A 115,343-nucleotide genomic window follows, 5' to 3' on the forward strand; every position below is an offset into this window, starting at 1 on the left:
GAGCATTGCAGGGTAGCTACGTTCGGAAGGGATAAGCGCTGAAAGCATATAAGCGCGAAACCCACCACAAGATGAGATTTCTTTAAAGGGTCGTGGAAGATTACCACGTTGATAGGCTATAGGTGTAAAGGCAGTAATGTCATAGCCGAGTAGTACTAATAACCCATAGGCTTATTGTCACTTCGACTTCGCTCGACAACCAGCAATGGTTAACGAGCGAGTCAGTTTTTTTATAAAGTATACATTACGATACATATTCATGTCATTTTTTCAATATGTCAACAATATTAGTGTTGATTATTTATAACAACCCAAGTTCTGATATCTATCAGAATAAAAATTTAAGGTGGTTATAGCGACGGGGCTCACCTCTAACCATTCCGAACAGAGTAGTTAAGCCCGTTTGCGCCGATGGTACTGCTTTACTGTGGAAGAGTAGGTCGCCGCCTTTTTTTATCGATGATAAATCGATATGTATTAAACCCTTACTAGTTATCTAGTAAGGGTTTTTTTGTTTTACACCTTTTTTTAAGCTCTATTTACAACTTGAAATAAAAAATCCCATCGAGAAATGAGATTTTTTTGCGTATAAGCACTTTTGATTTATAGATTTTCTTCAGAAACCTAACTTCTCTTTGTTTAAGGCTTAATCAATCTTGACATTATTAAACCAGTTAATCAGAAATGTGTTTTTCTACTGAATTGTGTTTCGTAGAATTGAGTAAGTAATAAGGGAAAATTAGAATTATTCTTTTTAGTTCACTAAAAGAGAAGCTGATTTGTTGATCCAGGAACTAAGAATCTAGATCATAGATCTGGTTAACCGCGCACAAAAGAATACGTGTTACTTTTTCTTCTTAAATATACTATCTAGAATTGTATTAATCCCAAGAAATAAGAACACTACAGCTGCGATACAAAGTATAAATGCTGTAATTAAAAGTGGTATATACAGTGGTTTCTCGCTATTGTCTAAGGCTAAATGCAATAACGTAGGTCCTGAAAACATAAACGCTAAACAAATTAGTAATCGTTTGAGGCCTTTAGCTAAAATGTCTCTATCTGTGCTATTATCTTCTTCCATGAGTGATACTTTCTCTAACGTTTTTATGCTTACTTAATAAAACCGATGCTTCTGTTTCAGAAACATTAAGTTCTGTCATAATCATTTTTATAGCTCTATTAACTAACTTATCATTACTAAGTTGCATGTCTACCATTTTATTACCTTTAACTTTATCCAATTTAATCATGGTAGTGGTGGTAATCATATTAAGCACAAGTTTTTGAGCAGTTCCTGCTTTCATTCTTGAACTTCCTGTTAAAAATTCTGGACCAACAATAACTTCAATTGGGAATTTGGCTGTTAAAGATAATGGACTATTAAAGTTACAAGTTATACAACCTGTTATGATATTATGTTCGTTGCATGTTTCTAATGCACTAATAACATATGGCGTAGTACCAGAAGCAGCAATACCTATAACAACATCGTTTTCAGAAATGTTATGGTCTACTAAGTCTTTCCAGCCTTGTGTAGTAGAATCTTCGGCATTTTCAACAGCTTTTCTAATGGCTATATCACCACCTGCGATTAAACCTATAACTAAATCGTGAGTAACTCCAAAAGTTGGTGGGCATTCCGAAGCATCTAAAATGCCTAACCTTCCACTAGTTCCTGCACCGATGTAAAATAGTCTCCCTCCATTTTTGAGTTTTGCAACAATTTGCTGGATAAGAGATTCTATTTGAGGTAATGCTTTTTCTACAGCTAAAGGAACAGTTTTGTCTTCTTTATTTATAGAGTTTATAATCTCGTTGATTGACATGTTTTCGAGATTATTATAGTTTGAGTCTTGCTCTGTTGTTTTTATAAAAGTCATGCTTTAAAGGTAAGAAATAATTTTGGCGGATAGGTTGCATTAGCGGTAGTAACGGCATCCTTTTTGCAAAAAAAAAATATTAAGGTGACGGATTGTATTATTGATAACAAAAATGTTATAAAGAAATCAGAACTGTCATCGCAAAAAGATATAGTGGATGACGCGACCCACTTTTTTGTGGGTAATGCCCAAGTGATTAATTTATTCAACAATATAAATTAATTCATCTACTTCTGATAATCTAAAATAACCATAAGGATAGTTATCGGGATTAGTTGTGTTTATGCAATTACCTCGCACTGTAGCGGGTTGTGTTTCAAACGGACCACCACCAGAATCACCGCCTTGTTGTAAAAGAATAAACATGAAATCGTAAAATTGGCTTGATATACCATAGTTTCTTATGGTAACGCTATCGCCAGATTCTAAATCTTCTTCAGTGTAGAATCCAAAAATTTCATTTCCGTCAGTAAACCTGTCGTCGTAAACGGATAAGGATGGTACAACTGGAATATCACTGATAAATTCGAAAAAATAGTAATTATTTATGCCTGATGGATCTGTATAATAGGCTTTAAGCTCTATGTCTTCGCCTGAAAAACCACCTTCATTATTTTGTTCTATATAATCAATAGGAACGACAGAGGTTAAGATTTCGGATGCCGTATAGATTTCGCCATTATAATTTATAATTAAATTATATGTCTCGTTTATAACAGGAATAAAAGTGTTGTTGTAATACATACCAGTATTATCCGTTTCTATAAAATTGAACGTATTGCCAGCAGTATCTGAAATTTGTACTGTTGCTCCATTGGCAGGTGGAATGCTATCCTCGAAAAAGGGGGCAGATAAGGATAATTTTATGCTTTGTTCGTTTCCTGTTGTATTTTTAAAATAATTTATGGATGCCTCAATGACTAATTTTGGTTCTGCATTGTTTAAATCAACGTCAATGACATCTTCACAATTTGTAAAAAGTAACACTATGAAACTTATATATATTAATTTTTTCATGATTTAAAATTTGAAATTATATGAGAAAGAAGGCACAATACCAAAAATGGATAAGCGCGTAGCTTCATTATTTCCTGTGTTTCTATTTTCACTAAAAGATATGCTTGCTGCATTTTTTCGGTTGTAGACATTGTATATTCCAAAGACCCATTCTCCTTTAAAGTTTTTTGTACTCTCAGGGTTAGGATTGTAATTTACAGCTATGTCTAAACGATGGTAGGATGGCAGCCTACTTGAATTTCTTGCTTCGTAATTTGGAATGATGATATCGTTGTATTGATATTGTCCGTTTGGAAACGTTGTGGGTTGGCCCGTTTGAAAAATAAGATTAGAACTAAACGACCATTTTTTGTTTAATTCATAACTTGCTGTCAGTGAAATGTCATGGGTTTTATCATATGGTGTGTTATACCATTCTCCATTGTTAATTCCGGTTTCTATGGCAGTTCTTCCAGGTGTTCTTTGTTCAGATTTTGAAAGTGTGTAGGCTAACCAACCCGTAAATTTTCCTTCATTTTTTTTAAGGAGAACTTCTAATCCGTAAGCTCTTCCTTCTCCATTTAATATAACTTGCTCTATGGCATTATTGGCAATTAAATCTGCACCATCAATGTAATCGATGCGATTCTGAATGGTCTTATAAAAACTTTCGACCTCTAAAGAATAAGCATTGTTTTTAAATGTTTTAAAATAACCAATAGCCACCTGATCTAATAATTGTGGCTTAATGTATTTTCCACTTGGAGTCCAAACATCTAAAGGTGTTGGTGAGCTTGTATTAGATAGTAAATGTAGATATTGACTCATACGATTGTAACTCGCTTTTACTGAAGAGTTATCATTTAATTGATAAGCTACTGCTAATCGAGGTTCGAGGTTGGCAAATGATTCTATAACATCGCTTCCATTATAAGTATATGTACCATTGGGTTCTGTTTTTTCATAAATTCCGATGGACTCGTTAAATGTTAGTGGGCTGTTATCTTCATAACGATTTAATTCATCTTGACCCATTCTGTGGAACATACTTAAACGTGCGCCATAACTCACAGATAATTTATCGCTTAATTTATGTTCAGCATCAATATATATAGCATTTTCAAAGGCATATTTATCTATAAGTTTAAAAGGATTAATACCTGAATCGTCGTTAATAGGTTTTATATCTCCAGGATTAAATTTGTAATACATACTATTTATACCGTATTCTAGCTTAAAGTTATTACTTATATAATGCTTAAAATCGTATTTGAGATTGAAGTTTTTGATTCCAGAAATCCAATCAAATCCAACAAAGCTTAATTTTAAACCATAATAGTAATCGGAATAAATAAGAGATAAATTAGAAAATATTTTGTCTGAATACAAATGGTTCCATCTAAAATTTAAAACTGAGTTTCCAAATGAATTTTCGAAACTATCAGAAATTTTAAACACATCGCGACCAAAGTAACCCGACAAGTAAATATTGTTATTTTCATTTATATTATAACTTAGTTTTGTATTTAAATCATAGAAATAAGCCACATTATCTAAGTCAATAAGAGGTAAGAAAAGGTGGGCATAGCTGCTACGACCACCAATTAGAAACGAACCTTTATCTTTTTTTATCGGACCTTCAGCTAATAAGCGACTTGAAATTAACCCAATGCCACCATTCATGTGAAACGATTTACTATTCCCTTCTTTTTGATATATATCTAAGACAGAAGACACGCGTCCACCATATTTTGCTGGAATACCACCTTTATATAATTTTAAATCTTTAATAGCATCAGGATTAAAAACGGAAAAGAAACCAAAGAGATGTGATGAGTTAAATATTGTTGCTTCATCTAAAAGAATTAGATTTTGATCTGCAGCACCACCTCTAACGTTAAATCCAGAAGAGCCTTCACCAGCATTGGTAACACCAGGAAGAAGTGTAATGGATTTTATAACATCGACTTCGCCTAAAACAACAGGCATATTCTTTATCGTTTTTATAGATAACGAATTGACGCTCATTTGTGGTTTTTTGATGTTTACTTTTTCAATATCTTCGGTAACAATGACTTCATCCAAGCTCTCGGCGGCTTCATCGAGTTTATAATTTTTAGTAAGATTATCATTAAGAATTATAGTTTCAGAAATGGTTTTATAACCTAAATAACTAATTTGAATCACATAGGTTCCTGCTGGTAAAGTAATAGAGTAGAAGCCATACTCATTTGAAACGGTTCCAGTTTGCTGATCAGGTAATATGATGTTAACTCCAATGAGTGTTTCATTACTTTGATTATCTGATACAGTTCCACTTAAAGTAAATTTATCTTGCGCTTGAAGGCCTAAAGTGTTCAATAAAAAGAAGATAAAAAATCCCCTTAGAAGTATTACCATAGTTGATGTTTTAATTGCTTGAAGTAATAATTGATTATTTTGTTTCACCAAATGTAATTTAAATTAAACAAAAAAAGCTTCCCGAAGGAAGCTTTTTAACATAACATTAATCTAATGTTATTATGAATTTATAATAGCATTAAAAGAATCACTTGGTCGCATTGCTTTAGAAATTAAATTTTCGTTTGGAAGATAGTACCCTTCAATATTTACAGGCTCTCCTTGGCAATCTATAAGTTCTTTTAAGATAGTATCTTCATTCCTAGATAAGGCATTGAAAACCGTTGTAAATTCAGTTTTTAATGCTGCATCTTTATCTTGGTTTGCAAGTGCTTCAGCCCAATAAAGTGCTAAGTAAAAATGACTTCCTCTGTTGTCTAATTCATTAACTTTTCTTGAAGGTCCTTTTCTGTTTTCTAATAATTTATCTGAAGCATCATCTAATGTTTCACCTAAAATACTTGCTTTTTTATTACTGTTGACTATAGAGAAATGCTCTAAAGAAACAGCTAAAGCTAAAAATTCGCCTAAAGAATCCCAACGTAAATGATCTTCTGAAAGAAATTGTTGAACATGCTTAGGTGCAGATCCACCAGCTCCGGTTTCAAACAAACCACCACCATTCATTAACGGAACAATAGACAGCATCTTTGCACTAGTACCAACTTCTAAAATCGGAAATAAATCAGTTAAATAATCTCTAAGGACATTTCCTGTTACAGAAATGGTATCTTTTCCTTCTTTGATTCGTTTTAATGTGAAATTAGTAGCATCAACTAATGATAAAATTCTAATATCTAAACCTTCAGTATCATGATCTTTTAAGTAAGTATTTACTTTTTTAATCAATTCTGCGTCATGTGCTCTTTTCTTATCTAACCAAAAAACAGTTGGTGTTTCAGTTGCTCTCGCTCTAGTTACAGCAAGTTTTACCCAATCTTGAATTGGTGCATCCTTAACTTGGCACATTCTCCAGATATCACCAGCCTCAACTTTATGACTTAATAAGACATTACCATTAGTATCTATGACCTCTACTTTTCCTTTAGAAGCGATTTCGAAGGTTTTATCATGAGAACCATATTCTTCAGCTTTTTGAGCCATCAATCCTACATTAGGAACTGTTCCCATTGTTGTTGGATCAAATGCTCCATGTTTTTTACAGAAATCAATCGTTGCACTATAAACACCAGCATAACTACTATCTGGAATTACTGCTTTTGTATCTTGTTGTTTTCCTTCTGCATTCCACATCTGACCAGAAGTTCTAATCATTGCTGGCATAGAGGCATCAATAATAACATCACTTGGTACATGAAGATTTGTAATCCCTCTATCAGAATTTACCATTGCGACATCTGCACCATGAGTTAATTCATAACGAATATCAGCTCTTATTTCATCGCGTTTTTCCTCTGGAAGTTCACTTAATTTTTCTAATAAGTTTCCAAATCCATTGTTTACATCAACACCAATTTTATCGAAAGTTTTTCCGTGTTTATCAAACAAATCTTTGAAGAACACACGTACAGCGTGACCAAAAATGATTGGGTCAGAAACTTTCATCATAGTTGCTTTCATGTGTAATGAAAACAATACACTTTTATCTAAAGCATCCTCAACTTGTTCCTCTAAAAACTCTAATAATGCTTTTTTGCTCATTATCGTTGCATCGATAATTTCGTCTTTAAGGATATCTAAACCTTCTTTTAAATAGGTCTTATTACCTTTAGCATCCGTATGAACAATACTTATAGTTGTTGCTTCTGGAAGTGTTATAGATTTTTCGTTGTGAGCAAAATCTCCTTTAGACATGGTGGCTACATGTGTTTTTGAATCTGAAGACCAAGCTCCCATGCTATGTGGATTCTTTTTCGCATAATTCTTAACGGCTTTAGGGGCACGTCTGTCTGAATTACCTTCTCTTAATACTGGATTTACAGCACTACCTTTAATTTTATCGTAACGAGATTTAATTTCTTTTTCAGAATCGTCTTTTGGTTCATCCGGATAATTAGGGATCTTAAAACCTTTTGATTGTAACTCTTCAATTGCAGCCATAAGTTGTGGAACGGAAGCGCTGATATTTGGTAATTTTATAATATTAGCTTCTGGTTGTTTTACCAATTCTGCTAATTCAGCTATGGCATCCGTTACTTTTTGATCGTCTGATAAAAAGTCTGGAAATGCTGCTAAAATTCTAGCAGCTAATGATATATCTTTTGTCTCTATAACAATACCTGAAGACTTCGTAAATGCTTCAACAATCGGTAAAAATGAACGCGTTGCTAAAGCTGGTGCTTCATCCGTTTTTGTATAAACAATCTTTGCTGTTTTTGTCATATGTCTTGTAAATAAAATGAATAAAAATTTGCTCGAAATTGAGCAGTGCGAATATACGAAAACGTTTGATTTTTATAGGTATAAGATTAATACTAAACACGATGAAATTTTAAGAAATTGATAAATAAACACTTAAAGTTCTTATTTAATCTGTTATCTTAATATTAAAGCTCTCTAATAAACCCGAAAGGTTTTCTTTTGAAAATGACGCTTGTTTAATTTGGTTTAAATTAGGATTAATATTGAAACTATATGCTGAAGTAAAATTTGAATGCTCAAGATTAGTTCGGTCGAAGATGGATTGGAATAAATCACAATCTTTAAAAGTGACATATTTTGCTTCAGTTTCATTGAAATCAACTTGATGCATTATGCAATTTAAAAAGCTCGTACGGTTAATTTTTAATTGATAAAAACTACTCAAATTTAATGTGCAGTTTATGAACTTGAAAGACAGTAAAAACGTATTACAATTTTGAAATAAAACACCTAAAATTTTACAACCAGTGAATGTTATATTGTCAAGTGTCGTATGCATAACATTGGCATTGCTAAAATTACAATCTACAAAATCACATTCAGAAAAGACAGTATTAGAAAGATCTGAATTTTCGAAATTACAATTGGTAAATGTACAGTTCGTATATTCCGCTTTATGTAGCGAATTTATAGTGTAATTCTGTGTTTTATAGTGCTGCTCTTCTATTAATTGTAGATTCATTTTACAAGAATACAAAAGATATTGGTCAATTTAAAAGAGTGATTACATTGAGTTTTACTTTATTCCCACTCAGAAATGTAAGAGTATATTTCTAGCTACTGAGATTCACATGTGTTATTACGTTTTAAACATGAATAAAATAAAAAGCCATATCACTCAGAAAAATCTGTGTTGACATGGCTTTCATAGAAACAGTACTTACGTGACCTATTTAGTTTTAGCTAACTCAGCTGAATGACCAAGGTCATCATCTTTTTCGGTTCAAGTGTTTCCGTTTCAAATCGAAACATTTCATATCTTTCAAAATGTATTGACCTGATATTACTGTGCTTCTTAGGTTTGTTTTTCTTGATGTTTTTCCTATAATCTTCAAATGAATGAATGTTAGGTCTAAAACATTGCTCGTCCTTTTCGTGTTCACTTTCGATTCCACTACTTCTTCGGAGCTTTTCACTTTACTAGGTTAACCTACTAAGCATGTTAAACCAATAAAGTTTCATGATCGTTTCACAAACACTTACCAACGTAAGTTGTTACGCAATCTCAAAAAACAACCTCAATACATAAAGAACGAATCTCTAGTAACAATTTAACATTAATTTGAAATAGAATTCAAAACCAAACGAGGTTTGTTGTTAATTGTTTTACTAAGTTAAGTAATTATTTTGAGTTCTACTATGTTTTTAACATTTTAGATATCAACACTTTATGAGCTAAGGTTATTAACAATTGTTAATAACCAAAAAAGCCTTCTTTATCAGAAGGCTTTTTATGGTAATATATAAGTTGGAATTATCTTCTAACTTCTTTGATTCTTGCTTTTTTACCAGTAAGACCTCTAAAGTAGAAAATTCTAGCTCTACGTACTTTACCACGTTTGTTAACTTCTACTTTTTGTAAAGCAGGTAGGTTAACTGGGAAGATACGTTCTACTCCAATTGTTCCTGACATTTTACGGATGGTAAACGTTTCAGAAGATCCACTTCCTTTACGTTGTAATACAACACCTCTAAAAAACTGTGTACGTACTTTTTCACCTTCTCTAATTTCGTAGTATACTGTGATTGTATCACCAGCACCAAATTCTGGAAAGTCCTTACGAGTTACAAATTCGTCTTGTACAAATTTTACTAAATCCATTTTGTTTTATTTATAATAGTTAATTCAAAGCAACATTCACGATTCTCGCCAGAGGTTGGTCTAAATTGGTTTGCAAAAGTAATACTTTTTTGTTTATTGGCAATACTTTGATTGGTAAATTTTATTGAGGTAATTTTAGGTTAATTCGTTGCGGTTATCTCAACCTTTTGAGGGGCTTTGATTTTGTTTTTTCGAAAATTCAGATAGTGCTAATACTATTAAACCAATTGCAAATATTAAATAGGATATGCTTTGAGCGATAGATGACATACCTTGAGTTAATAATAAGGTATCTATACTCTCTCTTCCTGCGAAAATATTTAGAATTAGACTACCTATATATGTAATGCATATTAGAATATTACCTATTAAAATTAGCCATGTTGCAAGAGTTCTTTGCTTTGTAAAAAGGATAATTGAGGCTACTAATACAATGAGCGTTGAAAAACTACTGATAATTTGGCCTATGGTAAAAAGAATCTCTGTAGAACTATCCATTATTTATAGTTTATTTTATTAATCTTCAAGTAGATCTGGTCGTCTTTCTTGAGTTCTTTTATAAGCTTGTTCTTCTCTCCATTTTTCAATTTTACCAAAGTTTCCGCTGAATAATACTTCTGGGACTTTCATTCCATCATATTCTCTAGGCTTCGTATAAATTGGAGGTGCCAATAAATTATCTTGAAAAGAGTCGGTTAGGGCAGAGGTTTCATTTCCTAAGACTCCAGGTATTAATCGGATCACAGCATCGCACAATACGGCTGCACCTAATTCACCGCCAGATAAAACATAATCTCCTATAGATATTTCGCGTGTTATAAATCTATCACGCACACGTTGATCTACTCCTTTATAATGTCCACATAAAATTATGATATTCTCTTTTAAAGACGTTTGGTTCGCAATACTTTGATTAAGCTGCTCTCCATCTGGAGTCATATAGATTATTTCGTCATAATTACGTTCTTGTTGTAATTTAGAAATGCACTTATCAATAGGTGCTATGGACATCACCATGCCTGCACCTCCACCAAACTGAGTGTCGTCTACAGATTTATAGCCACCGGTAGCATAATCTCTTAAATTATGAAAGTGGACTTCTACTAAACCAGCTTCAATTGCTCGCTTTAGAATAGAAGCTTCAAACGGACTTTTTAAAAGTTCAGGTAATACAGTTATGATGTCTATGCGCATGATTTCATTCTATGAGTTTGCAAAGATATGTTTAATTGATGTATTTTTTAGATAGTCTGTTGCACATGTTTTTAGTCTGTTATATTTTACAAAACATAACTCGTGGTAAGACATAAAAAAATCCGTAATTTAATTACGGATTTTATATGTTTAATAGGATGAACATTTATCTAAGACTTCTGCTTATTTAATTCGTCTTGTAATTGACGTCTTACTTTTTGCTCGCGCTCTAAGGCATTACGTCTGTGTTCTTCAAATTCAGATTCTACTTCTTCTAGTTTGTGTTTAGCTTCTCGCGTAGCGGAGTTACTTCCTTTAAATTTATAGATAAAGAATAATAGCAAGACTAATAAACCTCCAATAATGCTCCACATTAAAATCTTGTAGCTTGCTTTATTTGTTTGAATACCAAATAATGAAATATTGTCTTTTTCATCATTTGTAGCGTTTAACGTTGATTCTGTATTAGACAAGCTACTTTTTAAACTTTCAATTTCGCCAGCTTGTTTCTTTACAATTGCTTGGGTATCTACTAAATCTTTATGAACCGCTTTTAACGAATCTAAAGTGTGAGCTTTTAAAGCATATAACCATGTTTTTTTTACGGTTTTGTAGTCTTGCCAGCTATTTGAGCGTCTAATTACAAATTCGAATTGATTATCTATTGTACCACTGTTAAGAGATAATTTCTCTTCGTCGTCGTTATCGGTTTGTGCGATTACTGTTTGAAAACTAAATGTAACTAAAAGAATTACAATGACTTTTGTTAAGAATTTCATCTTAGAGGTAATTTTTGGTTGTGTTAGATTAATTGGTTGCCAAGATAATAATTTTATGAGGATATCATAAACAAATTATCAAACAAATAGCCTTTCAATAGTGAAAGGCATTTAATATACGGAAGAAAATATAGTTTAGATGTTCAATACTATAAGTCTATCCTTAGTTTTATTTCTGTTGCGTTATTAATTCACTATAAATCATATCGCTAATAATTAAGAAAATCTTGCCCAAAGACAAGATTTTCTTTTTTCCTTTTTCAGAACGTTCTAATAGTAAGCATAGCGTCTTACCTTAGAAATATACTTTGCGAGTCTAATGACTTGTTGGCTATACCCATATTCGTTATCGTACCATATATATAGTATTGCATTTTTTCCATCTTTTCTAACAATGGTTGCTTTACTGTCATAAATAGCAGGTGCAGAACTACCAATAATATCGCTAGAAACTAATTCGTCACTCATTTCGTATTTAATTTGCTCTACTAAATCACCTTCGAGTGCATACTTTTTCATAATTGTATTTAAACTAGCAACTGTAGTTTTATTATCTAGTTCTAAATTCAAAATAGCTAAAGAGCCGTTAGGTACAGGTACTCTAATGGCATTAGATGTTAATTTGCCTTCTAAAGCAGGTATGGCTTTACTTACCGCTTGACCAGCACCAGTTTCTGTAATGACCATATTTAATGCTGCAGCCCGACCTCGTCTGTATTTGCTATGGAAATTATCTACTAAGTTTTGATCATTTGTATAAGCGTGAATCGTTTCTAAATGTCCGGTTTTAATACCAAAAGAATCTTCAACAGCTTTTAAAACAGGTGTTATGGCATTGGTTGTACAAGACGCAGCCGAGAATATGTTAACCTTATCTGGATTATGCTCTAAATGATTAACTCCATGTACAATATTAGGTATACCTTTTCCTGGTGCAGTTAATAATACTTTCTCTACACCTTTGGCTTTTAAATGTCTGCTTAAAGCTGCTTTATCTCTAAACGCACCGGTGTTATCTATAACTAAAGCGTTATTTATGCCATATTTTGTGTAATCAATATCTTCTGGATCATTTGCTGAAATTACATTTACAGTCGTACCATTTATAATTAGCGCAGAATTTTTAATATCTGTACTTACCATACCAGAAAAATCACCATGTACAGAATCGTTTCTTAATAATGACGCACGCTTTTCTAAAACTGTTTCGTTGATATTTCCGCGTGTAACAATCGCTCTTAACCGTAATTGATTGCCTTTTCCTGTTCGTGTCATTAATTCACGCGCTACTAAACGACCAATTCTTCCAAAGCCATAGAGTATAACATCTTTAGGCTCAATGGCTTTGTTGTCTTTAGCTTTGCCTAATTTAGAAGCTACAAAAGCAGTGGCGTTACCATATTTCTGATCTTCTAAGTGAAATTCGTAAGTTAACTTCCCAATATCTAATTTTGCAGGTGGTAAGTTTAATGTGCTTATTGCTTGTGCAATTTCAACTGAATCAAAAATAGAGATTGGTTTCTGAACAAATTCACCCGCATACTCATGCAAGTTTAAAATTTCGCTCACATTTCGGTCTATTAATTGATTTCTGAATATGACAAGCTCAATAGACTTATCGTACCATAAATCGCTGATGATTTTAATAAATTCGACAGTTGCTCTGCGACGATCGGCTTGAAACGCTAACTCTTTTTCGTAAGTATCGTTAAATCCCATGTTTTCTTGGTTTAAGTGATTTAGATTTTGCGCAAAAGTAATATATTTCAAACGTTTTCGTAACACCTTTTGTCGAAAATAAAAACCCTTCAAAGAAATATACTTTGAAGGGTGATTTAAGGACTAAATTAAGGTTTTTTATCTAAAATGATAAACCACTTTTTCACCTTCTTTATTGATAACTTCAATTTGAAGCGGTTCATTAACACCACGTGTTTTTATAGCATTTTGAGCATCATCTATAGAATACAATTTTTTACCATTAATTTTAGTAATGATGCTGCCTTCTTCAACTCCATTTTTGTTCCAAGAAGTTTTATAATTTTCATCTAGTTTATTAATTTTTACTCCGTATTCTGTATTATGGCGTTTTAGTTCCTTTTCTGAAGCATTTTTAATAAGACCAATGGTTGGCAATGTATATATTGAAGGTTTTAATAACGTAACAGGAAGTATTTCTTCATCACCGTTTCTAAGTAAAGTAACATTTACGACATCATTTGGACTCTTAGTTTTTAAATATCCCGACAAATCAGAGAATTTATTAATTTCTACATTATCAATCTTTCTAATAATATCACCAGATTGAATACCAGCTTTTTCTGCACCTGTGCCTTCTTGTACCTCACTAACATAGAAGCCTTCTGTAGCCTTAACCTCTAATTTTTCTGCAGCTTCACTATTTAGTGCACCACCAGAAACACCAAGGATACCGTTTTGGACATTACCATATTCCATTATATCATTAACTATTTTGCGAGCAATATTACTTGGTACGGCAAACGAGTAACCAATATAAGAACCAGTTTGTGATGAAATCGCAGTGTTAATGCCTATAAGGTCTCCATTGGTATTAACCAAAGCACCACCTGAATTTCCTGGGTTAACGGCAGCATCAGTTTGTATAAAGGACTGCATATTCTGACCAGATAAATCTCTAGATTTTGCACTGATAATACCAGCGGTAACTGTAGAATTTAGATTAAATGGATTACCAACAGCTAAAACCCATTCTCCAATTTTTGCATTATCAGAATCCCCAAAAGCCATAAATGGTAAATCTTCATCAGCTTCAATTTTCAATAAAGCAATATCCGTAGTTTCATCTGTACCAATTAATTCAGCCATATATGATTTGTTGTTATTTAACGTAATGCTAATCTCGTTTGCATTTTTAATTACATGGTTGTTGGTGACAATATAACCTGTCGGCGAAATAATGACACCACTACCAGTACCAACTTGGGCACGTTGAGAACTACGACCATAAAAATAATCGCGCATACTTATTGGTGCATTTACAATGGCTGTGTTTTTTACATGCACAACAGAGTGTATCGACTTATCAGCAGCTTCAACAAAATTAGGGACTAATGTAGTGTTACTGTTTAAGGTATTTACGGTATTGTTAGTGGGCACAAACATGGGAAACTCAGACGACTGCTCAACAGCTATAGATTGTGTCTCATTCTCAACAAAAAATTTGTAACCACCCAAAGTCAATAGGCCACCTAATGCAGAAACAAATACCAATGTTATTATCTTCTTCATAATTTTCAGATTTAAGTTTAACTATTTAATTATTATTTTATGTTCAACTAACGATTAAAATTAGAAATTTATTGATTTCGTTTTTGATTTTAACGACTATTTAACGTCAAATTTAACGACCTCTTAACACCACAGAATACAGTCTAATATTCTTATATTTGTGGCTTATTAATTACTATGACATTTTATAAATATCAAGGAACAGGTAACGATTTTGTAATTGTAGATAATCGTTTACAGTTTATAGACAAAAAGGATACCAAACGTATTGCAACCATATGTGACAGACGTTTTGGCATAGGAGCTGATGGTTTTATACTGCTAGAAAATGATGAAAATGTAGATTTTAAAATGGTTTATTACAATGCAGATGGTAACGAAAGTACAATGTGTGGTAACGGTGGACGTTGTATTGTGGCGTTTGCAAAATTTTTAAATATCATTGAAAACGAAACAGAATTTATAGCTATTGATGGTCTTCATAAAGCTAAAATCGAAGAGGGTTTGGTGCATCTTCAAATGCAAGAGGTTTCGGAAATTGAATCTTTTGATAATCATTTATTTTTAGATACAGGCTCTCCACATCATGTAGAACTAGTTTCAGGATTAGCAGATTTTGAAGTTAAATCAAATGGAGCAAGAATAAGAAATGGTGCTCCTTATAATGAAGCCGGATCTAATGTGAATTTTGTAGAACAATTATCTGCGGAAAATTTTGCAGTGAGAACATACGAACGCGGAGTAGAAGATGAAACCTTATCGTGCGGTACAGGTGTCACAGCAGTTGCATTAGCCATGCATAAAAGTGGTAAAACAAAGGCTGATAAAATTAGTCTACAAACCCAAGGTGGTCCTTTAAATGTAACTTTTAGTACTAATGATAACGGTTATGATAATATTTGGTTAATAGGACCAGCTGAGCAGGTTTTTAAAGGTGAAATTGAATGGTAAACTTAAGAGGAGAACATATTTATTTAAGAGCTTTAGAACCTGAAGATTTAGACTTTGTTTACCGTATTGAAAATGATACGTCACTTTGGGAATTAAGTGATACACAAACACCTTATTCAAGATTTTTAATAAAGCAATATCTTAAAAATGCACAGCAAGACATTTTTGAAGCGAAACAATTGCGATTAGCTATTTGTGATTCTAAGGATAACACTATTGGTTTAATTGATGTGTTTGAATTTGACATTAAAAATAAACGTGCTGGTATCGGTATCCTTATTCAAGATGAAGAAAACAGAAATCAAGGTTACGGTAAAGAAGCCTTAGAGTTATTAGTAAATTATTGTTTTGAAACCTTGCATTTACATCAGGTTTATGCTAATATTTCTGAAAGTAACTTAGCAAGTTTAAAACTTTTTGAAACTAATGGTTTTCAAAAAATAGGATTAAAAAAAGATTGGAGTTTCGATGGTAAAATCTATACCAACGAATATATTTTACAACGAATTAACGATTAATTATGTACATTAAAAAAATTCTTTGGGCTGTTGCTCTCATTGGTTTAGCAGTCTGTGGCGGATTTGCTTACTATATTTATGGAACGATGTTTTCGCCAAATACCACTTTCGAAAATGAAGCAGCCTATATTTATGTGCCAACTAACGCAACGTATTCTGAAGTTAGATCGCAATTAGAACCACTTTTAAAAGATATTGGGGCTTTTGATGCTTTAGCAAAACAGAAAAAGTACGTCACCAATATTAAGGCTGGTCGGTTTGCTATTACAAAAGGCATGAATAATAATGATATTATTAATTCTATCCGAAGTAAAAATCTTCCCGTTAAAATAGCATTCAACAATCAACACAGTATAAAAGATTTAGCGGGAAGAATAAGTATGCAGATTGAAGCTGATAGTTTAACCTTAGAAAAGGTAATGATGGATGAGTCATTTCTATCTGATAACGGATTTTCAAAAGCGACAGCATTAGGTATGTATTTGCCAAATAGCTATGAGTTTTTCTGGAATACTTCAGCTGAAACATTCAGAGATAGAATGTTAGTAGAGTACAATCGTTTTTGGACAGAGGCTAGAAAAGCGAAAGCTAAAAAATTGAATTTAACTCCAAATGAAGTTATTACCCTAGCATCTATTGTGCATGAAGAGTCTAAACAAGCAGACGAGCAACCAAGAGTGGCAGGTGTGTATTTAAATAGACTACGAATAGGTATGCCATTACAAGCCGATCCTACTTTAAAGTTTGCTGCGTATCAGTTACCACAATATCAAAACACCATTATTAGACGTGTATTAAACATTCATAAGGACATTAACTCTCCATATAATACATATAAAAATACAGGTTTACCTCCTGGGCTTATTGCAATGCCAGATTTGTCTGCGATAAAAGCCGTTTTAAACCCAGAATCTCATAGTTACCTTTATTTTGCTGCAGATGCTAAGCGTATAGGTTATCATAAGTTCGCGAAAACATTGGGGCAACATAATAACAATGCGAGAGAATATCATAGGTATTTGTCATCTCAAGGGATTAATAAGTAAGATTTGAAGCGAGCTTTTGTCTATATTATAGTTATCTTTTTGGCAAATGCGTCGGTTTTTTCACAATCTAAACTCAATAATTTTTTAAAGCCTAGCGATACGTTAAACGCATCGCGTAGAAATGCCGTTGTAATTTCTGAAGCTGCATTAGCGACAACAACCTTAGTTGGATTAAATCAATTATGGTATGCCGATTATCCACGTTCAAATTTTAAAACCTTGAACGATAGTGGAGAGTGGCTGCAAATGGATAAATTAGGACATGCGTTTTCTTCATATCAATTAGGTAGGCTAGGTGCTAACACGCTAAACTGGGCTGGAGTTAGTAAAAAAGATCAATTACTTTATGGTTCTACACTAGGTCTAGGCTTTTTAACGGCTGTTGAAATTATGGACGGGTTTTCTGAAGAATGGGGATTTTCTTGGTCAGATATGGCAGCCAATACAGCAGGAACAGGATTACATGTTGGACAAGAGTTACTTTGGGAAGAACAACGTATTGTACTAAAGTATTCGTTTCATAGAACATCATTCGCAAAGCAACGACCAAATAAGCTAGGTAGTGGTTTGGCAGAAGAGTTTTTAAAAGATTATAATGGACAAACGTATTGGTTAAGTGCAAATATCAATTCATTTTTAAAAACAGAATCGATTCCTAATTGGTTGAACGTCGCTTTTGGGTATGGTGCAGAAGGGATGTTAACTGGTGAAGCTCAAGATCCGCTATTTTTAAACCAAAATAGAACACGTCAATATTACTTAAGTTTGGATATTGATTTAACCCGAATTGAAACAAATTCTCACTTCCTAAAAACATTATTTGACGTTTTTAACGTTATTAAGGTGCCATTTCCGACACTAGAAATGAACGGCAATGGTCGGATAAAATGGCACTATATCTACTTTTAAGTTAAAAAATTAACACTTAATCGGTTGATTTTCAGTAATTGAAAAAATGTCGTATATTTGCACGCGAATTTTGTATGATAGTTTTGGGGAACTATTTTACTGTAAAAATTTAGCTGTTATGATTAAAAGTAGCGTTAAGAATATAGTAATACCATTTTCAATTTGTGTACTTATGGCATTAGCCTTGTATCCAAGTTCATCTCTCAATCCTGAGTCGTATTCTACGGAAGGATTAGAACTCAACTATAATATTTCTGAAGATTTTGCTATGGTTTCTAAAGACCATGCTGTTAAGTACAATATGTTTACTCCGTATTTAGGTAAATCTTTTGAAGGCTTTAAGGAAGCTTTAGCTTTTAAAGAATCTGGAGGAGATTATTTTACAGTTAATACTCTAGGGTATTTAGGTAAATATCAGTTTGGTGCAGAAACCTTAAAATTAATAGGTATATATACGCCTAATCAATTTTTGTATAATCCAGAATTACAAGAAAAAGCGTTTATAGCAAATGCGGAACGTAATAAATGGGTGCTTAGAAAAGACATTAAACGTTTTGAAGGGAAGCATATTTCAGGTGTTAAAATTACTGAATCGGGTATATTAGCAGCAGCACACTTAGCTGGTCCAGGAAATGTGAAGAAATTTTTACGTAGCTATGGAGGTCATAATCTTTCGGATGCTTATGGTTCTTCTGTGAGGTACTATATGAAAAAGTTTTCAGGTTATGACACGTCTATGATTGCCCCAGATAAGAAGGCTAGAGTTACTTTATAAATTATTCATTTACTGTTTAAATTGGAGTTATTAAGGTATTGTATAGGTCTGTCTTTCGATTTAAGTTTTTTGTTTAACTCTTTTCTGCTCTATACATTTGGCTAAAACATATTGCAACTTAGTTATTCTGCCAAGTCACATAGAACCTTTAAAGAATGGTTTAGTAACTTGACGTAACTAATTTAATCTTTCTGAATAATAAATATAGCAGGTCTTTTTTGAAGATCTTCTTTATTGTGTTTCCAATCGTTTGCTGTTTTTGTTTTTATAAACTCACTGGGTAACGTTAAATCGCATGCGACACAAACTCTTGTGCTAGGGTGAAGTATACTCGTTAAGTCTTCGAGCATTTTCATATTTCTATAAGGAGTTTCAATAAAAATCTGTGACTGGTTATGGTCAGAAGATAAACGTTCTAAAGTCTTTAGTTTTGCTTTTCGTTCAGTTTTATCAATTGGTAAATAACCATTAAAAGTAAAACTTTGCCCATTCATTCCTGAAGCCATTAAGGCCAGTAATATTGACGACGGACCAACAAGGGGTACGACTTTAATATCCATTTGATGCGCTAAAGCCGCAATATCTGCTCCTGGATCTGCAATTGCCGGACAACCAGCTTCAGAAAGTAAACCGATTGACACTCCTTCTAAACAAGGGTTTAAAAAGGTATTACGTTCAGCTTCGGTAGTATATTTATTAAGGACTTGAAGCTTTAGTGAGGGTTGTGATTTACCAGGTGAAATACGTTTTATAAAACGACGTGCTGTCTTTTCGTTTTCAACAATGTAAAAATCAATATCCTCAACAATTTTTTTAATTGAAATAGGTAAAACTTCTAATGGTGGATTATCACCTAATCGTGTAGGTATAAGATATAATTTTCCTTTGGTGTTGCTCATTAATGTATAACTAGTTTATGTGTGCTTTGTTTTCCGTTTTCAATATTTATATTTAAAATATAAATTCCGCTAGATAATTCTATGGTATTAACAGTTTGTATAATTTCTCCAGTACGATTAATCGATTTTACCTTTTTACCGTGTATGTCGTAAATAGATATGTCAGTTAATAAATCTGAATTATTATTGGTACCAAAATTAATATGAAAATTGTTTTTTGTGGGATTCGGGTAAACCGTTATCTCTGATAACAAAAGATCATTACTACTCAAAGTAGTGTCTGTAAGTTTATAAATTTTACCTTCAGCGAGATCTGAAACATAAATTTCACCATTCACATCTTCACCAAATGCCGACCATTGTCCAGAAAATTGCTTAAAGCTTTTATTCCAAACGTCATTAGTTTCATCATAAATCAAATATCCAATTTCCTGACTGCAAAAGTCAGCAAAAAAATACCAACCATAAAGATTCGGATATTGGGTGCCTCTATATCTATAGCCGCCAGTAATTGAGCATTTAGGTTCTCCATCACCAAAATGGTTATAACCATCAATAGGAAAAGTAAAAGTACTTTGATCTGCACAACCAGTAGTGTCATAAGGCTCATTGCCTTCGTAGCATCTCCAACCATAGTTTAGCCCTGTTGCTGCGTTTTCAGTAGAAACTTTGTTGATTTCTTCGTAGGTGCCTTGTCCAACATCCGCTATCCATTGATCGCCATTTAAACGATCAAAAGAAAATTTCCAAGGATTTCTTAGTCCGTAAGCCCAAATTTCGTGTCTTGCATTAGAATCTTCAATAAATGGATTATCCGCTGGTATACTGTAGTTTTCAGTCTCAGTTGGAATATCAATATTTAACCGTAAGATTTTGCCTAATAAGCTTAATTTATTTTGTGAGCGGTTTTCAGGATCTCCTCCAGAGCCACCATCACCAGAAGATATATAAAGATAACCGTCAGACCCAAATGCTAAATCTCCACCATTGTGGTTTGAATACGGTTGGTCGTAAGAAATGATTACGGATTCAGAATCAGGATCTGCGACTTCAGGATTTGTTGAGTCCGTTGTAAACCTTGAAATTACAGTATCTCCTGAATTATTGATGTAGTTTATAAAAAAATAGCCATTGGTTGCATAATCGGGATGAAAAGCCAAGCCGAGTAGGCCTCTTTCATTTCCAGAGTTAATTACAAGATCATTAATATCTAAAAATGGTGTCTCTTGTAATGCGCCAGAAGCATCAATTATTTTTATGACACCTCCTTGCTCTACTATAAAGAGCCTGTCATCACCTGCGTGTTTAATATTAACGGGATTGTTTAAATTAGAAGTAATCAGTTCCAACTCTAGTTCTTGAGCATAAGAATACGTAATGAATAAGAATGCTGTAAATAAAAACGCTGTAGTAGATTTCATAATTTACGAATAGTTAAGGTACTAATTTACAAAAAATGACGTCTATTAGAGTTGAAAAGGTTAAGTATTAGTCAATTAGTTTCTTAATCAATATGTCACACGTTTCATTTATAAGATTAAAAACATACTCAAAACCGTCTTGGCCTCCGTAATAAGGATCTGGCATATTTTTGTTTTCAATCAAAGTATTGCCTTCAAGAAACAGTTCTACTTTGTTTATATCCTCCGCGTTTCTAGCTAAATGAATAATGTCATTATAGTTAGATTGATCCATGACGTAAATAAAATCAAAAGTATCAAAATCGGACACTTTAAATTGTCTGGCATTTTGAGCGCTAATATCTAAACCATTTTGTTTAGCAACAGAAATGGAGCGTTTATCGGGTGCATTGCCAATATGATAAGCAGCTGTACCAGCAGAATCAATATAGAAAAGGTCTTCAGGAAGTTTAGATTGCATGATGCCATGAGCTAATGGCGAACGGCAAATGTTACCTAAGCACACCATTAAGATACGAGTCATACTAAAAATGTAATTAAAGGGCTAATTTTTTAGATAAGTCTTCAACGTATTTTCTGAATTGCTTATCTGTTGAAGATAAATTATCTACAGTTTTACAGGCATGTAATACAGTGGCATGGTCGCGTTGTCCAATTTGAGAACCAATACTAGCTAAAGATGCTTTTGTGTATTTTTTAGCGAAAAACATGGCTAATTGACGTGCTTGAACAATGTGACGTTTACGTGTTTTAGATTGAAGTGTGTTAACATCCATTTGAAAGTAATCGGAAACCACTTTTTGAATGTAGTCAATAGAAACTTCACGCTTCGTATTCTTAACAAACTTCTCTACAATATCTTTTGCAAGATTAATTGTAATTTCTTTTTTGTTGAAAGACGATTGCGCTATTAGTGAAATAATGGCACCTTCAAGCTCTCTAACATTAGTTTTAATATGCTTAGCAACATATTCTATAATGTCATCTTGCATTTCAACACCGTCTCTGTAAAGTTTATTTTTTAGAATAGAAACTCTAGTTTCAAAATCAGGCGTTTGTAATTCTGCAGAAAGTCCCCATTTAAAACGCGATAATAGGCGTTGTTCAATATCTTGCATGTCTACAGGAGCTTTGTCACTTGTTAAAATAACTTGCTTTCCGTTTTGGTGTAAGTGATTGAATATATGAAAGAAGACATCTTGCGTACCTGTTTTACCAGATAAGAACTGTACATCATCTATAATTAGAACATCTATAATTTGATAGAAATGAATAAAATCGTTTCTATTATTCTTTTTTACGGAGTCTATATATTGTTGTGTGAATTTTTCAGCAGAAATATATAAAACTGTTTTTTCAGGATATTTATCTTTAATATCAACACCAATAGCGTGTGCTAAATGTGTTTTTCCTAAACCAACACCACCAAAAATTAAAAGCGGATTAAAAGATGTGCCTCCTGGTTTGTTAGCAACTGCAATTCCTGCATTTCTTGCTAAACGGTTAGAGTCACCTTCTAAGAAATTTTCAAAACTATAACTTGGATTAAGTTGCGATTCGATTTTTACATTTCTAATTCCAGGAATTATAAATGGATTTCTAAGTTCAGGGCTTTTATTATTAAAAGGGACATCTACATCTTGAGATTTTAAAGCCGAGCGGTTTGCGCTTGGAATCTTTTCTGTAAAAGGTTGCTTGTTGCCATAGGTGTTTTCCATTTTAATAACGTACACCAATTTAGCATCTGCACCTAACTCTTTTGTTAGTGAAACCTTTAATATTTTTACATAATGCTCTTCTAACCATTCGTAGAAAAATTTACTTGGAACTTGAATGCTCAATGCATTACCCGAAAGTTTAACAGCATCTATAGGTTCAAACCAAGTTTTATAGGCTTGTGGTTGTATATTATCTTTTATAAAAGCGAGACAATTACTCCATACAGATTGCGCTGTGATCTCCATTCGTTAAGTTAGGTTTTTCGTTGTTAGTTATATTAGCAAAAAAAAAGAGAATTGGAATTCTCTAGTAGTTTTCAACAGGACAAATATGTGAACAAAATTCTTAATAAAAAAATCAAATAACATTGAATATTTAGAATTTTTTCCTCATGTTTAAAACATTGAAATTTACAAAATTTTTTCTTAATCAAACCATTTATATATGAATTATAATGAAACAAGTATTAGAGTACGCTACGGAGAGACTGACCAGATGGGAGTTGTGTATCATGGGAATTATGCAGTGTATTTTGAAGTGGGTAGAACAGAGTGGTTACGCGAGTTTGGGCTGAGTTATAGCGGGATGGAGGCAGATGGAATTATGTTGCCTGTAGTTTCTTTAACTATAAATTACAAAAATTCAGCACGTTATGATGATGTGCTTAAAGTAAAAACTACATTAAAAAAATTGCCCACAGCTTCTATTGAATTTGAATATGAATTAAGAAATGAATCTGACGTTTTATTAGCTACTGGTAGTACAATTTTAGCTTTTATTAACATGGAAAAGAATAGACCTACGCGTTGTCCAAAATATCTTTTAGACAAACTGCGAAATTATTCGTTATAATTCTTTGATTTCGACTCCAAAAAATTGACTGAATAGTTCAAATACTTTGGGACTGTTGTTTTTTCTGACAGATATTTCTAGCAAACAATCGAGTTCTAAAGTCTGATTTATAATTTCAACATCATTTTCTTTTAATAAACGCATCACTTTACTCATATTTTTATATTCGAAATTGAGTTGAAATTTTTGATTTATGGTGCGTTCAACAATTTTTGAAGCTTCTAAGGCTAATTGTGCTCCTGTTCTGTAGGCGTTTATTAAACCACCTGCACCAAGCTTTACTCCTCCATAGTATCTAATCACTACGATTAGAATGTTGGTGACTTCAAAAGATTGAATTTGACCATAAATAGGCATTCCGGCAGAGTTATTAGGTTCTCCATCGTCATTGGCTCTATATTGAATGGTTTCAGTTCCTATTTGATAAGCATAGCACCAATGCCTAGCGGCATAATGTTCTTTTTTTAAGTCTTCGATATGTTGTTTTATCTGTTCTTCATTTGTTACCGGAAAAGTAAAACCGTAGAATTTGCTATTCTTGTCCTTAAACAATTCGCCTTGTGCTTGTTTTGTAATTGTTTTATATGTGTCGATTTCCATAATGTTAATTTGTAAAAATAAACCTATAGAGTTTCTATTTATAAATTAGAAAGACTTAGTTTTCTATAATAACAAAACTAAAGGTATTATCTTAAACCTTAAAACAATTCAACTGGGCATTAGTAACTCTTAAATATTTTTGTTATTATTTAAGGGGTGTATATGTATAGTGATTTGTTAACAGAGCAATTGTCGAAATAAATATCTTATATTATTAATTATATTTGTTAAAAAAAAGACATGAAGAAAATTCTATTTTTAATTGTAATAATCAGCTTTAATTTAATAAAAGCTCAAGAAACGGTTGGCTTAATTTTTAATGATGACACCGAAATAAAGTCTAATGGATATACCTTATTTAATCCTTCTTCTGATAATAGGGTATTTCTAATTAATAATTGTGGTGAAGTTGTAAATCAATGGGAGTTTGATAGTCTTGATAGTAGAAACGGTTATCTCTTAGAGAATGGTAATCTTTTAGTCGGTAGTGAACTAACCACCGAAATTAAAGATTGGGACGACAATTTAATTTGGAGTATTAACTATCAGGATTTCCTTGGGACTTCAATTCACCATGATATTGAGCCACTACCCAATGGTAATTATTTAGTATTGGTGAGAGATGTATATAGTAAAGTGGATTTATTGGAAGAAGGTTTAGATCCTTCGTATAATCTGGACACCATGGTTCTTGATAAAATTTTAGAAATTGAACCTGTAGGTACAAATTCTGCTAATATAGTATGGGAATGGAAGTTATTTGATCATTTAGTACAGGATTATGATAGTTCTAAATCTAATTATGGTGTAATCTCTTCAAAACCTCATTTATGGAATCTTAATTATGATGGTGGTCAAGGGTCTAATCCTATACATGTTAACGCTATTGACTACAATGCAGAATTAGATCAAATAGCAATTTCATCTAGGCACTTAAGCGAAGTGTTCATTATTGATCATAGTACAACAACATATCAAGCATCTACTAATAGTGGAGGTCTGTATAATAAAGGGGGTGGATTTTTATGGAGATGGGGAAATCCTCAAGTATATAATCAGGGAACAGCTTCTGATCAGAAGCTTGGTAGACAGCATGATATTAAGTGGATTACTGAAGGACCTAACCAAGGTAAGTTGTCCGTGTTTAGTAATGATGGCTATGGTAGTAATCTATCCGCTTCTTCTGTTCACATCATTGATCCAAACGCTACGGATGGTGTTTATAGTTTAAGTTCAGGTAAGTTTTTGCCACAAAGTTATTTTTGGTCTTGGGATGGTACCATTATGAATGAAGTTATGCATGGAGGAGCGCAATGTGGTGTGCAAATTATGTCTAATGGAAATGCTTTAATTAATGAATCCGATATCGGAAGACTTTCAGAAATTGATAGTTCAGGAAATGTAATATGGGTTTACATGATTCCGGTTAGTAATAATTCTGATTTCAATCAGTTTGAATCTCCAATAGGCAATGGTTCTTTTAGAGCGCATAGATATTCTGGAGATTACAGTGGTTTTGATAATGTGGTTTTTAATAATACCGGAATTATTGAAGATGTAAATTTAATTTCTGAAGAATGTATAGATTCAGGGGAGTTGTCTGTTGATGATTCTTATTTAGTGGGTTTAAATGTGTATCCTAATCCTACAAAAGACCTCTTGAATTTTAACCTACTGATCAATGAGATTGAGGTCTATGATTTATCAGGGAAAACGGTATTGAGCAAAACAGATTCTGAATTTATAAATTTAGAAAATTTAGCAGACGGTTTATACCTCATTAAAATTTCAGCTAACGAAAATTCTAGGATCATTAAAATCACAAAAAATTAGGACAACATTACTGTGTTCAAAAAAAGTATAATTTGCTGTTCTTATTATTAAAGCGGTATAATTAGGGTTTTTTTTTAATTGTCTTTGGTTTCTATTATGTTAACGTGACTAGAATAATAGAGACTATAGCGATTAAAATACCAATCCAATTTTTCTTTGAAATACGTTCTTTAAATAGTAACAAGCCTATTAGTGTTGAAACTGCTACAATAATTACATTATTGATTGTAAATATTGAAGAGCTCTCAAAGCCATCTACACGTAGGGCTTTCAAAAGAAAATAGATGGAATAATAATTAACAATACCCAGAGCAATTCCAAAGGGTATACTTTTTAAATCAAAGTTATTCTTTTGTTTTACTGATTTTAAGCTTAAAATAATAAACCCAATAATTGCTGAAACAGCAAATATGGTTGCTGAAAACAAAGGTATATTATCATCTGGGGCAAAATGATTAATAGATGTATCTATAATTCCTGATCCCAAGAATAGCAGGATAGGTAAATAAATTGAGTGCGTTACTACTTTATCTTCTTTTACTTTTAAAGAAGTTAGATAGACTGCGAATAATGCTAGTATAATACCAATGATTTTCTGAGTGCCAATACTTTCGTTATAAACATATATGCCAAATACAATAGGGATTATAACACTCATTTTACTAGCGACAGAAGCAACGGAAAGACCATTTTTTTGAGCGGTTAATGCCATAACATTAAATATTGCTATAAACAGAAATCCTAAGCCAAGTGCTGCATAGAACCATTTAGCTTGTGTTATTTCTGAAAAGACAACCTCTCCATTATAATAAAATAACCCAACGGTGCAGGCCGTTATATAGTTTACAACAATAGCTTGAAGTGTATTAACTTTATACTTGTCATAAAGTTTAAATAATACAAAAATTCCGGTAGATGATAGAATACTAAGGATTAGATAAATCAAAAGAGCTCTTTTTTAGTTTCAAAAAGAGTTATAACATCCTCTTTTGTTTCGTCAATATTCCAAGTTTTAAAGCCCATTATAGCAGCTGTATCTGTATTGTCCTTTGTGTCGTCTATAAAAAGACATTCTTTTGGTTTTAGATTGTTCTCGGATAAAACAAATTCAAATATATCTGTATTTGGTTTTCTAAGCTGAATTTCTTGAGATAAATAAAAGACATCAAAGCAAGCTTTAAATTCTTCGTAAAATGAAACGTTCTGCTTAATAAAATTGATATGCATATTATTGGTGTTACTTAATAATATGAGTTTGTATTCTTTTTGGATAGCTAAATTTTTAATAAAATCTAATCTGTGATTAGGAAAATCTTTTATAATAAAATTCCAAGCATCGATAAGTACTGCTTCACTAACATGAGGAAATTTAGTTTTATAAAATTGAATAAATTCTGAAGTTGAAATTTTTCCAACTTCATAAAGTTCATTGGTTTTAATCATGTCAGCTTCAAAAGTCTCTAGTTTAAATACATCTAGAGCATTTTGCATCGCGCCTGGTTTATCTAAGTTGATAAATACATCTCCAAAGTCGAAAATTAGTGTTTTAATCATTTTTATGTAGTGTCGTTTTGAGGCCTTAAAGGGTTTTATGACCTGTGAGGTCTTAATATCTTAAGCGTATCGTTTAAAATTTTGTCTTCTGAAATTAATAGTCCGTTAAGTTCTGGTGCTGTTATGCCTTCTTTAAATTCTGTATTGCCGATAAAAACTCTCGCTTCATCCCAAAGGTTTTCATCAATAAAAGTTTGGAGTGTTTTTGCTCCTCCTTCAATAATAATGGAGTTGATGTTTTGTTTGAATAATAAATCTGCAATTTGAATGGCTATCGGTTTATCGAAATCAATATCTTTATTTGTAAGTCGTATTGTTTTTGCGTCATCATTAAAAATAGTATAATCAGAATGCAACTTCGAATTCTTATCTATAACCACTCTAATTGGGTTTTCTCCTGTCCAATCTCTAACTGTTAAACTCGGGTTGTCCTCAATAACGGTATTAGTCCCTACTAAAAAGGCTTGTTCTTCTGCTCTCCATTTATGTACTAGTTGTCGCGAATATGTATTTGTGATCCAAACCGGCTTTTTCTCGTCCTTCTTCATCGGAGCAATAAAACCATCATAAGTTTCAGCCCATTTCAATATGATATAAGGACGCTTTTTATTGTGAAATGTAAAAAAACGTTTGTGATGTGCTTTGCATTCCGCTTCCAATATACCAACGGTAACATTACATCCCGAAGCTTTAAGTTTAGCGATGCCTTTTCCTGCGACTTCCGGATTATCATCAACACATCCAATAACCACATTCTGAATTTTATATGAAATAATTAAATCGCTACAAGGAGGTGTTTTTCCATAATGACTGCAAGGTTCTAACGTAACGTAGATAGTGCTTTTTGATAAAAGCGCTTTGTCTTTCACAGAATGTATTGCATTAACTTCGGCATGGTTGCCTCCATACGCGCTTGTAAAACCTTCTCCAATAATAGTGTCGTTATAAACAATAACAGCACCAACCATAGGATTTGGTCTTGTGGTTCCCAATCCGTTTTTGGCAATTTGCAAACAGCGTGTTATATAAATATCGTGGTTAGTCAATTAGAACTTTATTTTTACATCTTGAATTTCATCTACCGAATATGTTGACGAATATCCCATAATCTTATACTTTATATTCCCTTTAATATGCACCTTTAGGCTTTGCGAAATTAAACTTCCTAATAGGCTTCCGAGATTTTTATTATTTGTAAAACTATCGGTTTCAACCTTAATAGTCAACGGAATAGTAAACTTCTCACGTTTAGGGACATCAAATTCTTCTGAAACTACAGATGCGAGCTCTAATTCATTAATATAAACTTTAAGGTCATCTGTTTTTAAAGTACCTCCTACATCATTTTTGTTTAGAAATAAAGCTTCCGCTCTAATCGTTATGTTTTTAGAATTAGAGTCAATAACCTCAAAATCCTCTAACCTAACAAACTCTGGTTTTTTTGTGAAAGAACAGTTGAAAAGTAATGTAAAAGTTAGGGAAAACATTAAGAGTCTTTTAAACATAAAATTGTTTTTATATGTATTTTTGGTTTTGACTAAAAAAAAGAGAATTTAGTGCGTAAAGATACTATTGTTATTCGAGAAATTGAAGCCAAGGATAATCCTAAAATTGCAAAGGCAATTCGTTCAGTTTTAATAGAAATGGGAGTACCAAAAGTTGGTACGGCATATGAAGATGTTGCTTTAGATTGTATGACAGAAACGTATAGTCCATCTCAGAAAGCCTATTTCGTGGTCGAAAATGGTAATGACATCATTGGTGGAGCAGGAATTTCTCCATTAGATAATTACGAAGGCAGTGTGTGCGAATTACAGAAAATGTATTTTATGCCAGAAGCTAGAGGTAAAGGCTTAGGATCTGAAATGATGAAAAAATGCCTAGACTTTGCTAAACAAGCTGGTTTTACGCAATGCTATTTAGAAACCTTGCCATATATGGAAGATGCGCGTAAACTTTACCGAAAAGTAGGTTTTAAAAGTTTAGAGAAGCCAATGGGAAATACGGGGCATTATTCATGCACAGTCTGGATGCTTAAAGATTTGTAATTATGTTATTAAAAGACCTTCAAATTATATTTCATAAAGAATTAGATGTTATTTACGGTGAAGACGAGGTAAATAGTTTTTTCTACTTGTGCACGGAACATTATTTAAACGTTCCGAGAATACAGTTGACATTAGAGCCCGAATTTACAATTACAACATCTGAAACAGATACGTTTTTTAAAACCTTAGAAGATTTAAAACAACAAAAACCCATACAATATATACTGGGAGACACAGAGTTCTACGGATTACCATTTAAAGTGAATGCGAATGTTTTGATTCCAAGACAAGAAACAGAAGAACTAGTGGATATGATAATTCGATGTCAATCTGAGCCTTTCGACTGCGCTCAAGACAGGCTGCGCGAAGAATCTCAAATTAAAATCCTAGATATAGGAACAGGTTCTGGTTGTATCGCAATTTCGCTGGCTAAAAATTTACCAAATGCAAAAGTGTATGCTTTAGACGTAAGTAAGGAAGCTTTAAAAGTAGCAACCCAAAACGCAAAATCAAATAACGTAGAAATAACCTTTATTGAAGCAAATATTTTAATCGCGTCCACTTGGAATTTATATTTTGAAAATTTAGAATTTGATATTGTGGTGTCTAATCCGCCATATGTAAGAGAATTAGAAAAACAAGAAATACAATCCAACGTTCTAGATAATGAACCACACTTAGCATTATTTGTAGAGGATGACAATCCATTATTGTTTTATAAAGCTATTACCAACTTCGCTATTAAAAAGCTAAAATCAAAAGGGAGTTTATACTTTGAAATTAATCAATATCTTGGTGAGGAAACTAAACAATTATTAGTGGATGCTAATTTTGAACATATTGAGTTGCTAAAAGATTTAAATGGGAATTATAGGATGTTGAAAGGTGAAAAGATATAGTATGAGAGTTTTGATTGTCTTTTTGATTTTAGTGCTTTGTTTTTCTTGTAAAGAGAAAAAAGAGGATGTTATTGAGGTTGAGTATGACATTAAAATCGATACGCTTACAACTATAAATAAGGAAGACGAATTGGTAAAACAAAAACTTCAAGAATTAAAAGAAAGATTTTACCATATTAAACTTTATAATTCAGAAATAGTAACAGATACTATTGTTGGGTTTGACTTTTTAGAAAGTGATTCAAGTTTAGATTACAGCTTCGATTACGAACCTTTTCTTAAAAGAGGTAATTCAGATTCTATTAGTTTATATACCAAAAATATTGAAGTTGTAATCCGTAAATCTAAGTTTGAAAAAACGAAATCAAAACTCACTTACGACAGTGATAGTTTAAACATTATTCAAATAGATAATCACAATGTTATAGGTGCAGAAGATGTTCCGAACACCTATATTTCTAAAATATACTTAGATTTAAGTAACAACTATGTTGAAATCGATAAACGTTATTATGAAGACTTATACGAGCCAAATTTCGATTTAACGGAGGCGTATTATTATGATAAAGAAATTATTATTACAATGGGAAACAGTGATGGCTATTTAGGCTATGTGGTCACTTTTTTTATTGATGAAGAATTAAACATAAAGCGAATAATTTACATTCCTTAGAAATGAATACAAAACAACAAATAGAATCGCTCAGAGAAGAAATACGTCAACATAACTACAATTATTACATCTTAGATGAAGCAACAATTAGTGATTATGAATTCGACATAAAACTCAAAGAGCTTCAAGCTTTAGAAGAAGCTCACCCTGAGTTTTTCGATGCTAATTCACCAACACAACGTGTAGGAGGAGCCATTACCAAGAATTTTAAAACGACGGTTCATGATTCTAGAATGTACTCTCTAGATAATTCCTATTCTAAAGAAGATTTATTGGATTGGGAAACCCGCGTCAAAAAAATGGTTGATGGTGAGGTTAGTTATACATGCGAATTAAAATACGATGGTGCATCTATAAGTTTAACTTATGAAAAGGGTAAATTATTAAGAGCCGTAACTCGTGGAGATGGTGTGCAAGGTGATGAAGTAACCGCAAATATAAAAACCATTAATACAGTTCCGCTTCAATTAAAAGGTGATTTCCCAGAACGATTTGATATTAGAGGTGAAATTGTGTTGCCTATCGCTGGCTTCTTAAAAATGAATGAAGAGCGTATTGAAAATGATGAAGAACCTTATAAAAATCCTAGAAATACAGCTTCAGGAAGTTTAAAACTGCAAGACAGCTCAGAAGTCGCAAAACGTCCTTTAGAATGTTTATTATATAGTATAGTAGGGAACAATCTTAATATCACATCGCAATTTGAAGGTTTAGAAAAAGCTAGAGCTTGGGGTTTTAAAGTACCACAAGAAGCAAAATTGGTAAATTCTATCGACGACGTTTTAGAGTACATTAATTATTGGGATGAAAACAGACACAACTTACCATACGAGATTGATGGCGTAGTAGTTAAGGTGAATAATTTATACCAACAAGATGAATTAGGGTTTACAGCTAAAGCACCGCGTTGGGCAATGGCATATAAGTTTAAAGCCGAACAAGTGTCTACGCGATTAAACGAAATCACTTACCAGGTCGGACGAACAGGCGCCATTACACCCGTTGCCAATCTAGAGCCTGTACAATTAGCGGGTACAATTGTAAAACGAGCTTCACTTCACAATGCAGATCAAATAGAAAAGTTAGACATTAGAGAAGGTGACGAAGTGTATGTAGAAAAAGGAGGAGAGATCATCCCAAAAATCATTGCTGTAGATTTATCTAAGCGTCCTGAGAATTCTGTACCAACACAATATATTACAGAATGTCCCGAATGTAAAACAGAATTAGTTAGGCTAGAAGGGGAGGCTAAGCATTATTGTCCTAATTATTCGGCTTGTCCACCTCAAGTGGTTGGGCGAATTCAACATTATATTTCTAGAAAGGCAATGGATATTGATGGTTTGGGTGGTGAAACAGTCGCTTTATTGGTTAAAGAAGGATTAATTAATAATTATTCTGATTTATATGAATTAACCGTTGAGCAAGTTATTCCGCTTGAACGTATGGCTGCAAAAAGTGCTGAGAATTTGATTAATGGTATTGAAAACTCAAAACAAATTCCGTTTGAACGTGTACTATTCGGATTAGGAATTCGATATGTTGGTGAAACCGTAGCTAAGAAATTAGCGAAGCATTATAAATCGATTGATGCGTTAATGTTTGCATCACTATTAGATTTGGTTACTGTGGACGAAATAGGAGAGCGGATTGCAGAAAGTGTTGTTGAGTTTTTCTCCTCTGAGGAAAACAAACGAATTATAGAACGTCTAAAATCTTTTGGTGTACAATTAGAAATCTCTGCTGAGAAGTTAGCAAATCAGACAGATAAGCTAAAAGGATTATCTATTGTGGTATCAGGTGTTTTTGAATCCATTTCTAGAAACGAACTTAAGAAGCTTATTGAAGATAACGGAGGAAAAGTGTCGTCATCTATCTCTTCTAAAACATCTTATGTCGTTGCAGGTGATAAAATGGGGCCAAGTAAACGAACAAAAGCCGAAAATTTAAATATTGAAATACTCACCGAAGAAGCCTTTTTAGATGGTTTGAAGTAATTTCCTACGCAAAAACAGCTATTTATTCGACGAAATGCTTGATTTATACGATTATATGTAAAAAAAATGTTTATATTTGCTTCAGTTAATAAGGGAAGATTAATGTTGGTAAATAAATTTTTAAAGATCGTATTGTTGCTTTTAGGCGTCAGTTACATTATACTCCAAGGTTTTGTTTTGGAAATAGAAGGTGATGCTGTAAGTGCTGTAGCTTTTATTTTGCTTACATGGCTTTATATGGGTTGGACAAAGCATAAATCAAAATTATTCATATTATTTTTAGTAAGTTTTACTGCGGCACAAGTGCTAGGTTTTTTGGCTTGGTTTCGTTCAATACCAGTAGAAGGACAAACTGATTATTTGTACTACATAGTGAACATTCTTAGTATTATTTCTTATGTTTTACTAATTACTAAAATGTTCATCCATTTAGATTTTAAAACAGTCTTCTCGGAATTAACAGTACCTATAATAATACTAGTGATTTTAGATGTTTTTTGTGTGACGTTAATATCTGGTACTACAGAAAATGCGTTTAACTATTCGGAGTATGCTTTAGAATTTACTTATAACGCTGTTGTAATGATATTACTGTCATTTGCGCTCATTAATTATATGTACCGAAATAATTATAAATCAATGCTGTTTTTATTAGGTTCTATCTTTATTGTGTTTTCGGAGATTATTCAGTTAGCATATTACTATATTCTGAGCGATGATGCCAATTTAGGATATATTTACTCTTTCTTTTTAGTAGTGGCATTTATCTTTTACTACTTACAATCACAGCACATAGTAAGTGAGCCAACTCCAGCTTATACAGACGATCCAATAGAGGGTCAAGCCTTAAATTAGAAAAGAATTTAATCACTAAATGTGTTGTTTTGATTTGTGCTTCTAAGTGAAACTTAAGCGCTAATTACACTATAATTGAAGCGCCTTCTGCAGTTACCTTTTTCCCTGGTTCGAAATAAAAATCAATTCTACCAAGATATAAACCAAAACAACCAACTTGATTAACTAGTACATTTTTACCAACACTATTTTTTTCGATAGTTGGTTTCGGTAAGAATGTATGTGTGTGTCCACCTATAATTAAGTCAATATCTTTTGTTGCTCTTGCTAATGTTATGTCACTCACTTTATCTGGACTATTTTTGTAATAATACCCAATATGAGACAAGCAAATCACCAAATCACACGATTGTTCTTCTTTTAAAATACGCGACATGTCTTGTGCAATTTCAATCGGATTATGATAAACGGTTTCCTTATACATATCCTTATTTACTAGACCATCAAGTTCAATCCCTAATCCAAATATGCCAATTTTAATACCATCCTTAATAATAATTTTATAAGGCTTTACATGCGTATCCATTACAGTATTGGTAAAATCGTAGTTGGCAGAAACAAACTCGAACTTCGCATGTGGCACCTGTGCATATAATCCATCAATACCATTATCAAAATCGTGATTACCAATAGTGGCAACATCATACTTTAGCATACTCATTAGCTTAAATTCTAATTCGCCTCCATAGTAATTAAAGTAAGGTGTTCCCTGAAAGATATCACCAGCATCTAATAATAAGGTGTTAGGATTTTCCATTCTAATAGATTCAACTAAAGTTGCACGCCTTGCAACACCACCTTTATTGGCATTTCTTCCGTCATCAGGCCCAAAAGGATCAATGTGGCTATGCACATCGTTAGTGTGTAGAATCGTGATTTTTTTCGTTTTAGAGGGACTAAAAGATTGTAAGCTTAGACCTCCAACACCAGCTAAAACTGTTGCGGCTGTAGATTTTTGAATAAAGTGTCTTCTCTTCATAATTTAATCTTCTAATTTTATAAAACGTTGATCTTGTTTAGGGTTTAAAGTATCTTTCTTTTTAAAGCTATCGATTAATACATCTCTAATTTTATAATTTAACACATATAATCCTTCATTAGGATGAAAAAACGTCATTCCATCACCGCCATTGTAGAGGTAATCATTAGTCGCTACATAGTAGGTTTTATTGATGTCTATAGGTTTGCCGTGAACCGTAGCAGATTTGACTGCTGCATTCTGATCTAACGTTAATTGTAATTGATATGAAACAGGATGTGCACGTTTAGCCTTAGAAAGGTATTCCATCATGTCATTCATTTGTGTTCCTTTTATAGCAACGACAACAACAGAATTTTCAAAAGGCATAATCTCATAGGCTGTTCTAATGCTAATATTTCCTTTAGAAATAATAGAACGAATACCTCCATGATTAAGTAATACTAAATCAATATTTTTTTGAGTTCGTTGATTAAATACAGGATTAGTTTCACTGTAAACAGCATCAGCCATTAAATTTCCAATAGCAGTGTTTAATTCCCCATCTGATTTAGAATAGGTTTCTGGAGCATAAGAAATTATACTATCCATGTTTTTATTAACATGTAACCTATAAGGTAATATAAAATCTTCTATTGCTTGGTTGGCTTTTAGGCTATCATCTATAGCGATTCGTTTACCTTCAATTTTAGAAACATTTGATGATGCACAAGAAAAAATGAGCAACAATAAACAGAGTTTTAGAATATGTTTAATAGTCATTGAATAACTTATAAGAAGTTTATAATAAAATGTTAGTGCTTTTGTTAAATTTGCACAAAGGCTAAAGGTAAATGATTTTAAAAGCATTTAAAGAAAAATCTAATCGAAAATATGTCAATAATTTATTGGCTACACGTCAACCTGCAGTTAATAATAATAAAATAAAGACGATTGCGGTATTGCTTAATACGAGCGAATTTCATGAATTTGAGGTGTTTAGGGTCTATTTTAAAGAGTTGAATTTATCATCTCCAAAACATAAAATTGTAGCATTTACGTTAGACGATAAATTAGAGCATAATAAGTGGAACACTCATTTTAGTCCAAAGGATTTTGGATGGAAGGGCAAAATTAAAAATCTTGATTTACAGTCTTTTATAGACGAGCCTTATGACATGTTGATTTGCTTTTTTAAAAATGAAGTGTTGCAATTAAATATGATTACTGCGGCATCTAAAGCTAATTTTAAAGTCGGAATATCGAGAAATGACGAACGTTTATATGATTTAATAATAGACGTAAACCTGAAGGATATCAATGTTTTTAAACAAGAATTAAAAAAATACTTAAATATTTTAAATAAATTATAATGACCAAATTTATAGGAACTGGTGTTGCATTAATCACACCTTTTAACGCAGATTTAACCATCGATTTTGATGCGTTAGAGCGTTTGGTAGAATACAACATTGCTAATGGTACAGACTATTTAGTTATAAGTGGTACCACTGGGGAAAGTGTAACGGTTACACCAGAGGAGAAAAAACAATTAATAGCGTTTATTAGTAAAATTAATAATGGGAGAGTACCATTAGTTTTAGGTATTGGGGGGAATAACACAGCCAATGTTATTAGTGAAATAAAAGCCACAGATTTTTCTGCAATAGATGGTGTTTTGTCGGTATCGCCTTATTATAGTAAACCAACTCAAGAAGGTATTTACCAACATTTTAAAGCGATTGCTGCGGTAACACCAAAACCAATTATTTTATATAATGTTCCAGGTAGAACGTCATCTAACATGTCACCTGAAACAACGTTGCGATTAGCAAAAGATTGTGATAATATCGTTGCTGTTAAAGAAGCTGGGAATAATGTACATCAGTATTTAGAATTATTAAGAACTAAACCAGATGACTTTCTAGTATTGTCTGGTGACGATGATCTAGCTTTAGGTGTTGCTTTAGCTGGTGGGTCTGGTGTTATTTCGGTAATTGGGCAAGCCTTGCCGAAGGAATTCTCTGAAATGATTCGTTTGGGAATAGCGGGTAAAGCCAAAGAAGCTTATGATATTCATTTTAAGTTAATGCCAATTACAGGTCTCATTTTTTCTGAAAACAATCCTTCTGGAATTAAAGCCGTATTAAGTGCTTTAAATATTTCAAAACCACATGTGCGTTTACCGCTTGTTGAAGCTACAGATGGATTAAAAGAAACTATTAAATCTGAACTAAAATTTCTAGGGAAAAGTTAAACTTAATATAAATACGTATTCTACCTAGATACAACGCTTAATTTAGCAGATAATAATTGTTTTTTAAATCCGTTAATAATGCTTACTTTTGCATTCTGTTTAAAATTTATGAAGAGAGGACTTTACATACTACTAATTAGTATTCTATTTATTTCTTGTAGTGACTTTCAGAAAACATTAAAATCTGAAGATACTGCTAAGAAATTTGAAATGGCAACTGAATTATACGACGCTGAAAAGTGGAATAAATCTTATCGATTGTTGGATCAAATCCTTCAACAGTATAGAGGAAAACCGCAAGCTGAAAAAATTACGTTTATGCATGCAATGTGTTCTTACCAGTTAAAGGACTACTACATCGCAAGTTTTCACTTTGATAAATTTACAGATATTTATCCTCAAAGTGAAAAAGCAGAAGAGGCTTCGTTTTTAGCAGCTAAAGGGTATTATTATAATTCTCCCGTGTATTCTAAAGAGCAGAAAGAAACTGTTGAAGCCATTGAGAAATTACAAATTTTTGTAAACGAATATCCTGAGTCGCAGTACTTAGGTGACGCTAACGAATTGGTTAAAGAACTAGATTTTAAATTACAGAAAAAAGCATTCGAAATAGCAAAGCAGTACAATACAATTCGTGAATATAAAGCGTCAGTTAAGGCGTTTAATAATTTTATGCTCGAGTTTCCTGGTGCGACTTTAAAAGGAGAAGCTTTTTATTACAGATTTGATTCAGCTTATAATTTAGCTGTTTTAAGTATTGAATATTTAAAAGAAGAACGTTTAAAGGATGCTTTGGCTTATTTTAAAGCCTTGCAAAAAGCGTTTCCAGATTCAGAACATATGGAAGCGGCAACGTTAATGAATGAAGAATTACAACAACAATTAAATACGTTTACGACTAAAAGTTAAACATTATAACGATGGATTTAAAAAAGACAGATGCGCCGGTAAGTACAATTACTTACAACAGAAATGAAATTGATGCTGCTACAGATAATATCTATGAGGCTATTTCAGTTATTTCAAGACGTGCAGAACAAATTAATACAGACATCAGACGTGAGTTGATAGACAAATTAGAAGAATTTGCTACTTATAATGATAGTCTTGAAGAAATTTTTGAAAACAAAGAACAAATTGAAGTTTCAAAATTTTACGAAAAATTACCAAAACCACACGCTTTAGCAGTTAAAGAATGGTTAGATAATAAGATTTATCACAGAAATACTGAGGATCCTCAGCCATAAACAAAAAGCCTTAGATGTCTATTCTAAAGGATAAGAATATTTTATTGGGCATTACTGCTGGTATTGCCGCATATAAATCTGCTAGTTTAGTCAGATTATTCATAAAAGCAGGCGCTAACGTCAAAGTCGTTATGACGCCTGCTTCTAAAGAGTTTGTAACTCCACTTACGCTTTCCACCTTATCAAAAAACCCGGTATATTCTTCTTTTGTAGATGAAGAAGATGATAACCAAATATGGAATAATCATGTCGATTTAGGCCTTTGGGCAGATATCTTTGTGATAGCTCCAGCTACAGCCAATACTATGGCAAAAATGGCAAATGGGGTTTGTGATAATATACTTCTAGCAACATATCTTTCGGCGAAATGTCCCATATATTTTGCGCCAGCAATGGACTTGGATATGTATAAGCACGAGTCCACCAAAACATCTTTTGAAAAACTAACATCTTACGGAAATAAATTGATACCTGCAGGAACAGGAGAACTTGCAAGTGGTTTAGTGGGCGAAGGTCGTATGGCAGAACCCGAAGAGATTATTTCCTTTATTGAAAATGATATTTTAGATCAACTACCATTACGAGGAAAACGTGTTTTAATAACAGCTGGTCCAACCTATGAGGCTATAGATCCTGTACGTTTTATTGGTAATCATTCAAGTGGAAAAATGGGTTTCGAAATTGCTAAGGCAGCATCAAACTTAGGAGCTGAGGTTATTTTAGTTACGGGGCCAACACATCAAAAAATTTCTAATAACTTTATAACAGTAAAACCTGTTGTGAGTGCAGAAGACATGTATAATGAAGTGCATAAGCATTTCAGTACATCAGATATTGCTATTCTTTCGGCAGCAGTGGCAGATTATAGACCAAAGAATGTGGCCACTCAGAAAATAAAAAAGAAGGAAACGACGTTTACTATTGAGTTAGAAAAAACTAAAGATATTTTAAAATCCCTTGGGGACATTAAAAAAGATCAGTTTTTGGTCGGCTTTGCACTAGAAACTAACAATGAATTAGAACATGCTCTAGGAAAGCTGAAGTCTAAGAATTTAGATCTCATTGTACTGAATTCATTACAAGATAAAGGTGCAGGTTTTGGTGTGTCAACAAATAAAGTTACATTTATAACGTCTTCTAACGACATTATTGAAAATGAATTAAAATCAAAAGCAGACGTTGCTCAAGATTTAATGCACTTAATATTAAAACAAACTCATGCGTAACCTATTTTTTATATTTGCTTTTTTATTGACGTCTGTAACCTTTTCTCAAGAGCTAAACTGTACAGTAAATGTTATTGCCCAACAAACCGGAAACGAAAACGACGTTATATATAAAACCTTAGGAAATCAACTTACGGAGTTTGTTAATAATACCAAATGGACAAGAAGGACTTTTACACAGCAAGAACGCATTAACTGTAGTATGGTTATTAATGTCTCCCAACAAAGTAACAACTTGTTTTCAGCGTCGATTCAAGTGTCTTCTTCAAGACCTATTTTTAATTCTACCTATAGTTCTCCTGTTTATAATTATAACGATAAGACTTTTAATTTTGAGTATTTAGAATTTCAAAATTTGGTTTTTAATGAAAGCCAGTTCGAATCGAATTTAATTTCGGTGTTATCGTTTCATGTCTATATGATTTTAGGAATGGATGCAGATACATTTGAGCTTAATGGAGGCGATGAGTATTTTGAACAAGCACAAACTATTGCAAGCTATTCGCAACAACTTAACGGACAAGGCTGGAAATTAGAAGACGGATTACAATCGCGTTTTGCCTTAATTAATAATTTAATGTCACCGTCTTATAAAGACATGAGGTTAGCCATGTATAACTATCATATTAATGGTTTAGATATTATGAACGAAGGAGCCAAGGAAGGAAAGTCACAAATAATTTCGGTACTAGATGATTTACAAAAGGTGCATAGAGTAAGACCAAATTCTTTTTTAATGCGCGTCTTTTTTGATGCTAAAGCAGATGAAATAATGGATATTCTTTCAGGTGGTCCAAATGTTAATATTACAGATGCTATGGATATCTTAAATAGAATTGCTCCAATGCATTCTCAAAAGTGGAGGAATATTAAGTATTAGTCTTTGTTTTACAAACTGTTTTCCTAAGGTATTGCATCAAGCCGAAGAGCTTTAATAACACAAATATTTTTCCAATATAATTTCATATTACTTAGCCTTAAAAACCTAATTTTGTATTACATAATTATAAGCGCTTGTTAACATCACTTCACATAAAAAATTACGCACTCATTGATGAGTTAAACGTAGCATTTAATAATGGTTTAACTATTATTACAGGCGAGACGGGAGCTGGTAAATCTATCTTATTAGGTGGTTTATCCTTAGTTTTAGGAAAACGTGCCGACTTAAGTCAAGTTAAAAATGCAACCGAAAAATGTATTATAGAAGCCGTTTTTGATATCGCGAATTACGACTTAAAGGAGCTATTTCTATCCTTAGATTTAGATTACGATGTGCAGACCATTATTAGAAGAGAAATTTTACCTTCCGGGAAATCTAGAGCGTTTATTAACGATACACCTGTAACCTTAGAGAGTTTGGTCGCTTTGAGTAGTTACCTTATAGATATTCACTCACAGCAACAAACACAACAGTTAACGCAAGACGATTACCAGTTTAAAGTTATTGATGCTTTGGCTGAAAATAAATCGAATTTAGAAGATTTCACTAAGCAATTAGGAACTTATAAAAAACTTCATAAAACTTTAGTTGAATTAAAAGTGTCTAAAGCAGAATTGGTAAAAGAGTACGATTATAATCTATTCTTATCTACTGAATTAAATGAAATTAATCTAGAGAAAATTAATCTCGAAGATTTAGAGATTCAGTATGAAGAACTCAATAATGTTGAAGTCATAGGAGAGAAACTAAGTAGTGCCAAAGCAATTTTAACGGCAGAAGATCTTGGAGTGATTGATCAGATTAATTCAGTGAAACAAGAATTATCTAAGATTTCAAGTTTCGGAAAACCCTATGAAACTTTAAAAGAACGTATCATCAGTGTTGGCATTGAATTAGATGATATTTTAATTGAAATGGATAATCTTGAAGATAATTTATCTACAGATCCACAAGAATTAGAACGTATCAACAGCAAACTTCAAATTGTAAATAATTTATTTCAAAAGCATTCTGTTTCAGAAATTGAAGACTTAATTGCAATCAAAAAAGATTTACAATCTAAAATAGATGACACTGAAAGTTTAGACCAAACCATACTCGATAAAGAACAAGAGATTTTAAAAATAAACGAAAAATTGAATCAAATTGCCTTAAAGATTCATAAGAATAGAAAAAAAGTAATTCCAATTTTCGTTTCAAAATTAGAAGCGATACTTTCAGATTTAGGAATGCCAAATGCCAAGTTTAAGGTTGAATTAGAGCCAACAGATCAGTTTGTTAAAAACGGAAAAGATAACTTACAGTTTTTATTTATGGCCAATAAAGGGTCTAGTTTTAATGAGCTTAAAAAATCAGCTTCAGGTGGAGAATTGTCGCGTATTATGTTAGCTATAAAATCTATTTTAGCGGAATACATTCAGCTGCCATCCATTATGTTTGATGAAATTGACACTGGAGTTTCAGGTGAAATTTCAAATAAAATGGGAGACATTATGAAGCAAATGAGTAGTAGTATGCAAGTGTTTTCTATTACACATTTACCTCAAATTGCGGCGAAAGGAAATTCACATTTCAAAGTGTTTAAAACCGATATTGAGGATATGACACATACACAGCTCAAAAAACTTAATGAAGACGAGCGTATTGTAGAAATTGCGCAAATGCTAGGTGGTTTAACCATTACAGATTCTGCAATGGCACATGCTAAGCAATTATTGAATTAATAGTATATTTGAATTCATAAAAGCGTTGATTTAATGAATGATATAGAGGGTTTATTCTTTGAAGCAGATAAGTTACTTGTTGATAATAAAATAATTGAAGGGAGAGATTTACTACTAGAGATATTGATGGATTACCCTGATTATGGAAGGGCTCACAATCACCTTGGTTGGATTTATCATTATAAATTAGTGGATTTTGTAAAAGCTCAGAAACATTATAAGCTCGCTTTGAAATATGAAAAAAATTATTATTCCACATACACAAATTATGCCTATTTCTTAACAGATATAAAGAGCTATGACGCTATGTTGAAATTTGGTGAAGATACTCTCAAAATTAATGGCGTTGATAAAGGCATAATATATAATCAGATGGCAAGAGCATACGAACTTAAATTTAAGCTAAAAGAGGCATATCGTTATTATAAGACGGCTAAAATGCATTCCACTGCAGGAAATTATATTGAGGAAATTAATGCATCATTACAAAGAATTCAAGGGAAAATGAATTTTTTTCAAAAAATATCAATCATATTTAAATAATTTAAACATGTCATACAACTTACTAAAAGGAAAGAAAGGAATCATATTTGGAGCTTTAGATGAAAATTCTATTGCATGGAAAACGGCAATCCGTGTTCACGAAGAAGGTGGTACGTTTGTATTAACCAACGCACCTGTTTCTATACGAATGGGCCAAATAGATGAATTAGCTAAGCAGACAGGTTCTCAAATTATTCCTGCAGATGCAACTTCTGAAGAAGATTTACAAAACCTGGTAGAGCAATCTATGGAAATCTTAGGAGGTAAAATTGATTTTGTTTTACATTCTATAGGGATGTCTATAAACGTTAGAAAAGGAAAACATTATACCGATCAAAATTATGCTTGGACGCAAAAAGGAACCGATGTTTCTGCGATGTCGTTTCATAAAGTTATGCAGACCCTTTATAAGGCAGATGCTATGAATGAATGGGGAAGTATTGTAGCCTTAACTTATATGGCAGCGCAACGTGTCTTTCCAGATTATAATGATATGGCAGATAACAAAGCCTATTTAGAAAGTGTTGCACGGAGTTTTGGCTATTTCTTTGGTAGAGATAAAAAAGTACGTGTGAATACCATTTCGCAATCACCAACACCTACAACTGCTGGTACAGGAGTTAAAGGGTTTGATGGCTTTATTGCGTATGCAGAAAAAATGTCGCCATTAGGAAATGCTACAGCTATGGACTGTGCTAATTATACGATTACATTATTCAGCGATTTAACCAAACGCGTAACGCTTCAAAACCTCTATAATGATGGAGGTTTTAGTAATATGGGAGTCAGTGACGCTGTTATGGAAGCATTTGTAGATTATCAATGATATACCCATAAATAGTATATTTTTAAGCCGTTATGTGATTTACATAACGGCTTTTTTTTGAGTTTTAAAATGCATGAATTTTGAAAGTCTAGTTGAAATAAAATGGAGCACAATTTAAAAATGCAAGCTTAATGTTTTTTGTCGGTATTTTGGACATTTCAACGATTTGAAAGACAAAGCCAACTATAATGTGAATAATTAACATATTTTTAAAGAATTACTAACTTAAATATAAATTTTATGAAGAAAATTACATTAATGTTATTTGCGTTGATTGCCTTTTGCTGGCAGTCCAATGCGCAATTTACCGAGAATTTTGATGCAAGTACTGATTTACCTACTGGTTGGTCAATCATCAACCAAGGTGGTGCAAATGAGTGGACCATATTTAATCAAAGTACAACTGCTTTTTCTGGAACTAATTATGCCAGAATACAATATAATCTCGCAGCTCACGACGATTATTTAATTGCACCTGCTATTACTGTTACTGCTGGTGTAAACGATAGGGTGTCGTTTTATATTAAATCGATGAATAGTGGTTATTTAGAACCTTATGAAGTAAGGCTATCTACGGACTCAAACACTTTGGATACTGATTTTAGTGTTGTGCTACAAGCTGAAGAAGAAGCAAGTACTACTTGGACAATGAAAGAGTTTGATTTAACTGCTTATATTGGGCAAACAGTATACATCGCTATTAGAGCAACTGGAACTAATGAAGATCGTTTAGCTGTAGATGATTTTGTAAGTGATGCAATTCCTTCTTGTTATGCTGCTGAATTTGCTAGCGCAGTTGCCGTTGACGATTGTGATAATTCACAGTTTTCTATTTTAGTAGATATTACCGATTTAGGAAGTTCTGTAAATCTAGAAATCACTAACGATGCTGGTGTAGCTTCGACAACAGTTACAGCAACAGGTGAAGTTACGGTTGGTCCATTTCCTGCAGGAACACCAGTAGTATTAACACTTGAAAATGAAAATGAAGATACGTGTGATGTTGTGTTAGACTCAGTTTTAGATTTTTGTCCAACTGCAGCTAATACATTAGATTATTACAACTTACAATGGCCTGCTGCATTAACATTTCCTGAAAATGAAGCGGCAGATCAGATGGTTTATGCTCAAGCTTACGAAGCTGGCTTAACTGATATAGCGGTTGGTGAGGCTGCTGCTGGTATAGAAGCTTGGATTGGATATAGCACTACGGATACGGATCCTTCTACTGAAGATTGGACATGGGAAGTTGCTCCATTTGTATCAGAAGAAGGTACAAATGGTAATAACGATCAGTTTGCTGTAGCTATGCAAGATCTTGGTTTAACCGAGGGGACTTATTATTATGCGAGTCGTTTTACTTTAAACGCAGGTCCATATATGTATGGAGGTTTTGAAGGTGCATGGGATGCAACAACTAATCCATCAGGTGTGTTAACTATTACGGCTGCTTTACCACCTGCAAATGATGATTTTGCAAATGCTATTGCTGTAGCATGTGGTGATGTTGTTAGTGAAGATACAACATTTGCTACATTAGATGAAGATGATGCTACGGTTGATATAACTACTAATGCAGATATAGATTCACCGAATGTATGGTATAGTTTTATGGGGACAGGGGATATTGTAACTGCGTCTACTTGTATGAATACAGACTTTGATACAGAATTATTTGTTTTCACAGGAACTTCTGGAAGTTTAGTTGCTGTTGCTGCGGGTTATGATGAGTGTGGTGGTTCTGCTGTAAATTATACTGCAGAAACGACTTTTACTTCTGTAGCAGGTACGCAGTATTACATTTCTGTAGAAGGTTACAATGTTGGTAGTGTAGGTACATTTGAATTAGCAGTTACTTGTGAAGCACCTCCAACATGTACTAATGCAACGGCAACATACAGTGTAGTTAGTGATTGTGAAACTAGTGGTGGATTTAACATTGAAGTAGATATTACAGATATGGGAACAGCTACTGCTGTTACTATAACTGACGACCAAGGGAATGATGCTCAAGCAGCAACAGAGGCGACAATGTTAACATTTGGTCCATATACAAATGCTACAGATGTAATTATTACAATAGCTGATGATAATGATGCAACGTGTGAGCAATCAAGTGATGCTATGACTCAGTTGGCATGTCCACCAGCGAATGATGATTGTGCAGGAGCACAAGTATTAACTGTTGAAAATGAGATAGCCGATTTAGCATCTGCTACTCAGATTGCAGGATCTATAGTTGGAGCGACAGGTTCTGGTATTGACGTATGTACATATGGTGGCACAGCAAATGACGATGTTTGGTTTAGCTTTGTTGCAACTTCTACAGATATAAATATTAATGTAACTGATGATTTCGATGGTATGATTGAAGTGTTTTCAGGAGCTTGTGGTAGTTTAGTAGCAATTGAATGTGATGACTATGGAGGGCCATCTGGAAATCCAAGTATCAGTCGTACTGATTATGTAGTTGATGAAACTTACTATTTAAGAGTATATAATTATTCCGCAACTGTAAGTGCTACACCTGATTTTACAATTGCATTATGGTCTTCTGAAGAAGCTTTAGGAATCAATGATTTTGAAACTGAAGCAGCATTCACATACTATCCTAACCCAGTTAAAAATACATTAACATTAAATGCTCAGAACACAATAGAGCAGGTGGCAATGTATAATATGTTAGGTCAAGAAGTATTAAGAGCAACTCCTAATTCAGTTGATAGTGATTTAGATATGTCTCACTTACAAACAGGTACTTACTTTGTTAAAGTAACTATTGCAAATGTGACTGAAACTATACGAGTGATTAAGCAGTAAGCTTATTAACTTTATAATTTTTAAAAAGCCGCTAATTTTAGCGGCTTTTTTTTTGCTCTAAATCCAATAGAACTCACTAGGTTGGTTTTCTGAATTTAGAATTAATTTTAAGCTACAGTAACTGTTAAAAATTGTATTTGGTTTAATTACCTTTGTGATATATGGAGACTATAGATTTTTCATTTATTATTCCTGTTTATAACAGACCCAATGAAATTAAAGAACTGCTAGAAAGTTTTTCAAATTTTGAAGGTCAGCATACCTATGAAATTGTAATTGTAGAAGATGGCTCAACTGAGACATCAGAACCTGTTGTAGACTTGTATAATTCTCAGCTCGATATTTCTTATTATTTTAAGGAGAATTCAGGGCCAGGAGATTCTAGGAATTATGGCATGCAGAAGGCTAAAGGAAATTATTTTATAATTTTAGATTCAGATGTACTGTTACCTTCAAATTATTTAATAGAAGTGAAAACGTTTTTAAACACATCATATTATGATTGTTTTGGTGGTCCGGATGCGGCTCATAGTTCGTTTTCTAATCTTCAAAAAGCTATAAATTTTGCTATGACTTCTTTTATTACTACAGGTGGTATAAGAGGAGGGAAGCAAAATGTGGAAGATTTTCAGCCACGAAGTTTTAATATGGGGTTGTCTAAAAAAGCTTTTATAGCTTCTGGTGGATTTGGTAAAATTTATCCTGGAGAAGATCCAGACTTATCCTTACGATTACAAAAATTAGGCTTTAAAACAAACTTAATAGAAACTGCTTTTGTATATCACAAACGGCGTATCTCGTGGTCTAAATTTTATAAGCAAGTCTATAAATTTGGTATGGTAAGACCTATACTAAACCAATGGCACCCAAATTCTAAAAGTATAGTGTATTGGTTTCCTACGGTATTTAGTTTAGGCTTTATAATTTCCATACTATTGGCAGCCTTTCAATTTAATCTGCTGCTATATTTTTACGGATTGTATTTCGCTTTAGCGTTCATACTAGCATTAATTACAAATCGAAACTTAAGTGTTGCATTTCAAGCTCTATTGGCCATTGTTATTCAGTTTTTTGGATATGGTTATGGTTTTTTGAAATCGACATTTAATTTAGTTATCTTAGGAAAAGATCCTGAAGACGCATTTCCAGAACTATTTTTTTAAATTTTAAATGAATCAAAAAAAGCGTTTGAACATACTAGACCATTTAAAAAAGAAAAACGTTAAGCTGTTTATTCTATTTTTTGTCATAGCATTTGTGTTTTTAATTTTTTCTAAATTATCTAACGACTATAAGCAAACCATAAAGTTAAAGGTTAATTTGGTTAATGTTGATGACGAAATCTTATTAAAAAATGATTCTGCAAACTATATACAAGCGTATGTAGAAGCCAAAGGGTTTTCATTAATGCCGTTTATCTTTAATAACTCTAAAGCTTTAGAAATAGACGCAAAAAGTGATGTAACCATTAAACCTAATAGCTTCATTTTTGATGTTATAAAACACAAATACCTTATAGAAGGTCAGCTAGGTAATGCTTACGATCTCATTTCTATAATGCCAGATACGCTGTTAATAGCGTACTCTAAAAGAGCTTCAAAATCCGTTCCGGTAACTTTTAAAAGTTCCATTAATTATGCTGTAGGTTATGATTTAAAAGGGGAGTTCAATTTTAATATCGATAGTGTAAAAGTTGTAGGTTCTCTAGAAGAAGTAGATGCAATCAGTTCAATAGCTACGGAAGCGTTAGTCTTAAACGATTTAAAAAGTGACATTAATAATATTGTAAGGCTCGATATCTCTGGCTATGATCATATTGATGTTTTTCCTAAAACGATGGAGGTGACGGGAGAAGTTGTTCGCTTTACGGAAGGTACAATAGAAGTCCCTATACTAATAACCAATCAGCCAGAAAACGTTATAATTAATTACTTTCCTAAAACGGTAACGTTGTCGTATTACGTAGATTTAGAAAATTATAATGCCATAAAAGCGTTGGACTTTAAAGTAGAATGTGATTATGCCGAATTAGAAGAAAATCAAACGTTTTTAATTCCGAAAGTGGTTAAAAAACCAGATTTTGTAAAGCACATTAATATCAAGCAAAAACAAATAGATTTTATTGAATTGTAATATGGTAGTAGGATTAACAGGAGGAATAGGAAGTGGTAAGTCCACTATTTTAAAGTGTTTTAAATCTTATGGAATTCCGGTATATATTGCTGACGACGAAGCTAAAGCTTTGATGAATCGTTCAAAAGTAATACAACGAAAGCTCATCCATTTGTTTGGTGAAAAGGCCTATATAGATGATCACTTAAATAGACCATATTTAGCTTCAAAAATCTTTAATGATAAGACGCTACTTGCTAAAATGAATGCCATTGTACATCCAAAAGTGGCATCGCATTTTAAACGATGGCTAAATAAACATGATGCGGCATACGTTATAAAAGAGGTCGCAATTATTTTCGAAAATAATCTACAAAGTCAATACGACTATATTATCACGGTCGTTGCGGACGAAGACTTACGCATTAAACGCGTTATGCAACGCGATGCTGTTTCAGAAGAAAAAGTAATGTCTATTATTAAGAACCAATGGTCGGATGCTGATAAAATAAAAAAGTCAGATTTTGTTATTATCAACAACGATTTAGAAGATGCTAAAAAGCAAGCACTTAAAATTCACAATACACTACTTAAAAAGTTAAAACACTAATTATTGACATTGTTTTGTTAACGTTAGGTTAAACCTAATTTATACTAAATGTTAAAATGTTAAATTTGACTGATGGGCAAAAAGCTATTTGTGTTATTAGTAATCCTAATGAGTTTATCACTTATAGGTATAATTTTTGTACAATTATTTTTTATAAACAACAGTTTAGAAAATGAGAAGAAGAATTTTACCTTTAGTGTAAAACGGTCATTAAGTTTAGTGTCTCAAGCTATTGAAGAGTACGAGTATCGCGATTACTTTATGAAACTTCAACCTTATTTAAGTAAGGATAGTAAAGCAGATTCTGCAATAATAAAGCAGTTGTTTATAGCTACTGAAGATGAAGGTGATGATAAAACCATAATACATCGTAATACGGTTTTAGAAGAGCGCTTTAAAGTACCATCATTGTTCTTTGAAATTGATGCAGACAGTTTTAATATTAGTAAGTTGTCTAGTGAACGTATTACAGAAACGTACAATAATACTAGTATTGATGGTGTTAGACGGATAGACCCAGAAACAAGATTGAGAGAGTATTCTTCCTTGAGTGCCTTAGACAAGCAAGCTTATGAAGATACATTTCAAACCTTATTAAAAGATAAGCCCGTTTATAAACGTGTTACCACTAAGCAAGTTGAAACTTTACTAAGAAGAGAACTTAAATCTGAAGGAATAGATCTCAATTTTGAATTTGCTATTTATGACGATGATTTAGCGACTAAAGTACGAACTGAAAATTTTGAATTAGTTGATGAAAGTGCTTATGGTGTATATGTGTTTTTAGATAGTAATAACGAGAGTAGTTATAAGCTGTACGTAGACTTTACAGATAGAAAAAAATACATATTAGAATCTATATTATGGATGATAGTGCTTTCAATAATTTTTACGAGCATTATAATTATTGCTTATGCCAGTGCTATTTATCAGTTAATTCGACAACGACAAATATCACAGATTAAGACTGATTTTATAAATAATATGACGCACGAGTTTAAAACACCAATTGCGACTATTAATTTGGCTTTAGACTCTATAAAAAACCCTAAAATAATTAACGACCAAGAAAAGGTATTGCGTTATTTAGGAATGATAAAAGAAGAAAATAAACGTATGCATGCACAAGTAGAAAATGTGTTGCGTATTTCTAAACTAGATAAAAACGAATTAAATATTAGTAAAGAGCGTTTAGATATAAACGATTTGGTTGAAGATGCCGTAACACATGTTGAATTAATAGTAGAAGATAGAAAGGGTTACGTAAAAACACATTTAAACGCTGAACAGACATCAGTTTTAGCAAACGATACGCATTTTACAAATGTGATTGTTAATATATTGGATAATGCTATTAAATATTCGGATGATGCACCAAAAATAGATGTATATACCGAAAACGTAGGAAATAGCATTCTTATAAAAGTTACAGATCAAGGTAATGGAATGTCTAAGGCAGTTGCCAAAAGAGTGTTTGAGAAATTTTATAGAGAACACACAGGAAATGTACATAATGTAAAAGGTCATGGGCTAGGTTTAGCCTATGTAAAGAAAATAGTAGAAGACCATCAAGGTCATATATCAGTAGAAAGTGAAAAGGGAAAAGGCAGTACTTTTATTATAAAGATGCCGTTAATATCATAAAAACGAATTATGGAAGAACAAAACAAAAAAATTCTTTTGGTAGAAGACGATCCAAATTTTGGAACTGTTTTAAAAGATTATTTAATGATGAACGATTACGACGTTGTCCACGCAAAGAATGGTATGGAAGGTTTTGAAAAGTTCAAAAAGGACGATTACGATCTATGTATTTTAGACGTCATGATGCCTTATAAAGATGGGTTTACATTAGCCAAAGAAATAAGAGAAAAAAACGAAGATGTGCCAATTATATTCTTAACGGCTAAAGCCATGAAAGAAGATGTACTTAAAGGGTATAAAGTAGGTGCAGATGATTATCTTAACAAACCGTTTGATAGCGAAGTTTTGTTGATGAAAATAAAAGCTATAATGCAACGTAAAGCTAAAGATACCGTTGCAGATAGTAAACAATTTGAATTTAAGATTGGTCGTTTCGATTTAAATTCTAAACTGCGTTTCCTTAAGTTTGATGGAGAAGAGCCTTCTAAATTATCACCAAAGGAAAACGAATTATTACGTTTATTGGCCTTACACGAAAATGATTTAATGCCAAGAGAATTAGCATTAACAAAAATCTGGAGAGACGATAATTATTTTACCTCTCGTAGTATGGATGTGTATATCGCTAAATTACGTAAATACTTAAAACCAGATCCTAATGTTGAAATATTAAACATTCACGGAGAAGGCTTTAGGTTAGTGATTAATAACAAATAAATTTTTATTTTATATATAAAAAAATCCAGCTCAAAAAGCTGGATTTTTTTGTTTTTATATAATTTGTGTATTACTCCATTTGAGAGTTTATATAGTCTATGATGCTATCAACATCCGTTTCATAATCAAACCACGTAATAGAATCATCTTTTCTAAACCAAGTAAGTTGTCGTTTCGCAAAGCGTCTGGTATTTTTTTTGATTTCAGATATGGCAAATTCTAAAGTAGAGTCTCCTTTAAAATAGGCGAATAACTCTTTATAGCCAACGGTATTTAATGCATTAAGATCTTTATAAGGCAATAACGCTTTAGCTTCTTCTAGCAAACCGTTTTCAATCATCATATCTACTCGTTGGTTAATTCTATCGTAGATAATAGGACGATCTGCTTTGAGTCCAATTTGAATGGTTTTAAATGCTCTATTCTTTTCGGAATTGGTTAGAAAAGAGGAATAGGGCTGACCAGTACCGATACATATCTCTAAAGCTCTAATGACACGTTTAGGATTATCTATCGCAATGGAATTAAAGGCATCAAGGTCTAAGCTTTTAAGTTGTTCTTGTAATGGTATTAAGCCTTCATTTTCAAACTGAAGATTAAGGGTTGTTCTAATGGTAGGATCCACTTCCGGAAAGTAATCTAACCCATGGGTTACAGCTTTAACATAAAGTCCAGAACCTCCTGCCATTACAACAATAGGGTTGGTTTGATGTAATTCTTCAATTTTAGAAATAGCATCGCGTTCAAAATCGCCAACACTAAAATGTTCTTTAATAGATTTATGTTGAATAAAATGATGTGGAGCTGCATCTAGCTCTTCTTTTGAAGGGACCGCAGTGCCAATAGCCATTTCTTTAAAGAATTGTCTAGAATCAGCTGATATAATTTCAGAATTAAAATGTTGAGCGAGCTTTATACTTAATGCGGTCTTACCAATGGCAGTTGGACCAACAATAGCGATTACAAAATTTCGGGATGTCTTAAGCATTATAATAACAGCAATTTAATGGTGTAGTGGATGTCCGCAATTATAACAGAAATCAGAATTATCTCTATGATTGGAAACGTTACAATTAGCACAATGCTGTGAGTTGAGATGAATCGTTATATTATCATTTTGATGTTCAACCATTTTATTATCATTATTTTGAGCTAAAGCTTCATTTTCTTTATCTGCTTTTTGGCTAGTTCTAACATATTCAGCAGACACAATACCCGTAGGTACTGCTATAATTCCATAACCTAATATCATTATAAACGTTGTTATTAGTTGCCCTAATGCAGTTTGTGGGGCTATATCACCAAATCCAACTGTAGTCAGTGTAACCACACACCAATACACACTTTTAGGGATGTTGTCAAAACCGTTAGCTTCTCCTTCAACAAGGTACATAATGGTACCAAAAATTACTGAAGAAATCATAACGGCAAATAAAAATACCATGATTTTTACACGACTTGCAATAATGGAATCTTTAAGCTGATTTGAAGCTCCTAAATATCTTGCTAATTTTAAAATTCTAAAGACTCTAAGTAATCGTAATGCTCTTAAGGTTACTAGCGCTTGAGATCCTACAATAAAGAATGATAAGTACATTGGTATTGTAGATAAAAAATCTATAATACCAAACGGACTAAAAATATATTTAAAAGGTTTTTTTACAGAAATAATTCTTAGAATGTATTCAATAGAAAATAATATAGTAACAACCCACTCGCCAATATACAAGAGTTCGTGATATTCTCGATCTATGCTAACAACACTTTCGAGCATCACTAAAACAATACTAAGTATTATGAATACTAACAAAAGTATATCAAAAAGTTTTCCAGAAGGTGTGTCAGCCTCATAGATGACTTCGTGAAGTATCGTTTTCCAATTATGTTTCTGATTCGATTCCATATTCTAAATGTACGAAAAGTTAAATTATTGTTTCTCTAAAGCGATTATAGTATTGTTTTGAAGTTCGACAACTTTATCCATAAACGATTTTAAATATGGATAATATTCTGGTGGATAAATGGGTTGATTAAATTTGACTTTAAAATAGAGAACAATTTCATCATTTAATAACTCTATATTAAATAAAAGACTTCCAGACTTATTAGGTAAGGCATAATTAACTGGCTTTGGGAGTTCTATAACTTTTAAATCTTCATTAAGGCTTATTTTCATGCTATAGTTATAAATGTCTTTATAACCGAAATCAATAGGATACGTTCGTTCTTGAAGTTGAAAAGGGTTTTTGTCAAAGAATTTAATGATAAAAGGATTGAAGTAAATTTTATTGCCTATAAATTCGGGTTGAATACTAATATTTAAAGTTTCATTAAAATTGGAGGTATCTGTGTCTAATACATCATGATCTTCAATAATAATGTCTGTATAGTCATTTATTTTTTTCTCTAAATAATCACTTGGATTTTCATCAAACTGACGTTTAGGTGTATGGGAATGATAGCCTTGAAATATACTTTTAATAGTACCTTGAAACTGATCGTCTTTAAACGAAGACAATTCTACACGATGTATACGCCCAGAAAAATTATTGATATTAATATCTTCCCAATAACTACCTTCTTCAAAATCAATTAGCCTTCCGTACTGATTTAAAGCTTTAAAGGGCAACTCACCAAATGAAAGATATGGGTCAGTAGCATCTAAATAATAGCTTTTGTTATCTATTATCGTTTTTAAAATCACATAATTAAAATCTGAAAGCACAGGATAAACTTTGGTCGCCAAACCATTGTTTCTAGTAGACATTAAAATTGGAAACACTTTGATACCTTCATTAGATAAAAGGTTTTCTAGTAATAAATTTATTTCAAAAGCACTACCAACTTTATCTTTAGTAATGGTTTTTATAGACACATCATAACGTTCAGATTTCCCATTCCATTTATAATTATTAAGAACATAATTATATAGCGCTTTGGCTTTTTTGAGTTGATCTGAAATTGCTAAAATGGAGTCTGGTAAAATATCTTTTACAAGACTCTTTTTGCTAATTTGTCTTCCAAAATCGGAATCTGTTTTCAGTTCATGATCAGCGTCTTCCCATGTTTTGGTAATTTTATCTGTTCTTCCGTCAAACGTTTTAATGACACTCATTTCATATTCTATTCTAGACGTATAGTTTAAGGACGTAGTAGTGTAATCTTCAGGTTTGTACGCTGGTATGTTTTTCATAATGTATTTAGAAATACTGCAATCCGCACTTGCACCATTCCCAAGGACTAAACATTGTTTTTTTAAGCTGATATCATGAGTATCAAAAGGAATAGCTCCTACTCGTTTTATATGGTATTCGTAATTGGCAGGGATACTAGTATTGTACTCACTGTATAAAACGGGATCTTCACCTTGGAAATACCAAGGTTGATATTTGGCCATAAATCGCGATTGCGTTTCGTAACTTACTGTAATTACACTTCCTACTTTAACATTAGGCAATACAAATCTAACAAGTGTATAGTTCTCGTTTTCCTCTTCAAAAATAGCTGTTTTTGTTAAGTGCGTTTTTCTGATTTCACCATTTTCCAGGTTATAGGTTGTACCCTTAATATTTTCAATTTTTTCTTTAGATGTTTTTCCTTTGTATAATTTAACCTCAAATTGACCTCTATCGATACCTTCAGTTCTTAAGATTTTAATTTTTTGTTCATTTTGTACTCTAAGCCAAAAGGTTTTGTCATCTACAAAGCTATTCCCATAATCGTATATAACTAAAGCATTCGCTGTAGAATCTTTAGAATAGGAAGTGAGTTCTAAATCACTTTTAAAAACTTCCATAGCCACATTATAATTTTGTGAAAAACCTAAAAAAGTAACCAATAGTGCTACAATTGTAAACCTATAAATCATGTATGTTATTTTAAATCAACAATTTTGAGTCTTTTATTTCGCCTCATATAACTCTGAATAATATGTTGCGTATCTCTATTGTTTTCCATTGGTGTAATTAACGATTTTAGAATCGCTCTATTATTTATTTGATGATTAAGGTCAAAAAAGCCCATCCCTTTAAAAATACCATTTTCTATTAAAAACACACTTTTTTCTTCAATAGTACGACCTTTATCAATGACAAGCATGTCTTTATTAGCGTAGCTGAATTTTTCAATAAGTACATGAACCCGTTCATTATAAGATTCTATAGGCTCTTCATTAATGCAAGCTCCAAGACATTCTTTTACTTCATATTTAAAACAACTTATTTTTGTGTCATATAAATCAGTAAGTTTTTGACACAAATTATAATCTTCTGCGGCTTTAAACATAAAATGTTTCGCACTAGCTCTATTGCTAAATGTTGTAATAGGATTTTCTTCTCTATTAGATTTATCAATAAAAAGAGTAACATAGCCATTTTTATCGGTGGAGCTATATAAGGCGTGTGTAAAAACAGTTCGTCTTAAGGCTCTATTAAAAATAGGTTTGTTTGCTTTAATTTCGGCACTTTCTTTTAACAATGCCGCTAATTCACTTCCTGTTTTTTCATAGGTTACAGTGCTAACTAATCTCTGAATTTTTTTAGACTTAGAATTTGTTCCAGTAAAATGCTGTATAATGCGTTTTCTAATGTTATTGCTCTTGCCTATGTAAATGATTTCACCGTTTACATTATGAATGTAGTACACACCTGTATCTGAAGGTAATTGCTCTATAATATCCTTTAGATTGGTAGCGATGTTAGATTTCTTTTCAATCTTAATGGCATCCTTTACAATAACCTTATCAAGATCTTTGTTCAGTAACATCTTAAACAACTTTACGGTAGCCATAGCATCACCATTAGCTCTGTGTCTATCACTCATAGGAATTCCTAAAGCACGTGTTAGTTTACCTAGGCTATATGATTCCATATCTGGAATGAGTTGTTGAGAGAGTTCAACAGTACAAAGTGTTTTTCTTTTAAATGGAAATCCTAAACGTTTAAATTCAGTTTTAAGGATTCTATAATCAAATGATGAGTTGTGAGCCACTAGGATGCAATCTTCAGTAATCTCAACAATGCGTTTGGCAACCTCATAAAATTTAGGTGCATTTTTAAGCATGTTAGAATTAATACCTGTAAGATTAACTACAAAAGGCTGAATTTCACGTTCCGGATTAACTAATGAAATAAATTGATCTGTTACTTTATGGCCATCAAATTGGTAGATTGCAATTTCTGTAATGCCTTCTTCGTTGAACTTTCCACCAGTAGTTTCTATGTCTAGTATTGCGTAAATGTTGTATCGTTTTTAATGTTTAGTTTTCGACTGAAAACTGATATTTAAAGCGCTCGGGTGCTAATGCAACTGAGAGCTAATTAATTATAGTTTCTTGTTCCAAAGATACTACTTCCAACGCGAACCATAGTACTTCCACAGTCAATTGCCAGCTTATAGTCTCCACTCATTCCCATACTAATGATGTGGAGCTCAGAATTTATAGCTTTAAGTTCTGTGAATGTGTGTTTTAGGAATTTAAATTCATTTTCAACTTGTGTCATATCATCAGTAAATGTGGCCATTCCCATAACTCCAACGACTTTTATATTCTTTAATTCTGAAAATTCATCGGATTGTAAAAGGGTAGAGGCGTCAGAAGCAGACATACCAAATTTACTATCTTCTTCAGCAATTTTAATTTGAAGTAAACAGTCTATAATTCTATTGTGTTTTTGGGCTTGCTTGTTAATTTCATTTAATAATTTGAAGCTTTCCACTCCATGAATTAAACTCACAAATTCAGCCATATATTTTACCTTATTTCGCTGAACATGGCCTATCATATGCCATTCAATATCTTTTGGCATTTCGGCATATTTATCTGCCATTTCTTGGATTTTGTTTTCTCCAAAAATGCGTTGTCCAACGTTGTAAGCTTCCATTAAATCACACACAGGCTTTGTTTTAGAAACAGCTACAAGTGTGACGTGTTCTGGTAAGTTTGATTTTATACTATTTAGGTTGTCTTTAATGCTCATTTTAACGTTTATTATTTAATTGTCCTAATTCAAAGAAAGAATAGTTGGTCGAGTTTTTAATATTCATAAATAGTGATCCCACTTCTCAATTTCGGTAGAATATATGTGCTTTTTGGAGGCATTGTTAAACCTTCGTCTGCAATTTGTTTCATTTGTTGCACATTAGAAGGACACATGCCAAAACCAACGACATAGTCGCCACTATCTACACCACTTTTAATGGTAATCATTTCATGTTGACCGTTAACATACGAAATTCTAGTATCGTGTCGCAAATCGTTAATTCCCAAGATAGATTGAAGAATCGTTTTATACAACAGTTGTGCATCTAACTGATCTAAGGCCGTATTAAAATCATAAGCTGTTTTTCTTAAATAAAGCGAATAAAACTCACCATCCAAATACATGCTAAAATGATGTGGTTTTGTTGGCTTATAAGGCATAATGCCTCTGTTTTCTATGCGATAGGAAGCATCAAGCTTTATCAAAAATTCTTCTTTGGTTAAGCCGTTTAAATCTTTTATCAATCTATTAAACTCATGAATCACTAAATCGGATTCCGGAATTAAATACGACATAAAAAAGTTATAAGACTCACTGCCATGATGATTAGGATTCTTTATTTTTTCATCTTTATATAAAAGGTAAGATGAAGCCGATCTATGATGGCCATCAGCAATATAAACGGTTTTCATTTTTTCGAATTCACTTTGAATCGTTTCGATCGTCTTTTCATTATCTATTTTCCATAAATAATGGGTGTCTCTATACGTCATGGTAAATTCAAACTCAGCATGTTTTTTTTGAACTTCCTTTATAATATCCGCAATTATTGCATTATCAGGATAGGTTAATAATACAGGCTCAGCATTAAAACCGACGGTTTGCAAGTAGCTTTTAAAAGTTTCTTCGCGTTTGGCAATGGTGTCTTCATGCTTTTTTATGATGTCGTTTTCATAATCTTCTGCACTTGTAGCAGCGATAATGCCGCTAAATTCTTCACCATGTCGGTTCACAATTTTATACACATAAAAAGATGGTTTTTCATCTTGAATAAAAACCCCGTCTTCTTTAAATTCTAAATACCTGTTTTTAACGAGCCTATAGCGTTCTTCACCGGTAACTTCTTGGTCGTATTTATAACCAGGATTAACAATGTGTAGAAAACTATAGGGATTATAAGCCATTCGAGATTCGCGTTCATCAATGGTGTAACTTTGATAAGGGCGTGCAGCGACAAGTCCGACAATGGCTCTTGTAGGTCTTACGGCTTTGAATGGGATTATTTTTGGCATGTAAAAGTATTCAGTGTTCAGTAATCAGTGTTCAGTAATCAGTGTTCAGTGTTCAGTAGCTTCAAATTTTGTGAGATCCGAATTTTTCTGGATTTCGAATCATGTAATTTATAAGTTTTCCTACTTCAATACTTTGTTCTGTGAGTTCATTAAATTGTTCTGTACTAATATAATTTGATGCTAAAGAAAACTCTAACCATGTTTGCGTTTCTGAATTTTCAGCATCACAATCGGTTAATTTACTTATGAAATGTTTTGGGTAAAGGCGTTTTCTGTATGCTTCTGCCATATTTGCACAAACACTTCGTGACGAACGTCTAATTTGATCAGTTAATGAATAGGTCTCTTCCTTTGGAAAAGATTTCGATACGCTCAATATTTTCATAGCTAAATCAAATCCTTTCCTATAAGCAAGTAAATCTTGAAATTTCATAATGTTTTATTGTTCAATAAGCATATCTTCAATTTACTGACCACTGACCACTGACCACTGACCACTGACCACTGTTTACTTCAAAAACTGCCCAGCAACCTTCTCAGCCTTTCGACTTTCAGCATAATCATAAAAACCTTCACCTGATTTAGCGCCTAATTTACCAGCCATAACCATATTTACCAATAACGGACATGGAGCATATTTAGGATTTTTAAAACCGTCATACATTACGTTCAGAATAGATAAACATACATCTAAACCAATAAAATCCGCTAATTGCAATGGACCCATTGGATGTGCCATACCTAACTTCATCACGGTATCGATTTCTTCAACACCAGCAACTCCGTTGTAAAGTGTTTCAATAGATTCGTTAATCATTGGCATTAAAATACGGTTGGCTACAAAACCAGGATAATCATTAACCTCCGTTGGTACTTTACCTAAGGTTTTAGATAAATCCATAATCGTAGTCGTTACATCATCGCTCGTACTATAACCTCTAATGATTTCTACCAATTTCATAATTGGTACAGGGTTCATAAAGTGCATGCCTATTACTTTGTCTGGTCTAGACGTTACTGCCGCAATTTGAGTTATAGAAATTGAAGACGTATTTGTCGCTAAAATGGTATTTTGACTACAAACGGCATCAAGCTGTTTAAAGATTTTTAATTTTAAATCGATGTTTTCTGTAGCTGCTTCAACCACTAAATCTGCATTTTTAACACCGTCTTCAGTGCTTGTAAATGTGGTGATATTTCCTAAAGTATTCGATTTATCAGCCTCGCTAATTTTTTCTTTAGCGACCATTCTATCTAAATTTCTGGCAATGGTATCCATACCTCGTTTTAGAGAATCTTCACTAATATCTATAAGTTGAACTTTAAAACCTGATTGTGCAAAAGTATGAGCAATACCATTTCCCATAGTACCTGCACCTATTACTGCTATATTTTTCATTAAAAATTTTAATTTTTATTCCTGTAAAAACAGGAATCTGTTAATCATATATTTATATGACTTGTTACGATTTTCGTTTTTGAGGGAATTAAAACTGATTAATAATCATGTTTGCTACGCGCAAGGCTTCAGTACCATCGTGCAAAGTAACTATTGGTTTTGTATTGTTATTAATGGCATCTGCAAACGTTTCTAATTCGTCTAAAATAGCGTTGTTGTTTGCGATCTCTGGATTGTCAAAATAGATTTGCTTTTTAATACCTTCAGCATTTTGAAGAATCATATCAAAATCACCAGGATTTTCTGGAGCATCTTTCATTTTAACCACTTCACATTTCTTTTCTAAAAAATCCACAGAGATGTAAGCATCTTTCTGAAAGAAACGCGTTTTACGCATGTTCTTTAATGAAATACGACTTGCAGTTAAATTAGCAACACAACCATTTTTGAATTCGATACGTGCATTGGCAATATCTGGTGTTTCACTAACTACCGAAACTCCACTTGCCGAAATATGCTTCACCGGAGATTGCACTACAGAAAGAATAATATCAATATCATGAATCATTAAATCTAAAACCACAGGCACATCCGTACCACGAGGATTAAATTCCGCAAGTCTATGACATTCTATAAACATCGGATTTTTAATCTGATCTTTAACTCCAATAAAAGCAGGGTTAAAACGCTCTACATGTCCAACTTGACCTTTTACGCCGTGTTCTGCGACCAAAGTTCTAATCGTTTCAGCCTCTTCAACCGTATTGGTAATCGGTTTTTCTATAAAAATATGTTTTCCTTTTTTGATGGCTAGTTTAGCACAATCATAATGGGAAAGGGTAGGAGTTACAATATCAACGACATCAACGGCTTCTATTAAATCATCAATAGAATCGAAATATCGATAACCAAATTCCTCTACAACACGTTTAGCGTTTTCAGAATCAGCATCATAGAAACCAATAAGGTCGTATTTATTGGATTGGTTGAGTAATCTCAAATGAATTTTACCAAGGTGACCAGCACCAAGCACACCAGCTTTGAGCATATTTTTTATGTTTTTAACAAAAATAGTGGATTTGTATTAGATAATTCGCAAAGAAAGTCTAAAAGTTCATTGTAAGAATTATCAGTATTTAAATTGATGCTTTCTATAGGGTACATCACACAAAAAAATCTTTAAAAAACGAGTATTCATAAAGCTTTAATTTTGAAGACACGTAGGGAATTTGGATTAAGTTTTTTGCGGATTTGAACTTTAAGAGGTTGCAATTTGCCTTTCTTTGAAGTATTTTAGCGTAAACTAAACTACGCTTTGAAAGATACATTTAAGCATCAAGGGATGCGCCAACAACTTGTTGAAACACTTATTAATAAAGGCATTAAAGATAAAGGTGTCTTAAAAGCGATTGGTAAAATTCCGAGACATTTATTTATGGATTCTGGTTTTATTGATCATGCGTATCAAGATAAAGCGTTTCCTATTGCTGCGGACCAAACGATTTCTCAACCTTATACTGTGGCTTTTCAATCTGAATTATTACAAATTGAACCAGGACACAAAGTATTAGAAATTGGGACCGGAAGTGGTTACCAAACAGCGGTGCTTTTAGAACTTGGAGCTAGAGTTTATAGTATTGAACGTCAACAAGAACTCTTTAAAAAGACGTCTAAATTTTTGCCTAAATTGGGTTACAGAGCCAAAAGTCTCATTTTTGGCGATGGTTATAAGGGCATGCCTGTTGAAGCTCCTTTTCAAAGCATTATTGTAACAGCTGGTGCTCCTTTTGTACCAAACCCATTATTGAGTCAATTGGCTATTGGAGGTCGACTTGTGATTCCTGTGGGAGATGATGTGCAAGTAATGACCTTATTCATCAGAAAAGGACCAAAGGATTTTGAAAAACACGAGTTTGGTGATTTTAGATTTGTCCCAATGTTAGAGGATAAGAACTAGTTTTTTTATTTTAAGGGCAAGGAGCAAAGAGCAAATAATTTATATGGTCATGAGTTTATTTGAGAAATGATTTTAAGTAGAATTAAAAGTTATAGAAACAGATAAATTCTAATATAAGATTACTAATTAGTCGCTTCCTTAAATGCATTAATTCCACCAACGATTGGTAATGTTAATTTAGTACTACCTAAATGTATCATTAGTTCTGTGCCTGCTTTTGGATGTAATGTAAATTCTTTATCACTTGAAAAAATCATAAAACCAATTTGTTGTCCTGCTTTTATAATTTGATCATCGGGTTGTAAATCAAAAGTTATAGTATAATCTTTCCCAATTACTAAATTTTCTTCTTTAGTTAGTGATTTGTGGTTTTTTGGATCTGCCCAACCACGAGTTATAATATTATCTGTAATCTTTACATCTTTCCCGTCTTGCCAAGGCAATGACACTAACCAAACCGATAAATTTGCAGCTGATTTACTACTTGCTAATGTGATGGTTACTTTTGGTACACCAGAAATATGAAGATCATTTTTTTACTTAGGCGTTACATATAATAGTCTGTTTTTTGAGTAAGCTATTTTAGCAAGGTCACTACCAGATATTGTTGCATCGTCAGATAGAGTTTCAACTTTTTCAGAACCAGGATTAAGTGTTAAACCACCAGACATTACTCCTCCTGCTGTTAGATTAAAGGTCACATTAGAAGCTTCAGGATTTGGATAATCTTTATAAGCCGTTGGTTCTTGTGGATCATCGTTTTCTCTAACGATATAAGCTTTGTTTTCTATTTTTTCGACACCATTATCTATACCATGAAGATACTTTGTAAACCATTTATTCATCATAGCCGTTGGAGGTGGTCCACCATGGCCATTTTGGTGATAGTAAATCTGAGTTGGTAAGCCTTTTTCTTTTGCTGCTTTGTAAATGCGGTAACTGTGCACAGGCATCACATTCCAATCGTTAAAACCATGAGACATAAGTAACGCAGCTTTCATATTATCCATTTGGTTTAAGTAATCTCTTCCTTCCCAAAATTCGTTATAATCGCCAGTTTCTCTATCCATACCGTTTTTCATTTCGGTATCTCTAATGGTTTTATTATTGTATGGTCTGTTTACTTCTTTGCCACTATGCACAAAATCATAAAGGACATCAATATCTTCAACTAAATAACCACCTGGTGAACGTACCAATCCGTTAGAACGGTAATAATGATAATATGAGGTATTTGGCGCAATAGGAATAATAGCTTCTAAGCCTTTAACACCAGTTGTTGCCGCAGCTAAAGGTAAAGTACCATTATATGACGTTCCAGTCATTCCCACCTTTCCTGTGGACCAATAAGCTTTAACTTCTTCCTTTCCTTCACGTTCAGTATAGCCTTTAACTCTGCCACATAACCAATCGATTACGGCTTTTGGTGCTAAGGATTCATTTTTTCCTCCTATGGTTGGTGCTCCGTCTGATAAGCCCGTTCCAGGTGAAGAAGAATGGACGACTATATAGCCTCTTGGAACCCATTTTCTTAAGTGAGAATTAGAGATGATTGGTCGTTGCCCTCTGCGTGTAACTTCTGGGTGAACACGTTCTTTTGCGGTGTCTCCTAATTCGATGTTCACATCCCACATAACTCCGGGTAAATCTGCGGCAACTCCAGCAAAATAAGGACTTGTGACGTATATTATTGGTAGTTTTAGATTTTCGGTTTCTGTTTGTTCCGGACGTGTAACGGCAACATGCATACGGTCTGGCTGTCCATCACCATCGGTGTCAAACTCTGTTTCTACCCATAAATCGTGGCGAATCCATTTGTCCGAATCACTAAAGGCTTCAACAATTTGAGCTTCTCCATCTTTGAAAATAGGTGTTGCTTTTTTTATTATGTCTTGTGCGCAACTTAAGATTGAAATTGATAAAGCAATAATTAAAGTTGAAATGGATTTTGGTGAAATGATCATAAGAGAAATAATTTGTAATATGTTTTGATAAAAATAGCTCGAATAAATTAGAACCCAAATAAGTAGAATCTGTTTTTTATTCTTAATTCAGATTTTTATCATGACTTTTGAAAATTAAAACTCCTAAAACTATTAGCAAAAGCCACAATTTCAGGAGTGGTCATATTGAAATTCTATTTGATGATTCGGTGCTCCCAACTTGCACCACTAATATCTGTCATTTTTAAAGTGTACGTGCCACTTGGTAACTTCAGAATATCGGAAGAGTTAAATATCATTTTGGCTTTGGCGCCCAAAGGTGCGATTAAGCTATGCTTCCCCGGTTTTACTTTTGCGATATAATAATTCTCAATAGCTTCTTTTGGTAATTTAGCCAATTGATCTTGAGTATAATTCATAACCACATTGTTTTGGTCATTTTTAAGTTCTATACCAATAATCCAAGCACCATAAACATCAACTCCTTCAACTCTAAAAACATCAAAAGAGAGTCCGTTTTTATCCAATTTACCTTCTGTAATTTCAAGTTTAGGTTTTACAGATTTGTTGTGCAAAGTTCCCCAAACTCCACCATGAAACACTTGATTGGTATATAAGGTTAACCCAAAAATTAAGAATGAACCCACAATAACAACCTTAGCAAATAGGCTGTCTTTAATAGGCATTAATCCGGAGCCTAACCATGCAAACCATTTCTTTTTTGTGAAAGCTACATTTCTATTCATTAAATAATTATCTAATGAAACGCGTCCACTTCCTGTTAAAAACAAAAGGAAACCAGTGGCTATACCAAGGACTCCAATTTGCCATTCGTCTAAACACGTGGTTCCAATCCAGCCCGAACCTAAAAGGATGCCCATTGCTAAACCAAAGACTCCGATACTCATGAGTCTAGTGAATAATCCGAAAATAATGAACAAGCCTACAATACCTTCAATAATGGTAAATGCGACCATATTGTAGTATAATATATCTGGGTTTTCGACTAAATATTGAATGATAGGTTTTATACCTAAAGCATTTGGAAGGAAATGGTTAAATTTTTCTCCAATATAACCAGGTAATTCTGGGTCTAATTTGTTGGCTAAAATGGTGCGTCTAAAAAATGCAGAAAAATACGTCCAACCGATGACCATTCTGACTGCAAGGGCTAAGAAACCCGAATCGTTTTTAATATGTAAATTCATGTAGTATATCTATAATGTAAATAATAATTTTCTCCTAGCGGAGATTGCTAGACTTCAGTTTGAAGAAAATTAATTATAGGTACGCTTTATTGTTTTTGAAGAGAATATAGAAAGGAGCTAAAGGCGGAATATCTGCCCTAGCCTTGTAATATTGTGTTATGGGTCTATCAGAAAGTGGAACAGTATTTCTATTGAAATGCGGTAGTTTAACCAATACTGCTTGCGATAGTTGCATGCTATGATTAAACTTTGTAATTGCCAATTCCGCATCTGTAGAAATATCACAAACACTACTTTTTAATGAGGACATGCTTTTGTTTGAAACTTCCGTTTTGGGAGTTTCAAAAATATCTTGAATAGAATTTCGGACTTTACAAGGTGAAAACATCAACAACACAGCCAAACCTATGATGGATAGGATAGAAGTCAATTGTTTTATGTAGTTTGGGATTTTCACTGGGTAAATATGAGGTTTAGAAAATTAAAAACTTTAAAAGATTTGTTAATTATAGTTCTTGCAAGAGTTTACTGAACACTTTTCTCTAAACTAAAACGGAAGCGACTAGTTCGAACTTTTTGGTAAATAATCTTCAGGAATAGGCGATTCCTTAGATTCTTGATTCCAATAGAGATTAACAATCCACCATCGTTTTCCATCGTTAAATAATTGTATACTGTTAATGCCACGCATTAAAGGTGTATCGTCGTCTTTACTATTATAAGCTTCATACGTACTAAATACATGTGCAATATTTCCGAAGGTTTGGGTTTCTCTTTTTATTTCTAACTCATGAAAACCATTATCCATTAACCATTTTTCAGAGAACTTAATGTAATCTTCCGACGACATATAGCGCAACGTGGTTTGCTTTTTTTCATTCTTACCGGTTGCAATCAGCTTTGCATCTTTTCTAAATAAGTGCTTAAACAATTCCCAGTTTCGTGCTTCTCCCTTATTTCCGGAAATCACAAAATATAAGGTTGCGATTGTACTATCTATGGTTGTGACTTTACTAGAGTAGTCTATTTTTTCTTGAGCTGTGAGGCTTAGGGTTAGGAGAAATAAAAGTAATGTGATTTTAGTTTTCATATTAATTTTGTTCTAATCGGTTTTTTGAGTTTGTTTCGGCTGGACTAAGTTAATCATTCTTTTTGTTGGTTCTATTATTTGCCCATTTTCATCCCAAAAGGACCAGTTTTCAAGAGCAATAGAATTCGATATATACTCATAAGTACATCCACCTACATTGTCTACTTTAATTATAGAAGTATCATATTTGCCTTTTGCTATTTTGTGTCCATTAGAACTTTTAAAAGTCCAATTACCAACTCTGTATGAATACTCAACTTCAGTAGGTATAATTGAACAAATTGAGTAAGATGCAAATTTTGTTGCTCCTTCAGAAGTGAAGTTTTTAAACTTTAAGCTATCATTTTTACAATTAAAAGAAAGGATGGTAATTAGGAATACTATGATGTGTTTATACATAATGAACTCTTAAAAGAATTTTAATCCAAACAAAATGGCATCACTTTGGAATCCGCTTTGGTAAGAACGAAGATAATCAACTCTTAAGAATCTCCATTTTCCCCAACCAATATTATCGACACCAACAGAATATTCCTGATACGGTTTAAAATCTGGTGTGGCTAATACATGTGCGCCAATGACTAAGTTAAAATTCAATTTGTTTAATAATGGCATTTTTCCGAGTAAAAAGCCATTAAAATCGTGTTCTACATGTGCTTCAAAATACGACTCATTCGTGCTCGCCGCATAATAATCTAAATTGTTGAATACATTGGTGTAATTTCCTTCTGTACTAACATGCGTTTGGTTACCATTAAAATGTTGGTAGTCCATGAATGCAATATCGTCTGCATTAAAAAACTTCCCGGCTTTTAAGTTATACATCATTCGGCCTTTGTCTTTTACGTTAAACGATTGTCTAAGACTTGCTTTAATTTGGTCAAAATTATAATTGCTATTGGTGGCACCAAAACCTTTTTCGTAACCCAAATATAAGGTTGGATAATCGTCATTACCTACATTATATTTAGCATCGGGATAACTTAAGTATTCCTGTCCAAAATTGATTCTAGCATCAATATTCGCTTTAATAATATTATGGGTTTGAAAAGGCGCAATGTCAAAAGCAGTTTCATCTAGTGGATTGTTACTCGTATATACATCATTCTCTTCATTAATAAATGTTTGATCTGTGGTGTTGAAAAGTGCTTTTCGTCTTTCGTAACTTACACCTGTATATAATCTGAAGCCGTTAAATAGTTCTTCCGAATAATTTAAAGCAACATGACTCTTGTCATATAGCTTCATGTAATTATCTTCAAAAAAGAGTGTGCTTACGGAATTGATTAATGGGGAAATAGGATTCGAAGGATTAAACTGTTCTGCAGAGACTCCACCCGATAAGCTTAAAAATGAATTACTAATACTATTAAATTTATAAGTTAATGAACCTGTTGCGCGCAAACGTTCATCAGAAAATCCATATTGAATGTCGCCACTAGCTCTAAAAAAGCGTTTAAAATCATCATAATTCTTAGTGTAAAACACATTTGCATTAGCGGTGTAACCTTGCACAGTATTGAATTGAACTCCTAATAATGGAATATCATAACCAAGGCGATAATCGTTATGAGAATTTTGATAGGTGTAGCCTAAGATATTTCCTAATTTGAATTTGTTTTTTACACCATCAATAGAATCTAAATACGGTTTAGACTCCCGTAAAACTTGAATACTATCTTTTCTTATATAATCTGTACGTTCTTCAGATGTTAGAGGGACAGGTCTAATGGCATTCCAGAATAAAGAATCTTTTTTGTTGGCTTCTTTTTCGTAGGCAACGATTTCTCGACTGAAATCTTTACGGGTTAATCCTGTATTGAATTCGTAATTGCTGTAAACAGCAGTAAAACGCCCTTCACCTTTAATTCCGAATAAGGCATATTTAAAATCTATACTTTGAGAAATTTGAGCCCAAATATCATCAGATTCTGAATATGAAAAACTCTGTTGTAGTGAGATGACATCAACCATCGGAATACGCGCTTGAACGCCTGTAATATCTAATTCAATGGCAAAAATATCCCATTGGTCCTCAACAATATAAATGAAGCCCGAGAACACAGGGTCATTTTCACGTTTTGGCGTGACTTTTACTTTATTGATAAGGTTTCCTCTGTCGTCGTAAAACACACCTTCAAGCTTATAACGATAATAACCAAAGGCATTATTGGCGATAGGTGAAATAATTTCGTTACCAAAACTAATGGTGTTATTGTAGAAGTTAAAATCAACATCTAAAGCACTATTGAAGCTAAAACCATTGCTATCTCCACTGATTTTTGATGCTGTAATTTTTTCTTTAAGCTTATCAGGATTTAGAAACTGAATTTTAGAAATCGTTTCAGATAAATATATAATTCCACTTCGTGTTGAATCTAAACCTCCACCTAAATCACCAACATCTTGACCCATTATTTTTTCTGGAGCATCTTTAATTTTAATTAGGCCTCTAGAGTAGAAATCGGCTTTAAAAGAATTTATTTTTTCGAGATTAGCTTGTCGTTGGGCAATTGCTTGGCGCATTATGGCATTTGCCGAATCGTTTTCAGAATCGATAACAACTTCATTAAGTGAAACTGATTCTTCTGTTAAAATGATATCTAATTCAAACGGGAATTTTTCTATCGTAATCGTCTTTTTCACCGTTTTATAACCAAGATAACTATAAACAATAGTATAAGTCTTTGGTGTTAAAATATTGAGTTCGTAATAACCGTCATCATTGCTTGTTGTGCCTTTATAAGTATTCTCGATTAAGATATTTACAAATGGAAGGGGGGCGTTGTTATCGTCTGTAATATTACCAGTAATTTGTGCGGACACTAATGTACTTATACAAATTAGGAAGGCGCTGAGTAGTTTTTTAGTCATAGAGAGTGATTGATGAAAATAAAGTTTGATTCGAATTTAACTTCTATTCACAAATTTTGTGCCTAAAGTTGAAAAATTCTTGTGTTACATATTTATAACAGACGCAAATAAATTGCAAAAGGTTGCATCAAACTTAGACTAAAAATAGAACGGTAAAAGTTATAGGAATCTTAAAATTATCGTTTTTGACTAATTAAAATTACAAAAAACTGATATTATATAGACTAAAAGTGCCGTTGAGAACTATTCTTTGTTGAGGTTTTCGGTAATGGTTTTTGGATTTGGTTGAAGCGCGTTGTTAACCCATTTTAAATTCACTTTAGTTATGCTAGACTTTTCCCAAGTAGGTTCATTTTCGGGATTATCCGTTTCTGAATATTGTCCATGTTCCTGAAAATAAATTATTTTGTCTTCTTCTCCTTTGAGGTCATTAGGAAAAATTAAATTCTCTGATTCCCAAAAACCAATATCTGCACTAGAAAAAACGTCAATGACTTTGTATAGGTTGTTACTGTCTAGAAAGAGGTAGTATCCTCCAGAATTTGCTCCACAAGATTCTGGGAGGTAATTAATAAATAGAATATTATCAATGCTTTTTAAGCCTTGATTATTATAGAGGTTTATCTTAAAACCGTAATTGCTTCCAAGAAATTCTGATTTATTTTCAAAATATTCAGTCTTAGAATTAACGAGTGCCCTTGTAATAATATACAATTTCTCTTCAACCATTTCTGTTGTAAATAGAAATCTAACATTATCACCTTTCTTTTCTACTATTGAAATTAGACCACCTACAACATAACCTTGTTGGTTGTTGTGTTCTACTTTATACCATGGAGAGTTTATGCCGTTATATACAAAAGATTCGGAACTCTTTTCTATAATTCTTAGAGGTTCTCCTATGGTTAATAATTTAACAACATCAGAGTTAACAGAAGGGGAGTTTCTTAATTTTACATTATCACCAAATAAATATACAATCTGGTCTATTTTAAACTCTTGATTAATTTCTAAATGGTTGCTGTCTTGAGCGAAGCTGAAGTTTAATGCTAAAACAAATAAAATTATAAACTTGTTCATTTCTAATAAGTACTATCGGAAATCTTTTTTAATTCGATCTAAGTTTCGCTTATTGTCACGATCTTTAATAGTCTCGCGTTTGTCGTAGAGTTTTTTACCTTTTCCTAATCCAATAATAAGCTTAGCTAATCCTCTGTCGTTAAGAAATAATTTTAAAGGAATGATAGCATTACCTTTTACATCCATTTCTTTCTTCAGTTTTTTAAGCTCTTTTTTATTAAGTAAAAGTTTACGTTCGGCTTTTGGCCTGTGGTTGTAATAGGTGCCGTATTTGTATTCTTCAACCGTCATATTAATAACAAACAATTCACCCTTGTCATTAAATTCACAAAAACTTTCAGCAATAGATGCTTTACTAGATCTTATGGATTTAATCTCAGTTCCGGTCAATACAATTCCAGCGGTATATTTATCTAATATCTCGTACTGAAATTTTGCTTTCTTATTTAATATGTTAATCTTTTTTTGCATCGGTGTCAAAGATAACAAAGTAAGATAGAAATTTGAGGGTCGGAGTACACAAAAAAGTTTAATGCTTATAGAATGCAGAACAACTGTTATATGTTTCGTTATACAGAGGCCATTTTAAGAAAGGGCATACGTGCGTAATGAAACATTTAATTTCTAAAAATCAACCGTAGTTATTTAGAGAAGCTTATCCTTCAGTAGGAACAAATTTCAACGCATCTCCATTAATACAATGACGTTTACCTGTCGTTTCTCTTGGGCCATCATTAAATACATGTCCTAAATGCCCTCCGCAAGTCGCACAATGTTCTTCGTCTCTAGTATAACCAATTTTGGTGTCGGTTCCAAAGGCTACATTTCCTTCAATTACACGATCAAAGCTTGGCCATCCTGTACCTGAATCAAATTTGTGCTCGCTTTTGAAGAGAGGTGTGTCACACGCAGCGCAATGGTAAACACCTTTCTTGTCGTTTTTATTTAAAGGACTAGAAAACGGACGTTCTGTTCCTGCCTCTCGTAAAACGTGATATTGTTCTTCAGTGAGTTGTGCTTTCCATTCGGCTTCTGATTTGGTAATTGTAAAGACTTCTTTTTCTTTAGTCTCCTTTTTTTGAGCTGAACTATTACAACTAAAAAACAAACTAATAACCGCTAATAATACTATCTTTTTCAAAATCTAATTTTTTTAAATTGTTGTTTGTTGGTTTGGTCGTTGCGCTATTTTATACATTACAAAATATTTTAAATTACATTCAAAATAATGCCTGACTTTATTTTTATTATTGTTAAATTTAACAGCATCAACAATAAGTTTATATATGTCAATGAAAATAATACATATAAGTGCAGAATGTTATCCAATTGCTAAAGTAGGTGGTTTGGCTGATGTTGTAGGCGCTTTACCTAAGTACCAAAATGAAATTGGTGCAGATAGTTCTGTTATAATGCCTTTCTATAACAATAAGTTTACACAATCGCATAAATTCACTTCAGTTTATGAGTCTAATTTAAAATTAGGTAATCAAGACTTAAATTTTAACATTCTAAAAATTGTAGAACCTGTTTTAGATTTTAATATTTTCTTTGTTCATGTTGGAGATTTACTTTACACCGAAAGTGTATACACCGATAACGATACGAATCGCTTTTTAGCATTTCAAATAGCGGCTTTAGATTGGATATTAACTTTAAAAGAAAAACCAAATATTATTCATTGCCATGATCATCATACAGGTTTAATCCCCTTTATGGCTCAAGAAAGTTATAAATATGAATCTTTAAATAAAATTCCTGTTATTACGACCATTCATAATGCGCAATATCAAGGATGGATGGCTTATGATAATCTATATAAGATACCAAGATTTAATATTGAAAAAGTAGGTTTACTAATGTGGGAGGGTATGATTAATTCATTAGCGGCCGCTATAAAATGTGCTTGGAGAGTGACGACGGTATCTCCGAGTTATATGGAAGAATTAAAATATAGCGCTAATGGTCTAGAGTCCTTACTATCTCATGAAAACTTTAAAGCAGTTGGAATTTTAAATGGTATAGATTCGGATGTTTGGAATCCAGAGACGGATAAATATATCATTAAAAATTATAAGAAATCCACAGTAGAAGCTGGTAAAAAAGCGAATAAAAAGTGGTTGTGTTCACAGTTTAATTTGGATGAAAGTAAACCTTTATTTGCATTTATTGGGCGTTTGGTAGGCGAAAAAGGTGCTGAACTTTTACCTTATGCATTAGATTATGCTTTACGTTCTAAAGACATATCAGTCATTGTTTTAGGGTCTGGGTCTAAAGACACAGAACGTCAATTATTCGATTTAATACCAAGACACAGCGGAAATTACAATGCTTACATTGGTTATGATGAAAAGCTTTCGCATATTATTTATGCCGGAGCAGACTTTTTATTAATGCCATCTCGAGTAGAACCTTGCGGATTAAACCAAATGTATTCTTTAAGATACGGAACAGTGCCTATAGTAAGACGTATTGGAGGTTTAAAAGATACCGTTATAGATATTGGTGATAAAGGTTTTGGTATTTGTCATAATGAAGTGTCTATACAAGATATTGTTCATTCAATTACCAGAGGTAAGGAGTTTTATGGACAACAAAAAGAATTCAAAATAAACCGAAAACGTATAATGAACATTGATCATTCGTGGAAGGTCTCCGCTAAAGCATATGTAGATTTATATAATTCAATAAACTAAAGAACTAAAAAAACGAAGCTAATCTAATCTAAACAAAAGCTATGATAAACGATAAAGTATTGTCAATTATACTAGGAGGAGGCCAGGGGTCTCGATTATATCCATTAACAGAAAAACGTTCAAAGCCAGCAGTGCCAATAGCTGGTAAATATAGATTGGTTGATATACCTATTTCAAACTGTATAAATTCTGATATTAAACGCATGTATGTTTTAACACAGTTTAATTCTGCATCATTAAATAGGCATATCAAAAATACGTATCACTTTAGTTTTTTTAGTTCGGCATTCGTAGATGTATTAGCTGCAGAACAAACACCCGAAAGCAAATCTTGGTTTCAAGGTACAGCAGATGCGGTAAGACAAAGTATGCAACATATTAAGGGGCACGATTTTGAATATGCTTTAATTTTATCTGGTGATCAATTGTACCAAATGGATTTTAATGAAATGATTAGAGCTCATATTAATGCCAATGCAGAAATTTCTATAGCTACAATACCTGTTAATGAGAAAGATGCGACTTCTTTTGGTATCTTAAAGACAGATAAAGATAATGTAGTGACCTCATTTATAGAAAAACCAGGGCCAGAGTTATTGCCAGAATGGACGTCGGAAACAAGTGATGATATGAAAGCGCAAGGCAGAAATCATCTAGCTTCCATGGGTATATATATCTTTAATAGGCAGTTGTTAATTGATTTAATGAATAATCCCGAAACTAATGATTTTGGTAAAGAGATTATTCCGCAATCTATAGACAAGCATAAAACTTTAAGTTACCAATATGAAGGTTATTGGACAGATATTGGAAATATAGACTCGTTTTTTGAGGCTAATCTAGGGTTTACAGATGATTTGCCACAATTTAATTTATACGATTCTAAACAACGTACATATACCAATGCCAGGATTCTTCCAACTTCAAAAATTACAGGTACAGCTTTAGATAGAGCCGTTATAGCCGAGGGTTGTATCATAAATGCAGCTAAGATTGAAAAATCTGTTATCGGTATTCGATCTAGAATAGGCAAGGATTCTACAATTATTAATACCTATATGATGGGTAATGATGATTATGAGTCTTTAGATGATATCAATAATAACAAGACAGAAATACTCTTAGGAATAGGAGAGCGATGTTACATAAAAAATACCATTATAGATAAAAATGTGCGTATCGGTGACGATGTAAGAATTAATGGAGGTGCTCATTTGGCTGACACAGAAACAAATGAATATGTAGTTAAAGAAGGCATCGTTGTGATAAAGAAAGATGCTATAATTCCTAAAGGGTTTGTACTTTAATATATGGCAGAAGTAATAGCACATAGTCGTTTTACAGATTTTGATGTAGACCTTTTTAAATCTGGAAAGCACTATCGTTTATATGAGAAATTTGGATCTCATATTACTACTTTAAACGGAGTAGAAGGTGTTTACTTTGCTGTTTGGGCACCAAGTGCTAAAATGGTATCTGTAATCGGAGACTTTAATTTCTGGACAGAAGGAGAACATAAATTGAATGTACGTTGGGATTCTAGCGGTATTTGGGAGGGGTTTATTCCGGGTGTAGGAAAAGGAAGCAAGTACAAATATAAAATCCTTAGCAGTAACAATGATTTAAAAACAGAAAAAGCAGATCCTTACGCAAGGCGTGCAGAACACAATCCGCAAACGGCATCCATTGTTTGGGATGACCACTACAAATGGAAGGATACCAAATGGATGAATAAGCGTAAAAAGAATAACGCTTTAGACGCACCGTTTTCTGTTTACGAAGTTCATTTAGGATCTTGGAAAAAGAAAATTGAAGAAAATCGTTTTATGTCTTATGTAGAGATGGCAGATGAATTGGTCAGCTACGTAAAAGAGATGAATTTTACACATGTAGAATTAATGCCAGTTATGGAGTTTCCTTATGATCCTTCGTGGGGTTATCAGGTTACAGGGTACTTTGCTCCAACATCGCGATTTGGTTATCCTGAAGAGTTCAAATTATTAGTAGATAAGTTTCATCAAAATGATATTGGGATTATTCTCGATTGGGTACCTTCACATTTCCCAGAAGATGCACATGGACTTGGTTTTTTTGACGGTTCAGCGCTTTATGAGCATCCGGATAAAAGAAAAGGCTATCACCAAGATTGGAAGAGTTTAATTTTTAATTATGGCCGTAACGAAGTCAAATCATTTTTAATTAGTAATGCCATATTTTGGTTAGATCAATATCATGCTGATGGTTTTAGAGTAGATGCCGTAGCATCGATGTTATTTTTAGATTACAGTAGAGAAGAAGGAGAATGGGAGCCAAATATGTTTGGTGGACGAGAGAATCTAGAAGCCATGTCATTTTTAAGAGAAATGAATGAAGCGGTGTACTCCGCTTTTCCAGATGTACAAACTATCGCAGAAGAATCGACAGCATTTCCTATGGTTTCTAAACCTGTTTTTATGGGAGGCTTAGGATTTGGAATGAAATGGATGATGGGGTGGATGCACGATACACTAGATTATTTTAGTAAAGAAACGGTGTATAGGCAATTTCACCAAAATGATTTAACGTTCTCAATGACCTATGCGTTTACAGAGAACTTTATGTTGCCGTTAAGTCATGATGAAGTGGTATATGGTAAATCTTCCATTTTAGGAAAAATGCCAGGTGATGAGTGGCAGCGTTTTGCGAATTTAAGATTATTGTACAGTTATATGTTTACGCATCCTGGCACCAATTTATTGTTTCAAGGTTCAGAGTTCGGACAGAGTAGCGAGTGGAATTTTAAAACCAGTCTCGATTGGCATTTATTACAATACGATCCTCATAAAGGAGTGCAAGAATTAGTTAAAGACTTGAATACGCTTTATAAAAACGAACCCGCATTACATCAGAAACAATTTGAAATAGAAGGTTTTGAGTGGATAGATTACGGGGATTCTAAGAATTCTGTATTTACGTATATTAGAAAAGGAAACGCAGAAAAGGACGATGTGATTATTGCTTGTAATATGACGCCTGTTCCTAAAGAAAACTACAAATTAGGTGTACCGAGAAAGGGGAAACTAAAAGAAGTTTTTAATAGTGATTTAAAGAAATACTTTGGAACCGGAGAGTATAATAACAAAGTAAAAACCACAAAAGCCGAAGCTTGGCATTATAGAGATTATTCGATGGAGATTAATATTCCGCCTTTAGGGATGGTTGCTTTTAGGTATGAAAATCGAGTAAAACCTAAAACAAAAACTGTAACTAAAGTTAAGTCTAAAGTAAAGACAGTGGCTAAGCCTAAGAAGGCAACTAAAAAGAGCTAAAGTATCAACAAGCTTTATATGTTAGAAATCAAATAATGTTATTATAGACCTCAAAGTATTAAAACCTTTGAGGTCTATTTTGAATTATGATGATGTAATTTAAATAACACCACTAATAAGTAAGACGCATGGCATCTAGTAGAAGCGCATTTTTATTAAAATATGGTATTCCAAGCATCGCTGTTGTTGTTATTATCATACAGGTGTATTTTGTAAATACACATAATCTTAGTAAATGGAAAGGTGGTGGTTATGGTATGTACACTGAAATCCATTATTTTTATAATCAAATATATATTCCTGGGATGTCAGTTGATTCTTTATTAAAGGATGATCCCAATATGAAATCAACTTTAGGGTATTTAATGTTAATGCCAAATAAAGATAACCTTAACGAAGCAGCCAAACTTGTTCTAAGAACTACAAAAAAAGACAGTATTCATATTCAAATTTGGAAACCGACAATCAATTCAGAAAACGGTGTTCATTCTAGAGCATTGATTGATGAGGTATATATGAAAACCTCAAACCTATGAAATATTGGTCGGACATAAAAGAGACTTTAAGCACAAATATTGAGCTTGCAAGCCAATTGTTGCTTTTAACACTTGGAGTTTATTCTTTCGTTTTGGCAGAAGATAATCGATTATCGAAGGTTCTAGTGATATTTATAGGGCTAATGATATGGTTCTTTTTTCGCAACAAAACAAAACATCCAATTATCTGGCTTATGTTTTTTAGCCTTCTTGTAATCGATCTTTTTCAATCCTATTTTTGGTTAGCAAATCATCATTTTTTGATTGTGCTTATGGTGCTTTCCTTAATATTTTACAGCTATCATAAACGTGAAGACTTTCTATTAAAAAACATTCAGATGCTCTTAGTTGTTGTATTGGTGTCTTCAGCATTTCAAAAACTTATGTCGAGCCAATTTATGAGTGGTGAGTTTTATTATTATGTGTTTAATAGAGGTGGTTTATTTCGATCTTTTCTTAATTTCTCTTCAGAAAGCTTAGAGATCGTTAATAGTAATTCTGAAAGTATTCTAATCTTACAAGACAAAGATCCAAATAGTAACGAGAATATTGTGTTGAAGGACATTGTACCAAATCTTCATGTAATAAGTTTAATCTTTGCTTGGGTTACTATTGTATTCGAATTTATTGTAGCCATTGCTATTTTATGGAAGCCAAAACATAGATGGACGCATTTGTTATTATCATTAATGATTTTGGGTATACTTTGTACAAGGTTAGAAACTGGTTTTATGGCATTGCTAGGCATATGTGGTTTGTTTTTGTGTGGGAATCTTAAATTGAGATTGCTATATGTCACTATTGTGTTAGGCTGTGTCACAATGATGATTACAAAACTCGGGTTTCACTAGATTTTCAATACATTTTCATCAATAGATCAATATAAAATTACTAATAACATAAAAACGAAGACCGAAAACGAAATAGTTAACAACAATTTTTATTATGAAAGGCTAACCCTTTCAAAAGTTTAAATTTTTCCGTTTTTTTGCGGGTGGTTTTGCTTAAAAATTAACTTATGATTGTAAATACTGAATTAGAAAATAAAGGAAATTTATTTCCTTCAAAAATAATTGACTTTAAAAAAGATGTTGATAAGCTGTATTTTACAGCAGATAATGATGTCATATTAGAGTTGACTGTTGTAAGAGATAGTTTACTTCGCTTTAGATATACTACGGTTGGAAATTTTGATAATGATTTTTCTTATGCTATTACTAAATATGCAAGCATAGGTTATAATAAGCTCGAAATAGAAGATAAAAAAGAGTGTTATGAAATAGTTACAACCAAATTAGTTTGTAAGATTTCTAAGGAAGATATGACAGTATCAATCTTTGATGCCATTGATGGTACACTTATTAATCAAGATGAAGGAGGATTTCACTGGGAAGAAAGCTATGAACATGGTGGAAACATCGTAAAGATGAGTAAAGTCTCTAACGATGGCGAAAGTTATTACGGACTTGGAGATAAACCAAACCATCTTAATCTAAAAGGAAAACGTTACGATAATTGGGTAACCGATTCTTATGCGTACGGAAAAGATACAGATCCAATTTATAAAACGATTCCGTTTTATACAGGTTTACATCATGGTAAAGCCTATGGGATTTTCTTTGATAATACATTTAGATCGTCTTTTGATTTTGCACAAGAACGTAGAAATGTTACTAGTTTTTGGGCACAAGGCGGTGAAATGAATTATTACTTTTTCTATGGCCCTAAAATGAGCGATGTTGTAGAGAGTTATACAGATTTAACAGGAAAGCCACATCATTTACCACCACTTTGGGCATTAGGTTTTCACCAGTGTAAATGGAGTTATTATCCAGAAAGCAAAGTAAAGGAGATTACCTCAACGTTTAGAAAATTGCAGATACCTTGTGATGCTATCTATTTGGATATCGATTATATGGAAGGATTTCGTTGCTTCACTTGGAACAAAGAATACTTTCCAGACCCAAAACGTATGGTTAAAGAATTATTGGAGGATGGTTTTAAAACCGTTGCGATTATTGATCCAGGTATAAAAATAGATAAAGACTATTCTGTATTTAAAGAGGCTTTAGAAAAAGATTATTTCTGTAAACGTGCAGATGGTGATTATATGAAAGGTAAAGTGTGGCCTGGGGAATGTTATTTTCCAGATTTTACAAATCCTGAAGTGAGAGATTGGTGGTCTGGATTATTTCAAGAACTCATTGAAGATATTGGTATCAAAGGTGTTTGGAATGATATGAATGAGCCAGCCGTTATGGAAGTGCCAAATAAAACATTCCCAGACGATGTACGTCACGATTACGATGGTAATCCATGTAGTCATAGAAAAGCTCATAATATTTATGGTATGCAGATGGCAAGAGCAACATATCAGGGTTTAAAAAAATATTCATATCCAAAACGTCCTTTTGTGATTACACGTGCAGCGTATTCCGGCACACAACGTTACACATCTACTTGGACAGGAGATAACGTGGCAACTTGGGAGCATCTTTGGATTGCTAACATACAAGCGCAACGTATGGCAATGTCTGGTTTTTCATTTGCTGGTAGTGATATTGGTGGCTTTGCAGAGCAACCACAAGGAGAATTATTTACACGTTGGATTCAGTTAGGGATTTTTCATCCATTTTTTAGAGTGCATTCTTCTGGTGATCATGGAGACCAAGAGCCTTGGGCTTTTGATGAAGATGTAACAGCTATCGTAAAGAAATTTATAGAGATTAGATATCAATTATTGCCGTATTTGTATACTGCATTTTGGAATTATGTAGATCATGGTACTCCATTATTAAAATCGTTGGTGTTATACGATCAAGCTGATGTGCAAACACATTACAGAACAGACGAATTTATTTTTGGAGAACAAATATTAGCATGTCCTGTTTTAGAACCAAATGCTAAGGGTAGAAGAATGTATATTCCTCAAGGGAATTGGTATAACTTCTGGACCGATGACGTTATAAAAGGAGGTAAAGAAATGTGGGTAGATGCTGATATCGATAGTATACCATTTTTTGTAAAAGAAGGTGCAATTATTCCTAAATACCCAATTCAACAATATGTTGGTGAAAAGGAAATTACAGAAATCACATTAGATGTATATTATAAAAACGGTAAGGAAGAAAGTGATCTTTACAGTGATGCTAATGATGGTTTTGATTATACAAAGGGACGTTATAGTTTAAGAAATTTTAAACTTACCGGAAAGACTAATGAGTTAATCATCAATCAACACAAGGAAGGAAAATTTATTACACCTTATGAAACCTTTAATATTCAATTTCATGGTTTACCTTTCGATATTGTAGAGGTGCAATTAGATAATGAAAAGATAGAGCACAAAAGCTTAAGAGTTAATGGTATAGAATCAATTGTAGTAGATAAGAATTTTTCTGAGTTACATATAATAGGAGTGAAGTCAACTTCATAGTGACCAATTCGTTATTTTTGTGTCCTATTATTAGTGCAAAATTTATGTTTGCACGTCAATAATTTTAATTTAAAAAAATTAAGTATGAAATTTAATAAAGTAGTGTTGAGTTTTTTAATAATTGTTGTTATGGTTTCATGTGCAACAAATCCTTTTACAGGAAAAAAAACAATGGCATTTGTTGGTAACGATCAATTATTTCCATCTGCGTTTGCACAATATAATCAAGTATTATCCGAAAGTAAAGTTATAACCGGTACGTCTGATGCCGAAATGATTAAGCGTGTTGGACAGCGAATCTCAGTTGCGGCAGAGCGTTGGTTAATTGCTAATGGCCATCATGGTTATTTGGATGATTACAAATGGGAATATAACCTTATAGAGTCAGAGCAAGTTAATGCTTGGTGTATGCCAGGAGGAAAAATTGCATTCTACACAGGGATTTTACCAATTGCAGAAAATGAAACTGCAATCGCAGCTATTATGGGTCATGAAGTTGTACATGCATTAGCAAACCATGGGCAGCAACGTATGAGTGCGGCATATGTACAGCAAGGTTTAGCTGTTGTGGGTAATGTAGCTTTAGCAAATGATGAACAATCGTTAGGAATTTTTAATCAATCCTTTGGTATCGCTTCTAATGTTGTTGGAATGTTGCCTTTTAGTAGAGCTCATGAGACTGAAGCTGATAAAGTAGGATTAATTATTATGGCAATAGCAGGATATAATCCAGATGAAGCGGCTGAATTATGGAAACGAATGGAAGCAAATAGTGGAGGACAAGCACCACCAGAATTTTTAAGTTCGCACCCAGCGAATGATACAAGAATTAAAAATTTACAAGAGTTAGCACCAGAAGCAAAAGCGGAAGCTAAAAAATTTGGTGTGACATCATTTAGACCAATAAACTAAGATTATAAATATATTTGTTTACTTTAGAAGCTGCTCAATTTGAGCAGCTTTTTTTATGAAACTATTTTACAGATAATGATTTAGTTAAGTTATACTAAGACAAAATCATATTGAATATATACGAGTTAATTAACCGGCATTTATGAGTGAATTTAAAAAAGGAAGTAAAAAACTTCTCAACGCGTGGGCATTTTATGATTGGGCAAATTCAGTTTATACGTTAACTATAGCATCGTCTATATTTCCGATATTTTATTCCGCATTATTTATATCTCAAGTTGATAAGAATGTTGCTGCTTTTGGAATGGTTTTTAAAAGTACAGCATTGATTACTTATGTTACCGCATTCACGTTTTTAATGGTTGCATTTCTATCTCCTATTCTTTCTGGTATTGCGGATTACGTTGGTAATAAAAAGACCTTTATGAAATTCTTTTGCTATGTTGGTAGTGCGGGTTGTATAGGTTTATATTGGTTTAGCATTGAACCAGACAGAATTCATTTTAGTCTATTGTTTTATTTCATGGGATTGATAGGCTATTGGGGAAGTTTGGTGTTTTACAATTCGTATTTGCCAGATATTGCTTATCCAGAACAACAAGATCGTATAAGTGCTAAGGGATTTAGTATGGGGTATGCAGGAAGTGTTTTACTGTTGGTTTTTAACTTAGCGATGGTCATGTATCCTAATTGGTTTGGTTTTGATATTAGCATTTCTAGTACTATTACAGAGCGAGGTATAGATGCAGAAATAGCTGAAGCATTACAAGATGCTAAAAATAAAGCATCTTTTGAAGCGATGCGTATTTCTTTTATTACAGTAGGGTTATGGTGGATTTTATTCAGTCAATATACCTTTTATATCCTTCCTAATGGAGTTAAGAAAGGTGGTAAGGTTACAAAAGATGTCTTGTTTAATGGCTTAAAAGAGTTGAGGCAAGTGTGGATTCAACTAAAGCAGAATTTACGTTTAAAACGCTATCTAGCGGCATTTTTTGTGTTTAGTATGGCAGTGCAAACTATTATGTTAGTTGCCGTTTATTTTGGTGAAGAGGAGATTGCTTGGGGAGATTCTGAGGCAAAAACTTTTGGGTTAATTGTCAGTATTTTAGTAATTCAAATAGTTGCTATATTGGGAGCTTTTTTAACGTCTCGTGCATCATCGAAATTTGGAAATATTAAAACACTTATTGTCATTAATTCCTTATGGATGGCACTTTGTTTCTATGCATACTTTATGGAAACTCCATTTCAGTTTTATATTGCAGCGGGTTTTGTAGGATTGGTTATGGGTGGAGTACAAGCCTTAGCGAGATCTACGTATTCTAAATTTTTACCCGAAACAGAGGATACCACGTCATATTTCAGTTTTTATGATGTCGCAGAAAAAATAGGAATTGTTTTTGGAATGGTCATTTTTGCAACTATAGATCAGGTTACAGGAAGTATGAGGAATGCTATTTTGTTCTTGGTTGTCTTTTTTGTTGCAGGAATTATACTCTTGTTTAGAGTCCCAAAATCAGAATTGGAAAATAAATCGTAAATTTATCATGCTATGATAAATAAAATACCAGTCCTATATTCACTTATAGTACTCACCTTGTTGGTTAGTTGTGATAACGAAACTTTTGAAGGAAAGTCTATGGTTGATAACAATTCTTGTCAGTTGGCAATGCAGTCTAGTGCTACTGCTTTGGAAAACTTAAACTCCGCAACCACAACTAGTTTTAGCCTTTTATGCCAAGTTTATAAAGATGCTTTACAGTATCAGATTGATGTTTGTGGTGATACCAATAGTATATTACAGCTTACAATAAATAGTTTAGGTGATTGTGCTGTGTCGGATGGACTTTGTGAAGAAGCTACGGCCTCCTCGCAATTAGCACAAAACAGTTATAACTCAGCCAATAGTAGTAATTTTGAGGAATTATGTAATGCTTATAAAAATGCACTAAACAATCAAATTGAGGTCTGTGGAGACAATGGATCATTGCAAATTATAATCGATAGCTTAGGGGATTGTGAACTCTCTACTGTAGAAACGACGGGCTCATGGAAATTGGTAAATTGGAATACAGATTTATTTCGAGATATAAATAACGATGGAATAGAAACAGGCTTCTACCTAGATGAAATAGACTGTTATAATAATGAAACGATAACGTTCAATCCAGATGGGACTGGTACGTTCTTTTTTAGATCAAAAGCTAATATTACATACACACCAGTTGAAGGATCTGATACGGATGTTGATTTCTCTGTAGAATGTATTGAAATTAGTGAAGACAATTCCTTTAATTGGATACAAATTGGAAATTCAGTTAATATTACCATGCTAGATGGTGAGATTATAAACTACTTTAGAAATGGTAATTCGCTATTTGTCGCTTTTAATGATGGTTTTTTTGCAGCAAGCACTGTAGAAGGTGGTCCAAATATTTCTGAACGTGTTACGTATGTTTATGTAAAATTATGATGGTTAAATAGTTAAAGCACACAAGCTAATGTTTGATTTTTAATCAAAGAAAGGACAAGCAAATGCTTGTCCTTTTCTATAAAAATTATAATTATAAATTTTAATTGCTAACACTACCAGACCCTGAGATATTGGTATTCTTTTTTGTGGGTTTTCCTGAATATTTTAAATCACCAGAACCTGCTATTGCTACATTGAGTTCACCGTTACAAACCACAGATATATCTCCAGAACCCGCAATTTTAGCGTCTACATTCGTGCTTTTTAAAGCATCCCCATCAAAATCACCAGAGCCCGCTACAACGGTTGTTAGATTACTCGTTACTCCTTTAAGCTTAATATCACCAGAACCGGCTATTTTGCTTTCTATCTCTTCCGCATCAATAGTTAAATTAATATCTCCAGAACCAGCTAAAGCCACTTTAAATGTATCTGCTTTTATGGTACCAGAATTTTCAACGTCACCAGATCCTGCTAGAGACACAGAACTAATAGATTCATAAGGTATAGTGATGACGATGGTTTCGCTAGGTTTTAAATTATACCCATCTTTAATTTTAATGTGGAGCGAATTACTTTTAACTTCAGTAACGATATAGTCCATTAAATTAGAATCTCCTTTAATTGAAATATTGCCTTCTGTACCTTTAACTAGTTTAAAGTCCATAGATCCTGAGGCTTTTATGTCATCATAAGAATCTGTAGAAACGGTTGTTGTGGTAATGTTGCCATCTCCTTTAATTTTTTTAGATTTTCCCCACTGTGCAGAAGCTAATGTAGTACTTAAAAGAAGCGTTAAGATTGTAATTGATTTTAATAGTTTCATAAGTTTTTGATTTTAATTGATTGATGTAATATTTATTTTCTTAATTGTTTTTAAAAGTGATGCTACCATATTCAGATTTTATAAGTACTGAATTGTTGGAATTTGGAGTGCCGTGATAGCCAATGTATTTCTTTCCAAAGTTGTCTGTATTTTTTTCTGTAAAATTGAAACCATCGGATTCTCTTAGCGACCCAAAGTCAATATCAATATTAAAATCGAAATTGTAATCACTATCAATTCCGATAGTAATACCAACAAATTCAGTATCAATATCTAATTTTTTAGTGTTTGGAGTTAAGCGGTCAATTTTTATAGAACCATAATCGGCCCTTATTTTTGCTGTTTTATAAATGGTGCCAAGTCTTAAGGATAAATAATCACCTTTTCCGTCTAAGTTGTTGATGCTGTTTATTTTGAGAGAGCCATAGTCACATTCATAGACAACATTTTCAGCAATTTCAATTACGGATGTGGTATAATCTGCTTCTAAGTTTAAATCTTTAGCTTTTGCAACTGTAAATTCGCTATAATCTGCTTCAATGGTTCCGTTGTTTATATATTCAAAATAACTGTTTCTAGTGTAATCTAAGTGTAGTGAATTAGATTTACCCATGAGTTCTTTAGTAGTTACTTTTCCATAATCACATTTTATATAGGCGTTGCCTTCAAGCTTGTCTAAATTTATATAGCCATAATCGTTAAACAAACTAACATGATTTGTAATGGGCATTTTAACCACGTAATTCACTTCTATTTTTACATTGTTGCCTAATTTCTTATTCCACCAAGAGGTATCCCAACTATTACCATCAATTGCTGTAATTGCAGAAACTTTATGAGGTGCAGATTGAAAAGCAACATCTAATTCGTTCAATTTTTCATTGACTTTACTTTCATTATTACCTTCTACTTTTATGATGACTTGGATATCAATGCGGTTTTCGCTCCATGTGATGATATCAATATTCCCATAACGATTGGTAATGTTAAATGTAGCGTCAGCATTGACATTAAAAGATTTTTTAATGGTTTTCTGTTTTTCGTGCTTTACGACTTTTGGTGTCTCATTTGATGCCGAGATAACGGTTGGCATCAGTAATAAAAGAAAGCATATGTTATAAAATATTTTCATTTGAATTGGATTTGAATTGTTTAACGATTTCAATTTGTTCTAATACGGTATTTAAAATATCTATTCTAGTTTGAAAGTTGGAAATCATCGCATAAATAACACGCTGGTTTTTTCCGCTTTCGGTTAAATCTGTTTTTAATTTTTTGTAATCAGTTTCTAAAAGTTGAATTTGGACTAATGCATCATTAATAATTTGTTCAGTTAATGGCGAACGTTCTTTATTAAGTCGCTTTAATTCACTTTCAATGGTAATCGTGAAAAAGTCTTGTGTTTCGGACATTTCTGGAGATACGCTTGCTAAATCTAAATCTTCAGGCTGTTGTTGTTGTAATGTTGTAAATAGCCCGAAACAAATAACGATAGAAGCGGCAATAGCTAAAAAAGGTTTCCAGTTAAACCCAGATTGTTTTTTGGTTTCAGTTGCACCGGAGTCTTCAGCTTTCAGTTTGTCTAAAAAGCGTTGCTCATGATTATTGTGAGGTGTTTCAATATTAAATTCACCTTTTAAATCATCAAATAAGCGTTCTAAATTATCGTCTATCATAATTAATTTAGTATTAATTTTTTGCGTAAACTATCTTTTGCTCTCGATATTAAGGTTCTACAATTGGCATAAGAAATGTTCATAATCTCACAGATTTCTTCGTAATCGTAACCTTCAATTAGATGTAATGATAAGCCCAAACTGTAATTTGGTTTTAAGGTTTTCATAGTGTCTAAAATCAGTTTTACTTTTTCGTTATTTTGTTCATTTTCATTAATGCCGTTATCGTCTTCAACTTTATAGATCACACTATCTAAAGGCACTTCATTTTGCTTTACCGCTTTGTTATAATAGCCAATGCTGTTGTTCACAACAATACGTTTTAACCATGCGCCAAATAAATTAGTGTCTTGTAGCGTGTCTAGTTTTGTAAAAGCCGTTAAAAACGACTCCTGCATAATGTCCTCAGCTTTAAAAGAATCCTTTACAATTCTAATGGCTGTGTTATACATAGCTTTATTATATCTGTTGTAAATTTCCAACTGTGCACGTTGGTTTCCAGATTGACAAAGCTGTAATAACTGTTCGATATTTTGATTGGTTGATTTCAAAAAAACAATTGCTTTTACTTATAGAGCGCTACTTTTATGTATTGTTACAGTTCATATGAAAAAAAATTATACGGATATAAAGGTAATGGCATAACAATTGAAATTACAGTAGTGTGAATAACTTTGAATATCTTCTAATGTTTTGATATTCAGTATGAAGTTAATTATTAATACATTTAAAATAATGTTGTTCTGTTCATTATAATGACAGAATGGCTCAAAAATATATATGGCAAAATCAAATTTTTTAAACTTAGACAATCTGTCATTTCAGGATTTTGATGAGAATTCAGAATTAATTCCATTAATGACTCCAGAAGATGAAGAATTAATAAACAACGAATCGTTACCAGAATCGTTACCAATTTTACCCTTAAGAAATACCGTTTTATTTCCAGGTGTGGTCATTCCGATTACAGCAGGTAGAGATGCATCTATTAAACTAATTAATGATGCGAATAAAGGCGGAAAAGTAATCGGAGTGGTATCTCAGAAGGACGAATCTGTTGAAAATCCAACAGCAAAAGACATCTATAAAACAGGTACTGTTGCCCGAATCTTAAAAGTGCTAAAAATGCCAGATGGTAACACAACTGTTATTATACAAGGTAAAAAACGATTTGCTATCAATGAAGTGATTTCAGAAAAGCCTTATTTAACGGCTACAATTTCTGATATTCCTGAAGCAAAACCAGCGAAAGAAAATGAGGAGTTTAGAGCCATTATAGATTCTATTAAGGATTTATCTTTAGACATCATTAAAGAAAGTCCGAACATTCCTTCTGAAGCAAGTTTTGCGATTAAAAATATTGAAAGCGATTCGTTCTTAGTCAACTTTGTATCGTCTAATATGAATCTTAAAGTAGAAGAGAAGCAAGAATTGTTAAAGATTAATGATCTTAAAGAACGTGCGCTTCAAACTTTAAAGTTCATGAATCTTGAGTTTCAAAAATTGGAGCTTAAGAATGATATTCAGAATAAGGTTCAGAGTGATATGAACCAACAACAACGTGAGTATTTCTTACATCAGCAAATGAAAACCATTCAAGAAGAATTGGGTGGAGGAGTATCTTCAGGTGAAGAGATTGAAGATATGCGTGCACGTGCTAAGAAAAAGAAATGGTACGATAAAGTAAAAGAACATTTTGATAAGGAGTTGGCTAAAATGCAGCGCATGAATCCTCAGGTGGCTGAGTATTCTATTCAACGTAATTATTTAGATCTCTTTTTAGATTTACCATGGAATGAGTTTAGCAAGGATAAATTCGATTTAAAGCGCGCGCAGAAAATCTTAGACCGTGATCATTTCGGACTAGAAGATGTAAAGAAAAGAATCATTGAATATTTAGCGGTTTTAAAACTTCGTAACGATATGAAGTCCCCAATCCTATGTCTTTATGGGCCTCCAGGTGTTGGTAAAACGTCTTTGGGTAAATCTATTGCTGAAGCTTTAGGAAGAGAATATGTAAGAATTTCATTGGGTGGTTTACGTGATGAAGCAGAAATCCGTGGTCATAGAAAAACCTATATTGGTGCTATGCCAGGACGAATTATTCAAAGTTTAAAGAAAGCTGGTACGTCGAATCCTGTATTTGTATTAGATGAAATAGATAAATTATCTACAGGTAGCCAAGGTGATCCGTCGTCTGCGATGTTAGAAGTGTTAGATCCTGAGCAAAACAATGAGTTTTACGATAATTTCCTAGAAATGGGGTATGACTTATCTAAAGTGATGTTTATTGCGACGTCTAATAGCATGAATACCATTCAGCCAGCATTAAGAGACCGAATGGAAATCATTAATGTTACAGGATATACTATTGAAGAAAAAGTAGAGATTGCTAAACGTCATTTATTACCAAAGCAATTAAAAGAACACGGTTTAGATGATAAAGCTTTAAAAATAGCAAAGCCACAACTCGAAAAAATAGTTGAAGGGTATACACGCGAATCTGGTGTTAGGGGCTTAGAAAAACAAATTGCAAAAATGGTACGTTATGCAGCCAAAAATATTGCAATGGAAGAGGAGTATAACATCAAGATTTCTAATGAAGATGTTATTGAAATTCTAGGAAGCCCAAGAATGGAGCGCGACAAATACGAAAACAATGATGTTGCCGGAGTTGTTACAGGTCTAGCTTGGACAAGTGTTGGTGGGGATATTTTATTTATAGAATCTATACTATCAAAAGGAAAAGGAACCTTATCTATTACAGGAAACTTAGGTAAAGTAATGAAGGAATCTGCCACTATTGCCATGGAATACATTAAGGCAAATGCAGATGAATTTGGTATTGATCCAGAGGTTTTCGGAAAATATAATGTACACATTCACGTGCCAGAAGGAGCAACTCCAAAAGATGGTCCAAGTGCAGGTGTTACTATGTTAACTTCTTTAGTATCTTTGTTTACACAACGTAAAGTTAAAAAGAGCTTAGCGATGACAGGCGAAATTACGTTAAGAGGTAAAGTGTTACCTGTTGGTGGTATCAAAGAAAAAATCTTAGCAGCGAAACGTGCTCGTATTAAAGAGATTTTACTTTGTGAAGATAACCGAAGAGACATTGAGGAAATTAAACCAGAATATTTAAAAGGTTTAACGTTCCACTATGTTAAGGATATGAGTGATGTTTTAAAACTAGCACTTACAAAGCAAAAAGTAAATAATGCAAAAAAGCTTTAAACTAATATTGACATTTTTAATAAGTTTTACTTCGTTAATGAGTGCATTTGCTCAAGACGAAGTAAAATTTAAAGATGTTATATTAGATGGAAAGCCTGCAAAATTAAATATAGTTACAGGGGAGATTACCCTTGTGAAATTAGAAGATAACGTGGTTGAGACCAAAATAGATTCGGTGCAAACACAACCTATATTGGTTACTGATTCTAGGACCATTAAGGCGTCGAAGCCTACAGATGTTGATTCTGATAATGATTCTGATTTTCATATTGTTAAAGAAGGGGACAATCTATTTCAATTATCTATTAAGTATAAGTCGAGTTTAGGAGAATTGCAAAAAGCCAATAATTTAGAGACAACGCTCATAAAAAAAGGACAAAAATTAAGAGTACGAAACTTTGATAAAGTTAATGTCGACGAAAACCATTTGGTTTGGGTTGTTAAAAAAGGTGATAATTTATATAAAATTGCCATCGAAAAAGGAACAACGGTTAAAGCACTTAAACGCATTAATGACTTAAAGAGTGATGTGATTAAAATCGGTCAAAAGTTGCAATTAAAATAGAAAAGAACAACACTCAAAAAATAAAAAAATCATATCATCGTTTTAAGATAGATTTAGTTATTTTGCAAAATCTATGATTAAGAGGATTACCACCTTATTTTTAATGCTTTTAACACTGCCAATGTTTGCACAATTGGGTGGTGAAGCGACCTATCAGTTTCTTAATCTAGTATCCTCACCGAGACAAGCTGCCTTAGGCGGAAAAATAATTACCAATTTTGATCATGATGTAACGGAAGCACTTTATAATCCTGCGTCTATTAATTATAAAATGAGCAATCAATTGGCCGTAAATTATTCTAGCTATTTAGGAGGTATAAGCTACGGAACTGCTGCCTATGCCTATACTTGGGATAGACATGTGCAAACCTTTCATTTTGGCGTTACCTATATTAATTACGGTTCCTTTGATGGGTATGATTTAAGTGGAAATTCTACAGGAACATTCACTGGTAACGAAACAGCCATATCTGCTGGATATAATTATAAAATTCCATATACTGATTTTTACGTCGGAGCTAATGTTAAAGTCATTACATCGGCTTTAGAGCAGTATAACTCCATAGGTGGAGCACTAGATTTTGGTGCTATGTATATTAATGAAAAACTCGATTTTCATGCCGCATTAACGATTAGAAATGTAGGAACTCAGTTTTCAACTTACGCCGGACAAAAAGAACCATTACCACTAGAAGTTAATTTTGGAATGTCTCAAACCCTAGAAAACGTGCCATTGCGCTGGCACCTCACTTTAGAGAATTTACAAAAATGGCCTATAGGAGTCTCCAATCCTGCTAGAGTCACTACGGATTTAGACGGTAATCAAACCGAAGAAAAAGTTGGGTTTTTAAATAAAGGATTACGTCATTTAATTTTAGGAGCAGAGTTATTTCCAGAAGGAGGTTTTAATGTGCGTTTGGGTTATAATTTTAGACGTGCAGAGGAACTACGAATTGAGGATCAAAGAAATTTTTCTGGTCTTTCTGTTGGTATCGGAATTAAGTTGAATAAAATGCGTTTTAATTATACGCATGCAAGATATACAGGAGCTTCAAATACTAGCTTTTTTGGACTTCAAATAGATTTAGATGGTCGAAGACGATAAATTAAATAAAACAACATTGAACAAAATCATTATTGCTATAGACGGGTTTTCATCCACAGGAAAAAGTACAGTTGCTAAGCAGCTCGCCAAAAATCTAAATTATATTTATGTAGATACAGGCGCGATGTATAGAGCTGTGGCTTATTTTGCTTTAGAACACGACTTAATAGGCGATGATTTTTTTAAAGAGGACGCTTTAGTCAATAGACTTGAAGATATTAGTATTAATTTTAAGTTTAATATAGAGGCCGGTTTTGCGGAAGTTTATTTAAACGGAAAAAATATTGAATCCGCTATTAGAACCCTTAGAGTTTCAAAGTTTGTGAGTCCTGTGGCAACCTTATCTGCTGTAAGACGAAAGTTAGTTGAGCAACAACAGCTCATGGGAAAAGATAAAGGTATCGTAATGGATGGAAGAGATATTGGAACCGTTGTTTTTCCTGAAGCAGAATTAAAAATCTTTATGACCGCCTCAGCAGAGACTAGAGCCAAACGTCGTTACAAAGAATTACTAGATCGTGGTCATAATTTAAGTTATGATGATGTTCTAGAAAATGTAACGACAAGAGATCACATAGATTCTACACGAGAAGATTCTCCTTTAATAAAAGCAGAGGATGCTATTGAAATTGACAACTCTGATTTGACGATAGAAGAGCAGTTGGAAACTATTGTTGGTTTGGCTAATCGGTTAATTATATAATAAAAAAAGCGACCAGTTGGTCGCTTTTTTTATTTTATAAGAATTTAATTAAAGATTAGGAATAATTAATTCTTGATCTGGATGAATCATATCAGGATTCTTTAAAATATCCGAATTCGCAGCAAAGATGTCTTTGTACTTCATCGCATCACCATAATAATGCTTTGCAATTTTCCCTAAAGTTTCACCAGAAGCAACGGTATGTCTTGCATACACAGATTCGTCTGCAACTTTAATATCTGCCATAATATCTGAAGGGTTGTCGCCCCCAGTTGCTTTTATTTTGTCCCAAAGTAAGTTCTTTTCGTATTGCGTTGCAGCAGTTCCTACTACTTTTAATACTCCATTTTCTTCAGTAACATTTCCGTCTTGAATGTTCAATTGTTCTCCTAAATCTAATACATCTTGATATTTAGCTCTAACCATTTTTTTTGTTTTTAAATATTAATACTCTCGTAAAGATACCAATTTATATGCTAAATTTTATGATTCAAAAGCATCATTTCGATATCCACATATATTGGACACAAGGTTAAAATAAAAGTCACATGATTTAGTGTTTGGTTATCAGAATAATATATAGTACTTTTGCACTCCTTTTTAGCGATGTTAAGAAAGTAGTAAAGGGACAAACAAATTTAATAATAACTTCTGTAGATTTTTCGCTAATCTTTCATAAGATACAGAATACAAATTTTAATTCAGCACACATGTCTGAAAAAGAAACAAATCAAGCTGAAGTTGAAGCAACTGAAGCAGTACAAGCTCCAGTAATTTCTGAAGCTCAGTCAAATCCAGAAAAATTCTTAAAAGAGTTCGATTGGCACAATTACGAAGAAGGAATTGAGCAAGTTGCGGACACTAAATTAGAAGAATTTGAAAAATTAGTATCAGAAAATTTCGTTGACACTTTAGATGACGAAGTTGTAGAAGGTACTGTTATCACAATCACAGATCGTGATGCAATTATTGATATTAACGCTAAATCTGAAGGTGTAATTTCTCTTAATGAGTTCCGTTACAATCCAAACTTAGCTGTTGGTGACAAAGTTGAAGTATTAATTGATGTGCGTGAAGATGCAACTGGTCAATTAGTATTATCTCACAGAAAAGCGAGAGTAATCAAAGCATGGGATCGTGTAAACAATGCACATGATACTGGCGAAATCGTTAACGGTTTTGTAAAATGTAGAACTAAAGGTGGTATGATTGTAGACGTATTTGGTATAGAAGCTTTCTTACCAGGTTCTCAAATCGATGTGAAGCCTATTAGAGATTACGATCAGTATGTAAATAAAACTATGGAATTTAAAGTTGTGAAAATCAACCACGAATTCAAAAACATAGTAGTTTCTCATAAAGCTCTTATTGAAGCTGATATTGAAGAACAAAAGAAAGAAATCATTGGTCAACTAGAAAAAGGACAAGTATTAGAAGGTATTGTGAAGAACATTACTTCTTATGGTGTGTTTATCGATTTAGGTGGTGTAGATGGTTTAGTTCATATTACAGATTTATCTTGGTCACGTATTAACCATCCAAATGAGATTGTTGAGTTAGATCAGAAATTAAATGTTGTAATCCTTGATTTTGATGAAAACAAATCAAGAATCCAATTAGGTCTTAAGCAATTATCTAAGCATCCTTGGGAAGCTTTAGGAGAAGGTGTGAAAGTTGGAGATAAAGTAAAAGGTAAAGTAGTAGTTATCGCTGATTACGGTGCTTTTGTTGAAGTAGAAGAAGGTGTAGAAGGCTTAGTTCACGTAAGTGAAATGTCTTGGTCTACGCATTTACGTTCTGCTCAAGATTTCGTATCTGTTGGAGATGAAATCGATGCTGTTATCTTAACTTTAGATAGAGAAGACAGAAAAATGTCTCTTGGTATTAAGCAATTAACACCAGATCCATGGACTGATATCACTACTAAGTACCCTGTAGGTTCTAAGCATTCAGGTATTGTACGTAACTTTACAAACTTTGGTGTTTTTGTTGAATTAGAAGAAGGTATCGACGGATTAATTTATATCTCAGATTTATCTTGGACTAAGAAAATTAAGCATCCATCTGAATTCTGTAATGTAGGTGATACTTTAGACGTAGTTGTATTAGAGTTAGATGTTGATGGACGTAAATTATCTTTAGGTCATAAACAAACTACTGAGAACCCTTGGGACAAGTATGAAACTGAATTCGCTTTAGATACAGTTCATAAAGCAGCTATCACAGAGATGGTTGATAAAGGAGCAACAATTGATTTTAACGAAGATATCGTTGCCTTTGTACCAGCACGTCATTTAGAGAAAGAAGATGGTTCTAAACTTAATAAAGGTGAAGAAGCAGAATTCAAGATCATTGAATTTAATAAAGAATTCAAACGTGTTGTAGCATCTCATACAGCAGTATTTAGAGAAGAAGAAGCTAAAATCGTTAAGCAAGCTGTTAGAAAACAGGAAGCTCAAGCGGCAGAAGCTAAACCAACTTTAGGTGATGCAAATGATGCTTTACAAGCTCTTAAAGATAAAATGGACGGGAAGAAATAATAAATTCCAGCGAAAGCGGGAATCTCATCCTATATATTATAAAGCCTTTCGATTTTCGAGAGGCTTTTTTTATTCAATATATGATTTTATGAAAGCAGTATTTTCTTTAATCGTTACAATAGTGTTAAATAAAAAGTAAGCTTTTGAAACTTAGTTTTTATGATTTAGCTTATACAAGCCCAGTTTAATTATAACATCTCTCTTAATAATTTTCTTATCGTATTTTCATCTTCAATTTCATTAATAATATAATGCTGTAGTTGTGCTTTGGTAGTTTAAGTCTTTAGACAACGTACGTTAATCATGATATTAGTGAAAATAAAAAAGGCTTCCATTATGGAAACCTTTATCTTTTTACGATTAAGAACTCGTTATTAAATCATCAGTAAGGATTGGGCTTTATTTAATATTTAGCCGATTTACCATTAGAAAGTGAGTTCGCTATAAATTCACGTAAATCGTCATTTGCTTTAATTAAGTCTTCATTTCTTAAGTACATCATGTGGCCACTTCTATAACCCTTAAATGAAAAACGATCTTTCATTTTGCCACTAGGATCAACTTGCCATTGCGAATATTTTGCAGAAAAATAGGTAGTTGCACCATCATAATAACCAGATTGTGTTAATACTTTTAAATATGGGTTTTGCGCCATGGCTTGGCGTAAATCATCTCTAGTAGTATCATTAGAGTCATCCCAACGACCCGTATTTCCAAAGACATTATATTTTACGTCCGTTTTAAAACCCAACTCATTCTGAATATAATAATTAATCGCAGGTGTAAAAGAATGTAACCAAGAGGTGAGTTCTGCACTATAATCTGGACTTGTTCCTGTTTCAACTTTGTCTATACCGATATATCTAGAATCTAATCGCCCAATCGTTTCTCCGGTTTTATCGCGCAATAATTCTTTCCAGAAAAAACGTGTTGGGACATCTAAGTTTTGTTGTAAAATAACTTTTTCGGACAAACCAGAATAATAACTCATCTGTTTTGCAATTGCATTCTTTTCATCATCTAAAATAAAACCTCCTTTAGCAATAGCTGGTATTAAATCGTTAATGGCAAAATGTTCTACTTCTGGTAATATATCTAATAAATCTCTATTTTGAAGCGCAGGAGAAAGCATTTTATGATACCAAGCAGCAGCTGTATAGTAAGGTAAATTCAAACTTGAAGCTAATGGGCCGCCAACACGAAGCACCTTGTAATCTGCAGGAGATACCATAATGACACCATTAAGATACATCCATTGTCTATTTTGAAGTTCTAAGGATAATCCCATAACACGTGTGCCACCATAACTTTCTCCAATAATATATTTAGGGGATTGCCATTTATTATGTCTTGTGGTAAACGTATTCATCCAACTTGCCAGATATTTGATATCTGCATTGACACCAAAGAATAATTTATCGTCTGGCATTTTACCTTCTTTATCAGCTACTTTTCTAGAGTATCCTGTATTTACTGGGTTTATGAATACGATATCGGCAACGTCTAAAATCGAATTTGGATTATCCTTTACACCATAAGGTTGCGTTGGATAACCCTCATTATCAATATTTAGAACCTTGGGGCCGGTATAGGCAATATGCATCCAAAGGGATGCTGAACCTGGTCCTCCATTAAAAGAATAGACGATTGGTCTGTTGCTGTCTTTTGTGTCATTAGTGCGTTTGTAATAGGTGTAATAAAGCGACGCAATCATTTTACCTTCTTCATCCCAAACGGGCTGAAATCCTGTTTCGGCTTTGTAGTTGATTGGTTTGCCTTTAATCGTAATCGAATGATTAGTAACGTATGCAGTATCTGTGGGGATTTTTAAATTTTGAGAAAAGCTAAATGTAAAACTGATACAAAAAAGGATGATAAGACGATGATTCATATAAGATGGATTTTATTTGGAAAGTTTAAAGATACTAAAATGAAAACTGAAATTAGAACCCTTAAACAAGCCTAAAATATATGTGTTTGTTTTGACTGTTAATACTATACAGCAAACATTCTAACCATTATAAACCTGATTTTCTTGCTCGGCAACACGGATAAATGTGGTGCGTTTAGTTAATTCTTTTAGGCGTGCGGCACCAACATAGGTACAAGTACTTCGCAAACCTCCTAAAATATCTTGTAACGTATTTCTAACATCTCCCTTGTACGGTACTTCAACACTTTTACCTTCACTAGCTCTGTATTCTGCAACCCCACCAACATATTTTTCCATAGCAGTAGAAGAGCTCATGCCATAAAATTGTTTGTATTGTTCTCCATTGCGTGTTATTAGTTCGCCTCCACTTTCAGTATGCCCAGCAAACATGCCACCAAGCATTACAAAATCAGCACCTGCACCAAAGGCTTTAGCAACATCACCTGGTGTAGAACAGCCACCATCGCTAATAATTTGTCCTCCTAATCCATGCGCCGCATCTGCACATTCTATAATCGCAGATAATTGCGGGTAACCAACTCCAGTTTTAACACGCGTCGTACATACACTGCCGGGACCAATACCAACTTTTACAATGTCTGCACCAGAAATTAGTAACTGTTCTACCATTTCGCCAGTAACCACATTGCCAGCTATTATCACCTTATCAGGATATTGCGCTCGTGTTTGTCGTAAAAATTCCACAAAATGTTCTGAGTATCCATTAGCAACATCAATGCATATAAATTTCAATTCAGGATGACTTTTAAAAACCGTTTTTAGTTTTTTTGAATCCTCTTTTCCGGTTCCAGTGCTTATAGCAATATGATTGGTAATATCTTTAGGAGCCGCATTTAAAAAGGTGTTCCACTGTTGTGTAGAATAGTGTTTATGTATAGCTGTAAAAAGTTTTTGTTCTGATAAAACCAGAGCCATTTCGAAAGTGCCAACAGTATCCATATTAGCAGCCATAATAGGAACGCCTGTCCAAGTTGATTTGCTATTTAAAAATGTGAAATTTCGCTCTAATGAGACCTGAGATCTACTTTTTAATGTAGAACGTTTTGGGCGAATCATGACATCTTTAAAGCCTAATTTAATATCGTGTTCTATATACATCTTTGGAGAAGTTTGGTTATATCCAAAAATACAAGTTCTTAGAAGGAAGGATGTTTACAATTGCATTTGTCTTAAAATGTTTTATTAACAATTGTTTATAGCAAGACTGTTAGAATGTAAAAAGCGTCAACTTTCTATTAAAGAAGTCTAAAGTAGAATGGACGCCCTAATTGTTTTTTTGTTTTAAACACAGAATAGAATATCAATTTAAAAGTCTTCAAAAACCCCCAAACCAAATAAAGCAAAATCATATTTTACGGGATCTTTTGGGTCTAAATGACGTAAGGCTTTGTCTAATTCTGCTAATGCTTTTCCATCATTTTGTTTGCGATTAAGAAGGCCTAATTTACGAGCGACATTACCAGAATGGACATCTAAAGGACAACTTAATTGCGAAGGTGATAGTGATTTCCATATTCCAAAATCGACACCGTTATTATCGTTCCTTACCATCCAACGTAAAAACATGTTAATACGTTTTGCCGCAGAATTTTTAAGGGGATCACTCACATGTTTTTGTGTGCGCTCTAAATGTGGAATTTCAAAAAATACGTTTTTAAACTGATGAATACTGTATTGAAGCGAATCCTTTTCAGCATATTTACTAAATACAGCTTCTAAGCCATTATGGTTTTTGTAGAGGTGTTGTAAACTTTCAACGAACTGCATAAAATCATTTCCGTTAAATGTACGATGTACAAAAGGGCTTAGTTTTTCTAAATCAGATTCTTGGTGCTGCATTATAAACTCAAAAGGGGAGTGGTCTAATAACTCCACCATTTGATTAGCGTTTTTTATAATACTTTTTCTATTTCCCCATGCAATGGTGGCCGCTAAAAAGGCAGCAATCTCAATATCTTCTTTTTTAGAGAATTGATGTGGAATTTGAATAGGATCGCTTTCAATAAATTTCGGATTATTGTAGAGATTAACTTTTTCGTCTAAGAAATCTTTAAGTTCTGATGTTTTAATTTTCAATTTTACCTTATGAATTTAATGTAAAAATACAGCTTCTTTATAAATTGGTTAAATGTTAGAATGTGATGAATCTAATAAAAAAGTTAACTTCGTTTTTGTGTAAATTGGAAAATCTTACTTAATAGGTTTATGAACAACAAAGACATTAGAAAACAAATAACAAAAGAAATTAGTGAAGGAGCTGGGAAGTCAGCACTCTATAATCAATATAAAGACCAATTAAATGATGAAAACCTTAGAGCTATGTTGGCATCTAGACCATCGTTTAAGCTTTGGAAAAGATATAAAAACGTCCATTTAATTCTTTCTTTAATTTGGGGATTTTATATCCTAGTTGAGTTAATTGGCATATTTGAATTAATGATCGCATTTAATATTATACATCTAATTTCTCTTTTACTTTCAATTTTCGTAACGATTAATATCTGGAAATTTGATGGTCGCTTTTTTTTACCAGGAATAGTATGGTTCTCTGTAACTATAATACGCACGTTTAGTGAATTAAATTCAGTCTTTAATAGTGATGTTGATTATAAGGCTGCTTTTATATTCGTTATGATATATGGTTCGATTCTTATATTAGGAATATACCTAATGGTTTATATAAGGAAACATGTGTTTTATTATATGACGTGGTTTAAGCCTATTTTAAATGAAGAAGGTGAAATTCAATATGAATAATTAAACCAATCAGTACATTTTTATTAATACTGAAATGAAATTATTTTTTTAAGGTTTTCTTATTTATGTAATTCAAATTAGTTTTTGTCAACAAGGTAAAAACTATTTAAAATTAATGGAAGAATTAACATTGATTGATTCCATTTTGGTTAAATAATGTCATAAAGACGGAAAACCGAAATTATGTGGCCTTATAAAAATTTATAAGCATGGATATTTCTATTATGAAATGAACGTAGGGAAGCATACACGGTTTTACAAAAATGCTCAAAAACGGTTTCGATTTATGATGATTACTTTTAATGTTTACTTTAATAACTATAGTTATGATTTTAAATTATGTAGTATTATTTAAGAAAAGAAGGTGAGTATTCTAACGGTAAGAAAGTTGGAGAGTGGAAATTTTATCTACCAACAGGTTGTCTTTAAAAGAAAAAATCATATAATAATACGCGCTAAACTTTAGTCTTAGTGACTACTTTGGGTCTACGAGTTTTGATTCTATAAAAAATACAATCTGCTAAAACTGAATAAACATTAATTCTACATCAAATAAAAAAGAGATATCGGATTATATTGGTGCACGATATGCAGGAAAGTAGCCTTTATCTAGATCTTCGTTTTTTAATTGAGTTTTTAGATGATTTTCAGCTAAAATTTTATAAATATCTTCGTTAACAATATACTTCCATATTTTAAAAGTTTTATAGTTTTTAGAGAAGCTGCTTTTAAATTGAAAAAGGGAGTCTTCTTTGCTGCCTAGTCCTCCTCCAAGATTAAAGTGAGTAAAGCCTTTATGTGTAGCTTGAATGCGCATTTCATCTATTATAAGTTTAATAGGGTTAAGATCAAAGTATTCCTCACTAAGTCCCGATAAATGATATTGAACAATATTTCCCGTCTTTATAAAAATAGCTCCTGCAATGACTTCTTGTGTTTCATTATGTTTACAAAGCATTAAGGAAGAATCAATATCTTTACTTGATAACAGTTTATGATAATAGTCTGTTTCAAAAAAGTAGCAATCGTCCGCATCAACTCGTTTCATATTTTCATTGTACAATTCAATAAATAATTCAAGGTGTTCGCTAATGTTACCTTCTATTACTGTGCAAGATCTGCGAGATTTGTTTAAATATGTTTTTAATCGTCTATTAAATTTTGCTCTTTGGATTTCAATGCTATCGGTCAAATCTATATTTACCACATATCCAAGAGACGTAATTTTACCTAAGTCATCAAGAATTGATTCCTCCGTTTCTAAAAAAGGATGAAGTCTCGAAAATACTGCAATAATGTTATTTTCATTAAAAAGCTGAATGATCTCTTTATGAAAATTTTCTTTTTTGAATTGCTTGTCTATGCTTAAAATTAATACTCCTGCATAACCATAGACTGATGTAGCATCCTTATATTCTGTATTTTTAATGCTTCTTAAAAGAAGAGGTAAAATTAGAGTTGTAAATCCATCAGTATATTTAATAAGTATAGGTGATTCATCATCATTTTTTGATAAATGGTGATAGTCATAGGTATGATAAAAGTCAAAATGTTGAGCCATAGATAATTGGGTGCCCCATTCTTTCTTATCATTTATGATTTCAATCATTTCGATAAAAATTTAATTAATAGCAAATTAACGGTATAAACATAATGAATTATTTATGTTAAAAGGTAAATAATTTAAAAAAAACGATAAAATTTCAGTTGCTTTTAAATACGAATTAAATGAACTTCAAAAACAGAATGATTTATTTACTTCACAGCAATCATACTAATTTCAACATTTACAAACTTAGGTAGATTGGCAACTTCAACAGTTTCTCTAGCAGGTGCAGTGGCTTCTTTAAAATATTTTCCATAAACCTCATTGATTTGCTTAAAGTTGTTCATATCACTAATAAATATAGACGACTTAATAACGTTTTCAAATGTCATATCAGCAGCTTCTAAAACCGCTTTCATGTTTTCCATAACTTGCTTGGTTTCGGTTTTAATATCGTCTATCACTAATTCCATAGTTTTAGGATGTAAAGCTATTTGCCCTGAAGTGTATAGCATATTTCCTGATAAAACGGCTTGATTGTATGGGCCTATTGGAGCAGGCGCATTTATAGTATTTATTATTTTTTTCATGTTTTAGTTCCCATGAAAATGGGAATTATTATTAAATTATACGTAACACAAATTTAGTAATACAAATTTACTTCAACAAGCATGATATTCTGCTGTTGTTAACAAAATGAAAATTTGTCGAGCTTAAGCAATTACGGAAGACAATTGGGGCATTACACTTTGAGAGCTTTATGTTCTTAAGCGAAAATTAGTCGTGTTGAACTCTTTTAATTACCAACTTGTTGATCTGGTTGTTTACGTTTATCGTATTTTAAATCTTTAAGTAAGTTAGATTTTATACCAATAAAGAAGTTCCATGAGGTTCGATCGCTAAAAGGTATCCAAGAAAAATTCATACGCCAACTTAATAAGTCGCGTTCAAAACGTAATTGTGTATAGGTGAATCCTTGGTTAAGGAAATCGTACCCAGAAGATGCTCCAAGACTCCATTTAGGTGATATATCAACATCACCAGAAAACATTAATGAATGTGATGATATAGCATCGTCACGTTTTGTATTTGTATAATTTGCAGAATAGGCCAACCTTAAACTCCAAGGCATTTTATAATTATAAAATTCGTTGTTTTCGTCTTTATCATCATCATTCTCTCTGTCTGAAAGCCGTTTATCTGCATAGTCTTCTGACCTACCAAATAAGTCGTCGGTTCGTCCTCCAGATCGTGCAGATTCTTGTGCAGATGCTCTTTTTTCATCCGATTCACCACCAGAAAAACTATCATTAGATAAGGTGTAGCTCATATTTACATTGGCAGAGGTCAACCTAAAAAGACTTCCTCCATTATCAATATTGAAGGTATTAATAACGTTATTATTACTATCTAAAGCATACGGATTAAGCGTCATACCAAAGTTAATACTCATCTTTTTATTCAAAATTTGAGTACCACCACTCATACGAATTGGACTCCAGTTTAATGAATCTGCAGCAATATCATAAGAGGTAGAGAAATTAAGGTTATTTAATATAAATATTTTTTCAGGTTCTGTATTCGTCGAATCCTTAGAACGAATTTTAGCTTCAAGATTATTACCTAAAGAGATACCAACACTACTAGAGTAACGATTACCGGGGCTGCCAAATAATGAGTTTTCAAACCGTGTATATTCAACCTCGTCAGAAGTGGTGCCATCTGCATCAATGACCTCATAGGTTTCATAATATTGATTAAACGCTGGGCTAATAGAATAACTTAAAGACGGTCTCATAACATGCCTTATCGCTTTTATCTTGGCCGTTTTATCTTCATTCTCTAAATCGTACATTCCATATATAGTTGTACCAACACTTGCACCAACATTATACGTTAAGAAGCGGTCAAAACCACTTTGGTCTACAGATACAACTTCTTCTAAAGATTGGTCGTAGAATTTTTTAACAGTTTTAAGTGTCCATGTTTCTTCCAAATTAGCATTGGCACTAACACTAAAATAATCGAAGACCTTAAAATTGGTAGTGACTGGTATGCTATGTTTCATTCCGGTTATGGCATCATCAAACATTTCGCTCTTACCAAATATGGTGTCGTTAGTTTTAATACTGTATTCTCCTCTAGAGGTTACCTGAAAGTTTATATTATGAATAGCTCCTTTTTTAGTCCCAGTTTTTGGAGCAAATGGATAAACTCTGCCCATGGATGCTTGCATGGTTGGTAAGGTTAAATCAATATCACCTGTGTTGGTGTTTTGCCTATGTGTTGCTGTTAAACTTAGGTTGACTTGTGGTTCGCCCGAAAATGTTTTAGAATATGAAACAGAAGACGCTAGGGTGTTATTTAAAAAATTAGACTGGTTCATTTGGTTAATAGACTCTTGGTAGTATGAGCTACTTCCTAAGTTAACAGAGGCCGAAAAACGAGCATTAGGATTTGCCTTGCTATCTTGGCTATGTGACCATCGAAGGTTATAAACCGTGCTTTGCGTAAAATCTGGAAACCCACGTTCTTTATTTAGTAAATTTTCATACCTAAAACTTAGGTTCCCTTTAAATTTATAACGTAACGCATAATTGTTTTCTACGCGCAAACCGTAACTACCATTTGTATAGTAATCACCAAGAAGAGCTAAATCTAAATAATCACTTATTGCAAAATAGTAACCACCATTTTGTAAATTATAACCTTTGTTACTATCTTCTCCAAACGTCGGAAAAATAATACCTGAGGTTTGTTTTTGTGTCATAGGAAAAAACGCAAATGGTAATGCAATAGGAGTAGGGATTCCATAAATCTCCATATACGTTGGTCCAACAATAACCTTCTTGTTAGGGACCAATTTCATTTTGGTCGTTACAAATTGATATTCTGGGTCGTCTTCATCTTCAGCCGTTGTAAATCGACCGTTCTTCATAAAATAAACCGAATCGTTTTCTTTCTTAGTTAAAGGGGAATACACTTTAAAGCCTTGTTGTTCTGTTCTAGAATTAAAAACTAATGCTTTTTTAGTTTCGGTATTAAAAACAATCGAATCGGGCTCAATAATATTCTCTCCTTGCTTAAAAACAGGACGTTGCGTGTAACCCGTAGAATCTTTTAACCGACCAGCATAAACCAAATTTTTACTGTAATCAATAACAATCACTCCGGCTTTAATTTCCATATCTTGGTAAATTACTTCCGCTTCATTGTATAGATATATTTTTTTCTTTTTTTGACTTAAGGATACATAATCGGCAGCTTTATATTTTACAGTACCTTCTAATAATCCTTTTTGTTTTACAGAATCTTTTTTAGTAGAATCAATCTCCTTAGTATTTATAGGAGGTTTAATAATTGTATCGACTACAATAGTGGTAGAATCCTTACGTTGTTCTGCGGGAATAGCGCCGTTCTTTTTTGGTAATTCTTGGGCGAAGCTAAAAGTGTTAATAAACACTGTAAAACTCAAGAGAAAAAGTATGTGTAAGCTTTTTGTATGCAATGCTTTTAAATGTATTTTTGTAAAAGTATGGCTCGGTTTTTGAATCGCCAAAAGTACAGCTATTTTTTTGTGATTAATTTATTAAAATTAGAAATTAAAAAATACTGCTTTACTAAATAGCTCTTTATAATAAACCGAGTTTATAAACCGTTAAATTTAATATGCAAACGACACTAAAACCTACAATAGTATTTTTAAGCTTTTTATTTATAAGTACTTTAACATCTTTTACAATTCTACAAGCGCAAGAAGAAAAGTTTGTTGTGGTCTTAGATGCAGGTCATGGAGGGCACGATTCTGGTAATGTAGGTAATGGGCACAGTGAAAAAAATATAGCGCTTAAAGTAACTTTAGAAGTCGGAAGAGAGCTGGAGAAAAATCCAGATATAAAAGTTATTTATACGCGAAAAACGGATGTCTTTATAGAATTACACGAACGTGCAAATATTGCTAACAAAGCAGATGCTGACTTATTTGTGTCTATCCATTGTAATGCACATAGCTCACAAGCTAGCGGAACAGAAACGTTTGTTTTGGGTGAAAAAAACACAGGACGTAATTTTGATGTGGCTAAGAAAGAAAATGAAGTCATCTTCCTAGAGGATAATTATGAAGAGAATTATGCAGGCTTTGATCCGAGTTCTCCAGAATCTACAATAGCCATAGGTATTGAGCAAGAAGTCTATGTTGAGCAAAGTATTGTTTTAGCTCGTAAAATAGAAGATAATTTTATAAGTAAAGCGAAACGTAAAAGTAGAGGATTAAAACAAGCGAGCTTATTAGTTATTAGAAATACCTATATGCCAAGTGTTTTGGTAGAAGTTGGGTTTTTAACGAATAATAGTGAAGGGAGTTACCTTAATACTAAAGCTGGGCAGTCTAAAATGGCAAATGCTATAAAGACAGCTATCATTGATTATAAAAAAGAACTCGATCAAAACGTTGGGAGCCATATACTACAAGTTGATGCAGAAACTATGGAAGAAGCAGAAGAAACTCCTAGAATTATAGAAGGCATTACATTTAAAGTTCAAATTGCTGCAAGTTCTAGAGAACTGGAAGCTAAATCGTATAATTTTAAAGGGCTAACTGATATTTCACGAGAAAAATCGGGCAATATTTATAAGTATTTTAGCGGGAAAACTTCCGATTACAATAAAGTAAAACAACTTCAAAACGAAGCCAAATTATCTGGGTATTCGGGTGCTTTTATTGTAGCTTATAAAGATGGTAAAAAAATTGACGTCGCAGATGCGTTAAAAACAGAATCAAATTAGAAACATTATTAGTATATTTATTCCTAATTTTGTTTACGAACTAAAGTAAAGCCCATTGAAAATTTCAAGAGAAGTAAAAACAGCAATATTAGTCATAGCTGGTATCGCCTTTTGTATATACCTATTTACATTCCTTAAAGGTGAGGACCTGTTTGATAAATCAAACAGCTATTATACAGAATTCGACTATAATGCCTTAAAAATGTCGTCACCGGTAACCATAAAAGGGAATAAGGTTGGTGAGATTGAAGACATTAAATACGATTTCGATTCTGGTAAAACACGTATTTCGTTTACAGTAACTCCACAATTAAAATTTTCAAAAAACAGCACAGTTCGTTTATACCAAGATGGTTTAATGGGAGGCAACGCCTTGTCTATTGTAGAAGCAAGTGATGGTGAAATAGCACAGCCAGGTGATTTTATTAAATCTGAAGTAAAACCAGGAATGATTTCTACTTTAGAAAAGAATTTCTCTGGTATTAGTGAAGATTTAGGGACAACGCTACGTTCTTCAGATACTTTAATAACTAATTTAAATGCGTTGGTTGTTGATGAGTCGGATGATGGTTTAAAACAAACTATAGCTGAATTAAACGCAACTTTAAAAACATTTAAAAATGTAGGTTTTAAGGCGAATAATCTTCTCAGTAAAAATGATGAGAAAATTGCTTCCGTATTAGAGAATTTTGATAAAACAAGTGCAGAATTGGCCATTTTAATAAAAGATTTAAACGACGCAAATCTTTCAAATACCGTTAAGAACTTAGATGACATGATCTTAAAGCTTAACCAACTCGTAACTGGTCTTGCCGCTGGTGAAGGCACAATGGGTAAACTGTTAAACGACGATGCGCTTTATGATAATTTAGATAATACATCAAAAGAACTTCAACTCTTACTGTTAGATATAAAATTACATCCTGCGAGATACAGACGTATTTTGTCTAAAAAAGAGATTCCATACGAGGAACCTACACAAGAGCAATTAAACAATAATTAGATCCATCCATCATGGAATACTTACCAAATATCATTTTTGCTATTCTTTTAATTGCAGGTATTGGCTATTTTTCAAGTAATGTAAAAAAGCTAATCCGTAATATTAAATTAGGTCATAAGGTTGATGCCAGTGATCACAAATCAGAACGTTGGAAAAACGTCGTCAACATAGCTTTAGGGCAAAGTAAATTGGTGAAACGACCGGTGTCGGGATTTCTACATGCCATTGTTTATGTCGGTTTTATCATTATTAATATCGAAGTCCTAGAGATTATTATCGATGGACTTTTTGGAACACATAGAATCGGACAACAAGTTTTACCAACATCGTTATATGGTTTCTTAATCGGATCATTTGAAATTTTGGCCGTTTTAGTCTTGGTTTCAGTCACTGTATTTTGGATACGAAGAAATGTGATTAAAATTAAGCGTTTCTTGAGTCCTGAAATGAAAGGTTGGCCAAAAAGTGATGGTAATATTATTCTTTATTTTGAAGTTGTATTAATGTGTTTATTTTTAGTTATGAATGCAACAGATACAATCTTTCAGACTGCAGGATCTGGTAATGTAATTTCACAATTTATTGCGCCATGGTTTGAAGGTTTTTCAGAAGGAACACTTCATCTTATTGAGAAAGCAGCTTGGTGGATACACTTTGTTGGTATTCTTATTTTCTTGAATTATTTATACTTCTCAAAACATTTACATATTCTTTTAGCATTCCCAAATGTGTATTATGGAAAAGTTGAACCAAAAGGAAAATTCAATAATCTTGAAGCTGTTACGGCAGAAGTAAAGCTAATGATGGATCCGGATGCTGATCCTTATGCAGCACCGGCGGAAACGGCAGAAGATGAAGTGCCTGCTAAATTTGGAGCAAGTGATGTAATGGATTTGAGTCAAGTGCAATTGCTTAATGCTTATACCTGTACCGAATGTGGACGTTGTACAAGTGAGTGTCCTGCAAATCTTACCGGCAAAAAATTATCGCCTCGTAAGATTATGATGGATACCAGAGATCGATTAGAAGAAGTCGGTAAAAATATTGATGCCAACAACGGAGAGTTTAAAGATGATGGCAAGCAACTTTTAGGAGATTATATCACTAACGAAGAACTTTGGGCTTGTACCACATGTAACGCATGTGTAGAAGCTTGTCCTGTGAGTATTGATCCATTATCAATTATTATTGAAATGCGTCGTTATTTAGTAATGGAGCAAAGTGCGGCACCAATGGAATTAAATAACATGATGACCAATATAGAAAATAACGGAGCACCTTGGCCTTATAACCAAATGGACCGTTTAAATTGGAAAGATGAAAAGTAAGAGAGACGGAAGCTGGAAGACAGAAGTTGGAAGTTAGCATACTTGTATTGTTGAGCGTAGTCGAAACCTATTTGGAACACAATTACTGAACTTTTAAAACTTAATTAAATGAGTTATATTTTAAGTGTAAAACCACAAGTTAGATTACGGATAGGAATAATCATTTCTATTCTTGCCTTAATTTCTTTATACTTAGTTTGTAATTATGATTTTGGTGGATTTGCAGGCGGTTTTATTACAGGAATTCTAATAGGTTTAGGATTTGGTTTAATAGTAACTCATAAGAAAACAAACTAGAAAGATGAGCGAGCAACTAATAGTGCCAACTATGGCAGAAATGATGGCAGAAGGTAAGCAACCAGAAATTTTATTTTGGGTTGGTTCTGCTGGTAGTTATGATGATAGAGCAAAAAAAATCACCAAAGCTTTTGTAAAAATCTTAAATAAAGCAAATGTTAATTTTGCTGTTTTAGGAACTGAAGAAAGTAATACCGGTGATGTAGCAAAACGCGCAGGCAATGAATTTTTATTTCAAATGCAAGCCGTTATGAATATTGAAGTGCTTAACGCTTATGAGGTAAAACGTATTGTAACATGCGATCCTCACTCTTTTAATTGTATAAAGAACGAATATCCAAGTCTTGGTGGTAGTTATGATGTTATCCATCATACTCAATATATAAAAGAACTGATGAGTTCTGGACGTTTAACTTTAGAAGGTAATACGTATAAAGGAAAACGTATTACGTTTCACGACCCTTGTTATTTGGGAAGAGGAAATGGAGTTTACGACGCACCAAGGGATGTCCTTAAAAAAACAAATGCCACATTAGTAGAAATGAAACGACATAAAGGAACAGCCTTATGTTGTGGAGCTGGTGGAGCACAAATGTTTAAAGATGCAGAACCAGGAAATAAGGAAATTAATGTTCTTAGAACCGAAGATGCACTAGAAACACAACCAGAAATCATTGCTACAGGTTGTCCTTATTGTAATACAATGATGACAGACGGTGTAAAATTCAAAGAAAAAGAAGCTGACATTAAAGTCATGGATATTGCGGAGTTGATTGCTGACGCGTAATAGCTAATACAATGGAAAATTACTTTAAGAAAATACCATTGCGAAAGCGAATTATTATAGGTGTTTCTAGCGGTATCTTTTTTGCTGTTTTTATGGCATCTTTCGATTATTTTGATGGAAGTCCATTCTCTGTTGCTAAATTTCTATTTCACAGTTTATTTTTTGGATTATTTATGAGTATTGCACTCAGATATAAAGTCCCTAAAGATCAGAACTAGTCTTTTTTTTTCGTTATTTAACGTCTTTGTGAAAATAACGGAGAAAAAAATGTTCTTTTATCTAAGAATCAAAGCCGTGTTGATATTAGCAACTTACTTAAAGGAACCTATTTCATAAACATAGGCTCTTCTAGTACATTTAAGTTTCTTAAAGATTAAATACAGATAACAAAATGGATGTAAATAAGTAATATTTGAAAAACAGGATTATGAAAAAAATTTTGAAACAACCTTTATTAGTCTTAATTGCAATTTTATTATTCGGATGTTCCTCTAAAGATGACGACCACGACGATGATTGTATGAAAACAATCACCATTCCTCAAATCTATTTAATCAATAATCAATCATACAGTTATGATATTACTCAAGAGGTGCCATGTGATTTTCCAGAACCATCCGAACCCGAATTGATTGATCCACCTATGTTAGAAAATTTTTCATATGAAGTTCTAAACTTTGAATTTACACCTGATACAGGAAATAATACCTCAAGGTTGCAATTTGAAATCAAATTAAACAATCCTAATAATTTTGCGGTCTCTGGATTACCTCTTCTGACCATAGATACAGATGGCCTGCAAACCACAGGCAGTTTTTCGAACGATGCGTCAATATCGTGCTATCAAATTGATGAAAATTCTGATTGTATTCTGACTTACGATCAACAAAGCTCCTTAGATTTAGGAATAGTTAATACAATTGAATTAATAAATGTTGCGTATTTTATAACTAATTAGAAAAATTCTAAACGGATTAACGAAAAACGATAGCCAATTACGTTTATATTTAATTGCAGCAGTTAACTTTAGAAATGCGAAAAAGTCATAAATTTTTTAAGTCGATTATAATATTTGCAATTCTATTTTTCTCACAAAATGGTTTTGCAAGTCCTCAAATGCCAGATTATATAATTTATAAAGGAGATACAATTCCAATTTATAATTTAATACTTGAAAAATATTTTCAGAAAACAGAATTGGAAGATAAGGGGAGTTTGTTCGGATTAAAATTTAGGGAAGGTGCTTCTTTAAATTGTTGGAGAGGTTACCAAGCAATTTATATGATTGAAAATGATAGTTTATTTCTGAAAAACATTATTGACTGTGGAGAACGAAATATCGACCAATTAGCATCATCAAAAAGAATTATTGAAATTTTTGGCAATAAAGAAAATAACGGAAAAGTATTTATAGATTGGTTTTCAGGTGATTTCACTATACCTAATGGAAATTATTAAGATGGGACGGAGTGTTTCATAAAACATTCGAAAATGAAATATTAGTTGAAGTACAAAATGGAACAGTGCGTAAAGTTTCTAAAATTGAGAACTATGTGGATGACCCAAAACGAGTTCATAGAAAATATGGAGATACGATTTCCAAAGTCCTGTTCAATGAATTGTCTAAACTGAATTGGCAAAACAAAAAAGATTTTGATTGCTCAGAAAAATACCTTGTGACAATTGGAAAAAACGGAGAAGTGAGCAAAGTAAATATGCCAGATTATCAAACGAAGGAGGAAATAAAGAGGTTTTGGGAACCAAATGAATATAAGTATTGTATTAAAACAGTTAAGAAAGGATTGAGCGATTTGAAATTTGACATTTTGAGAATAAAAAACAAACCTGTTGAGGAAAGTTATTATTTGGACATTTGGATTGAGGATAATGGAAAACTTGAAAATTGGACTGAATAAAAAATTAAGGTCCTCATCATTTTTGTATTTAATGTTTTAAGCTAATTCAAAAGAGTATATCTGTTATAAATATCTTCTTTTACTAAACTTTTCCATTTATCATAGTTCTTTTCCCAAACTAATTGGAATTCCTTATATTCATGCACCTTATCGAACGTCTCTTGATCAGGCCAGTTGGATTCGAAAATGTATTTAAATTGACCTTCTTGACCTTCGGTTTCTTTCCAAAAGTTATAACTAATGTTTTCATATCCTAACTCAGCAACCACTTTATTAAAATCATCCGCAATTGTAGCAATTTCGACATCATTTTCAATATTTTTTAAACTTATAAGGTGAACAGTTCTAAATCCTATTTTTGCGGTTGCGTTGCTTTTAATATATTCTTGTCCCAAAATGGTATCTGGAATTAAAATAATAAACATAAAAATTACAATAACGACCGTATTTAATTTTACCATGATACTTTCCATTTAAGATGTTAGATGTCATACAATATACATAATTTTTAATGAATAATTCACCTTTGTATATGTGTTAATCTTCATATAATGAGTAGGTTATTGATATTTTGACGAGAGCAATTAAGTTGTTCTGAGAATGAAAATAAGGACTAACATCACGTATGCATTATTATGAGTGTCTCAATGATTTCAAAAAAAAAAACCCTGAATTTTATCTTATTAAATTTAGGTGCTTAACCATCACAAGAATCATATGTATATTCAATTGCTAGTTCTAATCTACTTGCGTATATTTCTTCTGCATATTCTATTCGGTTTTTAATTACTAAATAAGTAGCTTTACAATGAATTTATACAGACATAAATACGTTTCTTAAGATTTGCCAGACGAATAATTTCAGCTTAAAAACACTTAATAGATTATAATAAAAATGACATTCATAAACCCTCAAATACAGATAGAAGACTTACCAAATGTTGAAGATGCAGTATTAAAACCAATTTCAAAATCATACTTAAAAATCATAGCACTAAATGGACTGGTAGTGTATAGTCTAATTTTAGGCACTTTGTTTGGGGTGAGGCACTTAATTAAAGAAGACGGTTTTCAGGATAATTTTTGGTACGTGTTTTTTGGAGTTTTAGGACTCTGTATTATCAATTTTATCATTTCCATATTAGCTTTCAAAAAACGAAAGTATGCGGTTCGTGGTCATGACGTTATTTACGCAAAAGGGTTAATTGTACATTCTATAACCACAGTGCCTATTTCTAGAATTCAACATGTTGAAGAATCCCGAAGCTGGTTAGCAAGACAATTCGGCTTATCAACACTAAAAATTTTTACTGCGGGTGAATCTGGTAGTGACTTAAGTATAAAAGGACTTCATCATCTTGAAGCAAAAGGTATTAATGATTTTATAAGCTCAGAGGTTAATGGAAACGACTGATTTCTCACAACCCATAAGGCAATCCGCTAAAGGCATTATTGTAATTTTCGCATTCAATCTTGTTACGTTTGTTAAAAAGTTTTTTGTGCTTTTTATAGCTTTTGGTGTTTCAATACTTCGAAGCAAATCTATTGGCAATGTTACTCCAACAATGATGGTATTGGCAGTAATAGGAGTTTTATTAATTATTCTGATTATCGCTATTTTAAAATATCTCAATTTTAAGTTTTATCTCAGTAAGGATGATTTTCATTTAGCTACAGGAATCATAAATAAGGATAATACAATTATCCCCAAATCAAAAATTCAGAACGTCTATATCAAACAAAATTTTCTGCAACAAATTATAAATGTGGTTTCCGTTAAAATTGAAACTGCAGGTGATAAAAAATCTGAAATTGAAATCAGTGCTTTAGATAAACCAACGGCATTATTATTAAAGAAGAAACTGTTCAGAAAAGCAAGCAGTGTAAGTGAAGAGCTAGAACAATCAGAATCTATTGAAGAACCAGAAGTATTCTTTAAGGTGACTCCAAAACGATTGCTATTAGAGGGGTTATCTCAAAATCATTTTAAGAGTTTTTTATTGATATTTACGTTTGGTTTTGGACTGTATAGTGAATTCAAAGACTTTTTACAAGAATTAGAGTTAGAGAAACATGTTGAAGGCTTAGTAGAATTAGACGAAGCCACTATACTCAATCTAATAATCACTAATGTAATTATCCTAATAGGAGTCGTGTTGATTTCATTTTTATTTTCAGTTGTGAAAACATTTATAATCAACTTTAATCTCGAAGTCGTTGAGCATCAAAAAACAATAGAAATTAATAAAGGTCTTTTTAATAAAGTGTCTTTAAGTTTAACGCCAAGTCGTATTCAGAATTTAGTGATTACCACAAATCGTGTTAAACAGTATTTTGGATTACATACCATAGCTGTAAAGCAAGCTATGGTGAATGTAAAGCAGCAAAAAAACTTCAACATTGTGGCGTTAGAGAAGGAGCAGCTAGATTATCTAGTCAATAAGCTCTTGTCTAATTATAATGACGAACAAGGAGATGTTGCTAAGCCAAGACCTTATTTTATGCGAATTTCAGCTTTAGAAATGTTTCTTTTTGGAGTTGTTATAAATGGTTTATCATTAGCTATTTTTGGCATAGAGATGTTATGGATTAATGCTGTTTTTATGCCTTTGGCAGCGTTGTATGTTTACTTTGCTTATAAAAAAGCCTATTACAGAATTTCTGAAGACTTTGTAACCATAGGAAGTGGTGTCATTGATACCACAACGAATATCCTCGAAATTCATAAAATTCAAAGCGTAAAGCTAAAACAGACTATTTTTCAAAGACCACGAGCTATTGCTTCATTGGTAATTTCAACAGCATCAAAATCTGTAACGATTCCTTATATCTCAAAATCAGAAGCTATATCAATTTATAATCTCTTGTTATATAAGGTAGAATCTCAAGATAGAGATTGGATGTAAAACCGTATTTTTACAACCAGAAAAATGATTATTATATGCTAGTCGATTTTAATACCTTACCAGAAGAATCTAGAGTTTGGATTTATCAATCCAATCGTTCATTTTCAGATGAAGAGTTAGAACAACTTAAAACACAATTAGATACGTTTATAGAAGCTTGGACGGCCCACGGAAAAGATCTAAAAGCAGGTTATAAAATGGTTTACAAACGCTTTATAGTGATTGCAATGGATCAAAGTTTGAATAGTGCAACAGGTTGCTCTATAGACTCTTCTGTTACTTTTATTCAACAATTAGAGAAACAATATGATGTTGACTTAATGGATAAAATGAATGTGTCTTATAAGCAAGGTGAATTTATTGCGTACAAATCATTAATTGATTTTAAAAAAATGGCACAGCAAAAAGCAGTGTCTAAAAATACCGTTGTTTTTAATAATCTAGTGACCAATATTGCAGAATTCAATGAAAATTGGGAAGTGCCTGCAAGTGAAAGTTGGCATAATCGTTTTATTAAATAATACTTCACATTACTAACTTTTATATTTCTAATACATTAGTCACTTTTACGATTCGTAAAAGCTGATTAACAATAAACTTAATAAAGTGGCTACAGACATTTTCTTATTAAATATTTCAGGACAAGATAGACCGGGTTTAACTTCTAGCTTAACAAGTGTTTTAGCAGAATATGATGCTAAAGTTTTAGATATCGGACAAGCTAATATTCATGATACGCTATCGTTGGGGATTATGTTCGAAATTAAAAAGGGTAAAAAATCTTCAGCAGTTCTTAAAGATTTATTGTTTAAAGCTTATGAACTTGGAATTAAAGCCAAATTCACACCCATTTCGCTTGAAGATTATGAGAACTGGGTAAACCAACAAGGTAAAGATCGCTACATCATTACTATTTTAGGAGAAAAATTAGCAGCAGAGCAAATATCTGAAGTTACTAAAATCATTTCAGAAAAGAACTTAAACATCGATTCTATTAAGCGATTAACGGGGCGAGTATCATTAGTAAAAAAGGAAGAATATCCAAGAGCGTCTATTCAATTGTCAATTAGAGGTAAAATAGGAGATAAGTCTGATTTCACTAGAAAATTTATGGAGATCTCGCGAGAGTTAGATGCCGATATTGCGTTTCAAGAAGATAATATTTTTAGACGTAACAGACGTTTGGTTTGTTTTGATATGGATTCAACTTTAATTCAAACCGAAGTTATAGATGAACTTGCAGAACTAGCAGGAGTAGGTGCTCAAGTAAAAGCCATTACCGAATCTGCTATGCAAGGAGAAATAGATTTCAACGAAAGTTTTAA

At 32.8% G+C, this 115,343-nt stretch carries 108 protein-coding genes, 2 rRNA genes and 1 pseudogene (1 of these 111 running past the window's edge); 58 read left to right on the forward strand and 53 right to left on the reverse strand.

The genetic code is table 11. The annotated features are described in order from the left end of the window. Window positions 1-179 (forward strand): 23S ribosomal RNA (locus BLT80_RS15640); the annotation flags it as partial. A 163-nt stretch (window positions 180-342) separates the two neighbouring features. Further along, a 5S ribosomal RNA gene (gene rrf, locus BLT80_RS15645) occupies window positions 343-452 on the forward strand. A 392-nt stretch (window positions 453-844) separates the two neighbouring features. Here rrf and BLT80_RS15650 read toward each other — a convergent pair. From BLT80_RS15650 to BLT80_RS15705, 12 genes are all read right to left on the reverse strand, one after another. Further along, window positions 845-1,084, reverse strand: a complete 240-nt coding sequence (locus BLT80_RS15650) for a DUF6095 family protein (RefSeq protein WP_092469682.1) — start codon at window positions 1,082-1,084, stop codon at window positions 845-847. Continuing rightward, the gene (murQ, locus tag BLT80_RS15655) at window positions 1,071-1,883 is read right to left on the reverse strand and encodes an N-acetylmuramic acid 6-phosphate etherase (protein ID WP_092469684.1); all 813 of its coding nucleotides are present in this window, start codon (window positions 1,881-1,883) and stop codon (window positions 1,071-1,073) included. The genes BLT80_RS15650 and murQ overlap by 14 nt, the downstream gene beginning before the upstream one ends. Before the next feature lie 201 nt (window positions 1,884-2,084). Beyond that, window positions 2,085-2,900 (reverse strand): DUF4249 domain-containing protein, encoded by an 816-nt coding sequence (locus BLT80_RS15660; protein WP_092469686.1) that lies wholly within the window; start codon window positions 2,898-2,900, stop codon window positions 2,085-2,087. A 3-nt stretch (window positions 2,901-2,903) separates the two neighbouring features. After that, window positions 2,904-5,279 carry a TonB-dependent receptor gene (locus BLT80_RS15665; RefSeq protein ID WP_092469959.1) on the reverse strand — a complete coding sequence of 792 codons (2,376 nt, stop codon included), beginning with the start codon at window positions 5,277-5,279 and terminating at the stop codon, window positions 2,904-2,906. Between the two features lie 120 nt (window positions 5,280-5,399). Then, window positions 5,400-7,622 (reverse strand): NADP-dependent isocitrate dehydrogenase, encoded by a 2,223-nt coding sequence (locus BLT80_RS15670; protein WP_092469688.1) that lies wholly within the window; start codon window positions 7,620-7,622, stop codon window positions 5,400-5,402. 145 nt (window positions 7,623-7,767) lie between these two features. Then, window positions 7,768-8,343 (reverse strand): pentapeptide repeat-containing protein, encoded by a 576-nt coding sequence (locus BLT80_RS15675; protein ID WP_092469690.1) that lies wholly within the window; start codon window positions 8,341-8,343, stop codon window positions 7,768-7,770. 792 nt (window positions 8,344-9,135) lie between these two features. Continuing rightward, complete coding sequence (gene rplS / locus BLT80_RS15680) at window positions 9,136-9,483, reverse strand: 50S ribosomal protein L19 (RefSeq protein WP_092469692.1); 348 nt, start codon at window positions 9,481-9,483, stop codon at window positions 9,136-9,138. Between the two features lie 159 nt (window positions 9,484-9,642). Beyond that, complete coding sequence (locus tag BLT80_RS15685) at window positions 9,643-9,981, reverse strand: hypothetical protein (RefSeq protein ID WP_092469694.1); 339 nt, start codon at window positions 9,979-9,981, stop codon at window positions 9,643-9,645. Window positions 9,982-9,999: 18 nt separating this feature from the next. Continuing rightward, window positions 10,000-10,677: a tRNA (guanosine(37)-N1)-methyltransferase TrmD gene (gene trmD / locus BLT80_RS15690; protein ID WP_092469696.1), complete on the reverse strand. Its 678-nt coding sequence runs from the start codon at window positions 10,675-10,677 to the stop codon at window positions 10,000-10,002. A gap of 170 nt (window positions 10,678-10,847) precedes the next feature. Beyond that, window positions 10,848-11,456 (reverse strand): tRNA (guanine-N1)-methyltransferase, encoded by a 609-nt coding sequence (locus BLT80_RS15695; protein ID WP_092469698.1) that lies wholly within the window; start codon window positions 11,454-11,456, stop codon window positions 10,848-10,850. 270 nt (window positions 11,457-11,726) lie between these two features. Continuing rightward, window positions 11,727-13,175, reverse strand: a complete 1,449-nt coding sequence (locus BLT80_RS15700; protein ID WP_092469700.1) for a glyceraldehyde-3-phosphate dehydrogenase — start codon at window positions 13,173-13,175, stop codon at window positions 11,727-11,729. A gap of 138 nt (window positions 13,176-13,313) precedes the next feature. Continuing rightward, complete coding sequence (locus BLT80_RS15705) at window positions 13,314-14,726, reverse strand: trypsin-like peptidase domain-containing protein (protein WP_092469702.1); 1,413 nt, start codon at window positions 14,724-14,726, stop codon at window positions 13,314-13,316. Between the two features lie 171 nt (window positions 14,727-14,897). On the opposite strand from BLT80_RS15705, the gene dapF reads away from it, so the two are divergent. From dapF to BLT80_RS15730, 5 genes are all read left to right on the forward strand, one after another. After that, entirely contained in the window at window positions 14,898-15,677 is a 780-nt protein-coding gene (gene dapF, locus BLT80_RS15710; RefSeq protein WP_217630764.1) for a diaminopimelate epimerase, read from the forward strand. Continuing rightward, the gene (locus tag BLT80_RS15715) at window positions 15,671-16,195 is read left to right on the forward strand and encodes a GNAT family N-acetyltransferase (RefSeq protein WP_092469706.1); all 525 of its coding nucleotides are present in this window, start codon (window positions 15,671-15,673) and stop codon (window positions 16,193-16,195) included. The genes dapF and BLT80_RS15715 overlap by 7 nt, the downstream gene beginning before the upstream one ends. Before the next feature lie 2 nt (window positions 16,196-16,197). Continuing rightward, window positions 16,198-17,241, forward strand: coding sequence for an endolytic transglycosylase MltG (mltG, locus tag BLT80_RS15720; RefSeq protein WP_092469708.1), 1,044 nt, complete (start codon window positions 16,198-16,200; stop codon window positions 17,239-17,241). Window positions 17,242-17,244: 3 nt separating this feature from the next. After that, a complete protein-coding gene (locus tag BLT80_RS15725; protein WP_175455628.1) occupies window positions 17,245-18,150 on the forward strand; it encodes a DUF2279 domain-containing protein in 906 nt (301 codons plus the stop codon). Between the two features lie 118 nt (window positions 18,151-18,268). Continuing rightward, window positions 18,269-18,925 (forward strand): peptidoglycan-binding protein LysM, encoded by a 657-nt coding sequence (locus BLT80_RS15730; protein WP_092469961.1) that lies wholly within the window; start codon window positions 18,269-18,271, stop codon window positions 18,923-18,925. A gap of 182 nt (window positions 18,926-19,107) precedes the next feature. On the opposite strand, the gene BLT80_RS15735 is transcribed toward BLT80_RS15730, so the two are convergent. The 4 genes from BLT80_RS15735 to dnaA all read right to left on the reverse strand — a co-directional run bounded on the left by BLT80_RS15735 (window position 19,108) and on the right by dnaA (window position 23,209). Then, window positions 19,108-19,824 carry an SAM-dependent methyltransferase gene (locus BLT80_RS15735; protein WP_092469712.1) on the reverse strand — a complete coding sequence of 239 codons (717 nt, stop codon included), beginning with the start codon at window positions 19,822-19,824 and terminating at the stop codon, window positions 19,108-19,110. Continuing rightward, complete coding sequence (locus BLT80_RS15740; protein WP_092469714.1) at window positions 19,824-21,245, reverse strand: PQQ-dependent sugar dehydrogenase; 1,422 nt, start codon at window positions 21,243-21,245, stop codon at window positions 19,824-19,826. The genes BLT80_RS15735 and BLT80_RS15740 overlap by 1 nt, the downstream gene beginning before the upstream one ends. Window positions 21,246-21,312: 67 nt before the next feature. Continuing rightward, on the reverse strand, window positions 21,313-21,768 hold the full coding sequence (locus BLT80_RS15745) for a low molecular weight protein-tyrosine-phosphatase (RefSeq protein WP_092469716.1): 456 nt from the start codon (window positions 21,766-21,768) through the stop codon (window positions 21,313-21,315). Window positions 21,769-21,781: 13 nt separating this feature from the next. Next, window positions 21,782-23,209, reverse strand: a complete 1,428-nt coding sequence (dnaA, locus tag BLT80_RS15750) for a chromosomal replication initiator protein DnaA (protein ID WP_092469718.1) — start codon at window positions 23,207-23,209, stop codon at window positions 21,782-21,784. Between the two features lie 199 nt (window positions 23,210-23,408). Here dnaA and BLT80_RS15755 point away from each other — a divergent pair, with 199 nt between their 5' ends. Then, window positions 23,409-23,816, forward strand: a complete 408-nt coding sequence (locus tag BLT80_RS15755) for an acyl-CoA thioesterase (RefSeq protein ID WP_092469720.1) — start codon at window positions 23,409-23,411, stop codon at window positions 23,814-23,816. Here BLT80_RS15755 and BLT80_RS15760 read toward each other — a convergent pair. Further along, window positions 23,811-24,416: an IMPACT family protein gene (locus BLT80_RS15760; RefSeq protein ID WP_092469722.1), complete on the reverse strand. Its 606-nt coding sequence runs from the start codon at window positions 24,414-24,416 to the stop codon at window positions 23,811-23,813. The two genes, BLT80_RS15755 and BLT80_RS15760, sit on opposite strands and share 6 nt — an antisense overlap. A 240-nt stretch (window positions 24,417-24,656) precedes the next feature. On the opposite strand from BLT80_RS15760, the gene BLT80_RS15765 reads away from it, so the two are divergent. Beyond that, entirely contained in the window at window positions 24,657-26,249 is a 1,593-nt protein-coding gene (locus tag BLT80_RS15765; protein ID WP_092469724.1) for an aryl-sulfate sulfotransferase, read from the forward strand. Window positions 26,250-26,343: 94 nt separating this feature from the next. Here the strand turns inward: BLT80_RS15765 and BLT80_RS15770 are convergent, their stop codons facing one another. From BLT80_RS15770 to BLT80_RS15785, 4 genes are read right to left on the reverse strand one after another with little or no spacing between them, the layout of a single operon-like run. Then, entirely contained in the window at window positions 26,344-27,195 is an 852-nt protein-coding gene (locus BLT80_RS15770) for an EamA family transporter (RefSeq protein WP_092469726.1), read from the reverse strand. After that, on the reverse strand, window positions 27,192-27,803 hold the full coding sequence (locus tag BLT80_RS15775) for an HAD family hydrolase (protein ID WP_092469728.1): 612 nt from the start codon (window positions 27,801-27,803) through the stop codon (window positions 27,192-27,194). The genes BLT80_RS15770 and BLT80_RS15775 overlap by 4 nt, the downstream gene beginning before the upstream one ends. 35 nt (window positions 27,804-27,838) lie before the next feature. Continuing rightward, window positions 27,839-28,849: a bifunctional diaminohydroxyphosphoribosylaminopyrimidine deaminase/5-amino-6-(5-phosphoribosylamino)uracil reductase RibD gene (gene ribD / locus BLT80_RS15780; RefSeq protein ID WP_092469730.1), complete on the reverse strand. Its 1,011-nt coding sequence runs from the start codon at window positions 28,847-28,849 to the stop codon at window positions 27,839-27,841. Further along, window positions 28,850-29,290: an LEA type 2 family protein gene (locus BLT80_RS15785; RefSeq protein ID WP_245710280.1), complete on the reverse strand. Its 441-nt coding sequence runs from the start codon at window positions 29,288-29,290 to the stop codon at window positions 28,850-28,852. 69 nt (window positions 29,291-29,359) lie between these two features. On the opposite strand from BLT80_RS15785, the gene BLT80_RS15790 reads away from it, so the two are divergent. The 5 genes from BLT80_RS15790 to BLT80_RS15810 all read left to right on the forward strand — a co-directional run bounded on the left by BLT80_RS15790 (window position 29,360) and on the right by BLT80_RS15810 (window position 34,275). After that, window positions 29,360-29,851 carry a GNAT family N-acetyltransferase gene (locus BLT80_RS15790; protein ID WP_092469734.1) on the forward strand — a complete coding sequence of 164 codons (492 nt, stop codon included), beginning with the start codon at window positions 29,360-29,362 and terminating at the stop codon, window positions 29,849-29,851. A 2-nt stretch (window positions 29,852-29,853) separates the two neighbouring features. Continuing rightward, on the forward strand, window positions 29,854-30,750 hold the full coding sequence (gene prmC / locus BLT80_RS15795) for a peptide chain release factor N(5)-glutamine methyltransferase (RefSeq protein ID WP_092469736.1): 897 nt from the start codon (window positions 29,854-29,856) through the stop codon (window positions 30,748-30,750). Between the two features lies 1 nt (window position 30,751). Continuing rightward, complete coding sequence (locus BLT80_RS15800) at window positions 30,752-31,423, forward strand: hypothetical protein (protein ID WP_092469738.1); 672 nt, start codon at window positions 30,752-30,754, stop codon at window positions 31,421-31,423. A gap of 2 nt (window positions 31,424-31,425) precedes the next feature. Further along, complete coding sequence (gene ligA / locus BLT80_RS15805; protein WP_092469740.1) at window positions 31,426-33,420, forward strand: NAD-dependent DNA ligase LigA; 1,995 nt, start codon at window positions 31,426-31,428, stop codon at window positions 33,418-33,420. A 66-nt stretch (window positions 33,421-33,486) separates the two neighbouring features. Continuing rightward, window positions 33,487-34,275 (forward strand): hypothetical protein, encoded by a 789-nt coding sequence (locus BLT80_RS15810; protein ID WP_092469742.1) that lies wholly within the window; start codon window positions 33,487-33,489, stop codon window positions 34,273-34,275. Window positions 34,276-34,339: 64 nt separating this feature from the next. On the opposite strand, the gene BLT80_RS15815 is transcribed toward BLT80_RS15810, so the two are convergent. Continuing rightward, window positions 34,340-35,254: a bifunctional metallophosphatase/5'-nucleotidase gene (locus BLT80_RS15815; protein ID WP_092469744.1), complete on the reverse strand. Its 915-nt coding sequence runs from the start codon at window positions 35,252-35,254 to the stop codon at window positions 34,340-34,342. A gap of 3 nt (window positions 35,255-35,257) precedes the next feature. Continuing rightward, window positions 35,258-36,016: a 5'-nucleotidase C-terminal domain-containing protein gene (locus BLT80_RS15820; protein WP_092469963.1), complete on the reverse strand. Its 759-nt coding sequence runs from the start codon at window positions 36,014-36,016 to the stop codon at window positions 35,258-35,260. Window positions 36,017-36,087: 71 nt separating this feature from the next. Here BLT80_RS15820 and BLT80_RS15825 point away from each other — a divergent pair, with 71 nt between their 5' ends. From BLT80_RS15825 to BLT80_RS15895, 15 genes are all read left to right on the forward strand, one after another. Beyond that, complete coding sequence (locus BLT80_RS15825) at window positions 36,088-36,606, forward strand: DUF6913 domain-containing protein (RefSeq protein ID WP_092469746.1); 519 nt, start codon at window positions 36,088-36,090, stop codon at window positions 36,604-36,606. Beyond that, window positions 36,606-37,490 (forward strand): 4-hydroxy-tetrahydrodipicolinate synthase, encoded by an 885-nt coding sequence (gene dapA, locus BLT80_RS15830; RefSeq protein WP_092469748.1) that lies wholly within the window; start codon window positions 36,606-36,608, stop codon window positions 37,488-37,490. The genes BLT80_RS15825 and dapA overlap by 1 nt, the downstream gene beginning before the upstream one ends. 108 nt (window positions 37,491-37,598) lie before the next feature. Continuing rightward, window positions 37,599-38,399 (forward strand): outer membrane protein assembly factor BamD, encoded by an 801-nt coding sequence (locus BLT80_RS15835; protein WP_245710281.1) that lies wholly within the window; start codon window positions 37,599-37,601, stop codon window positions 38,397-38,399. Between the two features lie 11 nt (window positions 38,400-38,410). Beyond that, entirely contained in the window at window positions 38,411-38,737 is a 327-nt protein-coding gene (locus BLT80_RS15840) for a DNA-directed RNA polymerase subunit omega (RefSeq protein WP_020896009.1), read from the forward strand. Window positions 38,738-38,751: 14 nt separating this feature from the next. After that, window positions 38,752-39,963, forward strand: a complete 1,212-nt coding sequence (coaBC, locus tag BLT80_RS15845) for a bifunctional phosphopantothenoylcysteine decarboxylase/phosphopantothenate--cysteine ligase CoaBC (protein WP_092469752.1) — start codon at window positions 38,752-38,754, stop codon at window positions 39,961-39,963. Further along, window positions 39,956-40,843 (forward strand): type IX secretion system protein PorD, encoded by an 888-nt coding sequence (porD, locus tag BLT80_RS15850; RefSeq protein WP_092469754.1) that lies wholly within the window; start codon window positions 39,956-39,958, stop codon window positions 40,841-40,843. Before coaBC ends, porD begins: the two co-directional genes overlap by 8 nt. Window positions 40,844-40,977: 134 nt before the next feature. After that, entirely contained in the window at window positions 40,978-42,630 is a 1,653-nt protein-coding gene (recN, locus tag BLT80_RS15855; RefSeq protein WP_092469756.1) for a DNA repair protein RecN, read from the forward strand. Window positions 42,631-42,663: 33 nt separating this feature from the next. Then, window positions 42,664-43,173, forward strand: a complete 510-nt coding sequence (locus BLT80_RS15860) for a tetratricopeptide repeat protein (RefSeq protein WP_092469758.1) — start codon at window positions 42,664-42,666, stop codon at window positions 43,171-43,173. Window positions 43,174-43,180: 7 nt separating this feature from the next. After that, complete coding sequence (locus tag BLT80_RS15865; protein ID WP_092469760.1) at window positions 43,181-43,999, forward strand: enoyl-ACP reductase FabI; 819 nt, start codon at window positions 43,181-43,183, stop codon at window positions 43,997-43,999. A gap of 240 nt (window positions 44,000-44,239) precedes the next feature. Beyond that, complete coding sequence (locus tag BLT80_RS15870) at window positions 44,240-46,819, forward strand: T9SS-dependent choice-of-anchor J family protein (protein WP_092469762.1); 2,580 nt, start codon at window positions 44,240-44,242, stop codon at window positions 46,817-46,819. 161 nt (window positions 46,820-46,980) lie between these two features. Next, window positions 46,981-47,982 carry a glycosyltransferase family 2 protein gene (locus BLT80_RS15875; protein WP_092469764.1) on the forward strand — a complete coding sequence of 334 codons (1,002 nt, stop codon included), beginning with the start codon at window positions 46,981-46,983 and terminating at the stop codon, window positions 47,980-47,982. Window positions 47,983-48,007: 25 nt separating this feature from the next. Further along, entirely contained in the window at window positions 48,008-48,952 is a 945-nt protein-coding gene (locus tag BLT80_RS15880) for a YbbR-like domain-containing protein (protein ID WP_139181085.1), read from the forward strand. A 1-nt stretch (window position 48,953) separates the two neighbouring features. Next, window positions 48,954-49,541, forward strand: coding sequence for a dephospho-CoA kinase (gene coaE / locus BLT80_RS15885; protein WP_092469768.1), 588 nt, complete (start codon window positions 48,954-48,956; stop codon window positions 49,539-49,541). A 72-nt stretch (window positions 49,542-49,613) separates the two neighbouring features. Further along, the gene (locus BLT80_RS15890; protein WP_175455629.1) at window positions 49,614-51,185 is read left to right on the forward strand and encodes a sensor histidine kinase; all 1,572 of its coding nucleotides are present in this window, start codon (window positions 49,614-49,616) and stop codon (window positions 51,183-51,185) included. Between the two features lie 9 nt (window positions 51,186-51,194). Then, entirely contained in the window at window positions 51,195-51,902 is a 708-nt protein-coding gene (locus tag BLT80_RS15895) for a response regulator transcription factor (RefSeq protein WP_092469772.1), read from the forward strand. A gap of 70 nt (window positions 51,903-51,972) precedes the next feature. Here BLT80_RS15895 and miaA read toward each other — a convergent pair whose 3' ends face one another. The 9 genes from miaA to BLT80_RS15940 form a co-directional block, all read right to left on the reverse strand. Continuing rightward, a complete protein-coding gene (miaA, locus tag BLT80_RS15900) occupies window positions 51,973-52,890 on the reverse strand; it encodes a tRNA (adenosine(37)-N6)-dimethylallyltransferase MiaA (RefSeq protein ID WP_092469774.1) in 918 nt (305 codons plus the stop codon). A 15-nt stretch (window positions 52,891-52,905) separates the two neighbouring features. Then, window positions 52,906-53,805: an ion transporter gene (locus tag BLT80_RS15905; protein ID WP_092469776.1), complete on the reverse strand. Its 900-nt coding sequence runs from the start codon at window positions 53,803-53,805 to the stop codon at window positions 52,906-52,908. A gap of 24 nt (window positions 53,806-53,829) precedes the next feature. Beyond that, a complete protein-coding gene (locus tag BLT80_RS15910) occupies window positions 53,830-55,770 on the reverse strand; it encodes a DUF3857 domain-containing protein (protein ID WP_092469778.1) in 1,941 nt (646 codons plus the stop codon). A gap of 5 nt (window positions 55,771-55,775) precedes the next feature. Then, window positions 55,776-57,140 carry an exonuclease domain-containing protein gene (locus BLT80_RS15915; RefSeq protein ID WP_092469780.1) on the reverse strand — a complete coding sequence of 455 codons (1,365 nt, stop codon included), beginning with the start codon at window positions 57,138-57,140 and terminating at the stop codon, window positions 55,776-55,778. 80 nt (window positions 57,141-57,220) lie between these two features. Further along, window positions 57,221-57,880, reverse strand: coding sequence for a YggS family pyridoxal phosphate-dependent enzyme (locus tag BLT80_RS15920; RefSeq protein WP_092469782.1), 660 nt, complete (start codon window positions 57,878-57,880; stop codon window positions 57,221-57,223). A 56-nt stretch (window positions 57,881-57,936) separates the two neighbouring features. Then, the gene (locus BLT80_RS15925; RefSeq protein ID WP_092469784.1) at window positions 57,937-59,175 is read right to left on the reverse strand and encodes a DUF1015 domain-containing protein; all 1,239 of its coding nucleotides are present in this window, start codon (window positions 59,173-59,175) and stop codon (window positions 57,937-57,939) included. 61 nt (window positions 59,176-59,236) lie between these two features. Then, window positions 59,237-59,608: a four helix bundle protein gene (locus BLT80_RS15930; protein ID WP_092469786.1), complete on the reverse strand. Its 372-nt coding sequence runs from the start codon at window positions 59,606-59,608 to the stop codon at window positions 59,237-59,239. A gap of 75 nt (window positions 59,609-59,683) precedes the next feature. Continuing rightward, on the reverse strand, window positions 59,684-60,574 hold the full coding sequence (locus BLT80_RS15935; RefSeq protein WP_092469788.1) for a 3-hydroxybutyryl-CoA dehydrogenase: 891 nt from the start codon (window positions 60,572-60,574) through the stop codon (window positions 59,684-59,686). An 88-nt stretch (window positions 60,575-60,662) separates the two neighbouring features. Further along, the gene (locus BLT80_RS15940) at window positions 60,663-61,622 is read right to left on the reverse strand and encodes a Gfo/Idh/MocA family protein (RefSeq protein ID WP_092469790.1); all 960 of its coding nucleotides are present in this window, start codon (window positions 61,620-61,622) and stop codon (window positions 60,663-60,665) included. A 267-nt stretch (window positions 61,623-61,889) separates the two neighbouring features. On the opposite strand from BLT80_RS15940, the gene BLT80_RS15945 reads away from it, so the two are divergent. Beyond that, window positions 61,890-62,531, forward strand: a complete 642-nt coding sequence (locus tag BLT80_RS15945; protein ID WP_092469792.1) for a protein-L-isoaspartate(D-aspartate) O-methyltransferase — start codon at window positions 61,890-61,892, stop codon at window positions 62,529-62,531. A gap of 122 nt (window positions 62,532-62,653) precedes the next feature. Here BLT80_RS15945 and BLT80_RS15950 read toward each other — a convergent pair. The 9 genes and pseudogenes from BLT80_RS15950 to msrB form a co-directional block, all read right to left on the reverse strand. Continuing rightward, window positions 62,654-64,495, reverse strand: a pseudogene (locus tag BLT80_RS15950) (Xaa-Pro dipeptidyl-peptidase). A gap of 173 nt (window positions 64,496-64,668) precedes the next feature. Continuing rightward, window positions 64,669-65,682, reverse strand: a complete 1,014-nt coding sequence (locus BLT80_RS15955) for a TQO small subunit DoxD (protein ID WP_092469794.1) — start codon at window positions 65,680-65,682, stop codon at window positions 64,669-64,671. A gap of 73 nt (window positions 65,683-65,755) precedes the next feature. Then, a complete protein-coding gene (locus tag BLT80_RS15960) occupies window positions 65,756-66,139 on the reverse strand; it encodes a hypothetical protein (RefSeq protein WP_175455630.1) in 384 nt (127 codons plus the stop codon). A 105-nt stretch (window positions 66,140-66,244) separates the two neighbouring features. Further along, window positions 66,245-66,772 (reverse strand): hypothetical protein, encoded by a 528-nt coding sequence (locus tag BLT80_RS15965; RefSeq protein ID WP_092469798.1) that lies wholly within the window; start codon window positions 66,770-66,772, stop codon window positions 66,245-66,247. Window positions 66,773-66,784: 12 nt separating this feature from the next. Beyond that, window positions 66,785-67,171, reverse strand: coding sequence for a hypothetical protein (locus tag BLT80_RS15970; protein WP_092469800.1), 387 nt, complete (start codon window positions 67,169-67,171; stop codon window positions 66,785-66,787). A gap of 9 nt (window positions 67,172-67,180) precedes the next feature. Continuing rightward, window positions 67,181-69,646 (reverse strand): DUF5686 and carboxypeptidase regulatory-like domain-containing protein, encoded by a 2,466-nt coding sequence (locus tag BLT80_RS15975; protein WP_092469802.1) that lies wholly within the window; start codon window positions 69,644-69,646, stop codon window positions 67,181-67,183. A gap of 243 nt (window positions 69,647-69,889) precedes the next feature. Further along, window positions 69,890-70,726, reverse strand: a complete 837-nt coding sequence (locus BLT80_RS15980; protein ID WP_092469804.1) for an SH3 domain-containing protein — start codon at window positions 70,724-70,726, stop codon at window positions 69,890-69,892. A 12-nt stretch (window positions 70,727-70,738) separates the two neighbouring features. Continuing rightward, on the reverse strand, window positions 70,739-71,197 hold the full coding sequence (gene smpB, locus BLT80_RS15985) for an SsrA-binding protein SmpB (protein ID WP_092469806.1): 459 nt from the start codon (window positions 71,195-71,197) through the stop codon (window positions 70,739-70,741). Window positions 71,198-71,381: 184 nt separating this feature from the next. Beyond that, window positions 71,382-71,867 (reverse strand): peptide-methionine (R)-S-oxide reductase MsrB, encoded by a 486-nt coding sequence (msrB, locus tag BLT80_RS15990; protein WP_092469808.1) that lies wholly within the window; start codon window positions 71,865-71,867, stop codon window positions 71,382-71,384. A 151-nt stretch (window positions 71,868-72,018) separates the two neighbouring features. On the opposite strand from msrB, the gene BLT80_RS15995 reads away from it, so the two are divergent. From BLT80_RS15995 to BLT80_RS16035, 9 genes are all read left to right on the forward strand, one after another. After that, window positions 72,019-73,422, forward strand: coding sequence for a glycogen synthase (locus BLT80_RS15995; protein ID WP_092469810.1), 1,404 nt, complete (start codon window positions 72,019-72,021; stop codon window positions 73,420-73,422). A 41-nt stretch (window positions 73,423-73,463) separates the two neighbouring features. Continuing rightward, entirely contained in the window at window positions 73,464-74,729 is a 1,266-nt protein-coding gene (locus tag BLT80_RS16000; protein WP_092469812.1) for a glucose-1-phosphate adenylyltransferase, read from the forward strand. 3 nt (window positions 74,730-74,732) lie between these two features. After that, window positions 74,733-76,730, forward strand: coding sequence for a 1,4-alpha-glucan branching protein GlgB (gene glgB / locus BLT80_RS16005; RefSeq protein WP_092469814.1), 1,998 nt, complete (start codon window positions 74,733-74,735; stop codon window positions 76,728-76,730). 128 nt (window positions 76,731-76,858) lie between these two features. Next, window positions 76,859-77,266: a hypothetical protein gene (locus BLT80_RS16010; protein ID WP_092469816.1), complete on the forward strand. Its 408-nt coding sequence runs from the start codon at window positions 76,859-76,861 to the stop codon at window positions 77,264-77,266. 338 nt (window positions 77,267-77,604) lie between these two features. Next, window positions 77,605-78,117, forward strand: a complete 513-nt coding sequence (locus BLT80_RS16015) for a hypothetical protein (RefSeq protein ID WP_175455631.1) — start codon at window positions 77,605-77,607, stop codon at window positions 78,115-78,117. Between the two features lie 167 nt (window positions 78,118-78,284). Further along, window positions 78,285-80,702 (forward strand): glycoside hydrolase family 31 protein, encoded by a 2,418-nt coding sequence (locus BLT80_RS16020; RefSeq protein WP_092469819.1) that lies wholly within the window; start codon window positions 78,285-78,287, stop codon window positions 80,700-80,702. A gap of 84 nt (window positions 80,703-80,786) precedes the next feature. Next, entirely contained in the window at window positions 80,787-81,614 is an 828-nt protein-coding gene (locus BLT80_RS16025) for a M48 family metallopeptidase (RefSeq protein WP_092469821.1), read from the forward strand. Between the two features lie 142 nt (window positions 81,615-81,756). Beyond that, window positions 81,757-83,157, forward strand: a complete 1,401-nt coding sequence (locus BLT80_RS16030) for an MFS transporter (protein WP_092469823.1) — start codon at window positions 81,757-81,759, stop codon at window positions 83,155-83,157. A gap of 12 nt (window positions 83,158-83,169) precedes the next feature. Next, the gene (locus BLT80_RS16035) at window positions 83,170-84,090 is read left to right on the forward strand and encodes a hypothetical protein (RefSeq protein WP_139181088.1); all 921 of its coding nucleotides are present in this window, start codon (window positions 83,170-83,172) and stop codon (window positions 84,088-84,090) included. 100 nt (window positions 84,091-84,190) lie between these two features. On the opposite strand, the gene BLT80_RS16040 is transcribed toward BLT80_RS16035, so the two are convergent. From BLT80_RS16040 to BLT80_RS16055, 4 genes are read right to left on the reverse strand one after another with little or no spacing between them, the layout of a single operon-like run. Beyond that, the gene (locus tag BLT80_RS16040; RefSeq protein WP_092469827.1) at window positions 84,191-84,916 is read right to left on the reverse strand and encodes a head GIN domain-containing protein; all 726 of its coding nucleotides are present in this window, start codon (window positions 84,914-84,916) and stop codon (window positions 84,191-84,193) included. A 40-nt stretch (window positions 84,917-84,956) separates the two neighbouring features. Next, entirely contained in the window at window positions 84,957-86,048 is a 1,092-nt protein-coding gene (locus BLT80_RS16045) for a hypothetical protein (protein WP_092469829.1), read from the reverse strand. Then, a complete protein-coding gene (locus BLT80_RS16050) occupies window positions 86,032-86,592 on the reverse strand; it encodes a hypothetical protein (protein ID WP_092469831.1) in 561 nt (186 codons plus the stop codon). The genes BLT80_RS16045 and BLT80_RS16050 overlap by 17 nt, the downstream gene beginning before the upstream one ends. Window positions 86,593-86,594: 2 nt before the next feature. Beyond that, entirely contained in the window at window positions 86,595-87,143 is a 549-nt protein-coding gene (locus tag BLT80_RS16055; protein WP_092469833.1) for an RNA polymerase sigma factor, read from the reverse strand. A gap of 229 nt (window positions 87,144-87,372) precedes the next feature. Between BLT80_RS16055 and lon the strand changes: the two genes are divergently transcribed. The 4 genes from lon (at window position 87,373) to cmk (ending at window position 92,199) form a co-directional block, all read left to right on the forward strand. Continuing rightward, window positions 87,373-89,826: an endopeptidase La gene (gene lon / locus BLT80_RS16060; protein ID WP_092469835.1), complete on the forward strand. Its 2,454-nt coding sequence runs from the start codon at window positions 87,373-87,375 to the stop codon at window positions 89,824-89,826. Window positions 89,827-89,863: 37 nt separating this feature from the next. Further along, a complete protein-coding gene (locus tag BLT80_RS16065; protein WP_175455632.1) occupies window positions 89,864-90,391 on the forward strand; it encodes a LysM peptidoglycan-binding domain-containing protein in 528 nt (175 codons plus the stop codon). Between the two features lie 73 nt (window positions 90,392-90,464). Next, window positions 90,465-91,496 carry a type IX secretion system protein PorQ gene (gene porQ / locus BLT80_RS16070; protein WP_092469839.1) on the forward strand — a complete coding sequence of 344 codons (1,032 nt, stop codon included), beginning with the start codon at window positions 90,465-90,467 and terminating at the stop codon, window positions 91,494-91,496. A gap of 16 nt (window positions 91,497-91,512) precedes the next feature. Next, a complete protein-coding gene (gene cmk / locus BLT80_RS16075) occupies window positions 91,513-92,199 on the forward strand; it encodes a (d)CMP kinase (RefSeq protein ID WP_092469965.1) in 687 nt (228 codons plus the stop codon). Between the two features lie 48 nt (window positions 92,200-92,247). On the opposite strand, the gene BLT80_RS16080 is transcribed toward cmk, so the two are convergent. Continuing rightward, window positions 92,248-92,625 carry a LysM peptidoglycan-binding domain-containing protein gene (locus BLT80_RS16080; protein ID WP_092469841.1) on the reverse strand — a complete coding sequence of 126 codons (378 nt, stop codon included), beginning with the start codon at window positions 92,623-92,625 and terminating at the stop codon, window positions 92,248-92,250. 284 nt (window positions 92,626-92,909) lie between these two features. Here BLT80_RS16080 and rpsA point away from each other — a divergent pair, with 284 nt between their 5' ends. After that, entirely contained in the window at window positions 92,910-94,739 is a 1,830-nt protein-coding gene (gene rpsA / locus BLT80_RS16085; RefSeq protein ID WP_092469843.1) for a 30S ribosomal protein S1, read from the forward strand. A gap of 403 nt (window positions 94,740-95,142) precedes the next feature. Here the strand turns inward: rpsA and BLT80_RS16090 are convergent, their stop codons facing one another. The 3 genes from BLT80_RS16090 to BLT80_RS16100 form a co-directional block, all read right to left on the reverse strand. Next, complete coding sequence (locus tag BLT80_RS16090; RefSeq protein WP_092469845.1) at window positions 95,143-96,630, reverse strand: S10 family peptidase; 1,488 nt, start codon at window positions 96,628-96,630, stop codon at window positions 95,143-95,145. A 120-nt stretch (window positions 96,631-96,750) separates the two neighbouring features. Next, window positions 96,751-97,791, reverse strand: coding sequence for a GMP reductase (locus BLT80_RS16095; protein WP_092469847.1), 1,041 nt, complete (start codon window positions 97,789-97,791; stop codon window positions 96,751-96,753). Window positions 97,792-97,998: 207 nt separating this feature from the next. Next, complete coding sequence (locus BLT80_RS16100) at window positions 97,999-98,763, reverse strand: TIGR02757 family protein (protein WP_092469967.1); 765 nt, start codon at window positions 98,761-98,763, stop codon at window positions 97,999-98,001. Between the two features lie 135 nt (window positions 98,764-98,898). Here BLT80_RS16100 and BLT80_RS16105 point away from each other — a divergent pair, with 135 nt between their 5' ends. Beyond that, window positions 98,899-99,450, forward strand: coding sequence for a hypothetical protein (locus BLT80_RS16105; RefSeq protein WP_092469849.1), 552 nt, complete (start codon window positions 98,899-98,901; stop codon window positions 99,448-99,450). Window positions 99,451-100,021: 571 nt separating this feature from the next. Here BLT80_RS16105 and BLT80_RS16110 read toward each other — a convergent pair. From BLT80_RS16110 to BLT80_RS16120, 3 genes are all read right to left on the reverse strand, one after another. Beyond that, window positions 100,022-101,059, reverse strand: a complete 1,038-nt coding sequence (locus BLT80_RS16110) for a peptidoglycan bridge formation glycyltransferase FemA/FemB family protein (protein ID WP_092469851.1) — start codon at window positions 101,057-101,059, stop codon at window positions 100,022-100,024. A 146-nt stretch (window positions 101,060-101,205) separates the two neighbouring features. Then, a complete protein-coding gene (locus tag BLT80_RS16115; RefSeq protein WP_092469853.1) occupies window positions 101,206-101,586 on the reverse strand; it encodes a Rid family detoxifying hydrolase in 381 nt (126 codons plus the stop codon). A 206-nt stretch (window positions 101,587-101,792) separates the two neighbouring features. Next, window positions 101,793-104,555, reverse strand: coding sequence for a putative LPS assembly protein LptD (locus BLT80_RS16120; protein ID WP_092469855.1), 2,763 nt, complete (start codon window positions 104,553-104,555; stop codon window positions 101,793-101,795). A 110-nt stretch (window positions 104,556-104,665) separates the two neighbouring features. Here BLT80_RS16120 and BLT80_RS16125 point away from each other — a divergent pair, with 110 nt between their 5' ends. The 9 genes from BLT80_RS16125 to BLT80_RS16165 all read left to right on the forward strand — a co-directional run bounded on the left by BLT80_RS16125 (window position 104,666) and on the right by BLT80_RS16165 (window position 111,112). Then, the gene (locus BLT80_RS16125) at window positions 104,666-105,781 is read left to right on the forward strand and encodes an N-acetylmuramoyl-L-alanine amidase (RefSeq protein WP_092469857.1); all 1,116 of its coding nucleotides are present in this window, start codon (window positions 104,666-104,668) and stop codon (window positions 105,779-105,781) included. Between the two features lie 55 nt (window positions 105,782-105,836). Next, complete coding sequence (locus BLT80_RS16130) at window positions 105,837-106,784, forward strand: MlaD family protein (protein WP_092469859.1); 948 nt, start codon at window positions 105,837-105,839, stop codon at window positions 106,782-106,784. Window positions 106,785-106,795: 11 nt separating this feature from the next. After that, window positions 106,796-108,112 carry a 4Fe-4S dicluster domain-containing protein gene (locus BLT80_RS16135; RefSeq protein ID WP_092469861.1) on the forward strand — a complete coding sequence of 439 codons (1,317 nt, stop codon included), beginning with the start codon at window positions 106,796-106,798 and terminating at the stop codon, window positions 108,110-108,112. A 108-nt stretch (window positions 108,113-108,220) separates the two neighbouring features. Next, entirely contained in the window at window positions 108,221-108,409 is a 189-nt protein-coding gene (locus BLT80_RS16140) for a hypothetical protein (protein ID WP_092469863.1), read from the forward strand. Window positions 108,410-108,413: 4 nt separating this feature from the next. Beyond that, complete coding sequence (locus BLT80_RS16145) at window positions 108,414-109,196, forward strand: (Fe-S)-binding protein (RefSeq protein WP_092469865.1); 783 nt, start codon at window positions 108,414-108,416, stop codon at window positions 109,194-109,196. An 11-nt stretch (window positions 109,197-109,207) separates the two neighbouring features. After that, window positions 109,208-109,414: a hypothetical protein gene (locus BLT80_RS16150; RefSeq protein WP_092469867.1), complete on the forward strand. Its 207-nt coding sequence runs from the start codon at window positions 109,208-109,210 to the stop codon at window positions 109,412-109,414. Between the two features lie 209 nt (window positions 109,415-109,623). Continuing rightward, a complete protein-coding gene (locus tag BLT80_RS16155) occupies window positions 109,624-110,154 on the forward strand; it encodes a hypothetical protein (RefSeq protein ID WP_092469868.1) in 531 nt (176 codons plus the stop codon). Between the two features lie 158 nt (window positions 110,155-110,312). Beyond that, the gene (locus BLT80_RS16160) at window positions 110,313-110,654 is read left to right on the forward strand and encodes a hypothetical protein (protein WP_139181089.1); all 342 of its coding nucleotides are present in this window, start codon (window positions 110,313-110,315) and stop codon (window positions 110,652-110,654) included. A gap of 11 nt (window positions 110,655-110,665) precedes the next feature. Further along, on the forward strand, window positions 110,666-111,112 hold the full coding sequence (locus BLT80_RS16165; RefSeq protein WP_092469872.1) for a hypothetical protein: 447 nt from the start codon (window positions 110,666-110,668) through the stop codon (window positions 111,110-111,112). Between the two features lie 41 nt (window positions 111,113-111,153). Here BLT80_RS16165 and BLT80_RS16170 read toward each other — a convergent pair whose 3' ends face one another. Next, window positions 111,154-111,573 (reverse strand): hypothetical protein, encoded by a 420-nt coding sequence (locus BLT80_RS16170; RefSeq protein WP_139181090.1) that lies wholly within the window; start codon window positions 111,571-111,573, stop codon window positions 111,154-111,156. 434 nt (window positions 111,574-112,007) lie between these two features. On the opposite strand from BLT80_RS16170, the gene BLT80_RS16175 reads away from it, so the two are divergent. The 4 genes from BLT80_RS16175 to serB all read left to right on the forward strand — a co-directional run. Beyond that, window positions 112,008-112,526: a PH domain-containing protein gene (locus tag BLT80_RS16175; RefSeq protein WP_092469876.1), complete on the forward strand. Its 519-nt coding sequence runs from the start codon at window positions 112,008-112,010 to the stop codon at window positions 112,524-112,526. Beyond that, window positions 112,513-114,018 carry a PH domain-containing protein gene (locus BLT80_RS16180; protein ID WP_092469878.1) on the forward strand — a complete coding sequence of 502 codons (1,506 nt, stop codon included), beginning with the start codon at window positions 112,513-112,515 and terminating at the stop codon, window positions 114,016-114,018. Before BLT80_RS16175 ends, BLT80_RS16180 begins: the two co-directional genes overlap by 14 nt. A gap of 35 nt (window positions 114,019-114,053) precedes the next feature. After that, window positions 114,054-114,539, forward strand: coding sequence for an ABC transporter ATPase (locus tag BLT80_RS16185; RefSeq protein WP_092469880.1), 486 nt, complete (start codon window positions 114,054-114,056; stop codon window positions 114,537-114,539). An 85-nt stretch (window positions 114,540-114,624) separates the two neighbouring features. After that, window positions 114,625-115,343, forward strand: the 5' portion of a protein-coding gene (gene serB, locus BLT80_RS16190; protein ID WP_092469882.1) for a phosphoserine phosphatase SerB. Its footprint extends 505 nt past the window's final position; the window shows 719 of its 1,224 coding nt (coding positions 1-719); it begins with the start codon at window positions 114,625-114,627; the stop codon falls past the right edge of the window.

This window comes from Winogradskyella thalassocola, from assembly GCF_900099995.1.
GTDB lineage: Bacteria > Bacteroidota > Bacteroidia > Flavobacteriales > Flavobacteriaceae > Winogradskyella > Winogradskyella thalassocola.

Coding starts and splice junctions, on each gene's coding strand:
- BLT80_RS16170 (WP_139181090.1), bottom strand. CDS start 111,573: ATGGTAAAATTAAATACGGTCGTTATTGTAATTTTTATGTTTATTATT.
- porQ (WP_092469839.1), top strand. CDS start 90,465: ATGATTAAGAGGATTACCACCTTATTTTTAATGCTTTTAACACTGCCA.
- BLT80_RS15685 (WP_092469694.1), bottom strand. CDS start 9,981: ATGGATAGTTCTACAGAGATTCTTTTTACCATAGGCCAAATTATCAGT.
- BLT80_RS16000 (WP_092469812.1), top strand. CDS start 73,464: ATGATAAACGATAAAGTATTGTCAATTATACTAGGAGGAGGCCAGGGG.
- BLT80_RS15970 (WP_092469800.1), bottom strand. CDS start 67,171: ATGTATAAACACATCATAGTATTCCTAATTACCATCCTTTCTTTTAAT.
- BLT80_RS15740 (WP_092469714.1), bottom strand. CDS start 21,245: ATGAAATCTACTACAGCGTTTTTATTTACAGCATTCTTATTCATTACG.
- BLT80_RS15715 (WP_092469706.1), top strand. CDS start 15,671: ATGGTAAACTTAAGAGGAGAACATATTTATTTAAGAGCTTTAGAACCT.
- BLT80_RS15810 (WP_092469742.1), top strand. CDS start 33,487: ATGTTTATATTTGCTTCAGTTAATAAGGGAAGATTAATGTTGGTAAAT.
- BLT80_RS16035 (WP_139181088.1), top strand. CDS start 83,170: ATGATAAATAAAATACCAGTCCTATATTCACTTATAGTACTCACCTTG.
- BLT80_RS16010 (WP_092469816.1), top strand. CDS start 76,859: ATGGCATCTAGTAGAAGCGCATTTTTATTAAAATATGGTATTCCAAGC.
- BLT80_RS16095 (WP_092469847.1), bottom strand. CDS start 97,791: ATGTATATAGAACACGATATTAAATTAGGCTTTAAAGATGTCATGATT.
- BLT80_RS15670 (WP_092469688.1), bottom strand. CDS start 7,622: ATGACAAAAACAGCAAAGATTGTTTATACAAAAACGGATGAAGCACCA.
- BLT80_RS16090 (WP_092469845.1), bottom strand. CDS start 96,630: ATGAATCATCGTCTTATCATCCTTTTTTGTATCAGTTTTACATTTAGC.
- BLT80_RS15875 (WP_092469764.1), top strand. CDS start 46,981: ATGGAGACTATAGATTTTTCATTTATTATTCCTGTTTATAACAGACCC.
- BLT80_RS16015 (WP_175455631.1), top strand. CDS start 77,605: ATGCTCTTAGTTGTTGTATTGGTGTCTTCAGCATTTCAAAAACTTATG.
- BLT80_RS16115 (WP_092469853.1), bottom strand. CDS start 101,586: ATGAAAAAAATAATAAATACTATAAATGCGCCTGCTCCAATAGGCCCA.
- BLT80_RS15910 (WP_092469778.1), bottom strand. CDS start 55,770: ATGATTTATAGGTTTACAATTGTAGCACTATTGGTTACTTTTTTAGGT.
- BLT80_RS15975 (WP_092469802.1), bottom strand. CDS start 69,646: ATGACTAAAAAACTACTCAGCGCCTTCCTAATTTGTATAAGTACATTA.
- BLT80_RS16045 (WP_092469829.1), bottom strand. CDS start 86,048: ATGAAAATATTTTATAACATATGCTTTCTTTTATTACTGATGCCAACC.
- lon (WP_092469835.1), top strand. CDS start 87,373: ATGGCAAAATCAAATTTTTTAAACTTAGACAATCTGTCATTTCAGGAT.
- BLT80_RS15955 (WP_092469794.1), bottom strand. CDS start 65,682: ATGAATTTACATATTAAAAACGATTCGGGTTTCTTAGCCCTTGCAGTC.
- BLT80_RS16050 (WP_092469831.1), bottom strand. CDS start 86,592: ATGATAGACGATAATTTAGAACGCTTATTTGATGATTTAAAAGGTGAA.
- BLT80_RS15675 (WP_092469690.1), bottom strand. CDS start 8,343: ATGAATCTACAATTAATAGAAGAGCAGCACTATAAAACACAGAATTAC.
- BLT80_RS15800 (WP_092469738.1), top strand. CDS start 30,752: ATGAGAGTTTTGATTGTCTTTTTGATTTTAGTGCTTTGTTTTTCTTGT.
- BLT80_RS15965 (WP_092469798.1), bottom strand. CDS start 66,772: ATGAAAACTAAAATCACATTACTTTTATTTCTCCTAACCCTAAGCCTC.
- BLT80_RS15980 (WP_092469804.1), bottom strand. CDS start 70,726: ATGAACAAGTTTATAATTTTATTTGTTTTAGCATTAAACTTCAGCTTC.
- BLT80_RS15755 (WP_092469720.1), top strand. CDS start 23,409: ATGAATTATAATGAAACAAGTATTAGAGTACGCTACGGAGAGACTGAC.
- BLT80_RS16125 (WP_092469857.1), top strand. CDS start 104,666: ATGCAAACGACACTAAAACCTACAATAGTATTTTTAAGCTTTTTATTT.
- dnaA (WP_092469718.1), bottom strand. CDS start 23,209: ATGGAGATCACAGCGCAATCTGTATGGAGTAATTGTCTCGCTTTTATA.
- BLT80_RS15895 (WP_092469772.1), top strand. CDS start 51,195: ATGGAAGAACAAAACAAAAAAATTCTTTTGGTAGAAGACGATCCAAAT.
- BLT80_RS16185 (WP_092469880.1), top strand. CDS start 114,054: ATGCTAGTCGATTTTAATACCTTACCAGAAGAATCTAGAGTTTGGATT.
- rplS (WP_092469692.1), bottom strand. CDS start 9,483: ATGGATTTAGTAAAATTTGTACAAGACGAATTTGTAACTCGTAAGGAC.
- BLT80_RS15735 (WP_092469712.1), bottom strand. CDS start 19,824: ATGAGCAACACCAAAGGAAAATTATATCTTATACCTACACGATTAGGT.
- BLT80_RS16180 (WP_092469878.1), top strand. CDS start 112,513: ATGGAAACGACTGATTTCTCACAACCCATAAGGCAATCCGCTAAAGGC.
- murQ (WP_092469684.1), bottom strand. CDS start 1,883: ATGACTTTTATAAAAACAACAGAGCAAGACTCAAACTATAATAATCTC.
- coaE (WP_092469768.1), top strand. CDS start 48,954: ATGGTAGTAGGATTAACAGGAGGAATAGGAAGTGGTAAGTCCACTATT.
- BLT80_RS16065 (WP_175455632.1), top strand. CDS start 89,864: ATGAGTGCATTTGCTCAAGACGAAGTAAAATTTAAAGATGTTATATTA.
- BLT80_RS15930 (WP_092469786.1), bottom strand. CDS start 59,608: ATGAAATTTCAAGATTTACTTGCTTATAGGAAAGGATTTGATTTAGCT.
- BLT80_RS15745 (WP_092469716.1), bottom strand. CDS start 21,768: ATGACTCGTATCTTAATGGTGTGCTTAGGTAACATTTGCCGTTCGCCA.
- BLT80_RS15825 (WP_092469746.1), top strand. CDS start 36,088: ATGATTTTAAAAGCATTTAAAGAAAAATCTAATCGAAAATATGTCAAT.
- BLT80_RS15705 (WP_092469702.1), bottom strand. CDS start 14,726: ATGAAGAAGATAATAACATTGGTATTTGTTTCTGCATTAGGTGGCCTA.
- BLT80_RS16080 (WP_092469841.1), bottom strand. CDS start 92,625: ATGGTTAGAGCTAAATATCAAGATGTATTAGATTTAGGAGAACAATTG.
- BLT80_RS15925 (WP_092469784.1), bottom strand. CDS start 59,175: ATGCCAAAAATAATCCCATTCAAAGCCGTAAGACCTACAAGAGCCATT.
- BLT80_RS16030 (WP_092469823.1), top strand. CDS start 81,757: ATGAGTGAATTTAAAAAAGGAAGTAAAAAACTTCTCAACGCGTGGGCA.
- BLT80_RS15765 (WP_092469724.1), top strand. CDS start 24,657: ATGAAGAAAATTCTATTTTTAATTGTAATAATCAGCTTTAATTTAATA.
- BLT80_RS16145 (WP_092469865.1), top strand. CDS start 108,414: ATGAGCGAGCAACTAATAGTGCCAACTATGGCAGAAATGATGGCAGAA.
- BLT80_RS16025 (WP_092469821.1), top strand. CDS start 80,787: ATGAAATTTAATAAAGTAGTGTTGAGTTTTTTAATAATTGTTGTTATG.
- BLT80_RS15995 (WP_092469810.1), top strand. CDS start 72,019: ATGAAAATAATACATATAAGTGCAGAATGTTATCCAATTGCTAAAGTA.
- rpsA (WP_092469843.1), top strand. CDS start 92,910: ATGTCTGAAAAAGAAACAAATCAAGCTGAAGTTGAAGCAACTGAAGCA.
- BLT80_RS16040 (WP_092469827.1), bottom strand. CDS start 84,916: ATGAAACTATTAAAATCAATTACAATCTTAACGCTTCTTTTAAGTACT.
- ligA (WP_092469740.1), top strand. CDS start 31,426: ATGAATACAAAACAACAAATAGAATCGCTCAGAGAAGAAATACGTCAA.
- porD (WP_092469754.1), top strand. CDS start 39,956: ATGCGTAACCTATTTTTTATATTTGCTTTTTTATTGACGTCTGTAACC.
- BLT80_RS15935 (WP_092469788.1), bottom strand. CDS start 60,574: ATGAAAAATATAGCAGTAATAGGTGCAGGTACTATGGGAAATGGTATT.
- BLT80_RS16140 (WP_092469863.1), top strand. CDS start 108,221: ATGAGTTATATTTTAAGTGTAAAACCACAAGTTAGATTACGGATAGGA.
- BLT80_RS15730 (WP_092469961.1), top strand. CDS start 18,269: ATGATTAAAAGTAGCGTTAAGAATATAGTAATACCATTTTCAATTTGT.
- BLT80_RS15820 (WP_092469963.1), bottom strand. CDS start 36,016: ATGACTATTAAACATATTCTAAAACTCTGTTTATTGTTGCTCATTTTT.
- BLT80_RS15665 (WP_092469959.1), bottom strand. CDS start 5,279: ATGGTAATACTTCTAAGGGGATTTTTTATCTTCTTTTTATTGAACACT.
- smpB (WP_092469806.1), bottom strand. CDS start 71,197: ATGCAAAAAAAGATTAACATATTAAATAAGAAAGCAAAATTTCAGTAC.
- BLT80_RS15835 (WP_245710281.1), top strand. CDS start 37,599: ATGAAGAGAGGACTTTACATACTACTAATTAGTATTCTATTTATTTCT.
- BLT80_RS15890 (WP_175455629.1), top strand. CDS start 49,614: ATGGGCAAAAAGCTATTTGTGTTATTAGTAATCCTAATGAGTTTATCA.
- BLT80_RS16110 (WP_092469851.1), bottom strand. CDS start 101,059: ATGATTGAAATCATAAATGATAAGAAAGAATGGGGCACCCAATTATCT.
- BLT80_RS15650 (WP_092469682.1), bottom strand. CDS start 1,084: ATGGAAGAAGATAATAGCACAGATAGAGACATTTTAGCTAAAGGCCTC.
- BLT80_RS15905 (WP_092469776.1), bottom strand. CDS start 53,805: ATGGAATCGAATCAGAAACATAATTGGAAAACGATACTTCACGAAGTC.
- BLT80_RS16160 (WP_139181089.1), top strand. CDS start 110,313: ATGCCAGATTATATAATTTATAAAGGAGATACAATTCCAATTTATAAT.
- BLT80_RS15785 (WP_245710280.1), bottom strand. CDS start 29,290: ATGTTTTCCCTAACTTTTACATTACTTTTCAACTGTTCTTTCACAAAA.
- BLT80_RS16135 (WP_092469861.1), top strand. CDS start 106,796: ATGGAATACTTACCAAATATCATTTTTGCTATTCTTTTAATTGCAGGT.
- BLT80_RS15815 (WP_092469744.1), bottom strand. CDS start 35,254: ATGAAGAGAAGACACTTTATTCAAAAATCTACAGCCGCAACAGTTTTA.
- BLT80_RS15865 (WP_092469760.1), top strand. CDS start 43,181: ATGTCATACAACTTACTAAAAGGAAAGAAAGGAATCATATTTGGAGCT.
- BLT80_RS16020 (WP_092469819.1), top strand. CDS start 78,285: ATGATTGTAAATACTGAATTAGAAAATAAAGGAAATTTATTTCCTTCA.
- BLT80_RS15840 (WP_020896009.1), top strand. CDS start 38,411: ATGGATTTAAAAAAGACAGATGCGCCGGTAAGTACAATTACTTACAAC.
- glgB (WP_092469814.1), top strand. CDS start 74,733: ATGGCAGAAGTAATAGCACATAGTCGTTTTACAGATTTTGATGTAGAC.
- prmC (WP_092469736.1), top strand. CDS start 29,854: ATGTTATTAAAAGACCTTCAAATTATATTTCATAAAGAATTAGATGTT.
- mltG (WP_092469708.1), top strand. CDS start 16,198: ATGTACATTAAAAAAATTCTTTGGGCTGTTGCTCTCATTGGTTTAGCA.
- BLT80_RS15775 (WP_092469728.1), bottom strand. CDS start 27,803: ATGATTAAAACACTAATTTTCGACTTTGGAGATGTATTTATCAACTTA.
- BLT80_RS16175 (WP_092469876.1), top strand. CDS start 112,008: ATGACATTCATAAACCCTCAAATACAGATAGAAGACTTACCAAATGTT.
- BLT80_RS16150 (WP_092469867.1), top strand. CDS start 109,208: ATGGAAAATTACTTTAAGAAAATACCATTGCGAAAGCGAATTATTATA.
- coaBC (WP_092469752.1), top strand. CDS start 38,752: ATGTCTATTCTAAAGGATAAGAATATTTTATTGGGCATTACTGCTGGT.
- BLT80_RS15760 (WP_092469722.1), bottom strand. CDS start 24,416: ATGGAAATCGACACATATAAAACAATTACAAAACAAGCACAAGGCGAA.
- BLT80_RS15695 (WP_092469698.1), bottom strand. CDS start 11,456: ATGAAATTCTTAACAAAAGTCATTGTAATTCTTTTAGTTACATTTAGT.
- BLT80_RS15860 (WP_092469758.1), top strand. CDS start 42,664: ATGAATGATATAGAGGGTTTATTCTTTGAAGCAGATAAGTTACTTGTT.
- BLT80_RS15660 (WP_092469686.1), bottom strand. CDS start 2,900: ATGAAAAAATTAATATATATAAGTTTCATAGTGTTACTTTTTACAAAT.
- BLT80_RS16105 (WP_092469849.1), top strand. CDS start 98,899: ATGAACAACAAAGACATTAGAAAACAAATAACAAAAGAAATTAGTGAA.
- BLT80_RS15920 (WP_092469782.1), bottom strand. CDS start 57,880: ATGAGCATTAAAGACAACCTAAATAGTATAAAATCAAACTTACCAGAA.
- BLT80_RS15700 (WP_092469700.1), bottom strand. CDS start 13,175: ATGGGATTTAACGATACTTACGAAAAAGAGTTAGCGTTTCAAGCCGAT.
- BLT80_RS15940 (WP_092469790.1), bottom strand. CDS start 61,622: ATGCTCAAAGCTGGTGTGCTTGGTGCTGGTCACCTTGGTAAAATTCAT.
- BLT80_RS15870 (WP_092469762.1), top strand. CDS start 44,240: ATGAAGAAAATTACATTAATGTTATTTGCGTTGATTGCCTTTTGCTGG.
- dapA (WP_092469748.1), top strand. CDS start 36,606: ATGACCAAATTTATAGGAACTGGTGTTGCATTAATCACACCTTTTAAC.
- trmD (WP_092469696.1), bottom strand. CDS start 10,677: ATGCGCATAGACATCATAACTGTATTACCTGAACTTTTAAAAAGTCCG.
- miaA (WP_092469774.1), bottom strand. CDS start 52,890: ATGCTTAAGACATCCCGAAATTTTGTAATCGCTATTGTTGGTCCAACT.
- BLT80_RS16155 (WP_092469868.1), top strand. CDS start 109,624: ATGAAAAAAATTTTGAAACAACCTTTATTAGTCTTAATTGCAATTTTA.